Origin of the sequence: Streptomyces sp. NPDC048255 (assembly GCF_040652415.1) — a bacterium.
GTDB lineage: Bacteria > Actinomycetota > Actinomycetes > Streptomycetales > Streptomycetaceae > Streptomyces.
On the sequence record NZ_JBEZMA010000014.1, the window covers coordinates 1 to 103380 of the forward strand.

Here is a 103380-nt window from a genome sequence, read left to right on the forward strand (position 1 = left end):
CAGATGTGGAAGCCCGGTAACGGGTGAAGCTGACTGGTACTAATAGGCCGAGGGCTTGTCCTCAGTTGCTCGCGTCCACTGTGTTAGTTCTGAAGCAACGAACGGTTGCTGGTTTCTAGAGCTAGAACATAACTACAAAGTGTGCTTGTTCGCTCGAAACCGATAGGGTTTCGGTGGTCATAGCGTTAGGGAAACGCCCGGTTACATTCCGAACCCGGAAGCTAAGCCTTTCAGCGCCGATGGTACTGCAGGGGGGACCCTGTGGGAGAGTAGGACGCCGCCGAACAATCTTTCAAAGGACCCTTGGTCCAGCGTTCAACGCTGGACCAAGGGTCCTTTTGTTTTTTCACCTCTTTACGCCGAAGCGCGGCCATGGGTTGGTTGCGCGAGAATGACTAGCGGTACCCCGAAGACAGGAGTCACACCCATGTCCAACTCTCCCGACGATCGTCCGGAGCGCGAGCCTCGGCGCAACGACGGCGGTGACAGGGGCGGCTACCGCGGGGGCCGTGACGACCGTGGTGGCGACCGTCCCCCGTTCCGTCGTGACGACCGTGGTGGCCGGCCTGCCGGCGCCGGTGGCGGTGGCGGCGGTTTCCGCCGTGACGACCGTGGCGGCCGCCCGGCCGGTGCAGGCGGTGGCGGTGGTTTCCGTCGCGATGACCGTGGCGGCGACCGCCCCTCTTTCCCGCGTCGTGACGACGACCGTGGCGGGCGTCCGGCCGGTGCCGGCGGCGGCGGTTTCCGTGGCCGTGACGACCGCGGTGGCGACCGTCCCTCCTACCCGCGTCGTGAGGACGACCGCGGTGGGCGTCCCTCGGGTGGTGGCGGCGGTTTCCGTCGTGACGACCGTGGCGGCGACCGCCCGTCCTTCCCGCGCCGCGATGACCGTGGTGGCGACCGTCCGTCGTACCCGCGTCGTGATGACGACCGTGGTGGGTTCCGCGGCGGCCGCGACGACCGTGGCGGAGACCGTCCCTCTTACCCGCGTCGTGACGACCGTGGCGGCGACCGTCCGTCCTTCCCGCGCCGTGACGACCGCGGTGGCGACCGTCCCTCGTTCCGTCGTGACGACCGTGGCGGCGACCGCCCGTCCTACCCGCGTCGTGACGACGACCGTGGCGGGCGTCCGGCCGGTGCCGGCGGCGGCGGCTTCCGTGGCCGTGACGACCGCGGTGGCGACCGTCCCTCCTACCCGCGTCGTGAGGACGACCGCGGTGGGCGTCCCTCGGGTGGTGGCGGCGGTTTCCGTCGTGACGACCGTGGCGGCGACCGCCCGTCCTTCCCGCGCCGCGATGACCGTGGTGGCGACCGTCCGTCGTACCCGCGTCGTGATGACGACCGTGGTGGGTTCCGCGGCGGCCGCGACGACCGTGGCGGAGACCGTCCCTCTTACCCGCGTCGTGACGACCGTGGCGGCGACCGTCCGTCCTTCCCGCGCCGTGACGACCGCGGTGGCGACCGTCCCTCGTTCCGTCGTGACGACCGTGGCGGCGACCGCCCGTCCTACCCGCGTCGTGACGACCGCGGCGGCGACCGTCCCTCGTACCCGCGTCGTGATGACGACCGTGGTGGGTTCCGTGGCGGCCGCGACGACCGTGGCGGCGAGCGTCCCTCTTACCCGCGTCGTGACGACCGCGGTGGGGACCGCCCGTCCTTCCCGCGCCGTGACGACCGTGGTGGCGACCGTCCCTCGTACCCGCGTCGGGATGACGACCGTGGTGGGTTCCGTGGCGGCCGCGACGACCGTGGTGGGGACCGTCCGTCCTACCCGCGCCGTGACGACCGTGGCGGCGACCGCCCCAGCTACCCCCGCCGCGACGACCGCGGTGGCGACCGTGGCGGGTTCCGTGGTGGCCGTGACGATCGCGGTGGTGACCGCGGTGGTTACCGTGGCGGTCGCGATGACCGTGGCGGCGACCGCGACTACCGCGCGGACCGCGACCGGGACCCGGTCAAGCGGCTTCCGATCGACGAGGACGTCACCGGTCTCGAGATCGACGCCGATGTGCGTCAGGAGCTCCTGAGCCTGCCCAAGGGCCTGGCCGAGGAAGTCTCGAAGAACCTGGTCATGGTCGCCCGGCTGATCGACGAGGACTCGGAGCAGGCGTACGCGTACTCGCGCATCGCCCTGCGACTGGCCTCCCGTGTCGCCGCCGTGCGCGAGGCCGCCGGCTTCGCCGCGTACGCGACGCAGAAGTACAGCGAGGCCCTCGCGGAGTTCCGTGCCGCCAAGCGCATGACCGGTTCCGTCGAGCTGTGGCCCGTCATGGCCGACTGCGAGCGCGGTCTCGGCCGTCCGGAGCGGGCGCTGGCCATGGCCGGCGAGCCCGAGGTGCAGAAGCTGGACAAGGCCGGTCAGGTCGAGATGCGTCTGGTCGCCGCCGGTGCCCGGCGGGACATGGGGCAGCTCGAGGCCGCCATCGTGACCCTGCAGAGCCCGGAGCTGGCTTCCAGCTCCGTCCAGCCGTGGACCGCGCGCCTGCGGTACGCCTACGCCGACGCGCTGCTCGCGGCCGGTCGTGAGGACGAGGCGCGCGAGTGGTTCGCCAAGACCCTCGAGGCCGACAAGGACGGGGCGATGGACGCCTCCGACCGGCTCGCCGAGCTGGACGGGGTCGAGTTCGTCGACGCCGCCATGGACGACGAGGACGACGACGAGGACGCCGCTGAGGTCGCGGCGGCCGAGCGGGCCTCCGACGTGGCGGAGTACTACGACGAGGACGACGACGAGTACGAGCCCGTCGAGCAGTCCGAGGCCGACCTGGACGTCGATGTGGACGTCGAGGCCGACGCCGCCGCCGACGAGGTCCGGGGCGACTTCGACGCCGATGCCGACGCGGACATCACCGACGAGGTCGTCGTTCTCGAGGACGAGGACGAAGACGAGGACGACGAGCAGGACACGGGCCGCGACAAGGCCTGAGTCTTCTGAGTGACATGGTCTGAGTGACATGGGAAAGGGCGGTACCCCCTCGGGGGTACCGCCCTTTCCCATGTCCGGGGGTGGTCAGTCCAGGCTGCGCAGGACCAGGCCGGTGGCCGGCTTCGGGCCGAAGGAGGTGGACTTGCGGGGCATGGTGACGCCCTGGCGGGCCAGGTCGCGGACGACCTCTTCCCGTACGGGGTGCAGCAGGACGGCGGTGCCGTTGTGGCGCTCGGCCATGGCGACCGTGGCGGCGGTGTCGTGGATGTACGCGATGTGCTCGGGGGCGTCGGGGACGCCCCACAGGGCGTCGAGCAGCGTCGCGTGCAGCACGGTGGCGTCCAGCCGGCGCCAGGCCTCGGGGCGGTCGCGGCGGACGGTGCGCTCCAGCAGGGCCGGGGCGGGGTCGGTGACCAGATGGAAGCTGCCGTCTCCCGTGAGGAGGAAGGCGTTGCCGCGTTCCGCCGCGTCCGCGAGGGCCTCCAGGGCGAGCGGGAGCGGCCCGTCGACGGGGCGGACCCGGAAGTGGCCGTCGAGGGCGGCGAGGGCGTCGGCGACCGGCAGGCGGCGCAGCATCCGGTGGATGGCGCGGACCTGGAGCGGGTAGCGGGCGGTGTCCACGAGGAGGACCAGGCCGAAGTCCCACGCGGTGGGGGAGGCGTGTTCCTCCTGGAGGCGCAGGTAGGTGGCCCAGCGGTGGTGGCCGTCGGCGATGAGGGCCTGGCGGTGGCCGAGGTCGGCGGTGACGGCGGCCAGCTCGGCGGGGTCCGTGACGGCCCACAGCCGGTGCCGGAAACCGTCCTCGGTGGTGGTCTCCAGCAGGGGGGCGCGCCGGGCCGTGGCCGCGACGGCCTGCGCCGCGGCGGCGTCGGGTTCCTCGCTCCGGTAGGTGAGGAGGAGGGGTTCGAGGTTGGCGGAGGTGGCCCGCATCAGGCCGGCCCGGTCGGTGACCACGTCCGGCATGACGTCCTCGTGGGGGAGGACGATGCCCGCGTCGGCGGTGGACAGGGCGAGGGCGCCGATGATGCCGCGCTGGAGGAGGCCGGCCCTGCTCTGCTCGTAGACGTAGAGCGCGGGTTCCGGGTCGGCGCTGAGGACGCCCTCGGTGAGCCAGGCGCGCAGGGTGTGCGCGGCCTGCTCGTTGCGGGCGGCGGGGGTGTCGGCCTGGGGAAGGATCAGGCGGACGATGTTGTGCGGGTCGGCGGATTCGAGGTAATCGACTCCGTCGGGGCGTACGACCACGTCGTAGGGCGGCGAGGTGACGGCGGCGAGGCTGCCGACACGCTCGGGGTCGTAGCGCAGGCCATGGAACGGGATCAGGCGCAGTCCATGGTCCGCGGTGCCAGATGTGGTCATTGGTGCATGGTAAGACCCGCATTGCGGTGCGGGATGATCGGGGGAGTACGGAAATCGGACAAGATCGATCCCATGAGGAGCGGCCAGGATGACCCGGCAGAGCAGGACCAGTCCCGCGGCGAGTGAGCGGAATCTGCACCAGGCGTACGACACCGCTCTGCTGGACCTCGACGGGGTGGTGTACGCGGGAGGCCACGCCATCGCGCACGCGGTGGAGTCCCTGGCCACGGCCCGCGCGCAGGGGATGCACCTCGCGTACGTGACGAACAACGCGCTGCGCACTCCGGACGCGGTCGCCGGGCACCTGACCGAGCTGGGCATCCCGACCGAGGCGGGCGAGGTGATCACCTCGGCGCAGGCGGTGGCCCGGCTGATCGCGGAGCAGGTGGCACCGGGTTCGAAGGTGCTGGTGATCGGTGGCGAGGGGCTGCGGGTCGCGTTGCGCGAGCGCGGGCTGGTGCCGGTGGAGTCGGCGGAGGAGGACGGTCTCGCGGCGGTCGTGCAGGGGTACGGGGGGCCCGAGCTGGCGTGGGGACGGTTCGCGGAGGCCTCGTACGCGATCAACCGCGGGGTGCCCTGGTACGCGTCCAACACCGACCTGACGATCCCCGGGGCGCGCGGGATCGCGCCGGGGAACGGGGCCGCTGTGGAGGTCGTACGGATCGCCACGGGCGCGGAGCCGCAGGTGGCGGGCAAGCCGCTGCCCCCGATGCACCGGGAGACGGTGCTGCGGACCGGGGCGAAGCGGCCGCTGGTGGTGGGGGACCGGCTGGACACCGACATCGAGGGCGCCTTCAACGGGGAGGTGGACTCGCTGCTGGTGCTGACCGGGGTGACCGACGCGGCGCAGCTGTTGCGGGCCGAGCCGAGGCACCGGCCGACCTATGTGGACCGGGACCTGCGGGGGCTGCTGACCGGGCAGCCGCGGGTACGGGAGCACGCGGAGGGCTGGGAGTGCGGTGGCTGGATCTCGGCGGTGTCCGGCGGCGTACTGGGCCTGCGCACCCTCCCGGAGGCGGGCGGGGCGGAAGCGGCGGACGCGGATCCGGTCGACGGGCTGCGGGCGCTGTGCGCGGCGGCCTGGACGGCGGCCGGGGACGGGGTCTGCGGGCTGGACGCGGAGAAGGCGCTGGCCGGGCTGGGGCTCTGAGGCATCCAGAGGGAGGGATTCAGACAGGGTAGGCTAACCTAACCTGCGTGTTGGTCGAGAGTCCCCCCGAAGCCGTACCCGAACCCGGACAGAGCGCGGCGCCGCCTGCCGTCGCCCGCTCGCGGCATGCCGCGCGTACCGCCGGGCTGCTGGCCGCCCTCGCGGTGCTGGCCCTGGTCGCGGTGGCGAGCATCGCCGTGGGCGCCAAGCAGATGACCCTCGACCAGGTCTGGCACGGCCTGTTCGACTACGCGGGGACGCCTTCCGACGTGGTGGTGCGGGACCTGCGGGTCCCGCGCACCCTCCTGGGGCTGATGGTCGGCCTCGGCCTCGGCCTGTCCGGTGCGGTGATGCAGGCGCTGACCCGCAACCCGCTGGCCGAGCCCGGCATCCTCGGCGTCAACGCGGGCGCCGCGGCCGCCGTCGTCTCCGCGATCAGCTTCCTCGGCGCGAGCTCGCTGAGGGAGTTCGTGTGGTGGGCCTTCCTCGGCGCCGCCGTCGTCTCGGTCGTCGTGTACGTGCTGGGCGGCAGCCGCAGCGCCACCCCGGTACGCCTCGCCCTCGCCGGTACGGCGGCCAGCGCGGCCCTGGTCGGCTACATCAACGCGGTCCAGCTGATGGACAGCACGGCGCTGGACAAGCTCCGCTTCTGGACGGTGGGTTCGCTGGCTTCGGCCAACATGGACACCGTCCGGCAGGTGGCCCCCTTCCTGCTGGCCGGCGCCGTCCTCGCGCTGTCGCTGGGGCGGCCGCTCAACGCGATGGCCCTGGGCGACGACACCGCGCGGGCGCTGGGCGCGCACCTGACGCGGACCCGGATCGGCGCCATGGCCGCCATCACCCTGCTGTGCGGTGCGGCCACCGCCGCCTGCGGGCCGATCGTCTTCATCGGGCTGATGATCCCGCACCTGGTACGGGCCTTCACCGGACCGGACATGCGCTGGGTGCTCGCGTACTCGGCGGTGCTGTCGCCCGCCCTGCTGCTCGGCGCCGATGTCGTCGGCCGGGTCGTCACCCGGCCCGCCGAACTCCAGGTCGGCATCGTCACCGCCCTCATCGGCGGTCCCGTCTTCATCTACCTCGTCCGGCGCAAGAGGATGGCCCAGCTGTGACCGCGACCGCCGCACCCGGCAAGGAACGGACGGCGCGTACACGACGGCCCGCGGCGCGGCCGCTGCGCCTGCCCGGCGGGACGTCGCTGCGGGTGGAGCGGCGCGCGCTGGTCACCGGCGTGCTGCTCGCGCTGGCGACGCTCGCGATGGCCGTCGTCCTCATCGGCACCGGTGACTTCCCGATCGCCCCGTGGGACGTCGTCCGGACCCTGCTGGGCAACGGCTCGCCCGCCCACCAGTTCGTCGTCAACGACCTGCGGCTGCCGAGGGTCCTGGTCGCCCTGCTCGTCGGCGCGGCCCTCGGCATGGCCGGCGCCGTCTTCCAGTCCGTCTCCCGCAACCCGCTCGGCTCCCCGGACCTGCTCGGCTTCGGCCACGGATCGGCGGTCGGCGCGCTCACCGTCATCATCCTGTTCAAGGGCGGGGCCACCGAGGTGGCGGTCGGCGCGCTGCTCGGCGGGCTGCTGGCCGGCGTCGCCGTCTACCTGCTCGCGTACAAGCGGGGCATCCAAGGCTACCGGCTGGTGCTGGTCGGCATCGGCGCCTCCGCCGTGCTGATCGCCGTCATCCAATACCTGCTCACCAAGGCCCAGGTGGTGGACGCCACCCGCGCGATGGTCTGGCTGACGGGCTCGCTGGCCGGCCGGGACTGGGCGCAGGTCGAGCCGCTGTTCGTGCTCTGCGCGGTGCTCTTCCCGCTGGTCCTCGGGCAGGGCCGGGCCCTGCGGATCATGGAGATGGGCGACGACGCCGCGTACGCGCTGGGGGTGCGCGTGGAGCGCACCCGGCTCCTGCTGATGCTCGCGGCGATCCTGCTGACCACCGCCGCGGCTGCCGCGGCCGGGCCCATCAGCTTCGTCGCGCTGGCCGCGCCGCAGCTGGCCCGCCGGCTGACCCGGTCGCCGGGGGCGAACCTGATGACCGCCGCGCTGATGGGCGCGCTGCTGCTGCTGGTGTCCGACTGGGCCTCGCAGCGGGCCTTCGGCGCCGACCAGCTGCCGGTGGGCGTGGTGACCGGACTGGTCGGCGGTGTCTACCTGCTCTGGCTGCTCGTCACCGAGCGCAGGGCGGGACGCGTATGACCTCGCGCGTATGACCTCGCGCGTATGACCGCGCCGCAGAATCCGGAGCAGAACCCTTTGAGGAGTACCGAAGTGCAGCGGCTGACCGCGCAGAACGTGACCCTCGGCTACGACCAGCGGGTCATCGCCGAGAACCTGTCGGTGGAGATTCCCGACCGTTCCTTCACGGTGATCGTCGGGCCCAACGCCTGCGGGAAGTCCACGCTGCTGCGTGCCCTGTCGCGGATGCTGAAGCCGTCCGCGGGCCGGGTGCTGCTGGACGGGCACGCCATCACGTCGATGCCCGCGAAGAAGGTGGCCCGGACCCTGGGGCTGCTGCCGCAGTCCTCGATCGCGCCCGACGGCATCACGGTGGCCGACCTGGTCTCCCGGGGCCGGTACCCGCACCAAGGGCTGCTGCGGCAGTGGTCGTCCGAGGACGAGCGGATCGTGAACGAGTCGATGGCCTCGACCGGGGTCGGTGACCTCGCCGACCGGGCCGTGGACGAGCTGTCGGGCGGACAGCGGCAGCGGGTGTGGATCGCCATGGCGCTCGCCCAGCAGACCCCGCTGCTGCTCCTGGACGAGCCGACGACCTACCTGGACATCCAGCACCAGATCGACGTACTGGACCTGTGCGCCGAGCTGCACGAGAACCAGGGCCGGACCCTGGTCGCGGTGCTGCACGACCTCAACCACGCCGCCCGCTACGCCACGCATCTGATCGCGATGCGGGGCGGGGAGGTCGTCGCCGAGGGGCCGCCGGCCGAGGTGGTCACCGCCGAGATGGTGGAGGGGGTCTTCGGACTGCCCTGCCAGATCATCGACGACCCGCAGACGGGCACGCCGCTGGTGATCCCGGCGGCGCGGAGGGCCCGTGCGGGGGCCCGTGCGGGGGCCCGTGCCGTGTGAGCGGGTGCCGCGCCGTTGCCGGGGCTCCGCCCCGGACCCCGCGCCTCGAACGCCGGCGGGGCTGGAGGGGCCGCCGACGGGGGCTGGAGTGGCCGCCGACGGGGTGGTGTGGCTGCCGGCGGGGCCGGGTGGGGGCTAGAGCAGGCTCTTCAGGCGCAGGAGGTCGCGGAAGCCGGCCTCCAGTCTGACCCGGCCGGAGGTCCAGGCCTTGGCGAACTTCAGTTCGCCCGCGACCAGGGCCACCAGGTCGTCGCCGGTCATCGCCAGCCGGATCTCGGCCTTGTCGGCCGGCGGGCCCGCGGCCACCGCCTCCACCCGGATCCGGCCGCCCTCGAGACGGCCCGTGAAGGTCTGGTCGAGGTCGGTGATGTGGCAGCTCAGCGAGCGGTCGAGGGCGGTCGCGCCGTGCGCGCCGCCTTCGGCCCGTGCAAGATTGCCGGAGAGTCGGTCGAGTGCTTCGCGGCACTCCTGGATCGTAGCCATCGTGATCACGACCGTACCGCAGAGCCGTGCGTGGTCGCGGGGCGCTTCGGGGTAGCGTCGGGGCATGAGCGACGAAGTGCCCGACGCGGGACCGTACGAGCCCCCGGTGAGCGTTGCGGGGCCCGGTCCCGAGACCGTTCCCGGGCCCGTTCCCGACACCGCCGCCGAGGCCGCCCCGCAGCCCGCGGAGCCCGCCGGGGCCACGCCGCTCGGCGTCGTGCGCACCCCCACCGGCCACGCCGCGGTCGACGCGGACCTGGCGCGGCTGGCGGACGCTGACCACCTGACGGCGGACGGACACCTCCAGGTGTACGAGGATGTCCACAAGGGGCTGCGCTCCGCGCTGACCGCGCTGGACGCGCCGCCCGTCCCCGGTACGTACGAAAACAGGAGCTGAACCGAACGTGGCAGGAGTGGCACGCCGCCGCCTGGACGCCGAACTGGTACGCCGCAGCATGGCCCGCTCGCGCGAGCACGCCGCGCAGCTGATCGCCGCGGGCCGGGTGACCGTGGGCGGCACCACCGCGACCAAGGCCGCCACCCAGGTCGAGACCAGTGCGGCCCTCGTGGTCCTCAAGGACGACAGCGACCCCGACTACGTCTCGCGCGGCGGCCACAAGCTGGCGGGCGCGCTGGCCGTCTTCCAGCCGCAGGGGCTGCGCGTGGAGGGCCGCCGGGCACTGGACGCCGGGGCCTCCACCGGCGGTTTCACCGATGTGCTGCTGCGCGCGGGCGTGGCCCACGTGGTGGCCGTGGACGTCGGCTACGGGCAGCTCGCCTGGGCCCTGCAGAGCGATGAGCGGGTCACCGTCAAGGACCGTACGAACGTGCGCGAGCTGACGGTCGAGCAGATCGACGGGATCCCGGCGGACCTGGTCGTCGGCGACCTGTCCTTCATCTCCATCGGCCTGGTGCTGCCCGCGCTGGTGCGGTGCACGGCGCCCGACGCCGACCTGGTGCTGATGGTGAAGCCGCAGTTCGAGGTCGGCAAGGACCGGCTGGGGAGCGGCGGCGTCGTGCGCAGCGCGGAGCTGCGGGCGGAGGCGGTGCGCGAGGTCGCGGCGCAGGCGGGCAAGCTGGGGCTGGGGGTTCTCGGGGTGACGGCGAGTCCGCTGCCGGGACCGTCGGGCAATGTCGAGTACTTTCTGTGGCTGCGGGCGGGGGCACCGGCACTCGACCCGGCGGATGTTGACCGTGCCGTGGCGGAGGGGCCGCAGTGACTGATTCATCGGGTTCAGCTTCATCGGGTTCAGCGGAGTCGGAAGGTCCGGAAGGTTCGGCGGGGGTGCGTACGGTCTTCCTGCTCGCGCACACCGGGCGGCCCGCGGCCATCCGCAGTGCCGAGCTGGTCGTGAAGGGCCTGCTGCGCTGCGGGCTCGGGGTGCGGGTCTTCGCGCACGAGGCGGTGGACCTCCCGCTGCCGCCCGAGGTGGAACTGGTCACCGGGTCCACCCCGGCGGTGCTCGACGGCTGCGAGCTGCTGGTCGTGCTGGGCGGGGACGGGACCCTGCTGCGGGGCGCCGAGTTCGCGCGGGCCTCGGGCGTGCCGATGCTCGGCGTCAACCTGGGCCGGGTGGGGTTCCTCGCCGAGGCCGAGCGAGACGATCTGGACAAGGTCGTCGACCGGGTGGTGACGCGCGAGTACGAGGTCGAGGAGCGGATGACCCTCGACGTGATCGTGCGCACGAACGGGGACGTGGTCCACCAGGACTGGGCGCTGAACGAGGCCGCCGTCCAGAAGGTGTCCCCGGAGCGGATGCTGGAGGTGGTCCTGGAGATCGACGGGCGCCCGGTGTCCGGCTTCGGCTGTGACGGGATCGTCTGCGCGACGCCGACCGGCTCGACGGCGTACGCCTTCTCCGCGGGCGGGCCGGTGGTCTGGCCCGAGGTGGAGGCCCTGCTGATGGTGCCGATCAGCGCGCACGCGCTGTTCGCGAAGCCGCTGGTGACCTCGCCGGACTCGGTGCTGGCGGTGGAGGTGCAGACGGGGACCCCGCACGGGGTGCTCTGGTGCGACGGCCGCCGCATGCTGGAGCTGCCGGCCGGGGCCCGGGTGGAGGTCCGGCGGGGCGCGGTGCCCGTGCGGCTCGCCCGGCTGCACCACGCGTCCTTCACGGACCGGCTCGTCGCGAAGTTCGCGCTGCCGGTGTCCGGATGGCGTGGCGCGCCCCATTAGCCGCCCGGGCGGGCGGTCCGCCCACCCCCCAATAGAACATCCGTTCGGGGATTCGGGGCGGGTGACGTCACATGGCACCCGTGAACCTCGGTATCGTCGTCCCGTGCTTGAGGAGATGCGGATACGGTCGCTCGGGGTCATCGACGACGCGGTGGTCGAGCTGTCGCCCGGTTTCACCGCGGTGACCGGCGAGACCGGCGCGGGCAAGACGATGGTCGTCACCAGCCTCGGGCTGCTGCTCGGCGGTCGCGCCGACCCGGCCCTGGTACGGATCGGGGCCAAGGCCGCGGTCGTCGAGGGCCGCATCGTCATGCGCCCGGACGCGCCCGCCGCCGTACGCGCCGAGGAGGCCGGGGCCGAGCTCGACGACGGCGCCCTGCTGATCAGCCGGACCGTCTCCGCCGAGGGGCGCTCGCGCGCCCACGTCGGCGGCCGGTCCGTGCCCGTCGGCCTGCTCGGCGAGCTCGCGGACGACCTCGTCGCCGTACACGGCCAGACCGATCAGCAAGGGCTGCTGCGGCCCGCCCGGCAGCGCCAGGCCCTCGACCGGTACGCAGGGGACGCCGTCGCCGTCCCGCTGGAGAAGTACGGCTCGGCCTACCGCAGGCTCCGCGCGGTGGCCGTCGAGCTGGAGGAGATCACCACCCGGGCCCGGGAACGCGCCCAGGAGGCGGACCTGCTGCGCTTCGGGCTGGACGAGATCGCGGCCGTGGAACCGGTGGCCGGCGAGGACACCGAACTGGCGGCCGAGGCGGAGCGGCTCGGCCACGCCGAATCGCTGGCCTCGGCGGCGCAGATCGCGCACGCCGCGCTCGCGGGCAACCCCGAGGACCCGGAGGCCATCGACGCGAACATCCTCGTCGCGGGCGCGCACCGGGCCCTGGAATCCGTACGCTCCCACGACCCGGCGCTCGGCGCGCTCGCCGAACGCATCGGGGAACTGGGCATCCTGCTCGGCGACGTGGCCGGGGAGCTGGCGGGCTACGCCGACGACCTGGACGCCGATCCGCTGCGGCTGGCCGCGGTGGAGGAGCGGCGGGCCGCCCTGACCCAGCTGACGCGCAAGTACGGCTCGGCGGGCACCGTGGACTCCGTACTGGAATGGGCCGAACAGGGTGCGGCGCGGCTGCTGGAACTGGACGGCGACGACGAGCGGATCACGGAACTGACCGCCGAACGGGACGGCCTGCGGTCCGAACTGTCGCTGCTGGCGCAGGCCTTGACGGACGCCCGGGTGGAGGCGGCGACGCGGTTCGCCTCGGCGGTGACCGCCGAGCTGGCCTCCCTCGCGATGCCGCACGCGCGGGTGACCATCGACATCCGGCAGGCGGAGGACCCCGACGGCGTCGAGGTGGACGGCCGCGCGGTCGCCTACGGCCCTTCGGGCACGGACGAGGTCGAGCTGCTGCTCGCCCCGCACCCCGGCGCCCAGCCCCGCCCGATCGCCAAGGGAGCCTCGGGAGGTGAGCTCTCCCGGGTGATGCTGGCCGTGGAGGTCGTCTTCGCGGGCTCCGACCCGGTGCCCACGTACCTCTTCGACGAGGTGGACGCGGGCGTCGGCGGCAAGGCGGCGGTCGAGGTGGGCCGGCGGCTGGCGAAGCTGGCCAAGTCGGCGCAGGTCGTGGTCGTCACGCACCTGCCGCAGGTCGCGGCCTTCGCGGACCGGCAACTGCTGGTCGAGAAGACCAACGACGGCTCCGTGACGCGCAGCGGGGTCACCGTCCTGGAGGGCGAGGCCCGGATCCGCGAGCTGTCGCGCATGCTGGCGGGACACGAGGACTCGGTCTCGGCGCGTGCGCACGCCGAGGAACTGCTGGCGGCGGCCCGCGCCGACGCGTAGCGGCCGACGCGCGGACGAGACGGTTCCGAAGGCCCGGCACGCACGAGCGTGCCGGGCCTTCGCGGTGCCTGGAGGCCGGAGCCGGAGGCCCGGAGGTGACGCCGCGCTAGCCCGTGTGGGTGAGGCTGAAGGGCCTCCGGCGCCATCTCGTACCGGATCCGCACCCGTATGGTCCCGGAACGCGCGTGCGGACTGGCATCCTTGGCGACGTCTCTGACTCTCTTCTCCAGGAGCTTCGGCCCGTGAGCAGCTCCCCGGTCTCCGCCCCGGTCCCGGCACAGCCCTACGGGCCGCCACCCCTCCGTACCGTCCAAGTGCTCGGCGGCGCGGGCGCGGGCAGCAGCGCGCACGTGCGGTCGCTCGCGACCGGGCTCGCCGCGCGCGGGGTACGGGTCACCGTGTGCGCGCCCGCCGAAGCCGAGGGGGAGTACGACTTCACCGGAGCCGGGGCGCAGTTCGCGCCCGACGCGGTGAGCGCCCTGCGCGCCGCGTGCGCCGGGGCGGACGTGGTGCACGCGCACGGCGTACGGGCCGGGATGCGGGCCGCGCTGGCCCTGCGCGGGCACCGGGCGCCGCTGGTGGTCAGCTGGCACGGCGAGGCCCCGGCGGCCCGCGGTGCGCTCGGGCGGCTGGGCCGGCTGCTGGAACGCCATGTGGCGCGCGCCGCCGCGGTGGTCCTGGGCGCCTCCTCGGACCAGGTGGACCTCGCGCGGCTGCGCGGGGCACGGGACGCGCGGCTGGCACCGGTGGCCGTACCGGCGGGCCCGGAGGCGGCCGCGGACGACGCGGGCAAGGCGCGGGCGGAACTGGGGGCGGTGGAAAGGCCCTTGCTGATCGCGGTCGGCAGCCTGGTGCCGCACCGGGGGTACTCCCTGCTGCTCGACGCGGCGCGGGAATGGCGGACGCTGGACCCCCTGCCGCTGCTGGTGATCGCCGGCGAGGGCCCCCTGCGGGCCGAACTGTCCCGGCGGATCGAGGCCGAAGGGCTGCCCGTACGGCTGCTGGGGCGGCGCCGGGACGCGGCGCAGCTGCTGGCGGCGGCCGACGTGGCGGTGCTGTCGAGCCGGTGGGAGGCCCGGGCGCTGCTGGCGCAGGAGGCGCTGCGGGCGGGCGTACCGCTGGTGGCGACGGCCGTCGGGGGCGTGCCGGAGCTGGTGGGGGAGGGGGCGGTGCTGGTGCCGTACGGGGACCCGGGGGCCCTGGCAGGCGCCGTGGCCGGCCTGCTGGCCGACCCCGAGCGGCGGGCCGGACTGGCCGCCGCGGGGCGGGCGCAGGCCGCGACGTGGCCGTCGGAGGACGACACGGTCGCGCAGGTCCTCTCCGTCTACGACGAGCTGATGGAGCGGTCCCGGCGGTAGCCGCGCGGGTGCGCCGCCGCTGCCGGGGCTCCGCCCCGGACCTGCGCCTCGAACGCCGGCGGGGCTGGATTCGGCTGGTGCCGTTCCGCCGGGCACGCCCCGGCCCCGCCGGCGTTCGAGGCGCGGGCGCGGAGCGCCGTAAGGGGTCCGGGGCGGAGCCCCGGGGAACGGTGGAAGGGCGGGTGGGGGACAAGCCCCGCAGGGCAGCCACCTGCCCGCGCCCGGCCGCCGGCGTCGGCACCCGGCACAGGGGCCGGCGGACGGAGTCCGGCGCAGCGGCGCGAAGTCCGGGAGGCGCGCTGGCGCCGAGCGGTGCGAGGAGGCGTCAAGAAGGAGCAGGAACGTGGCGGCGGGCGCGCAGGGCCAGGCTCAGGGAGAGGACCGTCTCGGGGTCGTCCAGGTCCGTGCCCAGCAGCTCCGAGATGCGGGCCAGGCGGTTGTACAAGGTCTGCCGGTTCAGGTGCAGTTCGCGGGCCGTCTCCGCTTTGCGGCCCGCGTGGGCCAGGTACGTCTCCAGGGTGGGCAGCAGCGGCGGCCGCGAGGTCAGGTCGTGCGTGCGCAGCGGGCCGATCGCCCGGTCCACGAAGGCCGCGAGGTCGGGGTGCTCGCGCAGCCGCCACAGCAGCAGGTCGATGTCCAGGCGCCGGGCGTCGTACCAGGGGCGCGCCGGGAGCCCGTGGGCCGCCGTGGCCGTCTCCGCGGCGTGCCGCAGGCCCGCCGAGGCGGCCGCCCAGCCGCCCGCGACACCGACGACCACAGCTGGCGGGGCGGCGGCGCGGTCCAGGCCGGCCCGTTCTACGCCGGCCCGCAGCGCGGCCGCCACCCGGTCCGCCACCGCCGTGCGTTCCGACTCCGCGCGCAGCGAGACCAGCAGCGGGACTCGGCCCTCGACCGGGCGGACGCCCAGCAGCACCGGTACCCCGACGGACGACAGCTCCTCCAGGACCGCACGGGCCAGGACCGCCCAGTTGCCGGAGGGGCCCAGGTCCGAGGACAGCCGCATGACCACCGGCAGCAGCGGTCCCGCGCCCGGCTTGAAGCCGAGGACGCGGGCCTGTGCGGGGGCGTCCTCCGCCGAGATGCGGCCCTCCGCCAGGTCCGTCAGGAAGTCGCCGCGGCCGCGCGCCGCCAGCTCCTCCTCCTGCCGTGCCTGCATCAGCACCACCGCGAGCACGCCCGCCGTGCGCTCCGCCGCCATCCGGTGCACCGGGAGCAGGGGGGCCGAGACCCCGAGGAGGACGAGCCGCGCCCGGACCGAGCCGGTGCCGTGGCCCCCGCCCGGTACGTCGACCACCACCGCGTGCGCCGAGGGTTCGGCCTCGCGCTGGCCGCGCAGGCCCTCCCACACCTGGAGCGGGTCCGCCCCCGGGTCCCCGGTCGAGCTGCCCGCCGCGTAGAGCAGTTGCCCGTCCGGGGTCTCCAGGAACACCGGGTTACCGGTGAAGTCGGCCAGGATGCGCAGCACCTGAGGGATCCCGCCGCCGCCGAGCAGGGCCTGCGTACAGCGGCGGTGGACCTCCTCCGCCCGCTGGAGCAGCGCGTAGTGGTGGTTGACGATCTCGGTGTGGACCTCCTCCGTGACGGTGACGAAGGGGACCTCGCGGTGGAGCTGGACCAGCGGCAGGCCCGCCGTGCGGGCGGTCTCCACGATGGTCGCCGGCAGCCGGGTGAAGCGCGGGCCGAGCTCGACGACGAGCGCGGCGATCCCCCGGTCCGCGAGGCGGCGTACGAAGGCGCGCTGTTCGGCGGGGCGGGTGCCGAGGCCGAGACCCGTGGTCAGCAGCAGCTCGCCGCCCTTGAGCAGCGACGCGATGTTCGGCACCTCGCCGGCGTGCACCCAGCGGACGGTGCGCCCCAGCCGGTCGGCGCAGGCCACCACCTCCGGCAGCCCGCTGCGCAGCCCCGGCAGCTCCAGCGCCTGCTGAACCGTGATCCCGCCCTGATCGTCCATATCGCGGGACGCTATCAGGGGGTCAGGCGGGCTGGATGTTGTGGTTGAAACGGAAGACGTTGTCGGGGTCGTACTCCCGCTTCAGGGCCGCCAGCCTGCGCATGTTCTCCTCCCCGAGCCCCGCCGCGACCCGCTCCGCGCCCTCGTCCCCGGTGAAGTTGAGGTAGACGGCCCCGGTGCTCCACGGCCGCGCGTCGGACCGCACGTCCTTGACCCACCGCCGACACCGCTCGTCGTCGGCGGGGTCCTCCCAGATCCCGAAGGGGTGCACCGCCCAGGCGGCGTCGCGGTACGGCACGGGGTAGTCGCCGGGGGCCGAGGCGATCGCGCCGCCCTGCGGAAAGATGATGTGCTGGGTGCCGGTCGGCACCGGCATCGAGTCGGCGCGGGCGCAGAACACCTCCACGAACTCGTCCGGCAGACCGGTCAGGTACTCCGCCGACCAGTAGTTCCGCAGCCCCGGCGGGTCGTCGATCATGCACTGCAGATCGGGGTACGGGATGGCCGTGACGATCTCCGCCTCGTGCGGGAGCGCCAGCAGCGGCGCGGCGAGCCGGCGCATCTCCTCCTCGGGCCCCGCGTACGTCAGCAGCGCCGCGGCCACCAGCCGGCCGACCAGGTGCGGCGGGACGAACTCCTCGGGCGGGCCGGTCAGGTAGATGGCTGCCCCGCCCGCCTCGGGCGGCCCCGCCTCGATGACCTCCCGGAACGTACGAACCACCTCGGCCCCGCGCTCCGGCAGGTACAGCAGGAACGCGATGGACATGACGGGCAGCTCGTGCAGCCGCAGGGTCAGCGAGGTGGCGACGCCGAAGTTCCCGCCGCCGCCGTGCAGCCCCCAGAACAGCTCGGGGTGGTCCTCCCCGGTCGCGTGGACGAGCTCGCCGTCCGCGGTGACGAGGTCCACGCCCAGCAGGTTGTCCACCGCCAGGCCGAACTTGCGGTCCAGCCAGCCGGAACCGCCGCCCAGGACGAAGCCTCCGACCCCGGTCGTGGAGGCCCGGCCGCCGGTGGTCGCCAGCGCGTACGGGTGGCAGGCCCGGTCCAGATGGCTCATCGTGGCCCCGCCCTCGATGTGGGCCGCCTTCGCCGCTGGATGGACCGTCACCTCGTGCATCCGGCGCAGGTCCACGACCACACCGCCGTCGTTGAGGGACATCCCGGCGACGCTGTGCCCGCCGCCGCGCACCGCGATCTTCAGGTCCAGGTCCCTCGCGAAACGCACGGCGGTGACCACGTCGGCCGTGCTCTCGCACTGGGTGATCACGGCCGGCCTGCGGTCGATCATCGAGTTGAAGCGGGTCCGGGCCTCGTCGTACCCCGCGTCGTCCGGTGTGAAGACGTCACCGGACAGATCCTCGCGGAGCGCGGCGAGGGCCGTCCCCGCCTTCGAGAGGGGCGCCATGGCTTCCCCCTTCAGAGAAGGGCACAGGACCCTTTCAGCCTAGGCGGAGGAGATCACCGGGGCACGGCGGGAGGATCCGCACCCGGGCCGGGCGCGCATCACCCCCTGGCGCGCACCACCTCCGGCCGCGCACCACCTCCGGCCCGCGCACCGCCCGGGCCGGGCACCGCCCGGGGCCGCGCGTCACCCCGTACGCGCGCTACCCGCCGTACGCCCCGCTCGCGGTCAGCCGCAGCGCCGTGTCGATCAGCGGAACGTGGCTGAAGGCCTGCGGGAAGTTCCCGACCTGCCGCTGGAGCCGCGGATCCCACTCCTCCGCCAGCAGCCCGAGGTCGTTGCGCAGCGAGAGCAGCCGCTCGAAGAGCCGCCGGGCCTCGTCCACCCGGCCGATCATCGCCAGGTCGTCGGCCATCCAGAACGAGCACGCGAGGAAGGCGCCCTCGTCGCCCTGCAGCCCGTCCACGCCGGCCTCCGCGCCCGCCGTCGGGTAGCGCAGGATGAAACCGTCGGGCGTGGACAGCTCGCGCTGAATCGCCTCGATGGTGCCGATGACCCGCTTGTCGTCCGGCGGCAGGAAGCCCATCTGCGGAATCAGCAGCAGGGAGGCGTCCAGCTCCTTCGACCCGTAGGACTGGGTGAAGGTGTTGCGTTCCTTGTCGTAGCCCTTCTCGCAGACGTCCTGGTGGATCTCGTCGCGCAGTTCGCGCCAGCGCTCCAGCGGGCCGTCCGCGTCGCCGCTCTCGATCAGCTTGATCGTGCGGTCCACGGCCACCCAGGCCATCACCTTCGAGTGCACGAAGTGGCGGCGCGGGCCGCGCACTTCCCAGATGCCCTCGTCCGGCTGGTCCCAGTGGGTCTCCAGGTACCGGATCAGTTTGAGCTGGAGCACCGAGGCGTAGTCGTTGCGGGCCAGACCGGTCATGTGGCCCAGGTGCAGGGCCTCGGTGACCTCGCCGTACACGTCGAGCTGGAGCTGGTGGGCGGCGCCGTTGCCGACGCGGACCGGGGCCGAGTTCTCGTACCCCGGCAGCCAGTCCAGCTCGGTCTCGCCCAGCTCCCGCTCGCCCGCGATCCCGTACATGATCTGGAGGTTCTCCGGGTCGCCGGCCACCGCCCGCAGCAGCCAGTCCCGCCACGCGGAGGCCTCGTCGCGGTAGCCCGTGCGCAGCAGCGAGGACAGGGTGATGGCCGCGTCCCGCAGCCAGGTGTAGCGGTAGTCCCAGTTCCGGACCCCGCCGATCTCCTCCGGGAGGGAGGTGGTCGGCGCGGCGACGATCCCGCCCGTGGGGCCGTACGTGAGGGCCTTGAGCGTGATCAGGGAGCGGACCACGGCCTCCCGGTAGGGCCCGTGGTACGTGCACTGCTCGACCCAGTCGCGCCAGAACTCGGTGGTCGACTCCAGGGCGGACTCGGCCTCCGGTGCCTCCGGCGCGCCCCGGTGCGAGGCCTGCCAGCTGATGCTGAAGGCCACCCGGTCGCCCGGGCCCACCGTGAAGTCGGAGTAGGTCGTCAGGTCCTTGCCGTAGGTCTGGGCGTCGGTGTCCAGCCAGATGGAGTCCGGACCGGCCACGGCCACGGTGCGCCCGTCGACCTGGTGCACCCAGGGCACGACCCGGCCGTAGCTGAAGCGCATGCGCAGCGCGGAGTGCATCCGGACGCGCCCGGAGACCCCCTCCACGATGCGGATCAGCTGCGGGGCGTGGTCCTCGCGGGGCGGCATGAAGTCGATCACGCGGACGGTGCCGCGCGGCGTGTCCCACTCCGACTCCAGCACCAGCGAGTCGCCGCGGTAGCGGCGCCGGGTGGCACGCGGGGCCTCGGTCTCCGCCGGGAACGCCGGGCCGATCCGCCAGAACCCGTGATCCTCGGTGCCGAGAATGCTCGCGAACACGGCATGGGAGTCGAAACGTGGCAGACACAACCAGTCCACTGCCCCGTCCCGGCAGACCAAAGCCGCGGTCTGCATGTCCCCGATCAGTGCGTAATCCTCGATGCGCCCGGACACGTTGCATCTCCAGTCGAACGGCCACGTCCGCCCCGAAGGGCGCTTGCATTTGCGCGGTTGCGCGGTCTCCTGTGGGTGGGGATCTCCGCGCCGAGCCCATGATTCCGTATGCGGCGGTGTGTGGCCGTCTGCCGGACTGCTCGGCGAGGATGTGTGCGATATCCGAGCAGGATATGACGGCACCCTAGTGATCTCGTTCAGGCCCGGAAGAATGCGACTGGGCCGAACGGGTGACCAGGAGGGATGCCGGCCCGGCGCCGTACGCGGCCCGGCCGCGCCGCGTGGCCGGAGGCGGACCGGCCCGGGCGCTGATAGGCTGGTACCCCGTGGACCGGTGGTCTGCCTGTGCGAATCAGGAGCCCCGAAACCGCAGCTTCGGCGCCCCCTGAGACCCTTCCGGATCGACGGTGGCCGGCGCCGGACGCACCTCACCTCGCGACCACGGGAGCCCCCTCTTGGCGATGCCGCCCAAATCCATGACGACCAAGCACATCTTCGTCACCGGGGGTGTCGCTTCCTCCCTCGGCAAGGGCCTGACGGCCTCCAGCCTGGGTGCGCTGCTGAAGGCGCGCGGCCTGCGGGTCACGATGCAGAAGCTCGACCCCTACCTGAACGTCGACCCGGGCACGATGAACCCCTTCCAGCACGGCGAGGTGTTCGTCACCAACGACGGCGCCGAGACCGACCTGGACATCGGCCACTACGAGCGCTTCCTCGACGTCGACCTCGACGGCTCGGCCAACGTCACCACCGGCCAGGTCTACTCGCAGGTCATCGCCAAGGAGCGGCGCGGCGAGTACCTCGGTGACACCGTGCAGGTCATCCCGCACATCACCAACGAGATCAAGCACCGCATCCGCCGCATGGCGACCGCGGACGTCGACGTGGTCATCACCGAGGTCGGCGGCACCGTCGGCGACATCGAGTCGCTGCCCTTCCTGGAGACCGTCCGCCAGGTCCGCCACGAGGTCGGCCGCGACAACGTCTTCGTCGTGCACATCTCGCTGCTGCCCTACATCGGCCCCTCCGGCGAGCTGAAGACCAAGCCCACCCAGCACTCCGTCGCGGCGCTGCGCAACATCGGCATCCAGCCCGACGCGATCGTGCTGCGCGCCGACCGCGACGTGCCCACGTCCATCAAGCGCAAGATCTCGCTGATGTGCGACGTGGACGAGGCGGCCGTGGTCGCGGCCATCGACGCGAAGTCGATCTACGACATCCCGAAGGTGCTGCACACCGAGGGCCTGGACGCGTACGTGGTCCGCAAGCTCGACCTGCCCTTCCGCGACGTCAACTGGACGGTGTGGGAGGACCTGCTGGACCGGGTCCACAACCCCGACCACGAGGTCAAGGTCGCGCTCGTCGGCAAGTACATCGACCTGCCCGACGCCTACCTGTCGGTGACCGAGGCGCTGCGCGCCGGCGGTTTCGCCAACCGGGCCCGCGTGCAGATCAAGTGGGTCACCTCCGACGACTGCAAGACCCCGGCCGGCGCCGCCGCGGTGCTCGGCGACGTGGACGCGATCTGCGTGCCCGGCGGCTTCGGCGACCGCGGCGTCAACGGCAAGGTCGGCGCGATCACCTACGCCCGCGAGAACAAGATCCCGCTGCTCGGCCTGTGCCTGGGCCTGCAGTGCGTGGTCATCGAGGCCGCCCGGAACCTGGCGGGCATCGAGGACGCGAACTCCACCGAGTTCGACGCCTCCACCCCGCACCCGGTCATCTCGACCATGGAGGAGCAGCTGGCCTTCGTCGAGGGCGCGGGCGACCTGGGCGGCACCATGCGCCTGGGCATGTACCCGGCGAAGCTCGCCGAGGGCTCCATCGTGCGCGAGGTCTACGGCGACCAGGCGTACGTGGACGAGCGCCACCGCCACCGCTACGAGGTGAACAACGCCTACCGCGGTGAGCTGGAGAAGAAGGCGGGCCTCGTCTTCTCCGGAACCTCCCCGGACAACAAGCTCGTCGAGTACGTCGAGTACCCGCGCGAGGTGCACCCCTACCTGGTGGCCACCCAGGCCCACCCGGAGCTGCGCTCCCGCCCGACCCGCCCGCACCCGCTGTTCGCGGGCCTGGTCAAGGCGGCCGTCGAGCGGCAGCAGTCCGCGAAGTGAGCGCCTGACCGCATAACGTAGACAGCCGGGGCACGGACCGTGTCCCGGCTGTCGCGTTTCTGGGGAAGGTACGGGCCATGGCCATGGGCAACGACATCGTGGACACGCCGGAGTCGTGGGAGGTCGTCGCCTCGCGCACGCCGTTCGAGGGCGCGAAGACATCCGTGAAGTCGGACCAGGTCCGGATGCCCGACTCCTCGGTGGTGCGCCGCGACTACCAGGTGCACCCGGGCTCGGTGTGCGTCCTCGCACTCGACGAGGAGCAGCGGGTGCTGGTCCTCAAGCAGTTCCGGCACCCCGTGCGGCACCGCCTGTGGGAGCTGCCGGCCGGGCTGCTGGACGTGGCGGGGGAGAACCCGCTGCACGCCGCCGAGCGGGAGCTGTACGAGGAGGCGCACGTCAAGGCGGAGGACTGGCGGGTGCTCGCCGACTTCTTCACCTCGCCGGGAGGCTCCGACGAGGCCGTACGGATCTTCCTGGCGCGGGATCTGTCGGAGGCGGAGGGGGAGCGGTACGTGGTCTCCGAGGAGGAGGCGGACATGGAGCTCGCCAGGGTTCCGCTGGCGGAGCTGGTGGCCGGGGTGCTGGCGGGACGGCTGCACAACCCGGGTCTGGTGACGGGGGTGCTGGCGTTGTCCGCGGCCCTTGCCTCCGGCGGGGTGGAGTCGCTGCGCCCGGCGCTGGCCCCGTGGCCGGCCCGGCCGTACGAGGCGTAACCGCGGCGCCGCTGCGGGCTCCGCCCCCGGGCCCCCGCGCCGCAAACGCCGGCGGGGCCGGATCTGGCTGCCGCCGTGCGAGCGGCGCGTGAAAAAAGCGGACCATCTGTTGATCCGATTGGGGGATTTGCCCGCCGCGCTCCACCCGGGTCGTCGCTCTGCGTGAACTACGCTCGCAACCCGAGGCAGGGAGAGGAGCGGATCCGTGACGGATTTCGTCGGGCGGCGGCGTGAGCTCAAGGAGCTGCGCGAGGACATCGCACGGACCGGGCTCGACACCCTCTCGGGCCGTAAGGCCAAGGCGCCGAGGGCGCGGGTCCTGCTCGTCGCGGGGCGGCCCGGATCGGGGCGGACCGCCCTCGCCGAGGCGTTCGTGCGCGAGGTCGCCGACCAGTACCCCGACGGGGTGCTCCGGACCCGGCTCACCGCCCCCGGCGGGGAGACCGTGGCCACCGAGCGGGCCGTCAGGGGGCTGCTGGAGGGCCTGGGACACGCCACGCCGCCCGGGGCCGGGGAGGACGAACTGAGCGCCGCCCTGCGGGACGCCGTCGCCGACCGGCGGGTGATCATCCTCGTCGACGACGCCGCCGACCCGCACCAGGTCGACGCCCTGCTGCCCGACACCCCCGAATGCCTGGTCGTGGTCACCGCCGAAGGCCCGCTCACCGGGATCCCCGACGTACGGCCCTGCACCCTCGGCGGGCTGGACACGCCGTCCGCCGTCGAGCTGCTGGCCCAGCGCATCGGCGACACCCGGGTCACCGCCGACCCGCGCGCCGCCGAGGCGCTCGCCGAGGAGTGCGGAGGCCAGCCCGCCGCGCTCGGCCTCGTCGGCGGATGGCTCGCCGCCCACCCCAAGGCCTCCGTCTCGGACGTGGCCAAGCAGCTGCACGACATGCCCGTCGCCACCGGCGGTGCACTCGCCCGGGGCTTCCGCCTCGTCTACGAGTCCCTGCCGCAGCCCGCCCAGCGGACCCTGCGGCTGCTGCCGCTCGCCCCGGCCGGCATCGTCGACTCGCACACCGCCTCCGCCCTCGCCGGCTGCTCCGTGGCCGCGGCCCAGGCCACGCTGGACGATTTCGCCGGGCTGGGCCTCGTACGCCCCTCCCAGGACGGCCTGTACCTGCTGCCCGGCTGCCTCGCGCCGCTGCTCCAAGCCCTGCTGGAGGCCAAGGAGCGCCCCGCCGAGGTCCAGCTGGCCCGGGCCCGGATGCTGGAGCGGACCGTACGGCTGCTGCACTCCTGCCGGGCCATGGCCGCGCCCGCCGAGGGCACCGACGACGGCGTGGACCCGCGCGAGCGGCTGGACGGCATGCCGCGCGCCCTGCGGTTCCCCGACCGGCGGGCCGCCGCCACCTGGCTGGACACCCGGCTGCCCGCGCTGTCCGCGGCCGCCTCCCTGGCCGTGGCCGACGGCGAGCTGGACACGCTGGCCCGGCGGCTGGTCGCGGCCCTCGTACGGGCGCTGGCCGACCACCGCGGCACCGCCGCGGCCGCCCCCGAGCTGTACGGGCTGCACCGCCTGGTCCTGGACGTGGCCGAGCGCCGCAACCTGTACCGGGAGCAGGCCGCCGCGCTGCTGAACCTGGCCGACCTGGACGCCGAGACCGGCCGCACCCAGGAGGCGCTGGAGCGCTACCGGGCCGCGCTGGACGCGGGACGCGCGGCGAACGACCCGTACGCGACGGGCCGCGCGATGGAATCCGTAGGCGGCGCGTACCAGGAGCTGACCGACTGGCACCGGGCCGCCGACTGGTTCGGCCGGGCCCTGTCCCAGGCCCTCGCGCGGGGGGAGCGCGCGGACGAGGCCCGGCTGTACGGGCGGCTGGGCAACGTCCACACCTACGCGGGCCGGTACGGGGAGGCGATGCGCAGCTGGCGGGCCGCGGCGGCGGGGTACCGGAAGCTGGCCGATGTCCCGGGTCAGGCAAAGGCGTTGAGCGAGATGGCCCGGGTCCAGGAGTACGCCGGGCATCCGGAGGAATCGCTGCACACCTGCCGCGAGGCGGTGGAGCTGGCGCGCAGGGCCGGGGACCTGCGGCTCCAGGCCGCGCTCCAGGTGCGGCTCGCCGACACGCTGGACCGGCTGGGTGACCCCGCGGCTGCCAGGCTGCACCGCTCTGCGGCCGATCGATTGCTGGGAGATGACCCCGCAGCCTGCGAAATCCGTAGTGGTTCCGACTGAGATTATTGGTTTGCAAGGCTAGACAGCGACTCATCCTTCATTAGACTGGCTCCACCACGTCATCCTGTGGTGCATCCCGTTGCGCGTTCTTGTGGGCGGGTATGTATGTAAGTGCCCCGTATCATCCCCTGAGCCAAGGACCGTGATCGACGATGAAGGTCGGCATCCCCCGCGAGGTCAAGAACAACGAGTTCCGGGTCGCCATCACGCCCGCCGGCGTGCATGAGCTGGTCCGTAACGGCCACCAGGTCTTCATCGAGCAGAACGCCGGTGTCGGCTCCTCGATCACGGACGCCGAGTACGTCGGCGCCGGCGCGGAGATCCTCGGTACCGCCGACGAGGTCTGGGCGACCGCCGACCTCCTGCTGAAGGTCAAGGAGCCGATCGCGGAGGAGTACCACCGCCTCCGCAAGGACCAGACCCTCTTCACCTACCTGCACCTGGCGGCCTCCCGCGAGTGCACGGACGCCCTGCTGGAGTCCGGCACCACCGCCATCGCGTACGAGACGGTCGAGCTCGCCAACCGCGCGCTTCCGCTGCTCGCCCCGATGTCCGAGGTCGCGGGCCGGCTGGCCCCGCAGGTCGGCGCCTACCACCTGATGCGCTCGGCCGGCGGCCGCGGCGTGCTCCCGGGCGGTGTCCCCGGCACCCACGCCGGCGAGTGCGTGGTCATCGGCGGCGGCGTCTCCGGCTGGAACGCGGCGCAGATCGCCATCGGCATGGGCTTCCACGTGACCCTGCTCGACCGCGACATCAACAAGCTCCGCGAGGCCGACAAGATCTTCGGCACGAAGATCAAGACGATCGTCTCCAACGCCTACGAGCTGGAGAAGGCCGTCGTCGAGGCCGACCTCGTCATCGGCGCGGTGCTGATCCCGGGTGCGAAGGCCCCGAAGCTGGTCACCAACGAGCTCGTCGCCAAGATGAAGCCCGGAAGTGTCCTTGTCGACATTGCGATCGACCAGGGCGGCTGCTTCGAGGACTCCCGTCCGACCACCCACGCCGAGCCGACCTTCAAGGTCCACAACTCGGTCTTCTACTGCGTCGCCAACATGCCGGGCGCGGTGCCGAACACCTCCACCTACGCGCTGACCAACGCCACGCTGCCCTACATCGTGCAGCTCGCGAACCTCGGCTGGGTCGAGGCGCTGCGTCGTGACCCGGCGCTCGCGCTGGGCCTCAACACCCATGACGGCCAGGTCGTTTACGGTCCCGTCGCCGAGGCCCACGGCCTCGAGACCCTTGAGCTGAACACGCTGCTCGGCTGACGCGTCAACGACTGACGTCAATCTCACGTATCCGGCCGGACCTTGCCCCCAAGGTCCGGCCGGAGCCGTTTGCGCGGTGCCCCGGTAGCCCGTTCAACTCGCCTCGAACGTAACCCTTTAACCCTTTCGCACACCCGCGAAACTTCGCGGCGACAGTCCGCGCGCCCTTGACAGAGTGGTGTTCGGTTGCCGACACATCGTGCCGGGTCCGGTGGATTGTGTTGCCGCTGAGTGGTGACACGCCATAGAGTCGCCAACCGTCGGCATGGTGCCACGCTGACCTATCGATAAGTGTCCTGGTCACGTCCGAGGAGGTAAGACGACTTGTGAATGAGTCGACATTTGCTCCTGGGGGTGGTCGAGCAGGCATGCCTGAGCGGGGCCAGGGCCCTGCCGGGCTCGAAGCCGTCGGCTCCGTCGCAGTACGCACCTTCGCAAACCACCAGCACATGACGACGCCCCAAAAGAGCATGGACGGCCTAGACGTGAACTCCAGGGCCGGCGACCTGAGCGGCGAAAAGCCCGTGGGTTTCGCCGACTACGCAAACGTGCCCGAAGGGCACTTCTACGACCCCGACGCGGAGTACGAACCGGACCCCGAGTACGCGGCCACCCTCGCCCCCGACGCTGCCCGCCAGCGCCGCGAGCGGATCGGCCCGACCGGACGCCCGCTCCCGTACTTCCCCATCCCGGGCCCGCTGACCGACCACGGTCCCGCGAAGATCATCGCGATGTGCAACCAGAAGGGCGGCGTGGGCAAGACCACGTCGACCATCAACCTGGGTGCCGCGCTCGCCGAGTACGGGCGCCGCGTGCTGCTCGTCGACTTCGACCCGCAGGGCGCGCTGTCCGTGGGCCTCGGCGTGAACCCGATGGAACTCGACCTGACGGTCTACAACCTGCTCATGGAGCGGGGCATGTCGGCCGACGAGGTGCTGCTCAAGACGGCGGTCCCCAACATGGACCTGCTGCCGAGCAACATCGACCTGTCCGCTGCCGAAGTGCAGTTGGTCAGCGAGGTCGCGCGCGAGTCCACCCTCCAGCGGGCGCTGAAGCCCCTGATGGCCGACTACGACTACATCGTGATCGACTGTCAGCCCTCGCTCGGCCTGCTGACCGTGAACGCCCTGACGGCGGCTCACAAGGTCATCGTCCCGCTGGAGTGCGAGTTCTTCGCGCTGCGCGGCGTGGCGCTGCTGACCGAGACCATCGAGAAGGTGCAGGAGCGGCTCAACCCCGAGCTGGAGCTCGACGGCATCCTCGCCACGATGTACGACTCCCGTACGGTGCACAGCCGTGAGGTGCTGGCGCGCGTCGTCGAGGCCTTCGACGACCACGTCTACCACACGGTCATCGGCCGCACGGTGCGCTTCCCGGAGACCACGGTCGCCGGTGAGCCGATCACGACGTACGCCTCCAACTCCGTCGGCGCCGCCGCCTACCGCCAGCTGGCCAGGGAGGTGCTCGCCCGGTGTCACGCCGAGTGAGTCTGCCCGGAGCCGACGAACTGTTCCGTACCACCGGGGGGATGGCCCTCCAGTCGTCCTCGCCCCGGCGGGGGTCCGACGAGGCGTCCGCCGCGGAACACTCGGCCACCTCGGCGGAGGGCACGGCGGGGGAGGGCCGCAGCCGGGAGGCTGAGGCCGCGGGGACCGCGGGCCCCGTCGTGGGGCAGCCGCGCAGGCCGCAGGAAGGTTCTGTCAGCCCCGCTGGTGCGGGTGCGGGTCCCCAGGCGGGCGGCCGCGGCAAGGGGCAGGGCCGGGGTGCGAACCGGCGGCCCAGCGGGCGCGAGCGGCACGACGAGAAGATCACCGTGTACGTCTCCGCCGAGGAGCTCATGGACCTCGAACACGCGCGGCTGGTGCTGCGCGGGGAGCACGGGCTGGCGGTCGACCGCGGGCGCATCGTCCGCGAAGCGGTGGCGGTCGTCCTCGCCGACCTCGAATCCCGGGGCGACGCGAGCATCCTCGTACGCCGCCTGCGCGGCCGCTGACCGCTCCCGCGGGGTCCGCCCGGTACGCGACGCCGAAGCCCGCGCGCCGGCGACCTGCTGACGGTCCTTGCCGGGTCCGCCCGGTATGCGGGGTGAAGCCGCGCCAGGGGGCTCTGACCGTCCCGCCGGGTCCCGCCCGGTACGCGGTGGTGAAGCCGCGCCAGGGGGCTCTGCCCGGTCCCGCCGGGTCCCGCCCGTACGCGCTGCCGGAGCTGGCGCGCCAGGGGGCCGGAGCCGGTGCCCCAGGAACCTGTCCCGCCGCGGACGGTGTCCTTCGGGAACGCCACGCGGCCGCGCCCGGGCCCGCCGGTCCCGCCTGGTAGGCGGTGCCGAAGCCCGCGCGCCAGCGGTCCGCTGACGGTCCCTGCTGGGTCCCGCCTGGTAGGCGGTGCCGAAGCCCGCGCGCCAGCGGTCCGCTGACGGTCCCTGCCGGGTCCCGCCCGGTACGCGGTGCCGAAGCCCGCGTGCCAGGGGCTCCGCTGACCGTCCCCGCCGGGGCCCGCCCGGGACCGTGCTGCTTTAAAGCCCGCGTGCCAGGGGCCCGGAGCCGGTGCCCCAGGAAACTGTCCCGCCGCGGACGGTGTCCTTCGGGAACGCCACGCGGCCGCGCCCGGGCCCCCGCCGGCGTGCGGCGGGAGCTCGATGGGTTGGTGGACCCGCCGGGGCTCGTCGCCGGACCCGCGTGACGCCCCGGGGCCGGTCCGGCCCGATCGGCGAGACACCGCCTAGGCTGCACGGGCGCCGGTCGCTTCGGTCCGGCCCGTACGCCGCCCCCTCCGCACCACCCTGGACCGCGATGCCCTTCCCCGCCGAACCCGGCCGACCGACCCGCCGCCTGCTGGGACGCGGTCCCGGTGCGCCCGATCCGGCGGCCGGGGCGGAGGACCCCGAAGGCGCTGAGCCGCCCGCTGCGGGGCGTACGGCGCACCCGGGCGGGCCGGAGCCGCAGGCGGCGCCCGAGGCCGGGCACGGCCCCACAGGCCGCCACCAGGCCCCCGCCGCACTGCCCGAGGCTCCGGACCCGGGCGAGGCACCCGCCCCACGGGTCCCCGGCCTGGACCCGGTCGTGCCAGACCCGGTCGCGGCCGCGGCTGTCCCGGAGGGTCCCGTAGCCGGATCCCCTGCGGCGCCCGCGCGGCCCGAGGCTCCGGGTGTGGAGCCGGCCGTGCCGGACCTGGTCGCGGTGGCTCCCGTGGCCCCGGCCGCCCCGGCCGGCCTGGACGGTTCCGCACCCGGATCCCCTCCGGCGCTGGCGCGGCCCGAGGCTCCGGGTGTGGAGCCGGTCGCGGCTTCCGTGGCCCCGGTCGGCCTGGGCGGTTCCGCAGCTGGATCCCCTGCGGCCTTCGCGCGGCCCGAGCCCGGGGCGGTGGTGGCCGCGGGCCCCGCCGGAGGCGACGGGCGGTTCACGTTGCGCCTCGACAATTTCGAGGGGCCCTTCGACCTGCTCCTCCAGCTGATCTCGCGGCACAAGCTCGACGTCACCGAGGTCGCGCTGTCCAAGGTCACCGACGAGTTCATGGCGCACATCCGGGCCATGGGCCCGGACTGGGACCTCGACCAGACCACCGAGTTCCTCGTGGTCGCCGCCACCCTGCTCGACCTGAAGGCCGCCCGGCTGCTCCCGGCCGCCGAGGTCGAGGACGAGGCCGACCTGGCCCTGCTGGAGGCCCGGGACCTGCTCTTCGCCCGGCTGCTCCAGTACAAGGCGTACAAGCAGATCGCCGAGATCTTCGAGCGGCGGGCCGAGGCCGAGGGCCGGCGCCACCCCCGTACCGTCGGCCTGGAGCCGCACCACGCCGAGCTGCTGCCCGAGGTGGTCATCAGCATCGGCCCGGAGGGCTTCGCCCGCCTGGCGGTGAAGGCCATGCAGCCCAAGGCCCGGCCGCAGGTCTACGTGGACCACATCCACGCCCCCCTCGTCAGCGTGCGCGAGCAGGCCGGGCTCGTCGTGCGCATGCTCAAGACGCGCGGCGAGGCCACCTTCCAGGAGCTCACCGAGGACGCGGCGGACACCCTCACCGTGGTCGCCCGCTTCCTGGCCCTGCTGGAGCTCTACCGCGAGAAGGCGGTCGTCCTCGACCAGGAGGAGGCCCTGATGACCCTGACCGTGCGCTGGAGCGGCGGGGACGGCGACGGCATGCCGACGGTGACCGACGAGTTCGACCAGATCGTGGAGGCGAAGGAATGAGCGACGCGAGCGCGGTGGCCGCGCTGGAGCTGAAGCCCGCGCTGGAGGCCGTACTGATGGTCGTGGACGAGCCCGCGACCGAGGCGCACCTCGCCAAGGTGCTGGAGCGCACCCCGCGCGAGGTAGCGGCCGCGCTGCGCGAGCTCGCCGACGAGTACACGGCCGCCGGCCGGGGCTTCGAGCTGCGCCTCGTCGCCGGCGGGTGGCGTTTCTACAGCCGGGCCGAGTACGCCCCGGCCGTCGAGGGCTTCGTACTGGACGGCCAGCAGGCCCGCCTCACGCAGGCGGCGCTGGAGACCCTGGCGGTCGTCGCGTACCGCCAGCCGGTGAGCCGTTCCCGGGTATCGGCGGTCCGCGGAGTCAACTGCGACGGGGTCATGCGGACCCTCCTCCAGCGCGGTCTGGTGGACGAGGCGGGGACGGAACCCGAAACAGGTGCGATCCTGTACAGGACGACGAACCACTTTTTGGAGCGGATGGGCCTGCGCGGCCTGGACGAGCTCCCGGAGCTCGCGCCCTTCCTCCCCGAGGCGGACGCGATCGAAGCCGAGACGCAAGAAGGTGTGCCGTCGTTCGATCCGGACGCACCGGACACTGATGAAGACGACGACAAGACGACGGAACTTTGATGCGAAGCAGCGGCAACGGCAACGGTAGCGGCAACAGGAACAGCAGCGGCGGCGGCGGGCGCGGAGGCGCCCGCGGCGGCGGCTCCAGCGGCGGCGGTGGCTACCGCGGTGCCGGCTCCGGCGGTGGCAGCGGCACCGGCGGCTACCGGGGCGGCTCCAGCGGCGGCTCGGGCGGTGGCGGCGCCCGCGGCGGCAGCTCCGGCGGTGGCTACCGCAGCGGTGGCAGCGGCGGCAGCTCCGGCGGTGGCTACCGCAGCGGCGGCGGCTCCGGCGGCGGCTACCAGGGCGGCGGCTCCGGCGGCGGTTACCAGGGCGGCGGCTCCGACTCGCGTGACCGCGAGCAGGCGCCCCGCATCCGCAACCCCCGCCCCGAGGAGCGCCGCTACGACGTCGGCCCCGAGGGCGAGCGCAACGGCCGCGGCGGTGCCAAGGCGGGCGGCGGCGGTGCCCGCGGCGCGGCCGACGGCGCCCGCGGTGGCTCCGGTGCCCGTGGCGCGGCCGCGCGCGGTGGCGCCAAGGGTGGCCCCAAGACCTCCAAGACCCCCGGTATCGGCGGGGCCGGCGGCCCGCGCCGCGGTCCGGGCAGCCGTAGCGGCCAGTCCCGCCCGCGCGAGCTGGACGCGCGCATCGAGGAGCGCGTGCGCGACCGGTACGCCGACAAGCCCGTGATCAAGACCCCGAAGACCTTCCCGGGTGCCGAGGAGGAGGGTGAGCGTCTGCAGAAGGTGCTCGCCCGCGCCGGCATGGGTTCGCGCCGCGCCTGCGAGGAGCTCATCGAGCAGGCCCGCGTCGAGGTCAACGGCGAGATCGTGCTGGAGCAGGGCAAGCGCGTCCTGCCGAAGGACGAGATCAAGGTGGACGGCCTGACCGTCGCCACGCAGTCGTACCTGTTCTTCGCGCTGAACAAGCCCGCCGGTGTCGTCTCCACCATGGAGGACCCGGACGGCCGCCAGTGCCTCGGCGACTACGTCACCAACCGTGAGACGCGTCTCTTCCACGTCGGCCGGCTCGACACCGAGACCGAGGGCATCATCCTGCTCACCAACCACGGTGAGCTGGCCCACCGCCTCACGCACCCGAAGTACGGCGTGAAGAAGACCTACGTCGCCGCCATCACCGGCCCGCTGCCGCGTGAGATCGGCAAGCGCCTCAAGGACGGCATCGAGCTGGAGGACGGGTACGCCCGCGCCGACCACTTCCGCGTCGTCGACCAGGTCGGCAAGAACTACCTGGTCGAGGTCACCCTCCACGAGGGCCGCAAGCACATCGTCCGCCGCATGATGGCCGAGGCGGGCTTCCCGGTCGAGAAGCTCGTCCGGACATCCTTCGGTCCGATCGAGCTCGGCGACCAGAAGTCCGGCTGGCTGCGCCGCCTGACCAACACCGAGGTCGGCATGCTGATGCGCGAGGTCGGTCTGTAGGACCCCGCCGGTACCCCGCTCTCAAGGGAAGAGCCCGCGACGCCCTCGGCGCCGCGGGCTCTTCCGTTGTCCGGGGCCCGTTTGTCCGGGGCCCGTTCCCTTGTCCGGGACCCCTTCCCCTGTTTATAGTCAACCTGACTATTAAAGGGAGTGAGGGGGTCCCGGCATGAACTGGACCTTGAGCTGGACCGAGGTGCTCGGTTTCGCCACCGGCGCCCTGTGCGTCTGGCTGGTGGCCCGGCAGCACATCGCCAACTGGCCGATCGGCATCGCCAACAACGTCTTCTTCATCGCGCTCTTCGCCCAGGCCGGCCTCTACGCCGATGCCGGGCTCCAGATCGTCTTCATCGCCCTCGCCGCGTACGGCTGGTGGTCCTGGACCCACGGGGGTGGACCAGGAACCTCCGGAGCCCTGCCGGTGCGCCGCACCACGCCCACCGAATGGGTCTGGCTGGCCGCGGCGGGGGCGGTGGGGGTGCTCGCCCTCACGCTGCTGCTCAGCCGCGCCACCGACTCGACCGTCCCCTTCTGGGACGCGGCCACGACCGGCCTCTCCCTCGCGGCCACCTACGGCCAGTGCCGCAAGCTGATCGAGTCCTGGTGGCTGTGGATCGCCGCCGACCTCGTCTACATCCCCCTCTACGTCCACAAGGGGCTCCACCTCACCGCACTCCTGTACGTCGGCTTCCTCGCGCTCTGCGTGGCCGGCCTGCTCGGCTGGCGGCGCACGCTGCCGGCGCGGGGTGCCCGTACGGTCCGGGAGGCGGCGGCGTGAGGCGCTTCGGCCACGGGCTGGTGCTCGGCAAGTTCTACCCGCCGCACGCCGGCCACCACCACCTGGTGCGCACCGCCCAGGACCGCTGCGAGCGGCTGACCGTGCTGGTCTGCGCGGCCTCCGTGGAATCGGTGCCGCTCGCCGACCGGGTCGCCTGGATGCGGGAGGCGCACCCCGGCGCCGAGGTCGTCGGCGCCGTGGACGACGTCCCGGTCGACCTGCACGACCCAGCGGTCTGGGAGGCCCACATGGCGATCTTCCGCGGCGCGGTCCCCCGCCCCGTCGACGCCGTCTTCACCTCGGAGGGCTACGGGACCGAGCTCGCGCGCCGGTTCGGCGCCGAGGAGGTCTGCGTGGACCCCGCCCGGACCCTGTTCCCGGTGTCCGGGACGGCCGTACGGGCGGACCCGGCCGGCTGCTGGGACTTCCTCGGGCCGGCCGTACGGGCCGCCCTGGCGCGCCGCGTCGTCGTGCTCGGTGCCGAGTCCACCGGGACGACGACGCTGTCCCGGGACCTGGCCGCGCACTACCGGGCGCGCGGCGGGGTCTGGGCGGCGACCGGCTGGGTCGCCGAGTACGGACGCCGGTACAGCGAGGAGAAGCTGGCGGCGGCCCGCGCCGCGGACCCCGCCGCCACGTGGGCGGACGTCTCCTTCACCTCGGCGGAGTTCCCCGTCATCGCCCGGCGCCAGGACGCGGAGGAGGAGAAGGCGGCCCGGACCGGCTCCCCGGTGCTGATCTGCGACACCGACTCCTTCGCGACCGGCATCTGGCACGAGCGCTACCTCGGCGGCCGCAACGCGGAGGTCGAGAGGACCGCCGCCCTGACCCGCCGGGACCTGTACCTGCTGACGGACGACGCCGACGTGCCCTTCGAGGACGACGGGCTCCGCGACGGGCCCCACCTCAGACCGTGGATGACCGGACGGTTCCGCGAGGAGCTGGAGGCGACCGGGCGGCGCTTCCTGCCCGTGCGCGGGGACCGGCGGACGCGCCTGGCCACGGCCGTGGCCGCGGTGGACGGACTGCTCGCCGAGGGCTGGCACTTCGCCGATCCCCTGCCGGAGGCCCGGTGAGCGGGGAACCGGTGCGGGGCTACGACCCGTACGCCTTCGAGCCGTTCGCGGTGACCGTCGACCTCGCCGTGTTCACCGTACGGGCCGGGGCCCTGCACGTCCTGCTGATCCGGCGCGGACAGGAGCCGTACGCGGGGGCCTGGGCGCTCCCCGGCGGCTTCGTCCTGCCCAGGGAGTCCGCGGAGACGGCGGCCCGGCGCGAACTGGCCGAGGAGACCGGCCTGCCCGGGGCGGTGGTCGCGGCCCTGCACCTGGAGCAGCTGCGCACCTACAGCGAACCGGACCGGGACCCCCGGATGCGGGTGGTCTCGGTGGCCTTCACGGCGCTGGTGCCCGACATGCCGGAACCGGCGGCGGAGGGCGGCGGCGACGCCGACCGGGCCCGCTGGGTGCCGGTGGGGACGGCCGACGGCCTGGCCTTCGACCACGCGGTGATCCTGGCGGACGCCCGCGAACGGATCGGCTCGAAGCTGGAGTACACCTGCCTGGCCACCGCCTTCTGCCCGCCCGAGTTCACCCTCGGGGAGCTCCAGAGCGTCTACGAGACCGTCTGGGACACCTCCCTGGACCGCCCCAACTTCCGCCGCAAGGTCCTGGCCACCCCCGGCTTCGTCGAGGCCGTACCGGGAGCCGCCCGGCTCACCGGGGGCCGCGGCAAACCGGCCGCGCTGTACCGGCCCGGACCGGCCACCGCCCTGCACCCGCCCCTGCTCCGCCCCACGGAAGGACACCCCCGATGACGGCCACCACGAAGCGCGCGGCCACCGGCGCCATGATCGGCCTCGCCCTGGGGGACGCCCTGGGCTTCCCCACCGAGTTCAACGACGTGCCGTCGATCCTCGCCAAGACCGGCCCGTGGCGCGAGATGAAACTGCCCCGGCCGGCCATCGTCACGGACGACACCCAGATGACGCTCGCCCTGGCGCGGGGCATACGGACCGCGGCCGACCGGGGCCGGGTGGGCCCGCTGCGGCTCGCCCGCCCGGTCCGGGAGGAGTTCGTCGACTGGTACCACTCGCCGGAGAACAACCGGGCCCCGGGCAACACCTGCCTGCGGGCCTGCTCGCTGCTGAACCACCCCGAGCGGGACTGGCGGGACGCCAGCCAGCTCGGCTCCAAGGGCTGCGGCGCCAACATGCGGGTCGTCCCGGTCGGGCTGGTCCCCGGCTGGACCGAGGAGGAGCGGGCGGGCGCCGCCCAGCTCCAGTCCGCCCTCACCCACGGCCACCCCACAGCGCTGGCCGCCTCCGACCTGACCGCGCGGGCGGTGTTCCTGCTGGCCCGGGGCACCGAGGTGACCGGCCTGGTCGGGCAACTGCGCTCGTACGCCCTGGAGAACCGCACCCGGTACCACGAGCGCTGGCTCGGCGACCTCTGGATGCGCACGGCCTCCGACGCCTCGGCGCAGTCCTTCATCGCCCGGGGCTGGGACGAGTGCCTGGCCGTCCTGGACCGCCTCGCCGCGGCCCTGCGCAGCCCGTCGCCGGAGACCGACCCCTGCCTGACCACCGGCGACGGCTGGATCGCGGAAGAGGCCCTGGCCACGGCCCTGCACTGCTTCCTGCTCTTCCCGGAGGAGCCCTTGACCGCCCTGCGCCGCGCGGCCTGCACGGCCGGGGACTCCGACTCCATCGCCTGCCTGGCGGGCGCCTTCGCGGGCGCCCACCTCGGCGCGGACGTCTGGCCGCGCGACTGGGAGGGCCGCATCGAGTACCGGGACGAACTCCTGGCCTTCGGCGCCCTCTGGGATGCTTGATCCATGCTGGATGCACTGAGTCTCGACCTGACCCCCGTCGTGGCCGAACAGCCCGACCCGCTGCTCTTCGCCACCGTGTCGGGCGCCCACCTGTACGGCTTCCCGTCCCGGGACTCCGACATCGACCTGCGCGGAGCCCACCTGCTCCCGGCGCAGGCGCTCCTCGGGCTGCGCGAACCGGAGGAGACCCGCAGCCGGATGTGGGACCGGGACGGGGTCGAGATGGACCTCGTCACGCACGACCTGCGCAAGTTCGTCCGGCTGATGCTGAACCGCAACGGCTACGTCCTGGAGCAGCTGCTGTCCCCGCTGGTGGTGCACACCACCCCGGCGCACGAGGAGCTGATCGCGCTCGCCCCCGGCGTCCTGACCTCCCACCACGCCCACCACTACCGGGGTTTCGCCAACACCCAGTGGCGGCTCTTCGAGAAGGCGGCCGAGCTGAAGCCGCTGCTGTACGCCTTCCGGGCCCTGCTCACCGGCGTCCACCTGATGCGGTCGGGCGAGGTGCAGGCGCACCTGCCGACCCTGCTGGCCGAGGTACCGGAGGCGCCCGCCCGTCTCGCCGGCCTGATCGAGGCCAAGGTGGCCGCCGAGCACGGGGCTTACGAGGGGCCGGCCGTGGACCGGGTGCGGGAGGAGTTCGAGGCGCTGCACGGGGTGCTCGACGCGGCGCAGGCGGTCTCGGCGCTGCCGGAGTACGGCTCGGCCTACGACGCGCTCGACGCCTTCGTCATACGCCGGCGCACGTCCTAGGAGGTGTTCGCCGGTCACGAACTCCTAGGGAGTGCCGGCCGACGCGCGGCGGGCGCGGACCAGGAAGTCCTCGACGCGGGCCTGGTCGGGCTCCTCGGGGAGGGCGGTCGTGGCCAGGGCGGCTTCGGTCTCCTCGGTGAGGCGGACCATCCAGGCGTCGACCTCGTCCCAGGAGAGCTCGCCGCGCCTGACCGCGAGGAGGCGGTCGCGGTACGGGCCCGCGTCGATGGTCAGGTGGCCGGTGCGCAGCAGGTCGCGGCAGGACAGCAGCAGGCGGAGCAGGTGCATGGCGTGCTTCCAGCGCGGGGCCCCGTGGACGCGGACGTCCGCGAGGAGCTTGCCGCGCTGGGAAGCCGCGTACCGGCTGAAGCTGGTGTGGGCCCGGCGGGAGAGGAAGGCCTCGCGCAGGGAGAGCAGTTCCTCGCCGACCGGGGTGAGGCGTTCCACCAGGGGGGAGTGCAGGCACTCCAGGACGTTCGGGTTGGCGCGCAGGGCCAGGGAGCAGAAACGCTCCAGCTCCCAGGAGAACTCCTCGTCCCGAGGGCCCTCCACGTGCGTGGGGGGCTTCTCGAACCGCCAGAACAGCGGCGTCGGGGCGAGGTAGACACCGCGCCGGTCGGTGTCGCTCGCCTCCGTCGCCAGGCCGAACGCCCGGGAGCCCATCACGCACTGATAGACCGTGTGGTCCCGTACCAGCGTCAGATCGTCCATCCGGGGAGCCTAAGCTCCCCGCTCGCCCGTCCGCTAAGCGAGCGCGATGCTGCCGTCCGCCGCCACGGTGATCTTCTTCTCGGCCAGCGGGCGGGTGGCCGGGCCCTTGGCCACGGCGCCGTCGGTGTCCTTGAACTTGCTGTCGTGGCAGGCGCAGTCGATGGTGCCGGCCGCCACCTTGGTCACGAGGCAGCCCTGGTGGGGGCAGACCGCCGTGAAACAGCGGTAGTTCCCCGCCGTGGGCTGGGTGATCACCAGCTTCTCGTCCTTGAGGATGGTGCCGCCGCCGACGGGCACGTCCGCCGCCTTGGCGAGCGTCTTCTTGGCCGCCGCGGGTTGGGGCGCGGACGGTTCCGTGACGCTGCCCGGCTCGCTCGCCGGTTTCGCCTTCGCGCTCTCACCGCCGCAGGCAGTGAGCACTCCGCCTGCCAGGGCGGTCGCGCCTGCTGCCAGTACGGTGCGCCGGGCGGTCTGCGTGGGGTCGCTCATGACTGTCTCCTCGCTGTGTGGCCGGATGACGTGCAGCATCCTGGCCCGCGGAGGGCCTCGGAAGAAGCCCGCCGCGCCGGTTCATGCACCCGGCTGCCACGGGACCAGTGAGGCAGGACGGCCGGGTGTGCGTACGACTTCCCACACGCGGCTCACGGCCTCCCGGTTCAGCGGGCCGTGGACGTGCGGATAGCGGACCCCCGATTCACCCTCCCGGCGGACTTCCGCGGTCAGGGCCTCCTCGTCGAGTTCCACCGCGAGCAGGGTCCCCCGTACCTCGCGGTAGTGCGCGTCGGCGATCGCGAGCGCCGTCGGGCGGTCCGCCGAACAGTGGACGAAGCCCTCGGAGCCGAGCGAGGGCGGGGCGTACGGGGAATCGGGCGCGACGGCCCAGTCGGCGAGCGGGACGATGTGGAAGATCATGCCGATCGTTCTACCGCAGCTGCTGCGGGGTCGTGCGCCAAGTGGCGGGGTCACCCGGTTCGGGTGACATTGTCCGTGTCTCGAAGCCGGGTACGCCGCTGTCGCGCGCGGCCCGGCCCCTCTTCGAAAGGCATGACCATGGCGGGTAACGACCTCGGTTCTCTTCTCGGCGGTCTCCTCGGCGGCAGCGGCAGCGGCGGCCAGGGCGGTGGTGGCGGCAACATCCTCGGCTCGCTGCTCGGTGCCCTGCTGGGCGGCGGCGCGGGCGGGGCCCAGGCGGCCGGCGGGAACAACCCGCTGGGCGGCCTGATGGACATGCTGACCAAGTCGGGGCTGGCCGACCAGGCCCAGTCCTGGGTCGGCACCGGCGAGAACAAGCCGGTCAGCGCCGACCAGATCAAGGAGGCCCTGCCGGCAGACACCCTCCAGAAGGTCGCCGAGCAGGCGGGCGTCACCCCGGAGAAGGCCGCCGGCGAGATCGCGGAGGCGCTGCCCAAGGCCGTCGACAAGCTGACGCCGAACGGCCAGGTGCCGTCGGGTTCGCTGGAGGACATCATCAGGGCGCAGGCGCTCTGACAGCCGCCGCCGAGGGCCCGGGCCCGCGTCCCGCAGGACGCGGGCCCGGGCCCTCGCGGCGTGCGCCGTGCCCACTACCCTGGCCGGACAAGCCCCGCCGTGCCGTACGCAACCCTGGAGCGCCCCCGTGAGAACCGCCGTCGTCATCGGAACCGGACTGATCGGCACCTCTGCGGCGCTCGCCCTGACCGCGCGCGGGATCACCGTGCACCTGGTCGACCACGACCCGGCGCAGGCCCGTACGGCCGCCGCCCTCGGGGCAGGCTCCGACGAGCCGCTGGAGGGCCAGGTGGACCTCGCGGTCGTGGCCGTACCGCCCGCCCACGTCGCGGCCACGCTGGCCGAGGTGATCGGGAGCGGCGTGGCCCGGGCGTACGTGGACGTGGCCAGCGTCAAGGGCGGCCCGCGGCGGGAACTGGCCGCGCTGGGCGTGGACCTGACGGCGTACATCGGCACCCACCCGATGGCCGGCAAGGAGCGGTCGGGGCCCCTCGCCGCCACAGCGGACCTCTTCGAGGGGCGCCCGTGGGTGCTCACCCCGACCCGGGACACCGACCACGAGGTCCTGAACCTGGCGCTGGAGCTGGTGGCCCTGTGCCGGGCCGTCCCCGTGGTGATGGACGCGGACGCGCACGACCGGGCGGTGGCGCTGGTCTCGCACACCCCCCAGCTGGTGTCGAGCATGGTCGCGGCCCGCCTGGAGGAGGCCGACGAGACGGCGGTCCGGCTGTGCGGGCAGGGCATCCGGGACGTGACGCGGATCGCGGCCTCCGATCCGCGGATGTGGGTGGAGATCCTGTCGGCGAACCCGGGGCCGGTGGCGGACGTCCTGAGCGGGATCGCCGCGGACCTGGCGGAGACCGTGGAGGCCCTGCGCGGCCTCCAGTCGGCCGACGAGGAGAAGCGGCGCGGCGGCGCGGCCGGCATCGAGGACGTGCTGCGGCGCGGGAACGCCGGCCGGGTCCGGGTGCCGGGCAAGCACGGCGCGGCGCCGACCGTGTACGAGACGGTGGCCGTGCTGATCAGCGACCAGCCGGGCGAGCTGGCCCGCATCTTCGCCGACGCCGGGCGGGCCGGGGTCAACATCGAGGACGTGCGGATCGAGCACGCGACGGGCCAGCAGGCGGGTCTCGTCCAGCTGATGGTGGAGCCGCGTGCGGTGGCGGGCTTGACGGCCGAGCTGCGCGAGCGGGGCTGGGCGCTGCGCCAGCAGTAGCCCGCGGCCCGGCTGCCGGGGCTCCGCCCCGGACCCCGCGCCTCAAACGCGGGCGGGGCCGGATGGCGTTTGAGGCGGGGGCTCCGGGGCGGAGCCCCCGCAGTGGAGCCGCCCTGTTCGGGGACCGGGGCTGGACGGGTCCGGGGCCCGGTAACCTGGAGCAGGGGCGTTTTCGCGCGCCCGGACACGTACGCGCAACCAGGAAGGTGCCCGCACCGTGGAAACCGCAGCTCCGTCCGCCGTGATCGTCGCCATCGACGGTCCCTCCGGCACGGGCAAGTCCAGCACCTCCAAGGCCGTGGCCGCCAAGCTCGGGCTGCGCTACCTGGACACCGGTGCCCAGTACCGGGCCATCACCTGGTGGATGATCAGCAACGGCGTCGACACCGACGACCCGCAGGCCATCGCGGTCGCCGCGGGCAAGCCGGCCATCGTCTCGGGCACCGACCCGGCCGCCCCCACGATCACCGTGGACGGCCTGGACGCCGCCGGTCCCATCCGCACCCAGGAGGTCACCTCCAAGGTCAGCGCCGTCAGCGCCGTCCCCGAGGTGCGCACCCTCATCACCGCGCTGCAGCGCTCCATCGCCGCCGAGGCGGCGGAGACCGACGGCGGGATCGTCGTCGAGGGCCGGGACATCGGTACCACCGTCCTGCCCGACGCAGACCTCAAGATCTTCCTGACGGCGTCCGCCGAGGCCCGCGCCGCCCGCCGCAGCGGCGAGCTCCGCGGCAAGGAGGCCGCCGACCTGGCCGCCACCAAGGAAGCCCTGATCAAGCGCGACGCGGCCGACTCCGGCCGCAAGACCTCCCCGCTGGCCAAGGCCGGCGACGCCGTCGAGGTCGACACCACCGAGCTCACCCTCGACCAGGTCATCGAGTGCGTCGTGACCTTGGTCGAGGAGAAGCGGACCGCAAGTGAGTGAAGCGCCCTCCCGCAAGGGTGCGGCGGTCGGCAGGCGCATCGGCATCGGGCTCATGTACGGGTTGTGGAAACCGCGCGTACTGGGAGCCTGGAGGGTGCCCGCCGCGGGCCCCGTGATCCTCGCCGTGAACCACTCGCACAACATAGACGGCCCGATGGTGATGGGCACCGCCCCGCGGCCGCTGCACTTCCTGATCAAGAAGGAAGCCTACGTCGGCCCGCTCGGCCCCTTCCTCGAAGGGATCGGGCAGGTCAAGGTGGACCGCAGCGGCGCCGACCGGACGGCGATAGGCCGCGCCCTCGGGGTGCTCGAGAACGGCGGGGCCCTGGGGATCTTCCCGGAGGGCACCCGGGGCGAGGGCGACTTCGCCTCGCTGCGCGCCGGGCTCGCGTACTTCGCGGTCCGCAGCGGCGCGCCGATCGTGCCCGTCGCCGTCCTGGGCAGCGGCGACACCCCCGGGCGGGTCGTCAAGGGCCTGCCCGCCCTCAAGAGCCGGGTCGACGTCGTCTTCGGCTCGGCCTTCGACGCCGGGGACGGCACCGGCCGCCGGACCCGTACCGCGCTGGACCAGGCCACCGTACGCATCCAGGACCGGCTGACCGCCCACCTGGCCGATGCCAAGCGCCTCACCGGGCGCTGAGCGAGACTTGACCTAGTAGTGGAACCGCGCTGCGCGGGTGCCACCGATCACCACGAACGACGAGGAACGGACTTCATGAACGACCAGCACGACCACGGAGCACTTGGCGACGCCGAGTACGCGGAGTTCATGGAGCTCGCCGCGGAAGAGGGCTTCGACATCGAGGACGTCGAAGGCGCGATCGAGGCGGCGGGCCACGGCCCGCTGCCCGTACTCGCCGTCGTCGGCCGGCCCAATGTCGGCAAGTCGACCCTGGTGAACCGGATCATCGGCCGCCGCGAGGCGGTCGTCGAGGACAAGCCCGGCGTCACCCGCGACCGCGTCACGTACGAGGCCGAGTGGGCCGGCCGCCGCTTCAAGGTCGTCGACACCGGCGGCTGGGAGCAGGACGTCCTCGGCATCGACGCCTCCGTCGCCGCCCAGGCCGAGTACGCCATCGAGGCCGCCGACGCGGTCGTCTTCGTCGTGGACGCCAAGGTGGGCGCCACCGACACCGACGAGGCCGTCGTCCGGCTGCTGCGCAAGGCCGGCAAGCCCGTCGTCCTGTGCGCCAACAAGGTCGACGGCCAGAGCGGGGAGTCCGACGCGGCCTCCCTGTGGTCGCTGGGCCTCGGCATGCCGCACCCCGTCTCCTCGCTGCACGGCCGCGGCACCGGCGACATGCTCGACGCCGTCCTCGAAGCCCTCCCCGAGGCCCCCGCGCAGACCTTCGGCGCCGCCGCCCCCGGCGGCCCGCGCCGCATCGCGCTGATCGGCCGCCCGAACGTCGGCAAGTCCTCGCTGCTCAACAAGGTCGCGAAGGAGGACCGTGTCGTCGTCAACGAGCTGGCCGGCACCACCCGCGACCCGGTCGACGAGCTGATCGAGCTCGGCGGCATCACCTGGAAGTTCGTCGACACCGCGGGCATCCGCAAGAAGGTGCACCTCCAGCAGGGCGCCGACTACTACGCCTCCCTGCGCACGGCCGCGGCCGTCGAGAAGGCGGAGGTCGCGGTCATCCTGATCGACACCACCGAGACGATCAGTGTCCAGGACCAGCGCATCATCACCATGGCCGTCGAGGCCGGCCGCGCCATCGTGATCGCCTACAACAAGTGGGACGAGCTCGACGAGGAGCGCCGCTACTACCTCGAGCGTGAGATCGAGACCGAGATGCAGCAGGTCTCCTGGGCCCCGCGGGTGAACGTCTCGGCGCTCACCGGCCGCCACATGGAGAAGCTGGTCCCGGCGATCGAGACCGCCCTCGCGGGCTGGGAGACGCGCGTCCCCACCGGCCGCCTGAACGCCTTCCTCGGCGAGGTCGTCGCCGCGCACCCGCACCCGATCCGCGGCGGCAAGCAGCCCCGCATCCTGTTCGGCACCCAGGCGGGCAGCAAGCCGCCGCGCTTCGTCCTCTTCGCCTCCGGCTTCCTGGAGCACGGCTACCGGCGCTTCATCGAGCGCCGGCTGCGCGAGGAGTTCGGCTTCGAGGGCACTCCGATCCACATCTCGGTGCGGGTGCGCGAGAAGCGCGGCGCCCAGCACAAGAAGAAGTAGTCCGGCGCGGGGTCAGTAGCCCCGGCGCGGAGCGGGCGGCAGAGCCGCCGGGATGTGCTGCATCCCGGTCTGGTTCTGCCGCCCGCTCGTGTATCCGGGACTCTCGGCGCCCTGCCCGGCGTAGGCGTAGGAGTACGACGGCTGCGGGGTGTACGAGGGCTGCCAGCTGTCGCTCTGCTGCCATGCCGAACCGTTCCACCCGCTCCCGGTCCCGCCGCCGTACGAGGATCCGCCGGCGCCGTACGTGCCCCCGTACGAGAACGCCGTGAAGCCGAGGCCCTCCTCGCCCGTCCGGTCGCCCGGCAGGGCCCGGAAGGCGCGCAGGTACTCCGAGTACAGCGTGTCGTAGATCGGGGTGTGCGAGGCGGCCGGAGCGCTGTCCCGGTCCCGTGAGGGGCGCATCGGGGGGACGGTGCTCGGAAAGGACGGGGCGCGGGAGGAGTCGTATGAATGCACGTATCAGCCAACGAAACCGTCGCCCTGCGGATGCGGGGTGACCGGGGCGAAAACGCAGATCGCCGGGGGTGCGCGGGACGGACCGCGCACCCCCGGCGCACGCCGCCGGGCTCCCTGGCGGGAGGCCCGGCGGCAGCTCGGGCAGGGGCGAATGAGCCGAAGGGGTGCGGGCCCCACGAGTCGGCAACAGGCGCCCCGGAGGGGAACCGAGCCCCCGGGAAGAGGGGGTCAGGCGGCCGGCGTACCCGCCAGCGGCATCGAGGCGGCCACGAGCTTGCCCCCGGCGGCGGCCTTGTCGAGCGCGTCGCGCAGCAGGTCCTCGCGGGGCTGCTGGCCGATGGATCCGACGGGCGCGGCGTAGATGAGGACCCGCTGGGTCTTGTTGACGGCGGCCCGCCAGCCGTCGGTGACCGACAGCGCCTGGTGCGCCTGCCACCAGGCGACGGGGCTGCCGCCGTCGGTGCCCGGCTGCAGTACGGCGTGCAGCTGGCCGGCGGCGAGGAGGACCGACCAGCCGTTCAGCGGGGAGGGCAGCTCGGCGGTGTCCGTGACCGGGATGAAGCCCTGCTCGATGAGGAGCGGCAGGAAGTCGTCGCCCGGGCCGGTGGTGCCGGGGCGCGCGATCGGCGCGGTCGGCTCGACGACCAGGGCGGGGTGCAGCGCGCCGTCGATCAGGATCAGTCCGCTCGTGATGCCGAGGACGGCCTGGCCGCCGGGCACGTTCTGCGGGCCCTCGCCGGGGGCGGGCACCGACGGAGCCGGGCTGTCGCCGGTGATGCTGCGGACCGCGCCCTGGAGCTGCTCCTCGGAGACGGAGACGACCTGCGAGGGGATGCAGGTGGCGTGGGCGAAGGCGAGGACGGCGGTCTCCTCGCCGACGAACAGCACGGTGCTGGTGGGGTCGTTCTCCGGGTCGCCAGGGGTGCGGCAGGAGGTGCAGTCGTAACTGCGCGGCGCGCCCTCGCCGACGAGCAGCCTCTCGGCTTCATCGTCACCGATCTCGGCACGTACCTCATCACTGACGTCGAGCATGCGCGGCACGGGGTGGCTCCTCGGCATAGGTGCGGGGGCCGGGGTGTTCCCGGCTCGCCGGGATCAACGGGAAAGTGGCGGCCGGGGTCACGCCGTTGGAGGGAACGGAATCGAACCTGGCCCCCGGGAGGGTGAACGGTCCGACCGGCGCGTTGTTTTGTGGCAACTCTTTTCTGCTTGTGCGCAGTTGGTGGCCGCCGATGGCCGTTTGGCGGTGGCCCGCAGGTCGGCCGACCGGGTGGGGCGCGGCGGCGCGCCGCGTGGCGGGCCGAGAGGGCGGCGGGGGCTGCGTAGCGTGACCCGATGCCCTGCCTCCGGAACCTGCGGGCCGCCGGAGCCGCGGCCGCCGCCGTACTGGCCCTCGTACTCCCCGCCGGTGCGGCAGCCGCGGCTCCGCCGCCGCCCGCGCCCGGGCCGGCCGGGGCCGCGCACCCCGGCTCGCCGGGCCTGATCGGGACCGGGCCGGGGGACTGCGGGCCGGGCGGGCAGTGGCCCTGGGACTGCGTGGCCGACTGCGAGAGCAGCGGCCGGTGGGCCGTCAACACGGGGAACGGCTTGTACGGAGGCCTGCAGTTCTGGCAGCCGACCTGGGAGGAGTACGGCGGTCTGCGCTTCGCGCCGCGGGCCGATCTCGCGAGCCGGGAGCAGCAGATCCGGGTGGCGGAGGAGGTGCTCGCCACGCAGGGGTGGGACGCGTGGCCGGCTTGCTCGAAGAGGTACGGGCTGGCGGGGCGGATGCACGTGGTGCGGGGCGGGGAGACGCTGGTGTCGATCGCGCGGACGCGGCGGGTGAAGGGCGGGTGGCAGGCGCTGTACGCGGCGAACCGGGAGGTGATCGGGGAGCGGCCGGGGGCGATCGCGGTGGGGCTGTTGCTGTCGTTGCCGGCGGTGGATCCGGCACTGCCCTTGCCGCCGGGCGCGGCGCCGGTGCCGGCCCCTGCGGATCCGGCTGCGCCGGCGCCCGCGCCTGCGTCGGCTCCGGCTGGCTGAGGGCGGGGCGGCTCACTCGTCCGGGTGCGGCGCCGTTCCCGGGGCTCCGCCCCGGGCCCCGCGCCTCAAACGCCGGCGGGGCTGGATTGGGTGCGGCGCCGTTGCCGGGGCTCCGCCCCGGGCCCCGCGCCTCAAACGCCGGCGGGGGTGGATTGGGTGGGGCGGCGTTGCCGGGGCTCCGCCCCGGGCCTCGCGCCTCAAATGCCGGCGGGGCTGGATTGCCCCGGGCCGCGGCCTTAAATGGAGGCGGGGCTGGATTGGGGTGCGGCTGCGGGGCTGGATTTGCCGGTCCGGGCCCCGGGCCTTGGCGCCGGCGGGGCCGGATTCGGCGGCCCGGGCCGGGATTTGCCGGTCCGGGCCCTCGGCCATGGCGGCGGGGGGTGGAGCGGCTGTCGGTCAGGCACCCGGCACACTGCTGGCATGCTCGAGACCTCCGCACGACTCCTCCGCCTGCTGTCCCTGTTGCAGGCCCATCGCGACTGGACCGGGGCCGATCTCGCGGAGCGGCTCGGGGTGACCGCGCGTACGGTCCGGCGGGACGTGGACCGGCTGAGGGAGCTGGGGTACCCGGTGCACGCCAGTCCCGGTACCGGCGGCGGCTACCAGTTGGGGGCCGGGGCCGAGCTGCCGCCCCTGCTGCTGGACGACGACGAGGCCGTGGCGGTGGCCGTCGGGCTGCGGACCGCCGCCGGGAACGGGGTCGAGGGGATCGGGGAGGCCTCCGTACGGGCCCTGGCCAAGCTGGAGCAGGTGCTGCCGTCGAGGCTGCGGCGCAGGGTCTCCGCGCTGAACGAGTTCACCGTGCCGATGCTGCGCGGGGCGGAGCGGTCCGCGGTGGACCCGTCGGTGCTGACCGAGCTGGCCGCCGTCTGCCGCGACAGCGAGCGGCTGCGCTTCGCCTACCGGGACCACGAGGGCGAGGCCACCCGCCGCGCCGTGGAGCCGCACCGGCTGGTCTGCACCGAGCGGCGCTGGTACCTGGTCGCCTGGGACCTGGACCGGGAGGCGTGGCGGACCTTCCGCGCCGACCGGATCGAGCCGAGACCGCCGCACGGCCCGCGGTTCACCCCGCGCCCGCCACCGGCCGAGGACCTCGCGGCCTACGTCTCGCGCGGGGTGGCGCAGCAGGCGTACGCAGCCCGGGCGGTGCTGCGGCTGAAGGTTTCGGCGGAGGAGGCGGCAGGGGTCATCGGGCCGAGCGACGGGGCCCTGGAGCCCGTCGACGCGCAGAGCTGTCTGTTGCGCACCGGGGCGGTGAACCTGGACGTTCTGGTGATTCATGTCATGCTGCTCGGCTGTGAGTTCGAAGTCGTCGAGCCGCCGGAGCTGACCGACCGGATCCGGGCCGCGAGGGATCTCCTGACGCGGGCGGTGGAGCCCGTAACGGTGAAGGACATGTGACGAATCTGAGGGGGATTCATCTGGTCTGGTCCAGGCGGCTGGTGGAAATCTCCGACGGAATTCGAGCCCCCTCGGGGGAAATTCCAAAGAGCCTTCGAGCCGGAGGTGCGGGGGTTCCGGAAATGAATACACCGCACAGGGCCGGGCGGCCGGAAGTTGTCGACATCCCGTGACACAAGTGTGACCCGGGACGGACGAACGTCCGGGCGCGCCGCTGACGTCCCGCGGGCGCGGCCGCGGGAACGGCGAAGGCGGGCCGGGTGGGTGACCCGGCCCGCCTGGGCCTCGTGCGCGCCGCGGGGTGAGGCTGTGCGTACCGCCCCGCGGAGGTGGTTCAGCCGCCGGTGGCCGGGCGGGCGGCAGCCGCCGTCCCCCGCGCGGCGGCGGGCCGCTCGACGTGGGCCGGGCGGCGGCTGCCGGCCGGGGTGGCCGGGGTCCGCTCGGACCGGATCACGTGCGGCCGGCCGGACAGCAGCGCGGCGGGCCGGGGCGCCGGGGAGTGCGCGGTGAGGACGCCTCCCGGGGCGGTCGCGGCGGGCAGCGCGGCGGGCGCGGGGGCAGGCTCCGCGGCGGCCTCGGGGACGCGCTGGAGCTGCCACTTGCCGCCCGCGGAGAGCAGGGGGGTGAGCGCGACGGCGACCGGCGCGGGCATCCGCCCGGTCTCGGCCCGGCGGCGCAGCAGCTCGCGCAGCTCGAAGACGTACGCCTCCGCGCGGGCGATGAGCGGCTCGAACCAGGGCAGCGCCAGCAGGATCAGCAGACCCGCGGACCAGCCGAGCAGGACGTCGCTGACCCAGTGGGTGCCGAGGTACACGGTGGTGGCGCCGACGCTCAGGGAGACGACCGCGGACACCACGGACAGCACCCGCCGGGTGACCACGGTGGAAGCCAGGTAGGCCAGGATTCCCCAGGTCACGACGGCGTTGGCGGTGTGGCCGGAAGGGAATATATCGCCGCCGGCGAAGAGTTCGGCGGATCCGATCTCGGTGGCGTAGTGCGGGCCGAGCCGGCCGAGGCCGAGCTTTACGGCCCCGACGGTGACGTTGAGCAGGAGCAGGGCCACGCCGAGGGTGATCAGCGGGCGGAGGGTGTGCTGGCGCCACGAGCGCCAGCCGAGCCAGGCCGCGACCATGACGGCGGTGGGTCCGCGCTGGCCCAGGACGACGAGGTAGTCGAGGAAGGCGTGCAGCTGCGGCCACTGCTCGTAGGGCCGGAAGAACATGATCTGCCAGTCCAGCCGGACGAGCCAGGACGTGGTCAGTACGGCCACCACGATGGCGAGGTAGAACACGAGGGTCGATCCGAGGAGCACGACGCGGTGCCGGCTCATCTGCGGGGTTTGCAGATGAGCCGGTCGCTCTGGTTCCCGGTCCAGCCGGGCGAACACCCGCTCCAGACGGGTCAGGATTTGGTCGGTACGCACTCAATCGACGTTACCGCCCACTGCTGGTCGGCCCGGGCGAATCGCGGGCTTTGTGATGACCATGTGATGTGGAGTTCGTCTCACGCGGGAGTTAATTCCCGGCATTTCCACTGCTGTTGGACCGTTTCTGATCCGCTGTCCCGGCAATTATTTCGCACACTTACCCCGACTTTATTGCCGCAGGTCAATTCCTTTGCTGAAAGATGGAGGGAATGATCAATTCCGTTATGTCGGGTCCGCGCCCCCGGCTACGGAGGCCCCGAGCCGTTCAGCCAGAACGCCCCGTAGAGCGCCGACACCAGGGCCGCCGCGCCCAGCACCAGGGCCGCCCGCCGGGTCCGCCAGCGGGCCATGGCCACCGCCGCCGGCAGCAGCAGCGGGAAGGCCGGCAGCAGCAGCCGGGGCTTCGAGCCGAAGTACCCGGACGCGCACAGCGCGAGGGCCACGACGATCCCGCAGTACACGAGCAGCGCCGCCGGCTGCCGCTGCCGTACGCACAGCCAGTAGAGCCACAGCACCAGCGCGACCCCCAGCAGCAGACCGGCCCCGGCCGCGAAGGCCGGGGAGGCCAGCTTCGCCCCGATGAACCGGCCGAAGGCCCAGCCCCCGTCGAAGCCGTTGCCCCAGCCGGCCTGCACGTCCAGGTAGCCGAGCAGCCCGCCGCCCGTCCGCGCGCCGACCCACAGCACGTACGCCGCCGCACCCATCGGCGCCAGCAGCACGCCCGCGGCGAGGGCGCCCCCTCCGGGCCCTTTCCACCAGGACCGCTCCCCGCGCCGCCACGCCAGCACCGCCGCCACCCACACCGCCGCGACCACCGCGGCACCGACCGGGCGGGTCAGCCCCGCGCCGGCCGCGAGCAGCCCCGCCGTCAGCCACCGGCCGCGCAGTACCCCGTACAGGGCCCACGCGGCCAGGGCGGTGAACAGCGACTCGCTGTACGCCATCGACTGCACGATCCCGACGGGCAGCGCGGCCCAGGCGGCGACCGCCAGCACCCCGGCCCGGCGGCCGTGGAGCAGATCGGCCACCGCGAAGATCCCCCAGGCAGCCGCGAGCCCCGCGACCGCCGACACCACCAGGCCGGCCGAGCCGTACGACAGCCCGGTCACGGCCGCCACCAGCCGCTCCAGCCAGGGCAGCAGCGGGAAGAAGGCCAGGTTCGAGTGGACGTGCCCGTTCGGGAGGACCACCTCGTACCCGTACCCCTCCGCGGCGATGCGGGCGTACCAGAGCGAGTCCCAGCGGGCCGACAGCAGCGTGTGCGGGCTGCTGCCCGCCGCCGCCCCCCACGCGCCGAGCACGGTCAGCCCGAGCAGCCGGACCGCCGCGAAGACGGCCAGCGCGGGTGCGGCCCGGCGCAATCCAAGATCTTTCACGGGCATGATTATCGGTGGCGGGGCCCGCAGCGGGTCCGAGAACCACGCGCCGTGAGCGCGCGTGTACGTGGGGGGAGGGCAGACGTGGGAAGAGTGGCGCACACCACACGGCGGCCGCCGCCGGGATGAGAGCTTGACCACGTATCGGTCAGGCGAACTCGCGTACGCTGATCGCTCACTCGCGTGTCGATGCCGGACCCCGTAGGAAGCCGCACAGCGCACCACCCCCGTGGCTCCACAAGACGCTGGTCCGCCGAGTGCGAGGGATCACCTGGGAGGTACATGCATGTCGGGGACGAACGTGACCGGCGACAGGAACCCTTCCCCCTGGCAGCGGATCACCGCGGCCTCCGGCGGGACCAACCGCTGGGTCGTCCTGGCGGTCCTGTGCGTCAGCCTGGTCCTCGTCGCGCTCGACGCGACGATCCTGCACGTCGCGGTCCCCTCCGTCACCGAGGACCTGCGCCCCGGCTCCATCGAACTCCTGTGGATCGTCGACGCCTACCCGCTGGTCTGCGCCGCACTGCTGATCCTCTTCGGCACCCTCGGCGACCGGGTCGGCCGCCGCCGGATCCTCCTCCTCGGCTACGGACTCTTCGGCGTGGCCTCGGCCCTCGCCGCCCTCGCCGACAACGCCCAGGTACTGATCGCCGCCCGCGCCCTGCTCGGCATCGGCGGCGCGATGATCATGCCGGCCACCCTGTCGATCCTGCGCCAGGTCTTCCCCGACCGGCGCGAGCGCGCCCTCGCCATCGGCATCTGGACCGCCGTCGCCGCCGTCGGCGCCGCCAGCGGACCGGTACTCGGCGGCTTCCTCGTCCAGCACTACTGGTGGGGCTCCGTCTTCCTCATCAACATCCCGCTGATGGCACTGATCCTGCCGCTGGGCCGCTGGCTGCTGCCCGAGTCGAAGGGCACCTCCGACGGGCCGTGGGACGTCACCGGCGCGCTGATGGCCGCCGCCGGCGTGCTCGGCGCCGTGCTCGGGGTCAAGCGGCTGGGCGCCGAACGGCAGCTCCTCGACGCCGAGGCACTGGTCCCGCTGATGCTCGGCGTGGCCCTGCTGATCCTCTTCGTACGGCGGCAGAAGCGGCGTGCGCACCCGCTGATCGACATGCGGATGTTCTCCCGCGCCGCCTTCACGACCTCCGTCGGCTGCATCGTGCTCGCCATGCTGGCGCTGGTCGGCCTGGAGCTGATCGCCGTCCAGTACCTCCAGCTCGTGCTGCACCTCAGCCCGCTGGAGACCGGCCTGCGGCTGCTGCCGCTCACCTTCGCCGCCATGGCCGCCGGCGCCACCGGCTCCTACACCCTGGCCAGGATCGGCCCGCGCACGATGGTCTCGCTGGGCTTCGTGCTCACCGCGTTCGCCGTGCTCCTGCTGACGCTCATGGGCCAGCAGGACCGGCCCGTACTGCTCACCGTCGGCTTCGTCCTGCTCGGCTTCGGGCTCCAGACCACGCTCTTCGCCGCGTACGAGTCCATGCTGAGCGAGGCCCCCGCGGCCACCGCAGGCGCCGCCGCCTCGATCGGCGAGACCTCGTACCAGCTCGGCGCGGGCATGGGCATCGCCCTGCTGGGCAGCGTGATGAACGCCGCCTACGCGCCGGGGCTCGCGCACGTCGCCGGGGTCTCGGAGGCCGACTCGGCCGGCGCCGCGAACTCTCTGGGCGAGGCCTACCAGATCGCCGCGCACCTCGGCGGAGCCGCGGGGGAGTCCCTCTACGCCGCGGCCCGGCACTCGTTCGTGCAAGGCCTGCACGTGACGCTGGTGGTGAGCGCGGCGCTGCTGCTCGCGGGGGCCGTGATGGCGCTGAAGCTGCCGCGGGCGATGGAGTGCGAGGTGTCGGCCGAGGGTGAGGGCGGGGCCGTGGCGCTGCCCGCGCAGGCCACCGGGGATCCCTGCCCGAGCCGGGTGGAACACGCGGGCTGACCCCCGCACCCACCCGGGGCTCCGCCCCGGACCCCGCGCCTCAAACGCCGGCGGGGCTGAAAGATCGGGGCTCCACCCCGGACCCCGCGCCTCAAACGCCGGCGGGGCTGGAATCGGCCGGTCCCCGCGCCTCAAACGTCGGCGGGGCTGGAATTGGCCGGGGCTCCGTCGCTGGTGGGGGTGGACGCGTGGGGAATTCGGCGTCTAGCGTCGGCGGCGCAGTGCGGGAACCGCGCCGCACCGACCGTCTCATGCCGCCGGGAGGCCCTTCGTGCCGTCATTCGTACCCACCGATCCGCTCGGGCTCGACGAGCTGCTCGGACCCGAGGACCTCGCCATCCGCGACACCGTCCGCGGCTGGGCCGCCGACCGGGTGCTGCCGCACATCGCCGGGTGGTACGAGAGCGGCGAGCTGCCCGGGATCCGGGAGCTGGCCCGGGAGCTCGGGGCGATCGGGGCGCTCGGAATGTCCCTCACCGGCTACGGGTGCGCGGGCGCCAGCGCCGTGCAGTACGGGCTGGCCTGCCTGGAGCTGGAGGCCGCCGACTCCGGGATCCGTTCGCTGGTCTCCGTACAGGGGTCGCTGGCCATGTACGCGATCTGGAAGTACGGCTCCGAAGAGCAGAAGCAGCGCTGGCTGCCCGGCATGGCGGCCGGCGAGCTGATCGGCTGCTTCGGGCTGACCGAGCCCGACGTGGGATCGGACCCCGCCGCGATGCGGACGTACGCCAAGCGCGACGGCGGCGACTGGGTGCTGAACGGGCGCAAGATGTGGATCACCAACGGCTCGGTGGCCGCCGTCGCCGTCGTGTGGGCGCAGACCGACGAGGGGATCCGGGGGTTCGCGGTGCCCACCGACAGCGCCGGGTTCTCCGCGCCCGAGATCAAGCACAAGTGGTCGCTGCGGGCGTCCGTGACGAGCGAGCTGGTGATGGACGACGTACGGCTGCCCGCGGACGCGGTGCTTCCGGGTGTCACCGGGCTGAAGGGGCCGCTCGGCTGCCTCAGCCACGCGCGGTACGGGATCGTCTGGGGTTCCATGGGCGCGGCGCGCGCCAGTTTCGAGTCCGCGCTCGACTACGCGAAGACGCGGGAGCAGTTCGGCAGGCCCATCGGCGGCTTCCAGCTCACCCAGGCCAAACTCGCTGACATGGCCCTGGAACTCCACAAGGGCATCCTGCTCGCCCACCACCTGGGCCGGCGGATGGACGCGGGCACCCTGCGGCCGGAGCAGATCAGCTTCGGCAAGCTCAACAACGTCCGCGAGGCCATCGAGATCTGTCGCACCGCGCGGACCATCCTGGGTGCCAACGGGATCTCCCTCGAATACCCCGTCATGCGGCACGCCACCAACCTCGAATCGGTCCTCACCTACGAGGGCACCGTCGAGATGCACCAACTGGTGCTGGGCAAGGCGCTCACCGGGCTCGACGCCTTCCGGTGAGAGCCCTGCTCAGCTCTGGTTGAAGAAGTCGCGCGAACGGCCGCCGGGCTCGCCGCTCACGATCTGGGTGTCGGCCGGGGTCAGCAGGAAGACTCTGGTCGCCACCCGCTCGATCGAGCCGCGCAGCCCGAAGGTCAGGCCGGCCGCGAAGTCGACCACGCGCTTCGCGTCGCCCGGGTCCATCGACGACAGGTTCACGATCACCGGGACGCCCTCGCGGAACAGCTCGCCGATGCCGCGCGCGTCACGGAAGCCGTCCGGGGTGACCGTAGCGATGCGGCGCCCCTGCTCCACGGCGGACTCGGAGGCGACCCGGACCCGCGGGTCGGTCACCCACTGCTCGCCGGGGCCGGCCACCGAACCCTGGGCCGGCTCCGCGTAGTCGTCGTCGTAGTAACGCTCGTCGTCGCTGTCTTCCACGAGACCCAGCCAGGCACTCGCCTTGCGCACCGAACCCATGGACGCCTCCTTTCAACGCGGTCAGTCTGTCTTCTCTCCGCTGCCCCTATGGTCGTCCATGATGCTGACAACGCGCCAAGTGGATAGTCGCCGCGCAGGGGTTTCGTGACGGTACTGGTGCAGAACATCCGTTGCACGGTCAAGGGTCCTGGCAGCTACCACTGCTGACTGAGTGAAAATACGACCGGCGCCTCCGTCCGGGTGACCGGCGGGGGCGTACGGGTGAGTGGCGGGGGTCGGTACGATGCCCGGCAGGCACGCGCACGACACACGGGGGAAGCGGTTTGTTCGGCATAGTCAGACCTTGCACGCACCGGCTGGGCGAACGGTTCAAGGCGGAGTGGATGGCCCATCTGTGCGGGCTGTGCCTGGCACTTCGAGGTGACCACGGCCAGTTCGCCAGGATCGTCACCAACTACGACGGGCTGCTCGTCTCCGTTCTGACGGAGGCTCAGTCGGGACCGGCTCCCGGCTCCCGGCGCACCGCCGGACCCTGTCCACTGCGCGGGATGCGCACCGCCCCGGTGGCCAACGGCGAGGGCGCGCGGCTCGCCGCCGCCGTCTCGCTCGTGCTGGCCTCCGCGAAGGTGCGGGACCACGTCGCGGACCGGGACGGGCTGTTGGCCCGCGCCCCCATCGCCATGGCGGCCCGCAAGGTGGCCCGCGGCTGGGACCGGGCCGGAGCCCGTACCGGGGCCTCGCTCGGCTTCGACACCGCGGTGCTCGTGGACGCCGTGGACCGGCAAGGGGGCATCGAGACGCTGGCCGGCCTCGGCACGCCCGTGCTCGTGGTCACCGAGCCGACGGAGACGGCGACGGCCGCCGCCTTCGCGCATACCTCGGTCCTCGCGGGACGGCCAGGCAACGGCCCCGCGCTGGCGGAGGCCGGCCGGTACTTCGGCCGTCTCGCGCACCTGCTGGACGCCGTGGAGGACCAGGCCGCCGACGCCGAGGCGGGCGCCTGGAACCCGCTCACCGCCACCGGCACCTCCCTCACCGAGGCCAGGAGGCTGTGCGACGACGCCCTCCAGGGCATCAGGCTGGCCTTGGCCGAGGTGGAGTTCGCCGACTCCGGCCTCGCCCACCGGCTGCTGGTGCACGAGCTGCGCACCTCGGTGGACCGGGCCTTCGGGACCGGCACCTGCCGGCACGGCGTGACGAACGCGGCCGGCCAGGGGGGCGGACAGCCGCAGGGGTACGACCCGTACGCGGGCAACCCGTACGGCCAGGGCGCCCCGTACCCCAACGGCGCCCCGTACCCCAACGGCGCTCCGTACGGCAACGGCACTCCGTACGGCAACGGCGCCCCGTACGGCCAGGGCGGCCCCTACGGCGGGAACCCGTACGGGCAGCCCGCTCCCGGCGGTCCGGCGGCTCCGCCGCCCGTGGGCCCGGGCGGCCCGTGGGGTCCCGGCGGCGGCGGTCACGGAGGCGGTAGCGGCGGCCACGGAGGCGGTCACGGCGGGCCCGGCGGTCACGGCGGTCACGGCGGGCCCGGCGGTCAGAAGCCGCGCCGCGGGCTGCTGGCCGGCTGCGCCGTCGCCATCGGCCTCTTCTGCACCTGCCAGATCTGCTGCAGCGACCACGAGGGCCCCTGGTCCCGCAAGAAGCGCGACGCGTGGTGCGAGGCCTGCGAGTGCTGCAACTGCTGTCAGCCGAACTCCGCCCCGACCGGCGGCAGCGGGGGCAGTGGCGGCGGTGGCGGCGACGGCGGCGGCTGCTGCGACTGCAACTGCGGCTGCGACTGCTGAGGCACGGTCGGATTCCGCAGGTCCGGACGGCGTACGCCGGGATTCCCGTCCGGACCGGTGTGGAAGGGTTGAGCGGCATGAGCGATGACGCAGACGATCCGCCCGCCGCCTGGCGGAAATGGCACGAGCACCGGGTGGCCACCGTGTCCGCCCCTTACGGCCCCCTCGCGCTGACCGGCACCCACTGGCTCGCCGATTACCCGGAAGGTCGAATTCCGGCCGTTCCGGGGCGCTGGCGCGCCACCGAGGGCGGGGTGGCCCTCTCCGCCGCCGCCGAGGACGGGATCCGCCTCGACGGCGAGCCCTTCACCGGTGACGCCGTACTCGCCTCCGACGGGGCCCCGCCCGCGCACTCCCGGCTCGAAGCCGGGCGGACGCGGCTCGTGGTCATCCGGCGCGAGGGCGAGTGGGCGGTACGCGTCTTCGACCCCGACTCCAAGGCCCGCGCGGCCTTCACCGGCATCGAGGCGACCCCCTACGATCCCGCATTCGCGCTGCCGGGGCACTTCCGGCCGTACGGCGAGGACCGGACCGTCCAGGTGGAGAACGCCGACGGGCGGGCCCGCGGCCTCGGTCTCGGCGGCGAACTCGGGTTCCGCTTCGAGGGCGTCGAGCACACCCTCCAGGCCGCCGTCGACGAGGAGGACGGCAGCCTTTGGGCCGTCTTCGGCGATGCCACCGGCGGGCGCTCGAGCTACCGGTTCCGTTTCCTGAGGCCCGGGACCCCGGACGCGTCGGGTGCGGTGACCGTGGACTTCAACCGGGCCCTTCTGCCGCCCTGCGCCTTCGCGGACCACTTCATCTGCCCCTTCCCCCCGCCCGGCAACACACTGCCCTTCGAGGTCGCGGCGGGCGAGCGACGGCTGAAAGACGCCCTTGCGACCGGTATCTGACGACAGGACACTCCCGACAGCGCTTGTCAGGGGCACGGCCAAAACTCATGCGCCGGTCGTGCCCCCGGCTGCGCCTCACGGGCTGCGGCACCCCCACATCCGCCGGGCCCCATACCCCTCTCCAGGAGGACGAGAAGTGAGGATCAAGCGCATCACCCGTACCAGGCTGCTCGCGGCGGCCACCGGCCTGGCCGCCGTCGCAGCGCTCGCCGCCCCCACCGCGGCGAGCGCGGACACGCCCGACGGCGGACTCGGCGCCGACCGGCTCGCCTCGGCCGGGGCGTCCGTCCTGCGCGCCGACGTCGCGGGCACCGCCTGGCACACCGACCCCGCCACCGGGACCCTCGTGGTCACCGCCGACTCCACGGTCTCGGCCGCGGACATCACGAGAATCAAGCGCGAGGCCGGCAGCAACGCCTCGGCCCTGCGCATCGAGCGCACCCCCGGCAAACTGACCAAGCTGGCCTCCGGCGGCGACGCCATCTACGCGTCGAGCTGGCGCTGCTCGCTCGGCTTCAACGTGCGCAGCGGCAGCAACTACTACGCGCTGACCGCCGGGCACTGCACCGACGGCGCCGGCACTTGGTGGACCAACTCCGCCCGCACCACCGTGCTCGGCTCCACCACCGGATCCAGCTTCCCGACCAACGACTACGGCCTGATCAAGTACGCCAGCAACACGCCGGTCCCGCCGGGCACCGTCGGCGGCCAGGACATCACCAGCGCCGTGAACGCGACGGTCAACATGTCCGTGACCCGGCGCGGATCCACCACCGGCACCCACAGCGGCCGGGTCACCGGCCTCAACGCCACCGTCAACTACGGCGGCGGCGACATCGTCTACGGCATGATCCGCACCAACGTCTGCGCCGAGCCCGGCGACAGCGGCGGCCCGCTCTACTCCGGCACCCGCGCGGTCGGCCTCACCTCCGGCGGCAGCGGCAACTGCTCCTCGGGCGGCACCACCTTCTTCCAGCCCGTCGTGGAGGCCCTCAACGCCTACGGGGTCAGCGTCTACTGACCGTGACCCACGCGCCCCCGCCGTACCCCTGGACGTCCTCCCGCCTTCTGGGAGGATGTCCAGGGTGACCGTGTCCACGGGGGAGGCAGGTTTCCGTATGAAGCGCATCGGCGTGACCGGGCACCGGTTCATTCCGGGCGAGGTGCTCGGCCATGTGGAGGACGCCCTGCGGGCCGTACTGGGCGGTCACCAGGGGCCCTTGGAGGCCTTCTCCAGCCTCGCGGAGGGAGCCGACCAGCTGTTCGCCGTCATCGCGCTGGAGTACGGCGCCGACCTCACCGTGGTGATCCCCAGCGGGGACTACGAAGGCACCTTCGAGGACGCCGCGGCCCTGGCCCGCTACCGGGGGCTCAGGCACCGGGCCGCCCAGGAGGTCCGGATGGACTTCGCCCGCTCCACGGACGAGGCCTACTATGCCGCCGGCACCTACATCGCCGACTCCTGCGACCGGCTCGTCGCCGTCTGGGACGGACTGCCCGCCCGCGGGCACGGCGGCACCGGCGAGATCGTCGCCTACGCGCGGGCGCTCGGCAAGCCGGTCACCGTCATCTGGCGCGAGGGCGTGACCCGGGACTGAATCCCGGGAGCCCGGGCCACACCTCCACCTGAATCACCGTCAACTGCTGTGCCGCGCGAGCCAGTCCGTGTGCTGCGGGGACACGTACCGCTCCGTCTCGTAGACCGCCGACGGCCACTGCGACTCGGTGATCGTCGTCTGCATGACGACCATCATCGCCGCGAGGTCCTGCTCGATCAGCGTGTGCGCCTCGATCAGCGGATGGTGGCGGCGCACCTCGTTCCAGGCGATGCCGGCCGCCGCGGCCGCGCTGAGCAGGCCCGTCAGCTTCGGCCCCGGACCCGAGCCGAGCGCCCCGAACAGGGCGAACAGCAGGGCCAGGCAGGTCAGCAGCACGATCGTCCACGACCACACGGTCGTCGCCCGCCGGGACACCTCCGTCCGCCGCCGGTACCAGTTGCGCTGCTCGATCAGCCGGTCCCGGACGTACGTCTCCCGCCGCACCTGGTAGTCCAGCCCGCGCAGCCGCTGCATCGCGCCGGTGATCTCCCCGCCCTCCGGCACCTGCCCGGCGGCCCGCGGATCCTCCCAGCCCATCTTGCGCAGCTCGTCCAGCCCCGCCTCCAGCCGGGTGCGGTACGTCGACTCCGCGCCGCCCGCGTCACTGCCGAAGGGCGCCCCGTGCACGGCGTACCGCCAGGCCAGGGACTTGATGAACTCCGCCGCACTGCGGTTGAGCTGCCACTGCGGGCGGGCCCGGCGCCTGGTCGCCCGTACGCCCACGGCCAGCACCCCGGTGTACGCGAGCACGCTGAGCAGCCCGAACAGCCGCAGCGAGCCCAGCTGCGGCCCCGCGGGCAGTGCGGCGGCGGCCGCGGCCGCGACCAGCAGCATCAGCTGGGCGCGGGTGGCCTGGGTGGACTCCCGCTGCCGGGAGATCGCCGCCTGGTCGGTGTGGTGGAAGAGGGCCGGCAGGTCCTCGTTGCGAAAGGTCATGCTGTCGGTCACAGCGCCCCCCTGCTGTCGGGTGGCGGGCGGCGGGGACCCCGCTGTGGCGAGGCCCCCGCCGCCCGCGGTCGGATCACACGGCGAGGGGCTCCAGGTCGCGGTGGACCCGCCGCTCGTCGCGGGCGAAGCGGGTCAGCCCGTGCTCCTCGCCGAGCAGTCGCGTCAGCTCGGACACCGCCTCGGAACGCACCCGGGCCGCCTCCTCCTTGCGGCCCATCATGTCCAGGCTGACCGCCATGTTGGAGGCGCTGGCCAGGGTCTCGGGGTGGTGCGCCCCCAGGGCCTCGCGCAGCCGCCGCACCGCGAGCCGCTCCAGCTCCAGCGCACCCTCCGGATCGCCCAGGTCGGCCCGGGCGTTGGCCAGATTGAGGTGGGCGAAGATGGTGTGTGGGTGGTTGTCGCCCAGCACGTCCCGCATCAGCAGGATCACCTGCCGCAGCATCGGGTCCGCCGTGTCGGCCGCGCCCGTGCCCCAGTGGAAGACCGCCAGGTTGTTCAGGGCGGCCAGGGTGTACGGGTGCCGCTCGCCCGGCACCTTCATGTACTCGTCCACCACCTCCTGCGCCAGGTCCCTCGCCGCCCCCGGGTCCCCGGTCGCGAACAGGTCCGCGGCCAGGTTCAGCTCGCAGGCCAGCAGGTCGGGGTTGACCGAGGTGTACTTGGCCCGGTAGCGGTTGCGGGTCGCCGTCGTCAGCCGCAGCGCGTCCTCCAGGTCACCGGCCCGCCGCAGCGACACCGCCAGGTTCTTCGCCGCCGACAGCGTGCCGGGGAAGGCCCGGCCCAGCTGCCGCTTGTAGATCTCGTACGTCCGGCTCAACAGCTGCACCGAGTCGTCGTACCGGCCCACCTCGCGCAGGTCGCGGGCGAGGTTCTGCGCGGAGGACAGGGTGTACGGGTGGTCCGGGCCCAGCACCTCCGTACGCCGGTCGAAGACCTCCTGGTCGATCTCCCGGGCCCGCGAGTACTGCCCGATCATGCGCAGGTTCAGCGCCAGGTTGTTCGCGGCGGCCAGGGTGCGCGGATGCGCCTCGTGGAAGATCTGCCCGAAGCCCTCGTGCGCGGCCGTGGCCAGTTCCATCGCCTCGCCGTAGCGGCCGAGCGCACCCAGGTCCATCGCCAGACCGCTCGTGGTCATGTACGTGTGCGGGTGCGAGGGGCCGAGCGCGTTGCGCTGCCGCTCCAGCGTTCCCTCGTCCAGCTCCATCGCCTCCACGAACCGGCCCTGCGAGCGCAGGATGTTGGAGAGGTGGAACCGCAGGTAGAGGTACTGGAGGTCGTGGTCGCCCAGGGTCTCCTTCCAGACCTCGCGCAGCTCCTCGCCCAGCGCGTACGCCGCCTTGAAGTCACCGCGCTTCCAGAGGTAGCGGACCCGGTCGATCAGCAGCCGGCGCGTCTCCGGCTCCTTGCAGTAGCGGGCCTCGGACGGGGTCAGGTGCGGCCAGATCGTGTTGAACCGCGGCCAGGTCTCCGGGTTGTCTATCGGCTCGTCGTCGTCCGGCCGGGCACCCGCCAGGATCCGGTGCACCGCGTGCCGGGCCTGGCTCTGCTCCTCCTCCGACAGCTGCGCCCGGATCACCGCCTGGACCAGGCGGTGGACCTGGATGCTGTTGCTGACCTGGTCGACCTTGGCCAGCGCGAAACGGCCGATCTCCCGGATCACCCGGCCCAGCACCAGCTTCTCCTGCAAGGAGGAGTCGTACGGCTTCAGCGCGTCGATCATCTCCTTGCTGTACAGGAGGTTCGCCGAGATCGGCTCGGGCGCGAAGAAGGCGCACAGCTGCAACAGCCGCACGGCGGCGGGGGACCGGGACTGGAGCCGCTCTATGGACACGTTCCAGGTGGCGGCCACCGGCTCCGGGTAGCCGGGCGGCTGGTTCAGCGCCAGCACCCGCGCGGCCTGCTGGGCCAGCTGCTCGATGTACGCGGACACCGGCGTCGCGGTCTCCGCGATCCAGGCGCCCGCCTGCTCCACCGCCAGCGGCAGGTCGCCCACCGCCACGGCCACCTGCTCGGCGTCGTCCTTGCTGAGCCCCGGGGCCCGGCGCTGGAGGTGCTCGATGGACTCCTCCCGCAGGAACACGTCCACCGGCAGCGCGTCACCGTACTGCGACCAGGACTGGTTGCGGGAGGTCACCAGCACGTGGCCCGGCCCGCCCGGCGGGAAGAACCGCTTCAGGGCCTCCGGATCGTCGGCGTTGTCGAAGACCAGCAGCCACCGCGAGGAGGGCACCCCCCGCCGCAGCAGGTCGATCGCCTCCTGCGAGGCCGCCGACATGTCCTCCCCGGTCTGCGCGCCCAGCCTCACGGCCAGCTCCGCGAGGGCCGCGACCACGTCGTCGGTCTGCTCCGAGGAGATCCACCACACCAGGTCGTAGTCCGCCATGAACCGGTGCACGTACTCCAGCGCCACCTGGGTCTTGCCGACGCCGCCGAGACCGTAGAGCGTCTGCGGCTGCGGCAGCACCACGGCCATGCCGCCGCCGAGCTGGTCGCGCATCCGCTCCAGCACGATGCTGCGCCCGGTGAAGCCGGGATTGCGGGGCGGCGCGTTCCAGATCTTCGGGACGGTTCCGGGGAACCGGGGGCCGGGCTGGGAGGGGCTGTTGACGCTGTCGGGCAGGGCCATCGGCCGCTCCACCGCGCGCAGCAGGGCGGTGGTGGCGTGCACCTCGTCGAGCCGGAACAGGTCCACCGGATTGCGGTCGATGTAGGGAGTGGCGAGCCGTACGTCGCCCACCCGCAGCGGGACCAGCTGGCGCCGCCCGCCGGTCGGGTCCTCGGCGGCCGCCCGGTTCCAGACGTCCACGGCCCGGGCCGACTTGAGGTAGGCGCTGGAGAGCAGCACCACGGTCCGGGCGGCGGTGTCGATGCTGATGCCCGCGCCGCCCAGGGTGTCCCCGGCGGAGGCTCCCGCCACCTGCTCCGCGGAGACGTCCTTGGGGACGACCCGGAAGCCGGCGCGGGTGAGCACCGACTCGATCCAGTCGGCCCACATCCGGTTCTCGGCGACGTAGGAGAGGAACAGGTCGGCGGGCAGGGCGGGGCGGCGCCGGGTGAAGGCGTCCCGGATGCGCAGCCGGACCTCCTCGCCGATGGCCGGCATGGAGGTGATCTCGCCCTCGGTGACCACGGTCGTCAGCCGCTCGAAGGCGGACAGCAGGGAGTTGGTGAGCCCGGCCTCGTCCCCGAAGGTGGCCAGGGTCTCCTCGTAGGCGTAGTAGGGGCGGTACGGGATCTCCACCGCGCCCCAGTAGGAGGTGAGCTCGTCCCCGACCAGGCCGTTGGGGAAACGGTCGAACTTGATCCGGGCCAGCGCCCGGCCGGCGTCCGCCTTCTCCTTCTCGCCCTCGTCGATGCGCATCGGGACCGGGTAGATCTTGATGCCGCGGTCGTTGAACCGCTCGTCGATCTGCCGGGCTACGGAGGCGGCGCCGTCGATGGACTGGTCGGAGAGGGTGAAGCAGTCGACGAGGACGTCGGGGAGGTGCACGGTGCAGATGTCCGCGATGTCGGACAGACCGGTGCGGCTGTCGATCAGGACGTAGTCGTAGTTCCGCTTCATGTCCGCGCGTAAGGCGTCGAAGAACAGGCCGCCGCCGAGCCGGTCGTAGAAGTTGTCCCAGTCGAAGGTGGAGACGGTCGCCGAGTACTCGCGGTTCTGCCGGCCCGCCGAGACGAAGTCGAGCGTGCCGCCGTCCGGGAACTCCCAGCCGAGGGTCTCCGGGGTGAGCGAGACGGCGTGCGGCTGGATCCGCGCGTAGTCCTTGTGCCAGTCGTCGGCGCGCTGCACCGGGCTGGTCGCCGCCCAGGCGTACTCGCTGATCAGGTCGATGACCCCGGTGGTGGCCCCGAGTGTGGAGGGGTCCAGGAAGGGGTGGAAGAAACGGTGCAGGCCCGGGGCCTCCAGGTCCCAGTCCACGGCGAGGACCCGCTTGCCGTTGGCGGCGAGGATCCAGGCGGTGTTGGCCAGCGCCATGGTGCGGCCCGTGCCGCCCTTGTACGAGTAGAAGGTGACGATGCGTCCGTCACGGCTGTCCCGGCTGTCACGACTCGCTGTCATCCGCGTCCCCCCGGTCGGTGTCGTTGCTGGCGTCGCTGTCGGTGCTGTCGGTGCTGTCGTGGCTGTCGGTGCCGGTGTGGCTGTCGGTGCTGTCGGCGTATCTCTGCTGGGCGTCGGGCGGGAAGGGTGCCGGCGGCGGTACGGGCGGTCCGCTCATCCCCATCGGCCCGATCAGCCGCGGGCGTTCCGTATGGGTGTTGCCGGCCGGGAGGTACACCTGCGCGTGTCTGAGGAACTGCTGGGCGGCGGCCTCGACCACCTGCGGAAGGATCTGCCCGAGGGTCTCCATGTTGGCCACTCCGTTGGCCGCGGCCCGGCAGGCGGCCCGCCCCTGGCTCATCTTGACGGGCAAGGTCTCCTCCAGCCGCTGGGCCAGTTCCGCTTCCTTCGCACGGCTCTGGTGGTCGTAGCGGTTCCACGGCACGACCACGTTGATCCAGGGCCGGGACTCCTGGTCGAAGGCCGCGAGGCGCTGACGGCGCTGTTCGTCCTCCACCGCCCAGCGGTCGACGATCAGGATCTCGGGCCGGGTCGGCGGCTGCTTGCTGTCGAAGTGACCGGCCTCGTCGTCGAAGGAGGCCATGGTCGTGCGGTAGTTGAGCGACCGGACCAGGTCCTCGGCCACCGAGGCGATGGGCCGCTGGGACACCGGATGGTACGGATTCCACTCCAGGGCGCTGTCCCCGTAGTACTCGGGGCTGCGGCCCTCCGGCAGATCGTGCCGGGAGGCGGCCGCCACGGTGACCTGGAGGGTGCGGGCGGCGCTGCTGGGCGTGCCGAAGGCGCTCGGTACGACCCGGTAGTCCACCGGGCGGGTGGATTCCAGGCGGACGGACTCGGCGACCCGGACGATGCGCTTGGCGAGCTCGTACACGGCCCGCTCGTACTGCTCGGCGTAACCGCGCAGTTTGATCAGCCCGTAGAGCCCGTCGGTGACGTAGCGCTCGCCGAAGGTGTTGTGGTTGAACTGGAGGCGCTCGGCGGGACCGGGCAGCTGGGACGGCGGAACCGGCACCCATAGGGCGGGCACGATGGCTTCGGCCGGCTCGTTGCTGATGGCGCTCTTCTGGATGAGGCGCTGGGCGAAGGCGAACCACTCCTTCCCGCACATCTCACTGGCGAAGTACCGCGGCGAGAACAGGGGGACGAAGACCCGGCAGGTGGCGAGCGCCGCCCCGAGCCGTTCCGACCAGCCCTCGCCGCTGCGTATCTCCCGGTCCATGAATCCGGCGTCGGATCCGGCGGGCAGGTCCGTCAGCGCCATGACGTGACTACAGAGATCGCGGAAGAGGCGCTCGACCCACATGTCGGGGTCGGGCCCCCCGGCCCCGAATCTCGGTGTATGCGCATAACTGAGAAAAAAATACGGCTGCACTGATGCGGGCACACGCCCCCCGTCCCGAAGATGCGAGCGAAGAAACATCATTCCGGAGCTGCTTCGCCACATCCCCTCATCGTTCAGTCAATCAGCGTCTGTTTTCGGTCATCCAGTCAAGGGCGTGATCGACGGCATCCGGGATCGAGAAGAGCATGGCGGCCGCCCCTCCCACCCGCCCCCTGCGCACCCGCGAATCCGGGAACGACCGGCCGATCTCCGCGAAATCACTGTCGTCCAGCGCGACGTCCTCGTACGCGGTCCACTCTCCCCCCTGCTGACACCCGTTCCGCCGCCCCGGAAGGTTCACCTTCACCACACACTCGTACATGCGCAAGGGGGGCTTCGGAATTCGATACTCCGCGAGATGGAAAGCGGTGCAGGCCGAGAAGCCCACATTGATCATGAGTACCTGTCCTCCCTCCCAGCACAGCTTTCCCAGCGGCGTCTCCTCACCCAGATGACTTTCCATGCGGTGCCCCGAGCAGAGCCGCTCCGCGTCCTTGCCGAGGGCGGCGAAAGAAGTCTGCGGATGGGCACTGCGCGCGGCCCCCGGCGCGGTACGGACCGCCTCGGCGAGCGCGCCCATGCCCTGGCTGGGGGTGCTCGCCGGGTCGAAGGGGGGCATCCGCTCGCGGAAGGCCGCCACCTCGGACCCGGTCAGCCCCGCGATCCGCGCCAGATGGGCACTGGAGGTACGGGAGTTCTCCGGGGTGAACGCCGGGACCACCAGAGTGCCGCGCGGCCCCAGGACCCCCGTCAGCGCGTCGCGCAGCACCTCGGCCCGCAGCCCTGTCCCGGCGAGGGAGGCGTGCACCATGAGGCGGCTGCCGGGGCGCACCCCGAGCAGCCGCAGGTGCACGGCCAGCCCGAGGGCCGAGGGGGCGGGGCCCGTCACGCGTCGACCGACTTCAGCTCCCAGCGCAGCTCCGCCACCAGCCGTTTGCCGGTGCTCGTCAGCTCCGCCGCCCCGGCGAGCCGGTCCAGGGCCTGGTGGATCAGGTCCGACCCGGCCGGTCCCGGGGCCGCCGTGGCCCGCCGGAACGCCTCCACCGCCACCCGCTCGTACACGTCGGCCAGCAGCCGCGACAGCGGTACGGGGTGCTGCCGCCACGGCGACGGGTGCTGCCACTGCCCGTCGAGGGCGTACAGGTCGGCCACTTCGGTCAGTGCCCGCAGCCGGGCCCGCCGCCCCCCGGTCAGCAGGGCCAGTGCCGTCTCGGCCGCCCCCGCCGCGTACGGCACGCCGAGCGCCCCCGGCCCGTGCCGTCCCGCCTCGCCCCAGCCGCCGGCCCGGGGTCCGCCCGCGAGCGGGGTCAGCGTGGTCAGCCCGGCGGCCGCGGCCCGGGCGAACTCCGGCACCGCCTCGTGCAGCAGCGCCCAGGCCCCGTCCAGCCTGGCCCGCCACTCCCCGGCCTCGCCGGCGCCGAGCCGCAGCCGGGGCGGGCGGGCGAAGCAGTTGCGGTGCGGGTCGAGGTCCTCCAGCGCCACCGGGGCCGCGTCCGGCCCGGGCGACCAGCTCCGTACGGGCTGCCAGCGGGCGTCCCCCGCCGCGGGCCCGAAGCGGTGCTCCGTACGCCCGTCCCGTACGGCGTACCCCTCGCCGGTGACGTGCAGCGCGGCCCGGCCGTCCGTACCGGGCTCCCCGAGCCGCAGCAGCCCCAGCGTCGGCAGGTACACCTCGCCGTCCCGGTAGGCCACCTCCGCGGGCAGCTCCAGCCGGCCCCGCAGCACGGCCGCGGCGGCCAGTGCGGTCAGCCTGCGCGCCGCTTCCTGGCCGTCCGCGCCCCGGGGCCCGCGCCCCTCCCGTACGGCGTCCAGGGCGGCCAGTACCCAGGTCCGGGTGAAGGGATGGCCCAGTACGGCGTCCAGCGCGGCCTCGCCGGCCTCCCCGGCCCGCTCCACCTCCCCCAGCAGCTCCCAGGCCCGGGCCCAGGCGGGCTCCCCGGCGAGGTCCTCGTGGAGCCGGGCCAGCAGCACCCGGGTCAGCTCCTCCTGGCTGCGGGCGAGTTCGGCCGGGTCGGAGAGTTCCGGGGCGGTCTCCCTGAGCCCCGTCCGGCCCTCGACCCCGTCCACCAGCTCGCGCAGGTCGGCGCAGTACACGGAGGGGTTGTCGAAGCCGTTCCCGGCCTTGTAGCGGTGGGTGTAGAGCCCGCCCCCGCACGAACGTACGACGGGGCACCGACGGCACGGGTCGCTGACCCCGGCCAGGCCCAACTGCCGTGCCCGTACCCCCGGGTGGGCCGCGACCCGGTCGAACGCGTGGTCGAAGACGTTGAACCCGGTGGCAGCGGCCCCGTCGAAGGCGCTCTTGAGGGAGTCCACCTGCTCCAGGGTGCCGTCGGTCTCCACGACGACGAGGTCGGTGGGCGCGAGGCCCAGGGACTCGGTGAGGCTGGGCCCGCCGCGCAGGGTGGAGAGCAGGGACTCGAAGAGCCGTACGGGCACGGGGCGTTCCCGGCGCTCCCAGTGGTCGTAGACCCGCAGCAGCCAGCGCGCGTACGCGTCGGGGGCGCCGTCGGGCCGGACCGGAGGGGTCTCCCAGGTGGCGTGGGGGAGGAGGAAGTCCACGCGGGGCGGCTCCAGTTCGACCAGCGCGTCCAGGACGGCGACGGGGTCGTTGGCCACGTCCACGGTGCACAGCAGGCCCTGGTAGAGGTGGCGGTAGGGCGCGGAGCGCAGCAGGGCCACGGCGGCCAGGACCAGCGGGTGGCTCGTACGGCCGTCCGCGAAGCGGCGGTGGCGGTCGTTGGCGGCGCGGTCCCCGTCCAGGGAGATGCCGACCCGGACGCCGAACTCGTCGAAGAGGTCGAGGTGACGGGTGCTGAGCTGGAGCCCGTTGGTGTGGATCCGCAGGTCGAGCGCGGCGGTCCCGGCGAGCGCCCGGGTGAACTCCTCGCACACGAGCCGGAGCCGGGCGGTGCCGGCCAGCAGGGGTTCCCCTCCGTGGAGAATCACCGTGACGGAGGGGAGGGCATGGTCACGGGCATGTTCGGCGAGCCGCGACGCGGTATGGGAGATGACCTCGGGGGAGATCACTTTCGGCCGGGCTCGCCAGCTCTGATCTGCGTGTTCATAGACATAGCAATGATCACAAGCAAGATCGCATCTGCTGTGAACCTTCAGGACGATCTCGCGAAAAGCGATCAGGCCGGTCATTCCACCAGTCTAGAGCGCGTACTTCTGTGTCAGAGTGCAGAGTTGAAGATAGGTGCCTGAACCGGACGACCGGATTCAGTCGGCAGCACGCGGCCGAGCTTGGCGGCCGCGGAGCTGCTGCGGACGTCGATCTGGGCGAGCGGGGTCCGGCGGACCTTGACCGTGCTGGTCGCGGGGGCTGCGGAAGTGTTCACGACACCGTCCTTGAGGGGGCCATGTGGAATGGGCATGTGAATGACAACAACGGCACGCTGCTGTCAAGCGTGGACTTTACTCGGCCACACCCCATTGGCAACTGAGACATGACGCCTGGTCAAGCGTTCTAGGCAAAGCCCCGGGGATTTCTCAAGGTGGCACATTCGGCCGTTTGCCGGACGGCAAGATCCTTTTCATCGGCGGCCCCGTCACCGGCCCCGTCACCGGGACGCCTCTAAGCGGGCTGTTGTTCGCTGAGCGGGGGCGCGGGCAGGTCGCGGAGCAGCCAGTTCAGTACGTCGGGCAGTGCGCGCAGGGCGGCGAAGTGCGCGGCGGCCGGGTCGATCGTGGTGGTGGCGCCCGGGATGCGGCTGGCCAGCCAGCGGGAGTGGCCCACGGGGGAGAACACGTCGAGCTCGCCGTGCCAGATGAGGACCGGGCAGCGGATGTCGGCCGGGTCGAACCCCCAGGGGCGGCTGAAGGCCAGCACGTCGTCGATCCAGCCGTACGCCGAATGGCGCAGCCCCTCGCTGTAGTTGCGCAGGAGCATCGACCGCAGGCCAGCATCCGAGACGATCATGCGGTCGTTGGCGGTCAGCTCCCGGCGCAGCTCGTCCAGGAGCCGGCCGGGGTCCTTGCGGATGCCTGCGGCGCGCGGGATCAGCCGGGCCTCCAGCCCCTCGGGGTCGTCGGAGGCGGCCGTGTACTCCCGTACGTTCGAGGCGGCCATGCCCGCGAACCAGTCCAGGTCCTCCGCGTCCCGGGGGGCCAGGCCCACCATCGCCGCGGTGCGGGTGACCCGGTCCGGGAGCAGGGCGGCGCAGGCCAGGGCGCCGGGGGCGCCGCCGGACCGGCCAGCCACGGCGAAGGTCTCCAGGCCGAGGGCGTCGGCGACGGCGGCCACGTCCTGGGCCACGTCGGCGACGCTGCGGCCCGGATGGCGGTCGGAGCCGCCGTATCCGGGCCGGTCGTAGGCGATGAGCTGCATGCGGCGCTGGTAGAGGACCATGCCCCGGGGGGCCGGGCCCAGTCTGCTGCCGGGCATGCCGTGGAGCAGAAAAACCGGTTTGCCGTCCGGATCGCCCCAGCGCTCCACCGTCAGAGCGCGTCCGTCCGCGGCGTGCACCTGATTGCGCACGCGTTCCCTCCCTCACAGTCGCCCAGGTCGTCACGGTGATTGTGCGCGCTGGGGGAGGAGCGCGGTAGGGCGCACTTCGCGCGAAATTATTGTGAAAGTTTTCACAAGCCCTCAGAGGTCTTTGTTCCTCTGGTGTTCGTGCAGCTCAGGGGCGTGACGGAGGGGGAGTGAAGAGGGGCGAACGGCCCTTCGGCCTGCCCGGAAAGGGCCTTTTCGGCACCGCGGATTCCGTTTTTGGGTGTCGAATTGGGTCATCAGGCTGAGTCAAATGAAGGAGTCCCCGCCATGCAGGCCGACGAGATGGTGGACGGACTGGTCCAAGGGGCGCTCGCGGCGCTCGACCGGTTCGAATCGTTCAACCAGGACCAGGTCGACCACATCGTCAAAAAGGCCTCGCTGGCCGCACTGGGCCGCCACGGAGACCTCGCGAAGCTCGCCGTGGAGGAGACCGGCCGGGGCCTGTTCGAGGACAAGGCCGTCAAGAACCTCTTCGCCTGCGAGCACGTGGTGAACTCGATGCGCGGGCTGAAGACCGCGGGCGTCATCCGCCGCGACGAGCTGAACGGCATCACCGAGACGGCCGAGCCCGTCGGTGTCATCTGCGCGATGACCCCGGTCGCCAACCCGACCTCGACCACGCTCTTCAAGGCGCTGATCGCCCTGAAGACCCGCAACCCGATCATCTTCGCCTTCCACCCCTCCGCGCAGAACTGCTCCGCGGAGGCCGCCCGCATCGTGCGCGACGCCGCCGTCGCGGCCGGCGCCCCGGAGAACTGCGTGCAGTGGGTGACCGTCCCCTCCATGGAGGCCACCGGCGCCCTGATGAACCACCCGGGCGTCTCCACGATCCTCGCCACCGGCGGCAACGCCATGGTGAAGGCCGCCTACCTTCGCCGAGGCGGGCGTGGACGAGCGGGCCTTCATCGAGGCCCTGCCGGCCCAGGCCGTGAACGCCTACGCCGACCAGTGCGCCCCCGCCAACCCGCGGATGCCGATGATCGACGACATGCGGCAGCTGATGCGCCAGGCGTACTACGGCACGGCCGAGGGCGCGCGGGCGGCGGCCTGAGCGGTCGTCCCAGGGCGGGTCTTTCGGATCTTGCCGGTCGAGCCCGCTGCCGGGCGGCGCGGGCCCGGCAGGATCCGAAACGCGTGCCCTACGCGGGCGGGACCCTGAGCGGGACCGGGATCAGGGCGGCCGCCGCCGAGCGGGCCCGTTCCAGGGCGACGGACCGGTCCGCGCCGCGCTGCCCCAGCACCACCCGGGTGCTCAGCCCGTCCAGCAGGGCGAGCAGCTCCGAGGCCCGGGCGGGCACGTCCATGGCGGCGAAGCGGCCCTGGTCCACGCCCTTGGCCAGCAGGGCCTCCAGATCGCGCTGCCAGCCGTCGTCGATCTCCTGCTGGGCGGTGCGCAGCGGCTCGTTGGAGGCCGTACGGGCCCACAGCTCGATCCAGAGGGTCCAGCGGGGGTCGCGGGTCCCGCGCGGCAGGTACAGCTCGACGAAGAGGGCGAGCTTGCGCTGCGCGGTGACCCGACGGGCCATCAGTTCCGTGCGCTCGGTGGTCAGTTGGGCCTCGCTCCAGCGCAGCGCCTCCAGCAGGAGCCGGTCCTTGCTGCCGAAGTAGTACAGGATGTGGCCGCCGCTGGTGCCGAGGCGTTCGGCGAGCGCGGACATCGTGAGCGCGGCCAGCCCGTCCTCGGCGATCGCCGCCATGGCCTCTTCGAGCATCCGCTCCTGGGCGATCTGCCCGTCGCGCCGCCGCGCCGTTCCCGCCACCGGTCCCACCCTCCTGATCTTCCTGGTCCGACCTTATCCCGGACAGGGTCTTGACGGGGTCCCGGTCCAGCGCGCATCTTGAATGCCATTCAAGAACTTAGAACGTCATTCAAGGTTCGTAGCCGAGGTAGCCGAGGTCAGGGGTCCGCCATGGGACAGCAGCTGAGACAGCAGGAGACGGCCGACGTCGACGAGGTGTTCCGGGTCGAGACCCACGGGATCGACCCCATCCCCGACGCCGAGCGCCACGGCAGCGCCAAAGACCTCTTCTGGCTCTGGTTCGGCTCCAACCTCACCTTCACCTACGTGATCAACGGAGCCCTCGCCGTGGCCTTCGGGCTCTCCTTCTGGCAGGCCACCGCCGTGGTCGTGATCAGCGGACTGTCCTTCTTCGCCGTCAGCGCGGCCGGCCTCAGCGGCATCCGCACCGGCACCGCCACCCTGGTCGTCTCCCGGGCCGCCTTCGGCGTCCGCGGGAACCTCCCGGCCGGCGTCCTGAACTGGGTGGTGAGCATCGGCTACACCATCGTCAACACCGTGGTCGGGACCCTGGCCCTGGAGCTCTTCTTCGCCGAGGTGGGCCTCGGGAGCGGCACCGCCGTACGCGCCCTGGCGCTCACCGTCACCCTCGCGCTGACCTTCGCCGTCGCCATGTGGGGCCACGCCACCGTCCAGTTCGCCGAACGCTGGATGGCCTACGTCCTCGCCGCCGGCTTCGGCGTCCTGCTCCTCTTCGTCCTGCCCGGCGCCGACACCTCCGCCCCGGCCGCCGCCCCCGGGCTGTCCGGCTGGAGCCTCGCCTTCGTCGTCATGCTCGCCGGACCGTTCTCGTACCTGCCGATGCCCGCCGACTACACCCGCTACCTGCCCCGGACCACCTCGCTGAAGTCGATCACCTGGACGGGGGCGCTGGGCGGGTTCGTCTCCTCCGTGGCCCTCGGCGTCGCGGGCGTCGCCGCCGCCACACAGACCGACATGACCGACGCCGTCGCCGGGGCCGAGAGCCTGCTGCCCGGCTGGTTCCAGCCGCTGTTCCTGGCCCTCGTACTCGGCGGCTCCGTCACCAACTCGATCATCACCCTCTACTCCTCCAGCCTGAACCTCCAGGTCCTCGGCATCCCCTGGAGCCGCGCCCGCGCCATCGTGATCAGCGCCGCCGTCACCGCCGCGGGCTCGCTCGCCGCCCTCTTCCTCACCGACTTCACCACCTCCCTGCTCTCCTTCCTCTCCCTGCTGATCATCGTGTTCGCCCCCTGGGGCGGCGTCTTCCTCGCCGACATGCTGCTGCGCCGCTGCCGCTACGACGCCGACGCGCTGCACGCCGGGAGCGCGGGCGCCTACTGGTACCGGGCCGGCTACCACCCGGCCGGCCTGGCCGCCCTCCTCGCCGGCCTGGTCTTCTCCGCCCTGACCTGCGACTCCGCCCTGTGGACCGGGCCGCTCGTGGCCCCGCTCGGCGGCGCCGACCTCACCCTCCTCGGCTCGGTGGTCTCCGGGCTCACCTACTGGGCCCTGGTGCGGCGCGCCCGCCCGTACGACGCGGCCGCCTGATCCCTCCCCCCGACCCCACTGCACAGGAGCACCACCCCCATGCCTGGCACAGCACAGCCCTTCCCCGCCGACCTGCTGCTCACCGGAGCCCGCGTCCACACCGTGGACCCGGACCTGCCCGAGGCCGAGGCCCTCGCCGTGCACGACGGCCGGATCGTCTGGGTCGGCTCCGACGCCGCGGCCGAGGCCTGGGCCGGACCGGACACCGAGCGGATCGACGCGGGCGGGAAGCTGGTCCTGCCCGGCTTCATCGACGCGCACAACCACGTCCGGCTCGGCTCCGACGACGCCTGCGTGCAGCTCGCCGGGGTGCGCACCCTGGAGGGCATCCACGAGCAGATCTGGGCCTGGCACGTCGAGCACCCGGACGCCGAGTGGATCGAGGCCGAGGCCTTCGACTACTCCGCCGTCCCCGGCGGCCGGATGCCGACCGCCGCCGACCTGGACCCCGTCACCGGGGACACCCCGGCGATCGTGCTCTCGTACGACGTCCACACGGCCTGGCTGAACACGGCCGCCATGCGCCGCCTCGGCGTCACCCGGGACCGCACCGACCTGCCCTTCGGTACCGCCGCGACGGACCCGGAGACCGGCGAGCCCACCGGATTCGTCAAGGACTTCGCCGTCAAGGGGCTCTCCCGGGCGGGCCACCGCGCCCTGCGCGAGCTCGGCGTGCCGTGGGCCTCGCCGGAGCGGCAGTACGGGCGGCTCGCCAAGAGCCTCGACGACGCGATCGGCTTCGGCATCACCACGGTCGTCGAGCCGCAGAACTCCCTCGACGACCTGGAGCTCTACGAGCGCGCCCGCGCGGAGGGCCGGCTGCGCTCGCGGATCGTCGCCGCGCTGTTCCACCCGCGGGGCACGACGGAGGCGGAGCTCGACTCCTTCGCGGCCGCCGCCCGCAGGTACGCGGGGGACCGGCTGCGGGTGGGCCCGCTCAAGCTGTACATCGACGACGTGGTGGAGCCGCGTACGGCCGCGCTGCTGGAGCCGTACGCCGGATGCGGCCACCACCGCGGCGAGACCTTCTACCCGGCCGAGGAGTTCGCAGACCTGCTGGCGGGGCTCGACGCACGCGGCTTCCAGTGCTTCGTGCACGCCACCGGCGACCGGGGCATCCGGACCGTCCTGGACGCGGTGGAACACGCCCGCGCGGTGAACGGCCCGCGCGACGCCCGCCACCAGGTGGTGCACGTGGAGTGCCTGGACCCGGCGGACGTACCGCGCTTCCGGGAGCTGGGCGTGGTCGCCTGCATGCAGCCGAGGCACTGCGCGCCGGAGATCGCCGGCCCCGGCCAGGACTGGGCCGAGAACGTCGGCGAGGACCGCTGGCACAAGGCCTGGCCGATGCGGAGCCTGCACGAGGCGGGGGCCGTGCTGGCCTTCTCCAGCGACTGGAACGTGGCGGAGATGGACCCCATGGTCGGCATCTACACGGCGGTGACCCGGCGCCCGCTGGGCGGGGGCGAGCCGTGGCGGCCGGCCGAGACGGTGGACGTGGCGACGGCCGTGCACGGCTACACGATGGGCTCGGCCCACGCCAACTTCCTTGAGGCAGACCGGGGTTCGCTGACGGTGGGCAAGGCCGCGGACTTCGTGATCCTGTCCCGGGACATCCTCGCCGTCCCCGCGGAGCAGATCCCGGGCACGGTCGCGGAAACGGTGGTGGTGGCGGGCGAGGTGGTCCACCGGACCGGCTGACGAGGGCCCGCAGGCCCTCGTAGGGTGGCTCCCCCGCGGACAGGCCCGCAGGAGAGGTGGGGGAGATGGAGCTGCTCATCGAGATGGTGGTGCTCGCGCTCGTCGCACTGTCGGCCGGGACGCTGATGCGCAGGACGGTGGCCCGCCGTGCGGCCGGGCGGACGGCGGCCGCCCCCGGCGGTTCCGCCGTGGCCGTCCCCTGCCAGGCGCGGTGGCGGCAGGGGGCGCGCCGGCGGTCCTTCGGGTACGGGAAGCTCGCCCCCGGCGCGGACGGCACGGGTGCGGTCTTCAAGGCACCGCTGCGCAAGGCGCTGGTGCTGCCCGTGGGGGGCCGGGCGGCCGTCCGGGACAGCTGGCGCCCGGGCATGCGGGTGCTGGAATACGAGGCCCCGGACGGCCGGCGTATCGACTTCCAGGTCTACGACGCCGAAGCCGGCCGGGCGGCACGTCTCCTGGGCGTCCCGGACCCGGCCGGCCGCGCCTGAGCCCCGGACCCGGCTCCGCTCAGCGCTGGGGCCAGTACCAGAGGGGTTCGTCCAGGGGGCCCTCGCGGCCCGCGACCTCGGTGCGGCCGAACTCCTTGACCAGTTCCACCGTCTGGAGGTCCACCCGGTGGCGGCGGGTGCCCTTGGCCAGGGCCTCGGCCAAGGGGGCCGCGTGGGTGACCACCACGGTCTGGGTGTCCCGGCTCACCGTGAGGATCAGGTCGGCGAGCGGGGCCAGCAGGTCCGGGTGGAGGCTGGTCTCCGGCTCGTTGAGGACCATCAGGGCGGGCGGGCGCGGTGTCAGCAGGGCCGCTGCCCAGAGCAGGTAGCGCAAGGTGCCGTCGGAGAGCTCGGCCGCACTCAGCGGGCGCAGCAGGCCGTGCTGGTGGAGCTCCAGCTCGAAACGGCCGTCCCGGTCGGTGACGGAGACCCGGGTGCCGGGGAAGGCCGCGTCGACGGCGGCGTCCAGCGCGGCGTGGTCGCCGATCTCCCGGATCGTCTGGAGCGCGGCCGGCAGGTCGGCCCCGTCGGCGCTGAGCACCGGCGTACGGGTGCCGATCCGCGGGGTCCGGGCGGGCGCCCCGGCGTCGGTGCGGACGTGGTCGTAGAACCGCCAGGACCGGATCAGCTCGCGCAGGGCGAGGAGGTCCGGGGCCAGCTGCGGGTCGGCGAGCTCGCTGAGCATGGAGTCGTACGGGCGCAGGGCGTTCTGGGTACGGTGCCAGCCGCCGTCGGCCGTGCGGGTGCGTACGGCGGGCCCCGCGCGGTCGGACAGCAGCGCGGCCGGGCGCAGCACCGGCCCGGCCCAGGTGCACTCGCGCTTGATCTCGGGGTCGAGGGCGAAGAGGGAGTCCGCGGCCGGTACCGGGTGGCCGAAGTCCACCGCGTAGCCGAACTCGTCGCCCGCGAAGCCCAGCCGCAGGCTGACCGGCTCGGTGCGGACCGTCCCCTGGAGCGGCCGACGCCCCTCGCGCACGTCCCGGCCGAGCTTCTCCGGGCCCGCCCACAGGGTGGACGGCAGCCCGCCCTCCCGGGCCAGCGCGGCGACCGCCCCGCCGCGGGCGGAGTCGGCGAGCAGGCGCAGCGAGCGGTAGAGGCTGGACTTCCCCGTGCCGTTGGCTCCGGTCACCACGGTGAGCCTGCCCAGCGGGACGACCAGCCTGCGCAGGGAGCGGTAGTTCTCGACGGCGAGCGTGGTGATCACGTGACGATCATGCCACGGGGTGTTTCCGGTGATCCGGTTCCGGAGCGCCGATCAGATTCCAGAGCATCGATCCGATTTCGGAGCGTCGGTCGGGTCCGGAGCATCGATCCGATTTCGGAGCGTCGGTCGGGTTCCGGATCACCGATCCGGTGAAACCGCTGACCGTCACCGGGCGTCCGTGCCCTCGGCGTCCCCGGTGGCGGCGAGCCGCGGGACGGAGGGCGCGTCATCGGGCAGCCCGCTGCCCACGGCGGCCCCGGCCCGGCCCCTGCGGGACACCGCGCAGAGCAGCGTGACCGCGGAACCCAGTACCGCCCAGACGGCCAGCACCCCCATGGGCCCGCCCGCGCCGTTGCCCTTGAAGTACGCGATGGAGCGCGCGGCGTACGTCCCCGCGCCCGGCGGCAGGGCCGGGCCGATGGTGCTCCAGAACGGCGGCAGCAGCGGGTACGGGTACGCCCCGCCCGCGCTCGGGTTGCCGAACACCACCACCAGCAGGATCGCGAGGCCGATGCCGACCACGCCCGCCAGCCCCTGGAAGGCCAGGGTGATCGCGCCGACCGCGAAGACCACCAGGGCGCCGAGCCCCCACAGGGCCATGAGCGAGCCGGGCAGGGCGCCCAGGACCGGGCCCGCGATGACCGCGCCGAACAGCCCGGCGGTGACGGCGTACACGAGCAGCGCGCCGAGCCGGACGACCGCGCGGGCGGCGTTCGCGGGCCGGGCGCCGGCGCTGATCGCGAGGATCGCGGCGCACAGGTAGCCGCCCACGCACCAGCCGACGACCAGGTAGAAGGAGCTCAGGCCGCGCGCGTCGCCCTTGGCGACCGGGGCCACGTCGGTGACCACGAGGGGGCGCCCCCGGCCCTGCCACACCGTGCCGACGACCTCTTCGACGGCCTGGGAGAGCGAGGCCCCGGCGCCGCTCGCGACCAGCAGCCGGTCGGCCCGGCCGGCCGGGTCGACGATCAGGGCGCCGTCCACGTCCCGGTTCCTGACCTGGGCGCGGGCCGTGGCCTCGTCCGCGACCGCGCGCGGGTCGAGCGGCTTGCCCGGCAGGGCGCCGAGCTGCTGTGCGGACTCCTCGGCGACCCGGGCCGCGGGGGCGGCCACCGCGATCGGGATCTCGCTGGGCCTGGGGTGGTGGAAGGCGCCGATGTACGAGGTGATGAAGGCGAGCTGGAGCGCCAGCACCCCCAGGACCAGCAGCGCGGCCCGGGTGGTCACGGCGTCCTTGATCTCGGCGAGGAAGCCGCCGGACGGACCTGCGTCGTTGCTGTGGGTGGGCTGGGTCATGCCCCCACGCTCGGCGTGGGGGCGGGGGGCCGCAGCAGGGGTGGGCCGAACGGATGACCGGTGGTGGGTGGGGTCCCGAGAGCGTTCGAACTAGTGTTTCGCACGGATATTCGAATTGCTCTATGGTGGATGACGGGGGGAGGTTCATCGAGCGAAGCAGGAGGCCGCGGGTGCCTGGTTTTACGCATCTGCACACCGTTTCGGGGTTCTCCATGCGCTACGGGGGCTCGCACCCGGAACGGCTGGCGGAGCGCGCCGAGGAGCGGGGCATGGACGCCCTCGCCCTGACCGACCGCGACACCCTCGCGGGCGCGGTGCGGTTCGCGAAGGCGTGCGCGAAGGCCGGGATCAGGCCGCTGTTCGGGGTGGACCTGGCCGTGTCGCCCGCGGCGGGCTCGGCAGGTTCGGCGGGTTCGGGTGCCTCCGGCCCTTCCGGTTCCGCGGGCTCCAGGTCCGGCTCCTCCGGCTCCTCCGGCTCCTCCGGCTCTTCTGGTTCTTTCGGCTCTTCTGGTTCTTTCGGCTCCGGCTCCTCCACCAGGTCCTCCGGGGGTTCCGGTTCCGTCGAGGTCTCGTACCGGCGGCGCAGTCCCGTCAAGGGCGGGGCCTTCATCGACGAGTCCGCCCCGCGCGCCGTCTTCCTGGCCCGCGACGGGGCCGTCGGGTGGGCAGAGCTGTGCCGGATGGTCACCGCCGCCCACGCCGGGGCGGGGACCGGTGCCGGGCAGCCCGTGCTGTCCTGGGGCGACCTGCGCGGAGAAGGCGTCTTCGTCCTGCTCGGGCCCGACTCCGAGCCCGGCCGGGCGCTCGCCGCGGGCCGCCCCGACCGGGCCGCCCGGCTGCTCGCGCCCTGGCGGGAGGTCTACGGCGACTCCCTGCGCCTGGAAGCCGTCCACCACGGCCGCACCGGCACCGGCCCCGGCTCGCTCCGGCTGGCCGCCCGTACCGTCGGCTTCGCCGCCGAACAGGGCGTCCCGGCCGTGCTGACCAACGCCGTCCGCTACGCCGACCCCGGCCAGGGCCCGGTCGCCGACATCCTCGACGCGGCCCGCCGGCTGGTCCCCATCGACCCCCGGAGCCCCCTCGACAGCGGCGAACGCTGGCTCAAGGACCCGGGCGCCATGGCCGAGGCCGCCGACCGGATCGCCCAGGCGGCCGGCCTGCGCCCCGCCGACGCCCGCCGGCTCCTCGCGGAGACCCGGCGTACGGCCGAGGCCTGCGCGGTGGACCCCGAGGACGACCTCGGCATGGGCTCCGTGCACTTCCCCGAGGCCCGGCTCGTCGGCGCCGCCCACCGCAGCGCCCAGCGGGTCCTCACCTCCCGCGCCTCGGCGGGCATGGTGCTGCGCGGTTACGCGGACGACCGCGCGTACTGGGAGCGGATGCACCACGAGCTCGACATCATCGCCTTCCACGGCTACGCCTCGTACTTCCTGACGGTGGCTCAAGTGGTGGACGACGTACGGGAGATGGGGATCCGGGTGGCCGCCCGCGGCTCCGGCGCCGGCTCCCTCGTCAACCATCTGCTCGGGATCGCGCACGCCGACCCCGTCGCCCACGGCCTGCTGATGGAGCGCTTCCTGTCCAAGCGCCGGCGGGTCCTGCCCGACATCGACATCGACGTGGAGTCCGCCCGGCGGCTGGAGGTCTACCGGCGGATCATCGACCGGTTCGGCACCGAGCGCGTCGCCACCGTGTCCATGCCCGAGACCTACCGGGTCCGCCACGCCATCCGCGACGTCGGCGCCGCCCTGTCCATGGACCCGGCCGTCACCGACCGGCTCGCCAAGGCCTTCCCGCACATCCGGGCCCGCGACGCCCGCGCCGCGCTGGAGGAACTCCCCGAACTGCGCGACGTGCGCGGGGAGTCGTACGGGCGGCTGTGGGAGCTCGTCGAATCGCTCGACGCGCTGCCGCGCGGGATCGCCATGCACCCGTGCGGGGTGCTGCTCTCCGACGCCTCGCTGCTCGCCCGTACGCCCGTGGTGCCCACCAGCGGCGAGGGCTTCCCCATGTCCCAGTTCGACAAGGACGACGTGGAGGAGCTCGGGCTGCTCAAGCTCGACGTGCTGGGCGTGCGCATGCAGTCCGCGATGGCGCACGCCGTCGGGGAGATCCGGCGCGGTACGGGGGAGGAGCTCGACCTGGACGACCCGGCGCAGGTCCCGCCGGGGGACAGGGCCACGTACGAGCTGATCCGCTCGGCCGAGACGCTGGGCTGCTTCCAGATCGAATCGCCGGGCCAGCGCGACCTGGTGGGGCGGCTCCAGCCGTCCACCTTCGACGACCTGGTGGTCGACATCTCGCTGTTCCGGCCGGGACCGGTGGCCGCCGACATGGTGCGGCCCTTCATCGAGGCCCGGCACGGGCGGGCGCCGGTGCGCTTCCCGCACCCGGACCTGGCCGACGCGCTGCGCGAGACGTACGGGGTGGTGGTCTTCCACGAGCAGATCATCGAGATCGTGAACGTCATGACCGGCTGCGGGCGGGACGAGGCCGACCGGGTGCGGCGCGGACTGTCCGACCCGCAGTCGCAGGGGCGGATCAAGGTCTGGTTCGCGGCGAAGGCGGGCGAACGCGGCTACCCGCTGGAGGTGATCGGCCGGACCTGGGAGATCGTGGAGGCCTTCGGCTCGTACGGGTTCTGCAAGGCGCACGCGGTGGCCTTCGCGGTGCCGACGTACCAGTCGGCGTGGCTGAAGACGCACCACCCGGCGGCCTTCTACGCCGGGCTGCTCACGCACGACCCGGGCATGTACCCGAAGCGCCTGCTGCTGGCGGACGCGCGGCGGCGGGGCGTGCCGGTGCTGCCGCTGGACGTGAACCGGTCGGCGGCCGCCCACCGTATCGAACTGGTGTCCGATGCACCTCGGGTGTGGGGGCTGCGCCTGGGGCTGTCCGACGTCCACGGCATCAGCGAGGCCGAGGCGGGGCGGATCGAGGCCGGACGGCCGTACGCATCCCTGCGCGACTTCTGGGACCGTGCGCATCCGGGGCGCCCGGTCGCCGAACGGCTGGCGCAGGTCGGGGCGTTGGACTCCTTCGGTGCCAACCGCCGTGACCTGCTGCTGCACTTGACGGAACTGCACGGTGCTCAGCGGGCCGCCGGAGTGCGCGGTGCCGCCCAACTCCCGCTGGACGGAGGCCGGTCCACGGCCGCCGTCGGGCTGCCCGACCTGACCGACACGGAACGGCTCAGCGCCGAACTGGGCGTCCTCGGGATGGACACCTCACGGCACCTGATGGAGGACCACCACGCCTTCCTGGCCGAGCTGGGGGTGATTCCGGCGCGGCGGCTGCGGGAGGCCGAGCACGGGCGGACGGTGCTGGTCGCGGGGGCCAAGGCGGCCACCCAGACCCCGCCGATCCGCTCCGGGAAGCGGGTCATCTTCACCACGCTGGACGACGGGACGGGCCTGGTCGACCTGGCCTTTTTCGACGACAGCCACGAGGCCTGCGCGCACACCGTCTTCCACTCCTTCCTGCTGCTGGTACGGGGTGTGGTGCAGCGGCGGGGCCCGCAGAGCCTGAGCGTGGTCGGGGCGGCGGCCTGGAACCTGGCGGAGCTGCTGGAACTGCGGGCGTCGGGCGGCCTGGACGCGGTCGCGGCCCGCCTGGCCTCCGGCGGCGGGGCGGCGGCTGACGGCGCGGGCGGGGGTGCGGGTGCGGACGAGGGCGAGGGCGCGGGCGGGAAGGGGCCCGGACGCCGGATCCGCCTCTCCACGGGCTACGAGCTGAACCCCTGGGCCGACCTCCAGCCCCCGGGCGAGGGCCCCGCGACCGGGCGCAAGCTGTGGCACTCCAGCCCGGGGAGCGCGGGATGACCACCGCCCGGAAAGCCACCTTCGCCGCCTCCGCCGCCTCCGCTGCCGCGGGCACGGCCCCGCGCCCTGGCGGTCCCGCTGCCGCGGGCACGGCCCCGCGCCCTGGCGGTCCCGCTGCCGGGGGCCAGGCCCCCGGGACGGATCCGGCCGCGTGCCCGGCGCCCGGCGCGGTCCCCGCCACGGCGGGACCGGCCTCGGGACCGGTTTCCGCAGGGCCGGCTTCTGCGGGACTGGCATGTGCGGGGCCGACTTCCGCAGGACCGGCTGCCGCTGAGCCGGCGTCTGCGGGGTCGGCTTCCGCAGGACCGGCTGCCGCTGGGCCGGCGTTCGCGGAGCCGGCGTCTGCTGGGCCGGTGTCCGCGGGGCCGGCGTTCGCGGAGCCGGCGTCTGCTGGGCCGGCTGCCGCTGGGCCGGCGTTCGCGGAGCCGGCGTCTGCTGGGCCGGTGTCCGCGGGGCCTGCTGCTGCGGAGTTGGGCTCTGCCCGGCCTGGTTTCGGCGGGGGCGGGCGGGTTGTGGCCTGTTTGCGGCTGCATGTCGCGGACGGGGGGCCGCTCGGGGCGGAGCAGTACGCCGGGGTGCTCGCGCTGCTCGGCGGGCTCACGCCGGGCGTGCAGGCCCTGCCGCCCGAGGCCGCCCTCGCCGATGTCCGCGGCGCGCTGCGGTACTTCGGGTGCGATGCCGTCCAGCTGGCCTCGGTGCTCCGGGTCCGGGCCCTCGCCCTGTACGGCGTCGACTGCACCGTCGGAGTCGCGGGCAACCCCATGCTGGCCCGGGCGGCCGCCCGCGAGGCCCGGCCCGGCGGGACCCTGGTGGTCCCCGACGAGCCCGCCGCCGTACGGGAGTTCCTGTCCGGCAAGCCCGTCGGCGCCCTCGACGGTGTCGGGCCCAAGGCCGCCCGCACCCTGTGCTCGTACGGCCTCGATTCCGTCGGCAAGGTCGCCGCCGCCCCGCCCGCAGCCCTGCGCCGGATCCTCGGCGCCCGGCTCGGCCGCGAGGTGCACGAGCGTGCCCTGGGCGTCGACCGGACCCCCGTCCAGCCGGGCGCGGCCGCCCGGTCCATCGCCGCCGAACGGCCCTTCGACCGGGACGAGCTGGATCCCGTACAGCACCGGCGTGCCCTGCTCTCGCTGACGGAGGAGCTCGGCGCGCGGCTCCGTACCCAAGGACAAGGCGAAGGGGAGGGGCAGGTGTGCCGCGCCCTCTCGCTCACCGTCCGCTGCGCCGACCGCACCACGCTCACCCGGACCCGCACCCTGCCCGAACCCACCGCGCACACCGCCGCCTTGACCGCCACGGCCTACGCCCTGTACGCGGGGCTCGGCCTCCAGCGGGCCCGGGTCCGCGCGCTGTCCCTGCGGGCCGAGGACCTGACCGCGGCCGAACGGGCCGCGCGGCAGCTCAGCTTCGACCCGGAGGACGAGAAGGCCCGCCGCCTGGAGGCCGTCACGGACCGCGTCCGCGCCCGCTTCGGCCCCCAGGCCATCGCCCGCGGCACCCTCGCCGCGTAGGTCGCCGTAGCAGCCGTTCCACCGACACGCGAGTTTTTTACCGACGCGTAACTTCCCAGATTTGCTACTCGCCCGTAATTTAGCGGTCAGCAGCACCCCTTGTGATCCGGATCACGGGATGAAACCCCCACGCTCCATCCCCTTGAGTCGCAACCGCAAGGAGATCACACGATGCTGTCCTGGAGACGCCTGCTCCGCCAGCTGGCCGTCCTCGTCCTCGCCGCCGCCGCGCTCGTCGCCCCCACCGGCACCGCGCAGGCCGCGTCCGCACCCAGCAGTGGCTGGAACAACTGGTCCTGCAAACCGTCCGCCGCGCACCCGCGCCCCGTCGTCCTCGTGCACGGCACCTTCGGGAACTCCGTGGACAACTGGCTCGGCCTCGCCCCGTACCTCGTCCACCGCGGGTACTGCGTCTACTCGCTCGACTACGGTCAACTGCCCGGCGTGCCCTTCTTCCACGGGCTCGGCCCCATCGACAAGTCCGCCGGCCAGCTCGACGTCTTCGTGGACAAGGTGCTCGCCGCCACCGGCTCCGCCAAGACCGACATCATCGGGCACTCGCAGGGCGGCATGATGCCCCGCTACTACCTGAAGTTCCTCGGCGGCGCCCCCAAGGTCAACGCCCTCATCGGGCTCGCCCCCGACAACCACGGCACCGACCTGCTCGGATTCACCAAGCTGCTCCCGTACTTCCCCGGAGCCGAGGACCTGATCAGCACCGCGACCCCGGGCCTCGCCGACCAGATCGCCGGATCCCCCTTCCAGAACAAGCTGAACGCGGGCGGGGACACCGTGCCCGGCGTGAAGTACACGGTGATCGCGACCAAGTACGACCAGGTGGTCACGCCCTACCAGAGTCAGTTCCTGAGCGGACCGGACGTACGCAACGTCGTGCTCCAGGACCTGTGCGTCCTGGACTTCTCCGAGCACGTCACCATCGGGCTCACCGACCGGATCGCCTGGCACGAGGCGCTCAACGCCCTCGACCCGGCACACGCCGAACGGACCACCTGCGCATCGGTCTTCGACTGACGCACAGGCGGTCCGCAGCAGGTACCACCCGTCTGCTAGAGGCCGTGGCGGCCCGTCGTCGCACGGCGGCGGGCGATGGCGAACAGCACGGCCGCGCCGGCGGCCAGGGCGCCGGCCCCGGCGATCGCGATCGCCGGGGTGGCGCTGCTGCCGCCCGTCTGCGCGAGGTTGTCCGACGAGGCCGACGGCCCGTCCGATACCGGGACCGGCTCGCCGGAGGCGCCGTTCGTCTTCGGGTCGTTGTCGCCGTGGCCGTTGTGCTCCACGCTGGACTTGTCCGCGCCGTCGGCGATCTGCTGGTCCGTCGGGACCTTGGCCGGCGGGGCGCTGGGCTTCCCGGACGGCTTCCCGGAGGGCTTGGAATCCGGCTTCGAGCCGGACGTGGCCGTGGGGTCGGCGGTCGGCTCGGTACCCGTCCCGCCGACGTTCCCGCCTCCGCCTCCGCTGCCGTTGTCCTTGCCGAAGACCACGTCCGAGCAGGTGTAGAAGGCCTCCGGGCTGTCCGAACGCTGCCAGATGCTGTAGATCAGGTGGCGGCCGGACTTGTTCGGGACCGTGCCGGAGAAGACGTAGTCACCGCCCTGCATGCCCGGGTCGGTGGCCTTCGCGAACGGGGCGGGCTCCAGGTCGGACCACTTCAGCGGCTTCGACGGGTCGTAGCCGTCCTTCGTCACGTACAGCTCGAAGGAACCCTTGTGGGGCGCAGTCCCCTTGTAGCGGAAGGTGTGCGCGCCCGCCGTCATCGGGCTGGCCGGCCAGTCGCCGCGGGCCAGGTCGAGGCCCCGGTACTTGTCGTTGCCCGCCGAGCAGAGCTGGCCGTTGGGGATGAGCGCCCGGTGGTTGCCGGCCGCGTTGGCGATGTTCACCGCGTTCCAGTCGTAGAACGCCTGCGCCCCGCTCTCCTTGACCGCCGCCTTGCAGGCCGCCGACTGCGGGGACTCCGGGCCCTCCGCGTAGCACGCCGCCACCCTGCTGACCGGGTCCGTCATCGAACCGTGGGCGGCCGCGGGCCCGGCGGCGTACGCGGCCACCGCGAGCGGCGCGAGGCCGGCGGCGGCGATACGGGTCAGCGTCACGGTACGGCGGCGTGCGGACATGGTGGATCTCCTTAGGGCACAAGGCAGGGGCGCGCCAGCGGAACCGGAATCGGGCTCTGCGGCGCCGCCCCCCGGCGGCGCCACACAGGGCCCTTCCTGTCCTGGCCCCGCCAAGCTAGCCCCCCGGACCACGGGTTTCCCCGCGATCGGTCCCCAGGAGGTGATCCTTAGGATCCGCTTAAGGAAGCGCTAAGCGGGGCCTACAGAAACCGCCGTCAGCCACGCCTCAGGCGAGGAGTGCGGGGAGGCCCGCAGGGGTCCGGGCCTGCTCCTCCAGGGCGTCGAGGGCCCGTACGGCCTGGCCGGCGGCCTCCGGGTCGCTGGTGGCGAGCCCGCTCGCGGCGAACTCGTCCTCGTCCAGCCGCAGTACGGAGCTCCCGTCCGCCGACACCCACAGGTCGAGGTCCAGGTCCTCCACCAGGAGTTCCCCGGCCCGCAGCAGGGCCGGGCGGGTCACGTCGCAGTACCAGCCCTTCAGGACGCCGTCGCCGGTCCACACCTCCTTGACCGCGTACCAGCGCGTCCGCCAGAAGTGCTCGACGAACACGTCGCCCGGCTCGAAGCGGACGAAGCCGAAGTCCCGTACGCCCTCGGCCGCCCAGGGGGCGCGTACGGAGATCCGGTCGCCGTCGTCGGCCAGCTGCGCCGCCGGGTAGCGGATCTTGGTGCGTCCCGCCTTGGTCAGGACGACGGTCAGCCGGGGGTCGTTCACACTGTCTCCAGTCTCTTCACGTAGCGCGTCTCGGTCGCGCAGATCTCGTATCCGAACCAGTTGTTGACGGCCAGCATCGGCTCGTTCCCGGCGTCGTTGCCGGTGAAGGCCTCCGTGTACCCGGCCGCGCGGGCCCGGTGCAGGGAGACGGTCTTGGCGAGCTTGGCCAGGCCGCGGCCGCGGAAGGCGCGCAGGGTGCCCGTCATCGCCGAGCCGTAGCGGTTCACGCCGTCCGTGTGGGCGGCGGTGAAGGCGGCCACCGCGCCGTCGACGAGGACCACGGTGGTCAGCTCCTTGTCGAAGGACGGGTGGTTCCAGGTGTGCGCGAGCCAGTCCTCGTAGTCGTCGAACCCGGCCTGCACGTCGCCCGGTTCGTCGGCGGTCGCCTCCGCGTCGGCCGCGAACAACGGCCGCGGATCGGCGGCGAAGTCGGCGCCCGTCCGCAGCTCGACCCCGGCCGGGAGGTCCGGGACCGGCGGCAGCGGGGCGGCCGCCAGGTCCAGGCGCAGGAAGTGCGCGGACCGGCTGGGACGGTAGCCGCGCCGCTCGGCGAAGGCCCGGTGGGCGGGCTCGTCGAGGACCCAGGCGTACGCGTCCACCGCGCCCCGCGCGGCGAGGTGCTCCTCGGCCGCGCGCAGCAGCGCGGTGCCCGCGCCGAGGCCGCGGTGCGCGGGGTCCACGTACGGATTGACGTACGACTGGCCGGGCTCGGGGCTGTCGTGGGCGATGCCGGCCTGGGCGGTGGCGATGACGAGCCCGCCGGCGGTCTCGGCGACCAGGATCCGGTGTGCCTTGGCCGGGTGGGCGGAGGCCAGCGCGTAGGCCACGCCCTCGGCGGTGGTGATCATGAACGGGAGGGCGGCGCGGCACACCCGTACGACGGCCTCCGCGTCCGACGGGTCGTCGGGGCGCAGGTCGCGGATGAGAACGGTCATGGGGCCGACGCTACGGGCGGGGCCGTCGCGGGCGCCTCCGAATTACCCGGCCATGGGGGACAATCGGCCACGTGACCTCGACGAACCTGAAGATCACCCTCGACGGCTCGGCCGGCTCGGCCGCCCCGTACGAACAGCTGCGCGCGCAGATCGCGGACCGGGCCCGGTCGGGGAAGCTGCCGGCGGGCTTCAAGCTGCCCACGGTACGAGGGCTGGCGGAGGAGCTGGGGCTGGCGGCCAATACCGTCGCGAAGGCGTACCGGGCGCTGGAGGGGGACGGGGTGATCGAGACGCGGGGCCGTCACGGGACGTTCGTCGCGGCCGTCGGAGGGGGCCCGGCGCGCGAGGCGGCTGCTGCTGCGCAGGCGTACGCGGAGCGGGCCCGGCGGCTGGGCCTGACGGAGGCCGAAGCCCTGGCCGCCGCCACGGAGGCCCTCCGGGCCCGGTACGCCGCCAAGTAGCCCCTGCGGCACCGCTGCCGGGAGCTCCGCCGCCGGACCCCCGCGCCTGAAACGCCGGCGGGGCCGGACCAGGCCTAGAGGTACAGGCCAGCCTCCGACGTGTGCGGCTGGGGCGGCAGGATCGCCGCCGGGCCGGTGCCGCGGCGCAGGGCGAAGAGCTCCGCCAGGCTGGCGCCCTCGCGGGAGACGCCCTCGTCCGTGCCCAGCCAGTCCACGGCCTCCCCGTGGGTCAGCCGGCCGACCTCGATACGGGCCAGGCAGCGGCCCGGCCGGACCACCGCCGGGTGCAGGCGCTCCAGGTCCTCGTTGGTCGTCACGCCGACCAGGACGTTGCGGCCCTGCCCCAGCAGGCCGTCGGTCAGGTTCAGCAGCCGGGACAGTGCCTGCCCGGCCGTGTGCCGGGCCTCGCCGCGGATCAGCTCGTCGCAGTCCTCCAGGAGCAGCAGCCGCCAGCGCCCCTTCGCCGTGCCCTCGTCCTCGCCGATCGCGATGTCCATCAGGTAGCCCACGTCGTTGAACAGCCGCTCCGGGTCCAGTACGCAGTCCACCTGGCACCAGTCCCGCCAGGCACGCGCCAGCGTGCGCAGGGCGGAGGTCTTCCCCGTGCCCGGCGGGCCGTGCAGCAGGAGCAGCCGGCCCGCGATGTCGTCGGGGGTCACCTTCATCAGCCGGTCCATCGCCCCGGCCACCGGCGCGGTGTAGTTGGGCCGCACCTCCGCCCAGGTCCCGGCCGCGATCTGGCGGGTCGTCCGGTACGGTCCGCGGCGCGGGGAGACGTACCAGAAGCCCATCGTGACGTTCTCCGGCTGCGGTTCGGGCTCGTCCTGCACCCCCTCGGTGGCCCGGCCGAGGACGTCGGCGGCGAGTTCGTCGCTCACCGCCGTGACGGTCACGTCGGCGCCGCGGCTCCACCGGGAGACGAGCACGGTCCAGCCCTCGCCCTCGGCCAGGGTGGCGCTGCGGTCGGAGTCGCGCGCGGAGCGCAACACGCTGGCTCCGGGCGGCAGGAGGGTCGAGCCCGCCTTGACCCGCTCGATGGTCACGCTGTGCGAGTACGGCTGCTCGCCGGACGCGAACCGGCCGAGGAACAGCGCGTCGACGACGTCCGACGGTGAGTCGCTGTCGTCGACGTTGAGCCGGATCGGCAGCGCGTCATGCGGGTTGGCTGGCATGGCGCCCATGATCCGGCACGCGATGCCCCGATGCACCCGTGTTTCGCCGGTTCGAGTGCCCGGGTTCCCTCTTCAAACGTACTGGTGGTGAAGATTCGGACGGCAATCCTGTCCCGAATATTCTTGGCATGGACACTTCCAGCCAAGCCCGGCTCCTTGTACCACGGACTCAGGAGTAACCCCCACAAGGAGCCGCACACATGAGCATGAGACTGTCGCGCTTCGCCGCCCTGACCTCCTCCCTGTTACTCGCCGCGGGAGCCACCCTCCTCGGCGCCGGTCAGGCGGCCGCCGCCCAGGCCGACTTCGGCTACGTCGCCCTCGGCGACTCGTACTCCTCCGGCGTCGGCGCCGGCAACTACGACAGCGGGAGCGGCAACTGCAAACGCACCAGCCGCGCCTACCCGGCCCTGTGGGCCGCCGCACACTCTCCGCAGACCTTCTCCTTCACCGCCTGCTCGGGCGCCCGTACGGGTGATGTCCTCTCCGGCCAGCTCGGCCCGCTGAACTCCGGCACCGACCTGGTCAGCATCACCATCGGCGGCAACGACGCCGGATTCGCCGACGTCATGACGACCTGTGTGCTCCAGTCCGAGTCCACCTGCGTCAACCGCGTCAACCAGGCCAAGGCGTACGTCGACTCCACCCTGCCCGGCCAGCTCGACCAGGTCTACAACGCCATCGACAGCCGCTCCCCGAACGCCCACGTCGTCGTCATCGGCTATCCCCGCTTCTACAAGCTGAACGGCAGCTGCACCGCCGGCCTGACCGAGGGCGAACGCGCCGCCATCAACGGCGCGGCCGACCATCTGAACGCCGCCATCGCCAAACGCGCCGCCGACCACGGCTTCACCTTCGCCTCGGTCGCCGGCGCCTTCACGGGTCACGAGATCTGCTCCGGCGCCCCGTGGCTGCACAGCGTCAACTGGCTCAACATCGGTGAGTCCTACCACCCCACCGCCGCCGGACAGTCCGGAGGCTACCTGCCGGTCTTCACCAACGCCGCCTGAGCGGCCGGACGGTCGCGGGGGCGCCCGCGCTCACACCCGGGAGGCGTCCCCGGCCGGACCCGCCGCCGGCGGGTCCGGTGACCCTTCGGGGGACGCGTCCGGCGACGAGTCCGGCGAGGCGCTCGCGGAGGCGCTGGCCGAAGCACTCGCGGACGTGCTCGCGCCGGGGGAGGAGGCCCCGCCCGTCGGGGTCTCCTCCTCGCAGGTCACGGAGATCCCGACCCACTGGGTGGCCACCTCCGCGGGCCCCCGCACCTCCAGCCGGACCGCGTCCTCGAAGACCGCGTCCGCACGGTGTGTCAGCTCGGTGTGCTCCAGCCGCCGGCTCCGCGGCCCGCCCGTCTCGTAGGTGACGGACTGCCAGCCCGGTCCGGAGGTCTCCCCGCTCCGCGTGGCCCAGCGGTACTCCAGCACGGCCGGAACCCGCTCCACCTCCACGGTGGCGGTGAAGGCGGGCGCCCGCTCCGGGAGCGGCGGGCAGATGCCGGTGTACGAGGTCCGCACGGCGTCGACGTACGCGACGACCTGCTGCCCCGGACCGGCCGACGGCGACACCGACGCCGACGCCGACGCGGAGGGGCTCGGCCCCGTGGAACCGCCCGGCTGGGACGTCGTCGCCGCCCCCGTCGGGCCGCCGCCGCGACCGTCGTCCCCCTCCCCGCGGTCCTTCAGCAGCAGCCAGGCCAGCGCGGCCAGCGCCAGCAGCAGGACGGCGATCCCGGCCGCCAGCACCAGACCGGCCCGCCCCCGGGGCGGCACCGGCCCGGGGCCGGGCAGCGGCGGCGTGGGCTCCCCGTACGGCGACCCCTGTGCGCCCCGCGCCCCGGCCGCGCCCGGTGCCCCGCCGCCGCGCGGCTCGTGCCCGTGGTGCGCAGCGGCCGTCGGCGCGTCCGGACCGGACTCCGCCCCGCCGGGAGCCCGTACGGTCCCGCCCGCGCCCACCACCCGCAGCATCCGGGCCGCCTCCGCCGCGGGCAGCCGCTCGGCCGGGTCCTTGCGCAGCAGCCCCTCCAGTACGGGTTCCAGCGGCCCGGCCCGCCGCGGGCGCGGCAACTCCGCCTCCACCACCGCCCGCAGCGTCGCCAGCGGGGTGTCCCGGCGGAAGGGCGTGCCCCCCTCGACGGCCGCGTACAGCATCACCCCGAGCGCCCACAGGTCCGACCCGGTCCCCGGTTCGTGCCCCAACGCCCTTTCCGGAGCCAGGAATTCGGGCGATCCGACCATCTCGCCCGTCATGGTGATCGCCGAGGACCCCTCCAGGCTCGCGATCCCGAAGTCGCTCAGCACCACGCGCCCGTCGTTGGCGATCAGCACGTTGCCGGGTTTGACGTCCCGGTGCAGCACCCCCGCGTCGTGCGCCGAGCGCAGTGCGGCCAGCACCTGCTCCCCGAGGTGCGCGGCCCGCTGCGGGGTGAGCGTCCCCTCGGCCTCCAGGACGTCCGCCAGCGAGAGCCCCCGCACCAGCTCCATGACGATCCAGGGCCGGCCGTCCTCGGAGGCCACGTCGTAGACCGTGACGACCCCGCGGTGCGAGACCCGGGCCGCGGCCCAGGCCTCGCGTTCCAGCCGCCGGTACATCCGCTGCAGTTCCGCGGCCTCCAGCCCGGCGGGCGCCCGTACCTCCTTGACGGCCACCTCGCGGGCCAGCACCTCGTCCCGGGCCCGCCACACGATGCCCATGCCGCCGCGTCCGATCTGCTCCAGCAGCCGGTAGCGGCCCGAAATGACTCGATCGGCGCTCGAATCCCCGCCCGCGCCACCCACGTTCCCACTCACGCGAGCCCCCCATGTGCGTCCATGTGTTATCGGGCGATCACTTCAAGTTAGCGCAGTGCGTGCGAAGCGGCCCCTGTTGTGACAGGACTCGGCGCAGGGGCCTCCGAACCCGGCCCTTCTGTGCGGAGAGTGACGGCCGACTCCACTGAGTAGTCGTCAACCCCCGTCGCCCTAGGGGTAATTCACACCACCGGGATACCCGAGCGCGACGCGGGGGCGATAGGGTTAACCTGCCCGGGCCGGGTGCCCTCGTACGGGTGGGGAGAGAACATGGAACAGATAACGATGCGCAGCAGGCCGCCACGCGTGCCTGCCATCACGTGCGGCAGCAGCGCGACCAGCTCGCGCCTCGACCGCCATCTCGCTGTGCTGGGCGGTCCCGCCCTGCCGCACCGCGAGAGCGCCGAGGCGACCCTGCTGATGCGCGAGCTCACCTCTCGCGACCACACGCACCGTCTGCGGAGCCGGAGCGCACGCGTTTCGCTCTTCGCGCCGCTGCGCCGTCTGCGTCGCACGCTCTTCGGCAGCCGCCGCTCGTAACTGTCCCCGTACCACGACCGTTCGCCCTCCGGCACCCTCTACGCGACGACACCGTCCCGGCGCAGGTCCGAGATCTGCGCGCCCGTCATCCCCAGGGCGCGCAGCAGGGCCTCGGTGTGTTCGCCGAGCGCGGGCACCGCGCCCATGCGCGGTGCCGCGCCACCCGGCAGCCCGATCGGCGGCAGCAGGGCCCGCAGCGGTCCCGCCGGCGATCCCACCTCCCGCCAGCGGTCCCGGGCGGCCAGCTGCGGATGCCCGGCCAGCCGGCTCACCGAGTTCAGCCGGGCGCAGGCGATGCCCGCCGCCTCCAGCCGCCCGATGGCGTCGTCCGTGGTCAGCCCGGCCAGCGCTTCGGCCACCACCGCGTCGGTCTTCTCCCGGTTGGCGGTGCGTGCCGCGTTCGTCCCGTACGCCGGGTCCCCGGCCAGCTCCGGCCGCCCCAGCACCTGCTCCGCCAGCCGCCGCCACTCGCGGTCGTTCTGCACGGACAGCAGCACCCGGTCCCCGTCGGCCGTCGCGTAGGCGTCGTAGGGCGCGATCACGGCGTGCGCCAGACCGGTGCGCGCGGGCTCCTCGCCGCCGTGCATCGTGTGGTGCAGCGGGTGTCCCATCCACTCGGCGAGCGCGTCCAGCATGGACACCTCCACCCTGCCCCCGCGTCCGGTGGCGCCGCGCCGCAGCAGGGCCGCGAGGACCCCCGAGAAGGCGTACATGGCCGCCGCGATGTCCGCCGCCGGGATGCCCGCCTTGACGGGCGCGTCCGGGGTCCCGGTGACCGAGACCAGCCCCGCCTCGCACTGCACGAGCATGTCGTACGCGCGCTTGTGGGCGTACGGGCCCTCGGGGCCGTAGCCGGAGACGTCCACGGCGACCAGCCGCGGGTAACGCCCGCACAGTGCCGCCGAGTCGAGGCCGAGGCGGGCGGCGGCCCCGTGCGCGAGGTTCTGGACGAAGACGTCGGCGTCCGCCAGCAGGCCGTGCAGGACCTCCAGGCCGCGCGGATCCTTCAGGTCGAGCGCGATCGACTCCTTGCCGCGGTTGGCCCACACGAAGTGCGAGGCGAGACCCTGCGCGGTGGTGTCGTAGGCGCGCGCGAAGTCGCCTCCGTCCGGCCGCTCGACCTTGATCACCCGGGCGCCGAGGTCGGCGAGCTGGCGGGTGGCGAAGGGGGCCGAGACGGCCTGTTCGACGGAGACGACGGTGATGCCGGCGAGGGGGAGGGGTTCGGGCTGGTGCGCGTCGCGGTTCATGACAGCTGTGCCTACCTGCTCGGACCCCGGTCTGTCACCCCCGTACGCCCGTGGTGGCTGCCGCCCGGTCAGCCCTGGCCGCGCGCGAACCTGCGGGTGGCCAGCGGTACGAAGAGCGCGAGGAGCAGCACCGACCACAGCAGCGCCCCGGCGACCGGGTGCGCGGCGGGCCAGGAGGCGCCCGCCGCCGCTTCGGCCCCCGCGTTCCCGCACAGCTCGCGCACGGCGGTGGCGACGGCGCTGATCGGGTTCCACTCGGCGACCGTACGCAGCCACCCGGGCAGCCCGACGGTCGGCAGGTAGGCGCTGGAGAGCATCGGCAGGATGAAGGTGGCGCTGCCCAGCTGGCCCGCGGCCTCCTCGCTCTTGCTCAGCAGGCCGAGGTACGTGCCCGCCCAGGCGGTGGCGAAGCGGAACAGCAGCAGCACGCCGAGCGCCCCCAATGCCCCGGGCAGCCCGTTCTCGATCCGCCAGCCCATGGCCAGCCCCACCAGCATCAGGGGCACCATCGACACCGCCGTGGTCAGCAGGTCGGCGGCCGTCTGCCCCAGCGGGACCGCGGTCCGGCTCATCGGCAGCGTCCGGAACCGGTCCATGACCCCGCGATGGGCGTCCTGCGCGGCGGTGAACATGCCGGTCATCAGGCCGTTCGCGGCGGTGGCGGCGAGCAGCCCCGGAACCAGGAACTCGCGGTACTGGGAGCCCGGCATGGCGAGCGCGCTGCCGAACACGTAGCCGAAGAACAGCAGCATCGTGATCGGCATGGTCTGGGTCAGGATCAGCAGGGCCGGGGCGTGCCGGGCCTTCTGGAGCTGGCGGGTGAGGACGGCTCCGCCGTCGGACAGCAGGGCGCTCATGCGGCGTACTCCTTGTCGCCGGGACCGGCGTGGTAGGGACGGGTGTTGCCGGGTCCGGCGTCACCGGGAGGGGTGCCGCCGGACCCGGCGCCGTCGTCGGGTCCGGCCTCGCGGACCTGGGTGAGGCGGAGGAACACCTCGTCGAGGGTGGGCGGGCGCAGGCTCGCGTCGGTGACCGGGACCCCGTGGGAGTCGAGCTCGCGGATGATCCGGGGCAGGGTGAGCCCTGGGTCGAGCACGGTCACGCCGACCGTGAGCTTCTCCTCGTCGAGGACGGGCCGGCCGCCGGTGAGCTGGTCGAGGACCACGGCCGCGCCCGCGAGGGCTTCGCGCCCGGCGACGGCGACCTCGGCGCGGGCGCCGATCCGGGACTTCAGCTCGGCGGGGGTGCCGGTCGCGGCGGCCCGGCCGCCGTCGACGACCACGATGTCGTCGGCGAGCCGGTCGGCCTCCTCCAGGTACTGGGTGGTGAGCAGTACGGAGGTGCCGTCGTCGGCGAGGGCCCGCACCGCCGTCCAGATCTGCTCGCGGGCGGCCGGGTCCAGCCCGGTGGTGGGCTCGTCGAGGAACAGCACCCGGGGGCGGGTGGTCAGCCCGGCGGCCAGGTCCAGGCGCCGGCGCATACCGCCCGACCAGGTGGAGGCCACCCGGTCGGCGGCCTCCGAGAGCCCGAAGCGCTCCAGCAGCTCGTCGGCGCGGGCCCGGCACGCGGGGCCGCGCACCCCGGCGAGGCGGGCGAAGAGCCGCAGGTTCTCACGGCCGGTCAGGTCCCCGTCCACGGAGGCGTACTGGCCGGTGACGCCGATGGCGCGGCGGACTGCGGCGGGGTTCCGGGTGACGTCGTGACCGGCGACGAGCGCGCGGCCGCCGGTGGGTGCGGTGAGGGTGGCGAAGATCCGGACGGCGGTGGTCTTGCCCGCGCCGTTGGGGCCGAGGAGTCCGCAGACCGTGCCCTCGGGGACGGCCAGGTCGAGCCCGCGCAGGGCGTGGACCTCGCCGTAGTTCTTCTCCAGACCCTCACTAAGTACAGCGTACGTAGTAGTCATGGGCGGCACCCTACATGACTACGTACGCTGTACGTAACTAGGATGGAGGCGAGACGGACGAGGTGATGAGCGATGACACCCAGCGGGCGCCCCGCTGAACCCGAAGTGATCTGGGCCCGCCCGCAGCGGGCCGGACGCGGACCCCGGCCCGCGCACAGCCGCGAGTCGATCGCCGCCGAGGCGGTCCGGATCGCCGACGCGGAAGGGATCGAGGCCGTCTCCATGCGGCGCGTCGCGGCCGGGATCGGCGCCGGGACCATGTCCCTCTACAACTACGTGCCGCGCAAGGAGGACCTGTACGAGCTGATGGTCGACGCTGTCAGCGGGGAGTACGAGCTCAGCCCGCCCGCCGGTGACTGGCGCGCCGACCTGCTCGCCCTCGCCCGCCAGACCCTGGCGCTGATGCGCCGCCACCCGTGGCTGCCCCGGCTGCTGAGCCCCGTCTACGGGTTCGGCCCCAACGCCCTGCGGTACCTGGAGCACAGCCTGGACTGCCTGGTGCCGCTGGACGCGCCCGACGCCGAGAAACTGGAGCTCGTCGCCGCGGTCAACGGCATGGTCGCGACCTACGTGTCGGGCGAGCTGGCCCTGGCCGAGAGGGCCCGGGCGCTGCCCTGGTCCGCGGCCGAGGAGCAGCGCGTACGGGCGGCCTGGATCGGCTCGCGGCTGGCCACCGGGCAGTACCCGCTGCTGACGGCGGCCCTGGCGGGCGCCGCCGCCCCGATCACCGAGGCGGGGCCGGAGCTGGCCGACGCCTTCGACCGCTCGATGTCCCGGCTGCTGGGGGCGTGGGGCGGGTAGGGCGTCGTGCGCCCGGTGGGCCCGGCGGGCCCGGCGGGCCCGGCGGGCCCGGCGGGCGTGGCGTGCCCCGCGTGGCCGGGCCGCTCGGTGTGCCGGGCGGGCCTGGCCGGCCCGGCGGGCTGGGCGTGTCCCGCGTGCCGGGCCGGCCCGGTGTGCCCGGCGGCCCCGCGTGCCCGGCCGGCCCGTCGGCTCAGAGGAGGGCGAACTGCCCGCCCGGGCCCTCCTCCTGGTGGTCCAGCACCGAAGCCGGGCGCCGGGCCCAGCGGGGCGGCGGCAGCACCCCGGCCGCGCGCAGCTCCGTCACCGGCAGGCCCGGGCCCGGCTCGAACGCGGCCCGCTCCGGGGCCAGGTCGGCCAGCAGTGCCAGGGTCGTGACCAGGGCCAGCAGCTCCGAGGTCCAGCCCTGCGGCCACCGGGCCGGGCCCAGCGCCTCCAGCCCGTCGGCCTCGGGACGGCGGTGCGCGGTACGGGCGGCGAACCAGGCCTCCAGCACCCGCACGCCCTGCGCCTCGTACTCCCAGGCGGCGGGCGGCACGGGGGAGACGGTCCCGGTGCCGAGGCTCAGCGTCTCGGTCGCGGCGTCGTACGACAGCCCGTGCGGCCAGGCCGGCACCGCCGAGCGGACGTACGGGCGGCGCCCGCCCGGCAGCCGCGGCGGCTCACCCCCGCGGGCCCCGCGCAACTGCACGGTCAGCAGGCGGTGCCCCAGCTCCAGCCCGGCCCGCCAGCGCCCCGGATCGGCGGCGAGCGGGACCTCGTACCCCCGCGGCCCCGGCCGGCCCGCCGCGAGGATCCAGCACAGGACGTCCTCGGGGGTGACCCAGCCGCCGTAGCGCCCGCCCAGCAGGGACAGCAGGCCGGGGGCGAGGTTCGGTTCGGCGCCGCCGGGGCGCCGGTGCAGCGGGCGGACCCTGCCGAGCCGCCCGGCCGGGAGGTACGCGGTGACCAGCGGCTCCGGGGTCTCGACCAGGAACAGCTGGTGCTCGTCCAGGACCCGCCAGAGCTCCGGGCGGGCCGTGTCGATGAGCCGCTGGTCGGGGAGCAGCCACTGCTCGTCGAAGGGCTCGCGGAGCACCCGTACGGGATCGGGGCAGGGGCCGGGCGCGTCGGCGAACCGGGCCGTACCCGAGCGCTGGCCCGGCAGCGCCGCCGCCCCGGCGGTGGGCGTGCGGCTCCGGCTCGGGCGGAACAGCCGCTCCCGCACGGCCCCTTCGGCGCCGGTCAGGGCCGCCCAGCGGGTGCGCAGGGCAGCCGGATCGGGCGCGGCCACCCAGTCGCGGCCCAGGCGGAGGCCGCCCACGGCCCAGGGCATCAGATCGTCCAGCAGCGGTTCCGGCAACGGCGTGTCAGCGCTCACCCGGCCGATGGTAGCGACGGGGCCCGGTGGCCGGGCTGCGCACAGGCCGAAGGGCTACGCTCCTTATGTACGCATACGTACCATCGACCGAGGAGACGGTCATGAGTCAGTACGACGAATACTCGACTCCGTCGCAGGCCGAGGGCGAGCGGCTCGACGAGGACATGGACGAGGTCCAGAAGAAGCAGCAGCACCCCCAGACGACGCGGACCACCCCCTCCCAGGCGGAGGGCGAGCGCGGCGCGGAGGAGGACGGGAAGTAACCGGACCGAGGGGTCGGCGCGGGGCGCCGGGCCGGAGCAGCCGGCGTCCGTCAGTGTCCGGTCACCCGGTCAGTGCCCGGTCAGCGCCGGTCGGTGTCCGTCGGCGTCCCTCGGTGTCCGTCAGTGGGCGTCGACCGTCACCGTGAAGGAGAACCGGTCACCGCGGTAGCGGATCCGTGCCACGTCCACCACCCGGCCGTCCTCGTCGTAGGTCACGCCCGTGTAGTGCAGGATCGGGCTGAGCAGGGGGACCTGGAGCAGCTCGGCCGTCTCCGGGTCGGCGAGCCGGGCCTCCACCGTGTCCGTGATCCGGCTGATCCGCACCCCCACGATGTCCCGCAGCACCTTGGTCATCGGCCAGCGTTCGAGATCGGCCAGGTCGACCGACTCGGCGATCTCCGGAAGCACGGCGTTCTCGGCCCAGTTGGTCGGCTCGCCGCTCTCCGGGTCATGGCGGAGCCGGCGGTACGTGACCACCTCGGACGTGTCCGGGAAGTGCTCCAGCAGCTCCCCGGCCACCGCCGTCCGGGCGTGGCCGAGAATCGTCGTACGGTCCCCCGACTGCTGGGCCACGATCGCGTCGACCGAGCCCAGCAGCCGGACCGGGGCGCCCCGCCGCGCCCCCGGCTCGATGAAGGTGCCGCGCCGCCGGTGCCGGCTGATCAGGCCCTCGCCCTCCAGCTCCTTGAGCGCCTGCCGCATGGTCAGCACGCTGACCCCGTAGTGCTCGGCGAGCTGCTCCTCGGTGGGCAGGCGCAGCGAGGCGTCCGGGGTGCGCCCGAGTATCGAGGCGCGCAGCGACTGTGACACCTGGTACCAGAGCGGCAGCTTCCGGTTCAGCACCAGGGAGTCGGGGGCGAAGGCGGTCACGGCGGGTTCTCCGAACGGCTGGACGGGGGTGACGTGCGGCGCTGCGTGTGGCGCCGCCCGTGGCGCGTGGCACGTGGCGTGCGCCGTGCGGCGTGCCACGCAGCCTATGCAGGCGCCGGTCAGGGGCGGAAGTGGCGCTCCAGACCCTGCCAGACGTCGTCGTAGCCGCGCTGGAGGTGGTCCGCGGCGGCCGCCTGTGCGGTGGCGGTGATCGGCCACCGGGTCTCGAACATGAAGGCCAGGCCGTCGTCGATCTTCTGCGGCTTCAGCTCGGCGGCGCTCGCGCGGTCGAAGGTCTCCCGGTCCGGGCCGTGCGCGGACATCATGTTGTGCAGGGAGCCGCCGCCGGGGACGAATCCCTCGGCCTTGGCGTCGTAGGCGCCCTCGATCAGGCCCATGTACTCGCTCATCACGTTGCGGTGGAAGTACGGCGGGCGGAAGGTGTCCTCGCCGACCAGCCAGCGCGGGGCGAAGACCACGAAGTCCACGCCCGCCAGGCCCGCCGTGTCGGAGGGCGAGGTCAGCACGGTGAAGATCGACGGGTCGGGGTGGTCGTAGCTGATGGTGCCCAGCACGTTGAAACGCCGCAGGTCGTAGACGTACGGCACGTGGCTGCCGTGCCAGGCGACGACGTCGAGCGGGGAGTGCGCGTAGGTCGCGGACCAGAGGTTGCCGCAGAACTTGTTGACCACCTCGGTCGGCTGCCCGCCGGCGCCCGGGTCCTCGTACGCGGCCACCGGGGCCTGGAAGTCCCGTGCGGCGGCGAGGCCGTTGGCGCCGATCGGGCCCAGGTCGGGCAGCTCGAAGGGCTGCCCGTAGTTCTCGCAGACGTACCCGCGGGCATCGGAGTCGAGGAGCTCGACGCGGAAGCGGACCCCGCGCGGGATCAGGGCCACCTCGCCCGGCCGGGCGGCGAGCAGGCCGAGTTCGGTGCGCAGGAGCAGTCCGCCGCGCTCGGGGACGATCAGCAGCTCGCCGTCGGAGTCGCTGAACACCCGGTCGGTCATGGGGGAGTTGGCGGCGTAGAGGTGGATGGCCATACCGGTGCGCTGGGCCGCGTCGCCGTTGCCGCCGAGGGTCCAGAGGCCGGCCAGGAAGTCGGTGCCGGGGGCCGGGTCGGGCAGCGGGTTCCAGCGCAGCCGGTTGGGGTCGGCGGGGACCTCGGTGAAGGGCGCGGTGCGCAAGCCGCCGTTGTCGATCCGGGTGAAGGGCGGGTGCGCGGCGGAGGGGTGGATCCGGTAGAGCCAGGAGCGGCGGTTGCGGCTCCGGGGCTCGGTGAAGGCGCTGCCGCTGAGCTGTTCGGCGTAGAGGCCGAGGGGGGCGCGCTGGGGCGAGTTCCGGCCGAGGGGCAGTGCGCCGGGGACGGCCTCCGAGCTGTGTTCGTTGCCGAATCCGGTGAGGTACTCCAGCGCCTCCGCCGTCTTCCTGGCCTGCTCGATGCCGCCGGCCTGCTGCTCACTCATCGCTGCTCCCGCTCCGTCGAAGGAATCCTATGGCTGACAGTAGGATTCCGCGGCCCGCGCGTCAACGGCCGCTCCCGGCCGCCTGGCCGGTTTCCCGGGCGGCGGGCGCCGGGAGCCTGGGGCGGACGGGGTCCGGCGCGGGGCCCCGTGTCGCGGATCCGTGCAGAGGGGGCTCCCAAAAGATGAACATTGCTCTACTCTCTCGCGCATGTCGTGGACCCGCAGGTTCCCTGCCGTGCCGGCGGCGCTCCTCGCCGCCCTGCTCGCCCTCCTGTCACTCTTCGCCGCCGCGCCCGCCGCCCGCGCGCACGAGGAGCGCCCCGTCGCCTTCCCGGACGGCTCCGGCTCCGTACCCGAGTACCGCACCGGGGAGCCCGACCTGGTGGTCTGCAAGACCGACCGGGCTGCCTTCGAACGCCGGATATCCGGCTTCCCGGAGGACCTCAGACAGCGCAACCTCGCCCTCTACGAGCGGTGCGAGAAGAGCGGCTACCGCCACCTCCAGGAGGCCGTCGACGCCGTCGACCGCCCCGGGATGAACATCGCGATCCTCCCCGGCCTGTACGAGGAGGAGCCCTCACTGCCGGCCCCGACGGGGGAGTGCGCCGCGCTGAAGGCCCCCAACTCCTCGCTGGGCTACCAGATCCTCAGCTACGAGCAACAGGTCCAGTGCCGCCACAACCAGAACCTCGTCGCCATCCTCGGCAAGACGAACCTGCAGATCGAGGGCACCGGAGCCACCCGCCAGGACGTCGTGGTCGACGCCAAGTACCAGAAGCTGAACGGCATCCGCGCCGACCGGTCGAACGGCATCTACTTCCGCAACTTCACCGCGCAGCGCACCACCTTCAACTCCCTGTACGTGCTGGCGGGCGACGGCTTCGTCATCGACGACGTGCTGACCCGGTGGAACGACGAGTACGGCTTCCTGACCTTCGCCAGCGACCACGGCCTCTACAAGAACTGCGAGTCGTACGGGAACGGCGACTCCGGCATCTACCCCGGCAGCGCCTCCGACATCAACAACGGCCGCGGCTACGACGTCCCGCGCTACTCCATCGAGATCACGGGCTGCCGCAGCCACCACAACATGGTCGGCTACTCCGGCACCGCGGGCGACTCGGTGTGGGTGCACGACAACGAGTTCGACCAGAACATGGGCGGCGCCTCGATGGACAGCGCCTTCCCCGGACATCCCGGACTCCCGCAGAACCACGCCAAGTTCGAGCGGAACCTGATCCACGACAACAACCAGGACTACTACGGCTACGTAGCCGACGGCACCTGCGCCAAGCCGCCCATCGAGCGGGGCTACGAGCGGGGAGTCGTCTGCCCGCAGATCTCCATGCCGCCGGGCACCGGCATCATCACCGCGGGCGGCAACTGGAACCTGTACGAGAACAACTGGGTTTACGGGCACCGGCGCGCCGGCTTCTTCCTCAGCGCGGTCCCCGCCTTCATCCGTGGCGAGGAGAAGTGGTCGAAGCAGACGGACACCTCGCACCACAACCGGTACGCCGGGAACGTCATGGGCAAGGACAGGTCCGGCGCGGCCCGGCCGAACGGCATGGACGTTTGGTGGGACGGCCAGGGCGGCGGCAACTGCTGGCAGGACGGACCCGACGGCTCCACCCCGGGCACGCTGCCGCAGTGCGGTGAGCGCCGGGGCGCGGTCTCAGGGGCGTCGGCCCGCCTGGTCGGCGAACCGGTGAAGCTGGTCCAGCTCCTCGTCTGCGCCGACTACAGCGTGCAGGCCCGCAAACTGCCGGCCGGCTGCGACTGGTACGGAGCCCGGGGCATCGAGCGGGTCGAGACCCAGATCGCGCTCGCCGTCGCGGCGGTCCTGCTGCTGGTCGGCGGAGTGCTGTGGGCGCGCCGCCTGCGCGGCTCCCGGCTGGGCACGGCGGCATCGGTCCTGGGCCTGGCAGGTCTGGCCCTGGACGTGGCCGGCTCCACCATGCCGCTGACCGCGACGTTCGTCCCCGCGCTGGCCCTCCTCCTGCTGGGCCTGTGGTGGTCGGGCGTGGGCCTGGCCCTGCGCCCGACCCGCCCCTGGCTCGCCCGCCTGACCCTGCTGCTGGCCGGCCTCACCCTGCTGGACGCCTTCGACAAGGCGGTCCTGATGATCCCCTGGACCCCCCTGAGCCCCGCCTGGCTACGAGCCCTCGTAGCCCTCGTCTGGCTCCTCTGGGCAGCCATAGCCTCAGCCCGCCCCACCACCCCGGCCCCATCCCCACCCCGACCCACGCCCACCCCCCGACCCGCCCCCACCCCCTGACCCCGACCCGGCCCCCGGCCCACGGGGGTGGGCCTGGCCGGAGCCCCGGCCTGGCCGCGGGCCCGGGGGAGCCCGGGCTGAGCCAGGGCGGTGCGGGGGCCGGCGGAGCCCGAACGGGGCCGGGTCTGGGCGGCACCCGTGCCGGGCCGGGGCCGGGGGGTGACGGAGCCCGGGCCGGGTCGGCGGGGCGGGGGTCGGCGGGCTGGTGGGCTGGGTCGGCGGCGGGGCGGGGGCCGGCGGAGCCCGCACGGGTCCGGAGCGGGATCGCGCCGGACCGAGCCGGGCGGGGGTCGGCGGAGCCCGGCTGGCCGAGGCTCGGCGGATCCCGAGCTGGGCCAGGCCGGGCGTCGGCGGAGCCCCAGGCCTGGCCTGGCCTGGCCTGGCCAGGCCGGGCCGGGCCTGGGCGGAACCCGGGCCGGGTCGGGTCGGGCCGGCCGGGTCGGGCCGCCGGGGCTGGGGGTCGGCGGAGCCCCGGGGCGGGTCGGGGACCGGCGGAACCCAGGCCAGGCCGGGGGCGGTGCGGGGGCCGGTGGAGCCCGAGTGGGGCGGGGCCTGGGCGGTACCCGAGCCGGGCCGGGCCGGTGGTCGGCGGAGCCGGGCCGGCGGACGCCGAGCGCGGCCGAGCGCCGGGTCCCCGGGGGAAGCCCGAGGACACGTGGGCCCGACCAGGTCCCACCAAGCCGGGCCTCGATCAGGCCGGGCCAGGGCGGTCTGGATCGAATCGTCGGCCTGGACCGACCCGACCCGGATGTCGGACCGCCGGGGTCGGGCAAGTCGCAACCCAGACCGCTGGCGGTCCGTCCGCCGGAGGCCCGGTCCAACAGATGAGAGAAGCCGTCCAGACGGCACCGACCACAGGAGGACCCGCCGTGACCGACAGGCCCGAGGACCGCACAGGGTGCGATGCCTGCGCCCCGCCCACCCGCTGGGGCCGCGCGACCCGCGCGACCCGCGCGACCCGGTCGGGCCCGGCCGCCCGCACCGCCGCCCTGCTCACCCTCGTCCTGCTCCTCGCGGGCAGCGCGGCGACGGGCTGCGGCGGGCGGGCCACCACGCACCACAAGCCCGGCACCAGCCACGAGCAGGCCTCCGGCCCTGTGGGAACCCTGCTCACCACCGAGGACGGCTCCGGCCACCGGCTCCGCGAAGTCCCCGCCGACGGCGCGCCACACGTACAGCTCGCCGCCCGCCCGGATTCCGAGGACGGCTGGAACCTCCAACTGACGGTGAACAAGTTCCGCTTCACCCCCGACAGCGCCGGCGGCGCCGCCCTCCCTGGCGCCGGCCACGCCCACCTGGAGCTCGACGGCCGCAAACTGGCCCGGCTGTACGGCCCTTGGTTCCACCTGCCCGCCGCGCAGGTCCCCGAGGGATCGCACACCCTGACCGTCCGCCTCTACGCCGACGACCACACCGCATGGGCGGTCTCCGGCAAGCCGGTCGAGGCCGCGACCCAGCTCACCGCCACCGCCCCTGGCGCGCCCGGCGGTCACAGCCACGGCGGCACCCCGCAGCCCTCACCGGAACCGCAGACGCCCGGCCAGGGTCAGGCCGACCGGACGGTCACCATCGCCGTCCGCGACGGCAAGGTCAGCCCCGCCCCGGCCCGCACAGAACTCAAGCGCGGCGAACGCGTCACCCTGCGCGTCACCAGTGACCGGGCGGACACCCTGCACGTCCACGGATACGACAAGGAACTCGCCCTGCCCGCAGGCCAGGAGGCCACCCTGACCCTGACGGTCGACCGCACCGGCCTCTTCGAGGTCGAGACGCACGAGTCCGGCCTCGTTCTGACCCAACTCCTCGTCCGATGACCCCGCCCCCGCCCGTGCCCGCGCCCACCCGCCCGTCCCCGGCCACGCTCACAGCCCCAACCCCAGGCCAAGCCCCAGCCCCCGGCCCAGTCGAGACCACGGTCACGGCTACGGTCACAGTCACAGTCACAGCCACAGCCACAGCCACAGCCACAGCCACAGCCCCGACCACGGCCTCGGCCCCACTCATGCGCCCGACCCCGGGCATAGCCCCAGCCACAACCGCCGTTCCGACGCCGGAACCGCCACCGGCCTTGACCTTGGTTCCGCCCCCGGTTCCGACCCAGACCCCGGCCCCGACCCCGACCCCGGCCCCGGCCCCGGCCCCGGCTCCGACCCCGGCTCCGATCCCGCCCCCGGAGGCGGCCAGGCTCACGACCCCGGCTCCGACCCCAGCCCCGGTGGCGGCCAGGCTCACGACCCAGACCCAGACCCAGACCCAGACCCCGGCCCCGGCCCCGGCTCCGACCCCGGCTCCGATCCCGCCCCCGGAGGCGGCCAGGCTCACGACCCCGGCTCCGACCCCAGCCCCGGTGGCGG

Annotated in this window: 85 protein-coding genes, 1 rRNA gene and 2 pseudogenes; 54 read left to right on the forward strand and 34 right to left on the reverse strand. The window is 73.5% G+C overall.

All coding sequences use genetic code 11. The features are described 5' to 3' along the window. Positions 1 to 169 precede the first annotated feature (169 nt). The 3 genes and pseudogenes from rrf (at position 170) to AB0D94_RS14115 (ending at position 2926) form a co-directional block, all read left to right on the forward strand. Positions 170 to 286 (forward strand): 5S ribosomal RNA (gene rrf / locus AB0D94_RS14105). Between the two features lie 105 nt (positions 287 to 391). Then, positions 392 to 1867: pseudogene (locus AB0D94_RS14110) on the forward strand (hypothetical protein); the annotation flags it as partial. A gap of 141 nt (positions 1868 to 2008) precedes the next feature. Then, positions 2009 to 2926, forward strand: coding sequence for a hypothetical protein (locus tag AB0D94_RS14115; protein WP_362051112.1), 918 nt, complete (start codon positions 2009 to 2011; stop codon positions 2924 to 2926). Between the two features lie 84 nt (positions 2927 to 3010). Here the strand turns inward: AB0D94_RS14115 and AB0D94_RS14120 are convergent, their stop codons facing one another. Continuing rightward, complete coding sequence (locus AB0D94_RS14120) at positions 3011 to 4282, reverse strand: DUF1015 domain-containing protein (protein WP_362050805.1); 1272 nt, start codon at positions 4280 to 4282, stop codon at positions 3011 to 3013. 88 nt (positions 4283 to 4370) lie between these two features. On the opposite strand from AB0D94_RS14120, the gene AB0D94_RS14125 reads away from it, so the two are divergent. From AB0D94_RS14125 to AB0D94_RS14140, 4 genes are read left to right on the forward strand one after another with little or no spacing between them, the layout of a single operon-like run. Beyond that, positions 4371 to 5432, forward strand: a complete 1062-nt coding sequence (locus AB0D94_RS14125) for an HAD hydrolase-like protein (RefSeq protein WP_362050808.1) — start codon at positions 4371 to 4373, stop codon at positions 5430 to 5432. A 47-nt stretch (positions 5433 to 5479) separates the two neighbouring features. Next, positions 5480 to 6544, forward strand: coding sequence for an iron chelate uptake ABC transporter family permease subunit (locus AB0D94_RS14130; protein WP_362050811.1), 1065 nt, complete (start codon positions 5480 to 5482; stop codon positions 6542 to 6544). Then, positions 6541 to 7626 (forward strand): iron chelate uptake ABC transporter family permease subunit, encoded by a 1086-nt coding sequence (locus AB0D94_RS14135; RefSeq protein ID WP_362050814.1) that lies wholly within the window; start codon positions 6541 to 6543, stop codon positions 7624 to 7626. The genes AB0D94_RS14130 and AB0D94_RS14135 overlap by 4 nt, the downstream gene beginning before the upstream one ends. A gap of 24 nt (positions 7627 to 7650) precedes the next feature. Continuing rightward, the gene (locus AB0D94_RS14140; RefSeq protein WP_362050817.1) at positions 7651 to 8517 is read left to right on the forward strand and encodes an ABC transporter ATP-binding protein; all 867 of its coding nucleotides are present in this window, start codon (positions 7651 to 7653) and stop codon (positions 8515 to 8517) included. A gap of 135 nt (positions 8518 to 8652) precedes the next feature. Here AB0D94_RS14140 and AB0D94_RS14145 read toward each other — a convergent pair whose 3' ends face one another. After that, complete coding sequence (locus tag AB0D94_RS14145; RefSeq protein ID WP_362050820.1) at positions 8653 to 9000, reverse strand: SCP2 sterol-binding domain-containing protein; 348 nt, start codon at positions 8998 to 9000, stop codon at positions 8653 to 8655. Positions 9001 to 9064: 64 nt separating this feature from the next. Here AB0D94_RS14145 and AB0D94_RS14150 point away from each other — a divergent pair, with 64 nt between their 5' ends. The 5 genes from AB0D94_RS14150 (at position 9065) to AB0D94_RS14170 (ending at position 14374) form a co-directional block, all read left to right on the forward strand. Beyond that, positions 9065 to 9397 (forward strand): hypothetical protein, encoded by a 333-nt coding sequence (locus tag AB0D94_RS14150; protein ID WP_362050823.1) that lies wholly within the window; start codon positions 9065 to 9067, stop codon positions 9395 to 9397. 7 nt (positions 9398 to 9404) lie between these two features. Continuing rightward, on the forward strand, positions 9405 to 10220 hold the full coding sequence (locus AB0D94_RS14155; protein WP_362050825.1) for a TlyA family RNA methyltransferase: 816 nt from the start codon (positions 9405 to 9407) through the stop codon (positions 10218 to 10220). 65 nt (positions 10221 to 10285) lie between these two features. Continuing rightward, positions 10286 to 11176, forward strand: a complete 891-nt coding sequence (locus tag AB0D94_RS14160) for an NAD kinase (RefSeq protein ID WP_362050828.1) — start codon at positions 10286 to 10288, stop codon at positions 11174 to 11176. Positions 11177 to 11291: 115 nt separating this feature from the next. Then, positions 11292 to 13016, forward strand: a complete 1725-nt coding sequence (recN, locus tag AB0D94_RS14165) for a DNA repair protein RecN (RefSeq protein ID WP_362051114.1) — start codon at positions 11292 to 11294, stop codon at positions 13014 to 13016. A gap of 242 nt (positions 13017 to 13258) precedes the next feature. Then, positions 13259 to 14374, forward strand: a complete 1116-nt coding sequence (locus AB0D94_RS14170; RefSeq protein WP_362050830.1) for a glycosyltransferase family 4 protein — start codon at positions 13259 to 13261, stop codon at positions 14372 to 14374. Positions 14375 to 14699: 325 nt separating this feature from the next. Here AB0D94_RS14170 and AB0D94_RS14175 read toward each other — a convergent pair whose 3' ends face one another. The 3 genes from AB0D94_RS14175 to AB0D94_RS14185 form a co-directional block, all read right to left on the reverse strand. After that, positions 14700 to 16325, reverse strand: coding sequence for a PucR family transcriptional regulator (locus AB0D94_RS14175; RefSeq protein WP_362050833.1), 1626 nt, complete (start codon positions 16323 to 16325; stop codon positions 14700 to 14702). A 22-nt stretch (positions 16326 to 16347) separates the two neighbouring features. Next, complete coding sequence (locus tag AB0D94_RS14180) at positions 16348 to 17730, reverse strand: FAD-binding oxidoreductase (RefSeq protein WP_362050836.1); 1383 nt, start codon at positions 17728 to 17730, stop codon at positions 16348 to 16350. Positions 17731 to 17929: 199 nt separating this feature from the next. Then, the gene (locus AB0D94_RS14185; protein ID WP_362050839.1) at positions 17930 to 19735 is read right to left on the reverse strand and encodes a glycoside hydrolase family 15 protein; all 1806 of its coding nucleotides are present in this window, start codon (positions 19733 to 19735) and stop codon (positions 17930 to 17932) included. 461 nt (positions 19736 to 20196) lie between these two features. Here AB0D94_RS14185 and AB0D94_RS14190 point away from each other — a divergent pair, with 461 nt between their 5' ends. From AB0D94_RS14190 to AB0D94_RS14255, 14 genes are all read left to right on the forward strand, one after another. Further along, positions 20197 to 21849 (forward strand): CTP synthase, encoded by a 1653-nt coding sequence (locus AB0D94_RS14190; protein WP_031144794.1) that lies wholly within the window; start codon positions 20197 to 20199, stop codon positions 21847 to 21849. Positions 21850 to 21932: 83 nt separating this feature from the next. Then, positions 21933 to 22565: an NUDIX hydrolase gene (locus tag AB0D94_RS14195; protein WP_362051116.1), complete on the forward strand. Its 633-nt coding sequence runs from the start codon at positions 21933 to 21935 to the stop codon at positions 22563 to 22565. Between the two features lie 205 nt (positions 22566 to 22770). Further along, a complete protein-coding gene (locus tag AB0D94_RS14200; protein ID WP_362050843.1) occupies positions 22771 to 24750 on the forward strand; it encodes a tetratricopeptide repeat protein in 1980 nt (659 codons plus the stop codon). A 152-nt stretch (positions 24751 to 24902) separates the two neighbouring features. Then, positions 24903 to 26018: an alanine dehydrogenase gene (ald, locus tag AB0D94_RS14205; protein ID WP_362050846.1), complete on the forward strand. Its 1116-nt coding sequence runs from the start codon at positions 24903 to 24905 to the stop codon at positions 26016 to 26018. A 368-nt stretch (positions 26019 to 26386) separates the two neighbouring features. Further along, a complete protein-coding gene (locus AB0D94_RS14210; RefSeq protein WP_362050849.1) occupies positions 26387 to 27505 on the forward strand; it encodes a ParA family protein in 1119 nt (372 codons plus the stop codon). Beyond that, complete coding sequence (locus AB0D94_RS14215; protein WP_362050852.1) at positions 27490 to 28011, forward strand: hypothetical protein; 522 nt, start codon at positions 27490 to 27492, stop codon at positions 28009 to 28011. The genes AB0D94_RS14210 and AB0D94_RS14215 overlap by 16 nt, the downstream gene beginning before the upstream one ends. Before the next feature lie 796 nt (positions 28012 to 28807). Further along, a complete protein-coding gene (locus AB0D94_RS14220) occupies positions 28808 to 30199 on the forward strand; it encodes a segregation/condensation protein A (protein WP_362050855.1) in 1392 nt (463 codons plus the stop codon). Next, positions 30196 to 30828, forward strand: a complete 633-nt coding sequence (gene scpB, locus AB0D94_RS14225; RefSeq protein WP_362050858.1) for an SMC-Scp complex subunit ScpB — start codon at positions 30196 to 30198, stop codon at positions 30826 to 30828. The genes AB0D94_RS14220 and scpB overlap by 4 nt, the downstream gene beginning before the upstream one ends. After that, on the forward strand, positions 30828 to 32249 hold the full coding sequence (locus AB0D94_RS14230) for a pseudouridine synthase (protein ID WP_362050861.1): 1422 nt from the start codon (positions 30828 to 30830) through the stop codon (positions 32247 to 32249). Before scpB ends, AB0D94_RS14230 begins: the two co-directional genes overlap by 1 nt. A gap of 166 nt (positions 32250 to 32415) precedes the next feature. After that, the gene (gene pnuC / locus AB0D94_RS14235; RefSeq protein ID WP_362050864.1) at positions 32416 to 33024 is read left to right on the forward strand and encodes a nicotinamide riboside transporter PnuC; all 609 of its coding nucleotides are present in this window, start codon (positions 32416 to 32418) and stop codon (positions 33022 to 33024) included. Further along, the gene (locus tag AB0D94_RS14240; protein ID WP_362050867.1) at positions 33021 to 34100 is read left to right on the forward strand and encodes an AAA family ATPase; all 1080 of its coding nucleotides are present in this window, start codon (positions 33021 to 33023) and stop codon (positions 34098 to 34100) included. Before pnuC ends, AB0D94_RS14240 begins: the two co-directional genes overlap by 4 nt. Further along, on the forward strand, positions 34097 to 34840 hold the full coding sequence (locus AB0D94_RS14245; RefSeq protein WP_362050870.1) for an NUDIX domain-containing protein: 744 nt from the start codon (positions 34097 to 34099) through the stop codon (positions 34838 to 34840). The genes AB0D94_RS14240 and AB0D94_RS14245 overlap by 4 nt, the downstream gene beginning before the upstream one ends. Beyond that, positions 34837 to 35856 carry an ADP-ribosylglycohydrolase family protein gene (locus AB0D94_RS14250; RefSeq protein ID WP_362050873.1) on the forward strand — a complete coding sequence of 340 codons (1020 nt, stop codon included), beginning with the start codon at positions 34837 to 34839 and terminating at the stop codon, positions 35854 to 35856. Before AB0D94_RS14245 ends, AB0D94_RS14250 begins: the two co-directional genes overlap by 4 nt. Before the next feature lie 3 nt (positions 35857 to 35859). Continuing rightward, positions 35860 to 36612, forward strand: a complete 753-nt coding sequence (locus AB0D94_RS14255) for a nucleotidyltransferase domain-containing protein (protein WP_362050876.1) — start codon at positions 35860 to 35862, stop codon at positions 36610 to 36612. Positions 36613 to 36636: 24 nt separating this feature from the next. Here AB0D94_RS14255 and AB0D94_RS14260 read toward each other — a convergent pair whose 3' ends face one another. The 3 genes from AB0D94_RS14260 to AB0D94_RS14270 all read right to left on the reverse strand — a co-directional run bounded on the left by AB0D94_RS14260 (position 36637) and on the right by AB0D94_RS14270 (position 38235). Then, complete coding sequence (locus AB0D94_RS14260; protein ID WP_362050879.1) at positions 36637 to 37323, reverse strand: nucleotidyltransferase domain-containing protein; 687 nt, start codon at positions 37321 to 37323, stop codon at positions 36637 to 36639. A 33-nt stretch (positions 37324 to 37356) separates the two neighbouring features. Then, a complete protein-coding gene (locus AB0D94_RS14265) occupies positions 37357 to 37812 on the reverse strand; it encodes a Rieske (2Fe-2S) protein (protein ID WP_362050882.1) in 456 nt (151 codons plus the stop codon). 81 nt (positions 37813 to 37893) lie between these two features. Further along, positions 37894 to 38235: a DUF952 domain-containing protein gene (locus tag AB0D94_RS14270; RefSeq protein ID WP_362050885.1), complete on the reverse strand. Its 342-nt coding sequence runs from the start codon at positions 38233 to 38235 to the stop codon at positions 37894 to 37896. Between the two features lie 138 nt (positions 38236 to 38373). Between AB0D94_RS14270 and AB0D94_RS14275 the strand changes: the two genes are divergently transcribed. From AB0D94_RS14275 to der, 5 genes are all read left to right on the forward strand, one after another. Continuing rightward, positions 38374 to 38811: a YidB family protein gene (locus AB0D94_RS14275; protein ID WP_362050888.1), complete on the forward strand. Its 438-nt coding sequence runs from the start codon at positions 38374 to 38376 to the stop codon at positions 38809 to 38811. 127 nt (positions 38812 to 38938) lie between these two features. After that, positions 38939 to 40027, forward strand: a complete 1089-nt coding sequence (locus AB0D94_RS14280; protein WP_362050891.1) for a prephenate dehydrogenase — start codon at positions 38939 to 38941, stop codon at positions 40025 to 40027. Positions 40028 to 40244: 217 nt separating this feature from the next. After that, on the forward strand, positions 40245 to 40952 hold the full coding sequence (cmk, locus tag AB0D94_RS14285; protein ID WP_362050894.1) for a (d)CMP kinase: 708 nt from the start codon (positions 40245 to 40247) through the stop codon (positions 40950 to 40952). Continuing rightward, positions 40945 to 41592, forward strand: coding sequence for a lysophospholipid acyltransferase family protein (locus AB0D94_RS14290; protein ID WP_362050897.1), 648 nt, complete (start codon positions 40945 to 40947; stop codon positions 41590 to 41592). Before cmk ends, AB0D94_RS14290 begins: the two co-directional genes overlap by 8 nt. A 75-nt stretch (positions 41593 to 41667) precedes the next feature. Further along, positions 41668 to 43128, forward strand: coding sequence for a ribosome biogenesis GTPase Der (gene der / locus AB0D94_RS14295; protein WP_362050900.1), 1461 nt, complete (start codon positions 41668 to 41670; stop codon positions 43126 to 43128). A 12-nt stretch (positions 43129 to 43140) separates the two neighbouring features. Here the strand turns inward: der and AB0D94_RS14300 are convergent, their stop codons facing one another. Both AB0D94_RS14300 and AB0D94_RS14305 read right to left on the reverse strand, forming a co-directional pair. Further along, positions 43141 to 43530, reverse strand: a complete 390-nt coding sequence (locus tag AB0D94_RS14300; protein WP_362050903.1) for a hypothetical protein — start codon at positions 43528 to 43530, stop codon at positions 43141 to 43143. Positions 43531 to 43812: 282 nt separating this feature from the next. Then, the gene (locus AB0D94_RS14305; RefSeq protein WP_362050906.1) at positions 43813 to 44625 is read right to left on the reverse strand and encodes a hypothetical protein; all 813 of its coding nucleotides are present in this window, start codon (positions 44623 to 44625) and stop codon (positions 43813 to 43815) included. A 294-nt stretch (positions 44626 to 44919) separates the two neighbouring features. Between AB0D94_RS14305 and AB0D94_RS14310 the strand changes: the two genes are divergently transcribed. After that, positions 44920 to 45606: a transglycosylase family protein gene (locus AB0D94_RS14310; protein ID WP_362050909.1), complete on the forward strand. Its 687-nt coding sequence runs from the start codon at positions 44920 to 44922 to the stop codon at positions 45604 to 45606. A gap of 420 nt (positions 45607 to 46026) precedes the next feature. Then, positions 46027 to 47007, forward strand: coding sequence for a YafY family protein (locus AB0D94_RS14315; protein WP_362050912.1), 981 nt, complete (start codon positions 46027 to 46029; stop codon positions 47005 to 47007). A gap of 334 nt (positions 47008 to 47341) precedes the next feature. Here the strand turns inward: AB0D94_RS14315 and AB0D94_RS14320 are convergent, their stop codons facing one another. Both AB0D94_RS14320 and AB0D94_RS14325 read right to left on the reverse strand, forming a co-directional pair. Beyond that, entirely contained in the window at positions 47342 to 48430 is a 1089-nt protein-coding gene (locus AB0D94_RS14320) for a phosphatase PAP2 family protein (protein WP_362050915.1), read from the reverse strand. Between the two features lie 248 nt (positions 48431 to 48678). Continuing rightward, a complete protein-coding gene (locus tag AB0D94_RS14325) occupies positions 48679 to 49809 on the reverse strand; it encodes a glycosyltransferase family 39 protein (RefSeq protein ID WP_362050918.1) in 1131 nt (376 codons plus the stop codon). A gap of 286 nt (positions 49810 to 50095) precedes the next feature. On the opposite strand from AB0D94_RS14325, the gene AB0D94_RS14330 reads away from it, so the two are divergent. Continuing rightward, positions 50096 to 51742 carry an MFS transporter gene (locus AB0D94_RS14330; RefSeq protein ID WP_362050921.1) on the forward strand — a complete coding sequence of 549 codons (1647 nt, stop codon included), beginning with the start codon at positions 50096 to 50098 and terminating at the stop codon, positions 51740 to 51742. Positions 51743 to 52013: 271 nt separating this feature from the next. After that, on the forward strand, positions 52014 to 53186 hold the full coding sequence (locus tag AB0D94_RS14335; RefSeq protein ID WP_362050924.1) for an acyl-CoA dehydrogenase family protein: 1173 nt from the start codon (positions 52014 to 52016) through the stop codon (positions 53184 to 53186). A gap of 9 nt (positions 53187 to 53195) precedes the next feature. Here the strand turns inward: AB0D94_RS14335 and sepF are convergent, their stop codons facing one another. Next, positions 53196 to 53645, reverse strand: coding sequence for a cell division protein SepF (gene sepF / locus AB0D94_RS14340; RefSeq protein WP_362050927.1), 450 nt, complete (start codon positions 53643 to 53645; stop codon positions 53196 to 53198). Positions 53646 to 53929: 284 nt separating this feature from the next. Between sepF and AB0D94_RS14345 the strand changes: the two genes are divergently transcribed. The 4 genes from AB0D94_RS14345 (at position 53930) to AB0D94_RS14360 (ending at position 57887) form a co-directional block, all read left to right on the forward strand. After that, positions 53930 to 55396: a DUF5685 family protein gene (locus tag AB0D94_RS14345; RefSeq protein WP_362050930.1), complete on the forward strand. Its 1467-nt coding sequence runs from the start codon at positions 53930 to 53932 to the stop codon at positions 55394 to 55396. A gap of 77 nt (positions 55397 to 55473) precedes the next feature. Further along, positions 55474 to 56289 (forward strand): DUF1684 domain-containing protein, encoded by an 816-nt coding sequence (locus AB0D94_RS14350; protein WP_362050933.1) that lies wholly within the window; start codon positions 55474 to 55476, stop codon positions 56287 to 56289. 136 nt (positions 56290 to 56425) lie between these two features. Next, on the forward strand, positions 56426 to 57310 hold the full coding sequence (locus tag AB0D94_RS14355; RefSeq protein WP_362050936.1) for a S1 family peptidase: 885 nt from the start codon (positions 56426 to 56428) through the stop codon (positions 57308 to 57310). A 97-nt stretch (positions 57311 to 57407) separates the two neighbouring features. Further along, a complete protein-coding gene (locus AB0D94_RS14360) occupies positions 57408 to 57887 on the forward strand; it encodes a hypothetical protein (RefSeq protein WP_362050939.1) in 480 nt (159 codons plus the stop codon). Between the two features lie 39 nt (positions 57888 to 57926). On the opposite strand, the gene AB0D94_RS14365 is transcribed toward AB0D94_RS14360, so the two are convergent. The 7 genes from AB0D94_RS14365 to AB0D94_RS14395 form a co-directional block, all read right to left on the reverse strand. Then, positions 57927 to 58823: a DUF4231 domain-containing protein gene (locus AB0D94_RS14365; protein ID WP_362051118.1), complete on the reverse strand. Its 897-nt coding sequence runs from the start codon at positions 58821 to 58823 to the stop codon at positions 57927 to 57929. Positions 58824 to 58908: 85 nt separating this feature from the next. Further along, complete coding sequence (fxsT, locus tag AB0D94_RS14370; protein WP_362050942.1) at positions 58909 to 62895, reverse strand: FxSxx-COOH system tetratricopeptide repeat protein; 3987 nt, start codon at positions 62893 to 62895, stop codon at positions 58909 to 58911. Then, complete coding sequence (locus tag AB0D94_RS14375) at positions 62879 to 64318, reverse strand: TIR-like protein FxsC (RefSeq protein WP_362051120.1); 1440 nt, start codon at positions 64316 to 64318, stop codon at positions 62879 to 62881. The genes fxsT and AB0D94_RS14375 overlap by 17 nt, the downstream gene beginning before the upstream one ends. A 43-nt stretch (positions 64319 to 64361) precedes the next feature. After that, positions 64362 to 65168 carry an AAC(3) family N-acetyltransferase gene (locus tag AB0D94_RS14380; protein ID WP_362050945.1) on the reverse strand — a complete coding sequence of 269 codons (807 nt, stop codon included), beginning with the start codon at positions 65166 to 65168 and terminating at the stop codon, positions 64362 to 64364. Beyond that, positions 65165 to 67429, reverse strand: coding sequence for a radical SAM/SPASM protein FxsB, inactivated metallohydrolase extension form (fxsB, locus tag AB0D94_RS14385; RefSeq protein WP_362050948.1), 2265 nt, complete (start codon positions 67427 to 67429; stop codon positions 65165 to 65167). Before fxsB ends, AB0D94_RS14380 begins: the two co-directional genes overlap by 4 nt. Positions 67430 to 67458: 29 nt before the next feature. Next, positions 67459 to 67623 carry an FxSxx-COOH cyclophane-containing RiPP peptide gene (gene fxsA / locus AB0D94_RS14390; protein WP_362050951.1) on the reverse strand — a complete coding sequence of 55 codons (165 nt, stop codon included), beginning with the start codon at positions 67621 to 67623 and terminating at the stop codon, positions 67459 to 67461. A gap of 236 nt (positions 67624 to 67859) precedes the next feature. Continuing rightward, the gene (locus AB0D94_RS14395; RefSeq protein WP_362050954.1) at positions 67860 to 68762 is read right to left on the reverse strand and encodes an alpha/beta hydrolase; all 903 of its coding nucleotides are present in this window, start codon (positions 68760 to 68762) and stop codon (positions 67860 to 67862) included. A 300-nt stretch (positions 68763 to 69062) separates the two neighbouring features. Here AB0D94_RS14395 and AB0D94_RS14400 point away from each other — a divergent pair. Together AB0D94_RS14400 and AB0D94_RS14405 are read left to right on the forward strand one after the other, a co-directional pair. After that, positions 69063 to 69650: pseudogene (locus AB0D94_RS14400) on the forward strand (aldehyde dehydrogenase family protein); the annotation flags it as partial. A 16-nt stretch (positions 69651 to 69666) separates the two neighbouring features. Then, the gene (locus tag AB0D94_RS14405) at positions 69667 to 69831 is read left to right on the forward strand and encodes a hypothetical protein (RefSeq protein ID WP_362050957.1); all 165 of its coding nucleotides are present in this window, start codon (positions 69667 to 69669) and stop codon (positions 69829 to 69831) included. An 88-nt stretch (positions 69832 to 69919) separates the two neighbouring features. On the opposite strand, the gene AB0D94_RS14410 is transcribed toward AB0D94_RS14405, so the two are convergent. Beyond that, complete coding sequence (locus AB0D94_RS14410; protein ID WP_362050961.1) at positions 69920 to 70540, reverse strand: TetR/AcrR family transcriptional regulator; 621 nt, start codon at positions 70538 to 70540, stop codon at positions 69920 to 69922. 150 nt (positions 70541 to 70690) lie between these two features. Between AB0D94_RS14410 and AB0D94_RS14415 the strand changes: the two genes are divergently transcribed. The 3 genes from AB0D94_RS14415 to AB0D94_RS14425 all read left to right on the forward strand — a co-directional run bounded on the left by AB0D94_RS14415 (position 70691) and on the right by AB0D94_RS14425 (position 74277). Then, positions 70691 to 72091: a cytosine permease gene (locus tag AB0D94_RS14415; protein WP_362050964.1), complete on the forward strand. Its 1401-nt coding sequence runs from the start codon at positions 70691 to 70693 to the stop codon at positions 72089 to 72091. A 39-nt stretch (positions 72092 to 72130) separates the two neighbouring features. Beyond that, on the forward strand, positions 72131 to 73792 hold the full coding sequence (locus tag AB0D94_RS14420; RefSeq protein WP_362050967.1) for an amidohydrolase: 1662 nt from the start codon (positions 72131 to 72133) through the stop codon (positions 73790 to 73792). A 65-nt stretch (positions 73793 to 73857) separates the two neighbouring features. Then, complete coding sequence (locus AB0D94_RS14425) at positions 73858 to 74277, forward strand: hypothetical protein (RefSeq protein WP_362050970.1); 420 nt, start codon at positions 73858 to 73860, stop codon at positions 74275 to 74277. A 19-nt stretch (positions 74278 to 74296) separates the two neighbouring features. Here AB0D94_RS14425 and AB0D94_RS14430 read toward each other — a convergent pair whose 3' ends face one another. After that, positions 74297 to 75481: an AAA family ATPase gene (locus AB0D94_RS14430; RefSeq protein WP_362050973.1), complete on the reverse strand. Its 1185-nt coding sequence runs from the start codon at positions 75479 to 75481 to the stop codon at positions 74297 to 74299. A 165-nt stretch (positions 75482 to 75646) separates the two neighbouring features. Further along, the gene (locus tag AB0D94_RS14435; RefSeq protein WP_362050977.1) at positions 75647 to 76777 is read right to left on the reverse strand and encodes a DUF3533 domain-containing protein; all 1131 of its coding nucleotides are present in this window, start codon (positions 76775 to 76777) and stop codon (positions 75647 to 75649) included. Positions 76778 to 76947: 170 nt separating this feature from the next. Here AB0D94_RS14435 and dnaE point away from each other — a divergent pair, with 170 nt between their 5' ends. The 3 genes from dnaE (at position 76948) to AB0D94_RS14450 (ending at position 83138) form a co-directional block, all read left to right on the forward strand. Then, the gene (gene dnaE / locus AB0D94_RS14440) at positions 76948 to 80598 is read left to right on the forward strand and encodes a DNA polymerase III subunit alpha (protein ID WP_362050980.1); all 3651 of its coding nucleotides are present in this window, start codon (positions 76948 to 76950) and stop codon (positions 80596 to 80598) included. Between the two features lie 521 nt (positions 80599 to 81119). Then, the gene (locus tag AB0D94_RS14445; RefSeq protein ID WP_362050982.1) at positions 81120 to 82106 is read left to right on the forward strand and encodes a hypothetical protein; all 987 of its coding nucleotides are present in this window, start codon (positions 81120 to 81122) and stop codon (positions 82104 to 82106) included. A gap of 171 nt (positions 82107 to 82277) precedes the next feature. Next, entirely contained in the window at positions 82278 to 83138 is an 861-nt protein-coding gene (locus AB0D94_RS14450) for an alpha/beta fold hydrolase (protein WP_362050984.1), read from the forward strand. A 35-nt stretch (positions 83139 to 83173) separates the two neighbouring features. Here the strand turns inward: AB0D94_RS14450 and AB0D94_RS14455 are convergent, their stop codons facing one another. The 3 genes from AB0D94_RS14455 to AB0D94_RS14465 form a co-directional block, all read right to left on the reverse strand. Next, on the reverse strand, positions 83174 to 84235 hold the full coding sequence (locus AB0D94_RS14455; protein ID WP_362050986.1) for a lytic polysaccharide monooxygenase: 1062 nt from the start codon (positions 84233 to 84235) through the stop codon (positions 83174 to 83176). A gap of 226 nt (positions 84236 to 84461) precedes the next feature. Continuing rightward, the gene (locus tag AB0D94_RS14460) at positions 84462 to 84947 is read right to left on the reverse strand and encodes a DUF402 domain-containing protein (RefSeq protein ID WP_362050988.1); all 486 of its coding nucleotides are present in this window, start codon (positions 84945 to 84947) and stop codon (positions 84462 to 84464) included. Next, positions 84944 to 85882, reverse strand: coding sequence for a GNAT family N-acetyltransferase (locus AB0D94_RS14465; protein WP_362050990.1), 939 nt, complete (start codon positions 85880 to 85882; stop codon positions 84944 to 84946). The genes AB0D94_RS14460 and AB0D94_RS14465 overlap by 4 nt, the downstream gene beginning before the upstream one ends. A 71-nt stretch (positions 85883 to 85953) precedes the next feature. Here AB0D94_RS14465 and AB0D94_RS14470 point away from each other — a divergent pair, with 71 nt between their 5' ends. Further along, a complete protein-coding gene (locus AB0D94_RS14470) occupies positions 85954 to 86343 on the forward strand; it encodes a GntR family transcriptional regulator (protein ID WP_362050992.1) in 390 nt (129 codons plus the stop codon). A gap of 74 nt (positions 86344 to 86417) precedes the next feature. Here AB0D94_RS14470 and AB0D94_RS14475 read toward each other — a convergent pair whose 3' ends face one another. Then, positions 86418 to 87524, reverse strand: a complete 1107-nt coding sequence (locus AB0D94_RS14475; RefSeq protein WP_362050994.1) for a DUF5925 domain-containing protein — start codon at positions 87522 to 87524, stop codon at positions 86418 to 86420. A 197-nt stretch (positions 87525 to 87721) separates the two neighbouring features. Here AB0D94_RS14475 and AB0D94_RS14480 point away from each other — a divergent pair, with 197 nt between their 5' ends. Beyond that, a complete protein-coding gene (locus tag AB0D94_RS14480; protein WP_362051122.1) occupies positions 87722 to 88525 on the forward strand; it encodes an SGNH/GDSL hydrolase family protein in 804 nt (267 codons plus the stop codon). Between the two features lie 30 nt (positions 88526 to 88555). Here the strand turns inward: AB0D94_RS14480 and AB0D94_RS14485 are convergent, their stop codons facing one another. After that, positions 88556 to 90301, reverse strand: a complete 1746-nt coding sequence (locus AB0D94_RS14485) for a serine/threonine-protein kinase (protein WP_362050996.1) — start codon at positions 90299 to 90301, stop codon at positions 88556 to 88558. A gap of 270 nt (positions 90302 to 90571) precedes the next feature. Between AB0D94_RS14485 and AB0D94_RS14490 the strand changes: the two genes are divergently transcribed. Next, positions 90572 to 90841: a hypothetical protein gene (locus AB0D94_RS14490; RefSeq protein WP_362050998.1), complete on the forward strand. Its 270-nt coding sequence runs from the start codon at positions 90572 to 90574 to the stop codon at positions 90839 to 90841. A 38-nt stretch (positions 90842 to 90879) separates the two neighbouring features. Here the strand turns inward: AB0D94_RS14490 and AB0D94_RS14495 are convergent, their stop codons facing one another. From AB0D94_RS14495 to AB0D94_RS14505, 3 genes are all read right to left on the reverse strand, one after another. Then, a complete protein-coding gene (locus AB0D94_RS14495) occupies positions 90880 to 92091 on the reverse strand; it encodes a CaiB/BaiF CoA-transferase family protein (protein WP_362051000.1) in 1212 nt (403 codons plus the stop codon). Positions 92092 to 92159: 68 nt separating this feature from the next. Continuing rightward, positions 92160 to 92948 (reverse strand): ABC transporter permease, encoded by a 789-nt coding sequence (locus AB0D94_RS14500; protein ID WP_362051002.1) that lies wholly within the window; start codon positions 92946 to 92948, stop codon positions 92160 to 92162. Next, complete coding sequence (locus AB0D94_RS14505) at positions 92945 to 93994, reverse strand: ATP-binding cassette domain-containing protein (RefSeq protein ID WP_362051004.1); 1050 nt, start codon at positions 93992 to 93994, stop codon at positions 92945 to 92947. Before AB0D94_RS14505 ends, AB0D94_RS14500 begins: the two co-directional genes overlap by 4 nt. 72 nt (positions 93995 to 94066) lie before the next feature. Here AB0D94_RS14505 and AB0D94_RS14510 point away from each other — a divergent pair, with 72 nt between their 5' ends. Continuing rightward, on the forward strand, positions 94067 to 94795 hold the full coding sequence (locus AB0D94_RS14510; RefSeq protein ID WP_362051007.1) for a TetR/AcrR family transcriptional regulator: 729 nt from the start codon (positions 94067 to 94069) through the stop codon (positions 94793 to 94795). Between the two features lie 190 nt (positions 94796 to 94985). On the opposite strand, the gene AB0D94_RS14515 is transcribed toward AB0D94_RS14510, so the two are convergent. After that, positions 94986 to 96107 (reverse strand): type ISP restriction/modification enzyme, encoded by a 1122-nt coding sequence (locus tag AB0D94_RS14515; RefSeq protein ID WP_362051125.1) that lies wholly within the window; start codon positions 96105 to 96107, stop codon positions 94986 to 94988. A 146-nt stretch (positions 96108 to 96253) separates the two neighbouring features. Between AB0D94_RS14515 and AB0D94_RS14520 the strand changes: the two genes are divergently transcribed. Then, positions 96254 to 96415, forward strand: coding sequence for a hypothetical protein (locus tag AB0D94_RS14520; protein ID WP_362051009.1), 162 nt, complete (start codon positions 96254 to 96256; stop codon positions 96413 to 96415). A gap of 120 nt (positions 96416 to 96535) precedes the next feature. Here AB0D94_RS14520 and AB0D94_RS14525 read toward each other — a convergent pair whose 3' ends face one another. Continuing rightward, positions 96536 to 97285, reverse strand: coding sequence for a GntR family transcriptional regulator (locus AB0D94_RS14525; RefSeq protein WP_362051011.1), 750 nt, complete (start codon positions 97283 to 97285; stop codon positions 96536 to 96538). Between the two features lie 119 nt (positions 97286 to 97404). Next, positions 97405 to 98748 carry a homogentisate 1,2-dioxygenase gene (hmgA, locus tag AB0D94_RS14530; RefSeq protein ID WP_362051013.1) on the reverse strand — a complete coding sequence of 448 codons (1344 nt, stop codon included), beginning with the start codon at positions 98746 to 98748 and terminating at the stop codon, positions 97405 to 97407. 208 nt (positions 98749 to 98956) lie between these two features. Between hmgA and AB0D94_RS14535 the strand changes: the two genes are divergently transcribed. Together AB0D94_RS14535 and AB0D94_RS14540 are read left to right on the forward strand one after the other, a co-directional pair. After that, on the forward strand, positions 98957 to 101026 hold the full coding sequence (locus AB0D94_RS14535) for a right-handed parallel beta-helix repeat-containing protein (protein WP_362051015.1): 2070 nt from the start codon (positions 98957 to 98959) through the stop codon (positions 101024 to 101026). A gap of 989 nt (positions 101027 to 102015) precedes the next feature. Then, positions 102016 to 102840, forward strand: coding sequence for a hypothetical protein (locus AB0D94_RS14540; protein ID WP_362051127.1), 825 nt, complete (start codon positions 102016 to 102018; stop codon positions 102838 to 102840). Positions 102841 to 103380 lie beyond the last annotated feature (540 nt).

Coding starts and splice junctions, on each gene's coding strand:
- AB0D94_RS14120 (WP_362050805.1), bottom strand. CDS start 4,282: ATGACCACATCTGGCACCGCGGACCATGGACTGCGCCTGATCCCGTTC.
- AB0D94_RS14125 (WP_362050808.1), top strand. CDS start 4,371: ATGACCCGGCAGAGCAGGACCAGTCCCGCGGCGAGTGAGCGGAATCTG.
- AB0D94_RS14140 (WP_362050817.1), top strand. CDS start 7,651: ATGACCGCGCCGCAGAATCCGGAGCAGAACCCTTTGAGGAGTACCGAA.
- AB0D94_RS14145 (WP_362050820.1), bottom strand. CDS start 9,000: ATGGCTACGATCCAGGAGTGCCGCGAAGCACTCGACCGACTCTCCGGC.
- AB0D94_RS14150 (WP_362050823.1), top strand. CDS start 9,065: ATGAGCGACGAAGTGCCCGACGCGGGACCGTACGAGCCCCCGGTGAGC.
- recN (WP_362051114.1), top strand. CDS start 11,292: ATGCGGATACGGTCGCTCGGGGTCATCGACGACGCGGTGGTCGAGCTG.
- AB0D94_RS14175 (WP_362050833.1), bottom strand. CDS start 16,325: ATGGACGATCAGGGCGGGATCACGGTTCAGCAGGCGCTGGAGCTGCCG.
- AB0D94_RS14180 (WP_362050836.1), bottom strand. CDS start 17,730: ATGGCGCCCCTCTCGAAGGCGGGGACGGCCCTCGCCGCGCTCCGCGAG.
- AB0D94_RS14190 (WP_031144794.1), top strand. CDS start 20,197: ATGCCGCCCAAATCCATGACGACCAAGCACATCTTCGTCACCGGGGGT.
- AB0D94_RS14195 (WP_362051116.1), top strand. CDS start 21,933: ATGGGCAACGACATCGTGGACACGCCGGAGTCGTGGGAGGTCGTCGCC.
- ald (WP_362050846.1), top strand. CDS start 24,903: ATGAAGGTCGGCATCCCCCGCGAGGTCAAGAACAACGAGTTCCGGGTC.
- AB0D94_RS14210 (WP_362050849.1), top strand. CDS start 26,387: ATGCCTGAGCGGGGCCAGGGCCCTGCCGGGCTCGAAGCCGTCGGCTCC.
- AB0D94_RS14220 (WP_362050855.1), top strand. CDS start 28,808: ATGCCCTTCCCCGCCGAACCCGGCCGACCGACCCGCCGCCTGCTGGGA.
- scpB (WP_362050858.1), top strand. CDS start 30,196: ATGAGCGACGCGAGCGCGGTGGCCGCGCTGGAGCTGAAGCCCGCGCTG.
- AB0D94_RS14230 (WP_362050861.1), top strand. CDS start 30,828: ATGCGAAGCAGCGGCAACGGCAACGGTAGCGGCAACAGGAACAGCAGC.
- pnuC (WP_362050864.1), top strand. CDS start 32,416: ATGAACTGGACCTTGAGCTGGACCGAGGTGCTCGGTTTCGCCACCGGC.
- AB0D94_RS14250 (WP_362050873.1), top strand. CDS start 34,837: ATGACGGCCACCACGAAGCGCGCGGCCACCGGCGCCATGATCGGCCTC.
- AB0D94_RS14255 (WP_362050876.1), top strand. CDS start 35,860: ATGCTGGATGCACTGAGTCTCGACCTGACCCCCGTCGTGGCCGAACAG.
- AB0D94_RS14260 (WP_362050879.1), bottom strand. CDS start 37,323: ATGGACGATCTGACGCTGGTACGGGACCACACGGTCTATCAGTGCGTG.
- AB0D94_RS14265 (WP_362050882.1), bottom strand. CDS start 37,812: ATGAGCGACCCCACGCAGACCGCCCGGCGCACCGTACTGGCAGCAGGC.
- AB0D94_RS14270 (WP_362050885.1), bottom strand. CDS start 38,235: ATGATCTTCCACATCGTCCCGCTCGCCGACTGGGCCGTCGCGCCCGAT.
- AB0D94_RS14275 (WP_362050888.1), top strand. CDS start 38,374: ATGGCGGGTAACGACCTCGGTTCTCTTCTCGGCGGTCTCCTCGGCGGC.
- der (WP_362050900.1), top strand. CDS start 41,668: ATGAACGACCAGCACGACCACGGAGCACTTGGCGACGCCGAGTACGCG.
- AB0D94_RS14300 (WP_362050903.1), bottom strand. CDS start 43,530: ATGCGCCCCTCACGGGACCGGGACAGCGCTCCGGCCGCCTCGCACACC.
- AB0D94_RS14310 (WP_362050909.1), top strand. CDS start 44,920: ATGCCCTGCCTCCGGAACCTGCGGGCCGCCGGAGCCGCGGCCGCCGCC.
- AB0D94_RS14315 (WP_362050912.1), top strand. CDS start 46,027: ATGCTCGAGACCTCCGCACGACTCCTCCGCCTGCTGTCCCTGTTGCAG.
- AB0D94_RS14330 (WP_362050921.1), top strand. CDS start 50,096: ATGTCGGGGACGAACGTGACCGGCGACAGGAACCCTTCCCCCTGGCAG.
- sepF (WP_362050927.1), bottom strand. CDS start 53,645: ATGGGTTCGGTGCGCAAGGCGAGTGCCTGGCTGGGTCTCGTGGAAGAC.
- AB0D94_RS14350 (WP_362050933.1), top strand. CDS start 55,474: ATGAGCGATGACGCAGACGATCCGCCCGCCGCCTGGCGGAAATGGCAC.
- AB0D94_RS14360 (WP_362050939.1), top strand. CDS start 57,408: ATGAAGCGCATCGGCGTGACCGGGCACCGGTTCATTCCGGGCGAGGTG.
- AB0D94_RS14365 (WP_362051118.1), bottom strand. CDS start 58,823: ATGACCTTTCGCAACGAGGACCTGCCGGCCCTCTTCCACCACACCGAC.
- fxsT (WP_362050942.1), bottom strand. CDS start 62,895: ATGACAGCGAGTCGTGACAGCCGGGACAGCCGTGACGGACGCATCGTC.
- AB0D94_RS14375 (WP_362051120.1), bottom strand. CDS start 64,318: ATGTTTCTTCGCTCGCATCTTCGGGACGGGGGGCGTGTGCCCGCATCA.
- fxsB (WP_362050948.1), bottom strand. CDS start 67,429: ATGACCGGCCTGATCGCTTTTCGCGAGATCGTCCTGAAGGTTCACAGC.
- AB0D94_RS14415 (WP_362050964.1), top strand. CDS start 70,691: ATGGGACAGCAGCTGAGACAGCAGGAGACGGCCGACGTCGACGAGGTG.
- AB0D94_RS14420 (WP_362050967.1), top strand. CDS start 72,131: ATGCCTGGCACAGCACAGCCCTTCCCCGCCGACCTGCTGCTCACCGGA.
- AB0D94_RS14425 (WP_362050970.1), top strand. CDS start 73,858: ATGGAGCTGCTCATCGAGATGGTGGTGCTCGCGCTCGTCGCACTGTCG.
- AB0D94_RS14435 (WP_362050977.1), bottom strand. CDS start 76,777: ATGACCCAGCCCACCCACAGCAACGACGCAGGTCCGTCCGGCGGCTTC.
- AB0D94_RS14450 (WP_362050984.1), top strand. CDS start 82,278: ATGCTGTCCTGGAGACGCCTGCTCCGCCAGCTGGCCGTCCTCGTCCTC.
- AB0D94_RS14455 (WP_362050986.1), bottom strand. CDS start 84,235: ATGTCCGCACGCCGCCGTACCGTGACGCTGACCCGTATCGCCGCCGCC.
- AB0D94_RS14465 (WP_362050990.1), bottom strand. CDS start 85,882: ATGACCGTTCTCATCCGCGACCTGCGCCCCGACGACCCGTCGGACGCG.
- AB0D94_RS14475 (WP_362050994.1), bottom strand. CDS start 87,524: ATGGGCGCCATGCCAGCCAACCCGCATGACGCGCTGCCGATCCGGCTC.
- AB0D94_RS14480 (WP_362051122.1), top strand. CDS start 87,722: ATGAGACTGTCGCGCTTCGCCGCCCTGACCTCCTCCCTGTTACTCGCC.
- AB0D94_RS14490 (WP_362050998.1), top strand. CDS start 90,572: ATGGAACAGATAACGATGCGCAGCAGGCCGCCACGCGTGCCTGCCATC.
- AB0D94_RS14495 (WP_362051000.1), bottom strand. CDS start 92,091: ATGAACCGCGACGCGCACCAGCCCGAACCCCTCCCCCTCGCCGGCATC.
- AB0D94_RS14500 (WP_362051002.1), bottom strand. CDS start 92,948: ATGAGCGCCCTGCTGTCCGACGGCGGAGCCGTCCTCACCCGCCAGCTC.
- AB0D94_RS14505 (WP_362051004.1), bottom strand. CDS start 93,994: ATGACTACTACGTACGCTGTACTTAGTGAGGGTCTGGAGAAGAACTAC.
- AB0D94_RS14510 (WP_362051007.1), top strand. CDS start 94,067: ATGACACCCAGCGGGCGCCCCGCTGAACCCGAAGTGATCTGGGCCCGC.
- AB0D94_RS14515 (WP_362051125.1), bottom strand. CDS start 96,107: ATGCCCTGGGCCGTGGGCGGCCTCCGCCTGGGCCGCGACTGGGTGGCC.
- AB0D94_RS14520 (WP_362051009.1), top strand. CDS start 96,254: ATGAGTCAGTACGACGAATACTCGACTCCGTCGCAGGCCGAGGGCGAG.
- hmgA (WP_362051013.1), bottom strand. CDS start 98,748: ATGAGTGAGCAGCAGGCCGGCGGCATCGAGCAGGCCAGGAAGACGGCG.
- AB0D94_RS14535 (WP_362051015.1), top strand. CDS start 98,957: ATGTCGTGGACCCGCAGGTTCCCTGCCGTGCCGGCGGCGCTCCTCGCC.